The organism is Mucilaginibacter agri (assembly GCF_009928685.1).
Classification (GTDB): domain Bacteria; phylum Bacteroidota; class Bacteroidia; order Sphingobacteriales; family Sphingobacteriaceae; genus Mucilaginibacter; species Mucilaginibacter agri.
In genome coordinates this window covers 1-115,343 of record NZ_WWEO01000039.1, presented here as the reverse complement: position 1 = coordinate 115,343, position 115,343 = coordinate 1, and the positions used below count along the sequence as shown (strand labels likewise).

The window sequence follows — 115,343 nt, the reverse complement described above, 5'->3', positions numbered from 1 at the left end:
CCCAGCGCCTGCACTAATAAATTATAAGCCTTACTATTTTTCTGCTCGGGCTCGGCGTAATAGGAGGTTTCATAAAACATGGGGTTTACTTCGCTCATATTCACAAAACTTTCTATCTCAATCAGCTTTGTTTTCTCGGGACTGGCGGCCTCAAAATCAGCCTGCTCTACCACTACATAATCATCATTAAGTTTGTAGGCACGTACTATTTTGTCGTAAGGTACCTCTTTGTGAGTGTCTGCATTCACGCGCTGAAACCTGATACGGGCGTGGTCGCGGCCGTCTAGCATATCCAGATCGAGCGAACTGTTCTGCACCGCCGAATATAATTTAACAGGAATATTTACCAGCCCAAACCCTATCGAGCCTTTCCATATCGATCTCATAATTAGCTTGTTTTGTACAAGTAATTATAACTAATGAAGTGGTAAAGGGTTTGAATCAGAATTATTTAGCCGGCGGGATGCTATATTTTTGCGCAATACCGTCGTACAGATTAATTAAAGCATTGGATTTTCCATCCTTATCAAAAATCTGCTCCCAGGTATTCAGGGGTTCCCAAATAAAAGTGCCTAATGCTTTATTATCCGGCACATTAAAAGCAATATCGTTTACTTCGGTTTTAAGCTGCGTATATTCAGCAACCATTACCTGGCGGTTATAGCGGGTTGCCATATCGGCCATGTTGGCTTTTAAATCGGCGGTTGTACCATGCCACTTAGGGTAATAAGATAAGCCGATAACATCGAAGGGCACATTGCGGCTCACCATATTATCAAAGAAAAAGCGAGACTCGGCATTCTGACCGCCCAGTGCTACGTGCAGCATTACAGGTATCGACGAGTCTACCGCCTTAACGCCACTTACGCCCATATAAACCAGTTCGGCCAGGCTATCGAGATTATTGATCTCGCCCTCGGGCCATATCATACCATGATTAATTTCGTTACCCACCTGCACCATATCGGGCAAGGTGCCTTGTGATTTTAGTTGTCGCAGCACATCAACTGTGTAGGTGTATACAGAATGTTTCAGCGCGTTAAAATCCTGGCCACGCCAGGCTGCAGGTTTATATTGCTGCTGCGGATCGGCCCAGTAATCGCTGTAATGAAAATCCAAGAGCAATTTAAAACCTGCTGCCTTGGCTCGTTTAGCCATCTGCTTGGTATGTTCCAAATCGCAGAACCCAGCTTTTGGCGAGTATCCACTATCGCGCGCCGGATTATTGAAAATTCGCAACCGGATATAATTGAACCCATGATCTTTTAAGATCTGAATGGCATCCTTCTGAACACCCTTATCCGAGAATTTAACACCCTTGGCTTCCAGTTCGGGCAGGAAAGAAATATCAGCACCTAAAATTTTACCGGGTACTTTTTTAGGGGAGTATACCAACGTGGTTACTTTATGCGCAACAGATGGTTGTACCAATCTAATCTCGGTAGACCCGGGGTACAAACCTTCGGCTTTTGCCTCGAACTTTACTACGCCTTTTTTTTGCCCGGCTTTTAGTGTGACCCATAAAATGCCGTTATGCAGCTTGCCTTCGGTTATTATTTGGTCTGGCAGGCCAAACTCGTTAAACTGCTGCTGGTCGCTTAACTTACTAATTACGGCATCGCCAACTATAGTAAATTTAATCAGCTGATCGCTGCCCGGAACCTCTTTACCATTTTTGTCAATAACAACTACCTTAATCTGCGCCTCGTCTTTACTATCGGCAAGCATGGTGGTTTTATAGGGCGTTATTACAACCTCGGTTGCTTTAGCGGGTTCGGCAATTTGCGCCCCGGCATGCTCAAAAAAGCAGGTAAAATTTAAAACCAAGAGGAGGAAGTAGGTAGCCCTTATTTTCATGCGGTTAGGTATTGGTGTTGGCTTTTTGTTTTTACGCCTATCTTTTTAACGTAAATCGACGGCGTAAGTTGATGATCTGCCAAAATAATTCTGCGGTTGATAAGGTAAGCAGCGCAAATATAGCAGGTTTTATGGCTTGTTCGGTAGACGAAAAAGCACCACCTAAAGCCACAAAATATACAGCTGTCGGCAATATTAAAAAGACCAGCAGGCCGCCTACTCCCAATGGAATTTTGAAAGGCCGATGTGTATCCGGCTCGCGGATGCGCATCTTAATCAATGTAGCATATTCTAAAAACAACCCAGCTCCGTAAACGGTAACATCGATAATAAGCAGCTCATCGAACGACCATAAGATCATCAGGCTCACAACCAACGAACAAATAATTATGGATAAATAAGGGGTATTGTATTTGGGATGCAAACGGGTTAAGGCGGAAGGCAAAAGCTTATCATCGGCCATTACTTTTGGGATACGCGATACCGACAGCAGCACCGCCGTATAAATACCCATGGCACTGGCCATTCCACCAATGGCTATCAGTCCGCCTAACCAGTGGCCGCCAATATATTCGCCTAAGGCAGGGAAACGGTTATCGCTTAATGTTTGCGCGTTGATGCCCGATTGCTGGGCAATTAGTATCACTACAAAATAAACCATAATTACAATGGCAAAGGCCCCAAATACTGAGATCAGATAAGAGCGTACTGGCTTTTCTACTTCGCCCGCGTAAGTAGTAACGTTATCCCAGCCAAGGCAGTTCCACATTACGGTATATAAAGCCATAGCCAGTGCCGGAAATTTGAGGTGTCTCACCGAAGGGGTTGGCAAATGCGCGCTTAACGAATGATGCATTAACGCCGCAATAACCAATACCACAAATGGGCCCAACACAGCAACTGCCAATACCATCGAAGCCCTGCCCACCTGCACAATACCCAGTATATTGATGAGTGCCGAAAGCCATACAAAAACTAAACAAACCGGAATTTGGTATTGCTCCATCCAGGGGAAGAAGAACGTAGCGTACTGGATAAACATTACCGGATAGATAGCCAGATCTATAAAAGTGTACAACCAGGTCCACCAGCCTTCATAAAAGCCGAAACGCATACCCAGCGCATTTTTCACCCATTGGTAATACCCGCCTTCCATGGGCATCATGCTGTTAAGTTCGGCAACGGTGAGGATGGCCGGCACATCCCAGAGCATAGGGGTAACCAGCAATAGCAATAACGCCGCATGCGACCCGGCATAACTTATCAGCGATTCCAAACCATACGGGCCACCCGATACTGTAAAAAATATGATAACGATAAGCTGCAGCGGTCTTATCTTTTTCGAAACTGGTTTGGCGGGCATAGGGTTTAAAAATAATAAAAAGTTGATAGGTGGTTAATAGATAATAGTTGATGGTTCATGGCAACAATTTAATCACGCCTATTGCAGCAGCTACGAACTATCAACTATGTTCGCCAACTTCTCCTACTTCCGGACTTCCTGACTTACTGTCTTCCGGACTCCACTTCTATACCAGGCCATCGTCAGCCTTATCATACGATTATAGGTGCGCAAGCCAGCGGGTTGATTGTTAGCTTTTAAAAAGTTATCATAAAACCGACCGCTGATAAGACCTATCTGACCTGCATAACCCTCCCAATAGGCACTATCGGTTTTGAGATCTTGTTTTACCGATGCATTTAATAATGCTTTTAATTGATGATGAGCGGTGGTATCTCGTCTGTATAGGTAATGCAAAAACTCGGTTGCACCTTCGTAATAAGCAGAGTACTTAAGCAAGCGATCGTTCGAGTGAATGCCTGCCAGATAACCAACAAAATTAGCCTCATCTTCGCGGCCGAAGCCCATTTGGTGCGATATTTCGTGGCAAGCCGTAAATGGCCTGTCGAATATGGGCATTTGCCAGTTGATCTGCGCTTCGCCCGTAAAAGGATTATAATAACCCGAAGTGCTGAGATAATTCAACAACGGACTAATAAGCGAGGGTTTAACACCAGGCATAAAGGTTTTAAACTGTGGGGATGTGCCCGATAAGGTATCAATGGCATTAACCGCCGATTTATATATTAGCCTATTTTTCTGTTGAAGATCGGCAGCGGTGAGCGCGTTGCGGGTTTCATTAACACTATCTACCAGCATTCGGGTAACTGCCTTTACATCATTAAGCGTATAGGAGGTATCCTGCAAATTGAGCCGCTCTGCGGCCGAGGGCCGGAAATAATTAAGCCCCCAACCTAAATAGAATGCTATAATGGCTATCTGAAAACCAATAATAAGTTGAAGAAAATAGAAACCCATGCGCTTAAACCGCCGGGCAAGTAACAACTTTAATAAGTAAAACGCAGCATATATAAGATAGCCTATTACGCCGATATAAAGCAGATCGCCAAAGCTAAAGGGCATCCAACCAACCAACAGATGCAACACCACACAAATAACCCTGTATAGCCCGCGCGAATAAAACCAATCAACAAAATGCGGCACAGGTTGCAGATTGACAATGATCAAAATCAGCACCGATAAGGCACCTGCGACAAGAAGCTTTTTTCTGAAATTTTGATTGGCTTGGGGCATTCGTATAGTAAATATAGATAAAAGAAATTTGCCCCCTATTTTGATATTATTTTAAACATTTTTAAATTTGAGTAATTGATTACGTAATTAATTTTCAAAAATGGAATTTTACGATAAAGTAGGGAAACTGGCTATTGGCAGCCGCATGCGGAGATTAACAGAACTGCACATGGACCAGGCAGGCAAAGTATATGAACAGTATAATGTAGAAATGCAGCCGAAGTGGTTTCCGGTATTTTACTCGCTGTGCAACGGCGAAGAAAAAACCATTACGCAGATAGCGCACGAGATTGGCCACTCGCACCCTTCTGTAAGTACCATTGTTAAAGAAATGACCCGCAAAGGCATTATAGAAGAAAGCCCTCGCAAAAGAGGCGATGCCCGTAAAAACTATGTAATGCTTACCGAAAAGGGACTATCCTTCGATGCTCCGTTGCAGTTCCAATTTATGGACGTAAACTCCGCAATAGAAAAGGCCCTGGCCGAAACTCAACACAACCTATGGAAAGCCATAGCAGAATGGGAATTTATACTGGAGCAAAGAAGCCTCGACAAACGCGTGCAAGACGAAAGAAAGTTGCGCGAGAGTAAGGAAATTGAAATAGTAGATTACGACCCTAAATACCAGCAAGCTTTTAGGAACCTGAATGAAGAGTGGATAACAACCTATTTTAAAATGGAAGAAGCCGATTATAAATCGCTCGACCATGCTAAAGAATATATCCTTGATAAAGGCGGTTGCATTATGTTCGCGCTGGATAAGGGCGAACCTGTTGGTACTTGTGCGCTTATTAAGATGGCTGACTATACTTACGAGCTGGCAAAAATGGCCGTGTCGCCCAAGGCCAAAGGCAAAGGCGTTGGCACCTTGTTAGGTAACGCTGCCGTTGAACGGGCAAAACTACTAGGGGCGAAAAAGCTGTATCTCGAAAGCAATATGATTCTGAAGCCGGCCATTAGCTTGTATCAGAAACTTGGCTTTAAGAAAGTTTTGGGTAATCCTTCGCCATATGAGCGCTGTAATATCCAAATGGAACTGGCACTGTAAATAAGCCTATCGGATATTTGTTGAAAACGTGAACTTAAGCTTATATTAGTTTAAGCTCATGAGGCAAAATGACTCTTAACCTGTCCGAAATTTTACTGCTGCTATTAATATTTCAATTGCTGTTTGTAAGCGCTTTTCTGTTTACCCTTCAATCGAACAAGAAAATAAGCAATGCCATACTGGGCTTGCTTTTTTTATTTATAGCGCTATCCCTCATCGATAATTTCTGCATTAAAACCAACGTTGGTTACCAGCATCCCAATTGGGTGATATGGAGCAGCAGTTTCCCGCTTTTATATGGTCCGTTACTGTATGCCTATACACAGTCTTTACTTTATAGAAATTTTAAAACGGATTGGCGTTTATTTATGCACCTATCGCCTTTCCTGGTTTTATTTATTGCTTCTTACACAAACTACATCATTCAACCTGGTGATGTCAAGCTTGGCATTCTCCATGCCATTAATAGTCATCATATCGAGGGCAGTCTGTACACCGTTTCGGCCGTCGCATTTATCTATTTTTTACTTTATGTTAATAAGGCTTTTAAGATCATTAGGCGATACAAGGCTGAAGCGCTAAACAACTTCTCTGACCCGCAACAGGTAAACTTAAACTGGCTGTCGTCAACGCTTGTATTTTTCATCCTCTTATTTATTCTTTCTATTGTAAATAATGTGCTCGAAGCAAGTTCGCAAAAAGCATTTTACAGTATCACACTAATTCTAATCATCCTGGCTATGCTGTTATTTATCAACAGCGTTTTATTTAAAGCGCTCCGCCGCCCCGAAATATTTAAAGGGATAAACTCAGAAGACCTGCAACTTCAATCCAAAACTAAAACGGCGCCAGTTGTTGATAGAAGCGCCGGACTTACAGCCCTTGCCAGTTACATGCAAACGGAAAAACCGTATCTCAACCCCGATTTAACGGTTGAGATCTTAGCCAGGTCAGTAAAGATGCGACCGAAAGAACTTTCACTAATGATCAATGAGGACCTTGGGCAAAATTTTTTCGATCACGTTAATCGGTACCGAGTCGAAGAAGCCAAACGCTTACTCGCCGACCGGCATAGTAACCTTACCGTGCTGGAGGTATTATACCGGGTGGGCTTCAACTCAAAATCTTCTTTTAATGTGCTGTTTAAAAAATACACCGGCCTAACCCCAACCGAGTTCAGAAACCAATAAGCAAATGCGTTCTACTTTTAAAAGTCGGTCGACTTAGGTTTCTCTGTCAGCTTCTTTTGTGCAACACTAAAGCACAAATAACATGACACAGCTTAGCAAAACCCAATCAATTGTTTACCACCTCTACCCAGGCGTTATCATCACCGCCGGATTTGTAATTATTACACCAGTGGTTATTCGCTACGGATATCCGCCCCAGTTTGGTATGATGATAAGTATTATTTTAATAGCTATACCCACACTATTTCTCCATTTACTAAAAGCTAAAAGCGCAGAAGACTTAGCATCAATTACCGATCTCAATGGGTTCAAAAACCATTTACCTAAATTAAAACTCATTCTTTATGCCGTATTATTGGTTATTGCAGCTTTTATAATCTGGGGCATCACCCAGCCGCTGGATCAATGGCTTACCCGGAATATTTTGGGCTGGCTGCCTAAATGGTATACCCTTCAAAATTTCTCTGGCTACTCTACAGATAAGATAAAAACCACCCTCCTGTTAAATCTGGTATTAAATGGGCTGCTGGCTCCTATTGCAGAAGAGTTTTATTTCCGGGGATACCTGCTTCCACGAATGCAGGCCTGGGGTAAATATGCTTTTGTTGTAAATACTATATGTTTTTCCCTTTATCATTTTTGGCAGCCATATGTGTATATAACCCTCATACTTGCGTTATTACCGCTGTGCTATTTAGTTACGAAAACCCGCGATATCAGATTAGGTATTGTCACTCATATATTATTAAACATTGTAGGAGTAATTTTATCATTTGGGCTGCTTATTAAATAATATTATCAGGCAAGCAGATTGGTATTTTTTACTCATCTTTATGCTGATTAAACCCTGTACAATGACCTTCTTCTTTTACAGTGTGGTAATAACCACCTGGTGGTTAGCTATTACCCTTTATCTTCTGATTAAGGGTAAAACAATTGCGTTTCTGAAAGCACAACCGCTTGCCGGAGCACAACCTTCTGTAGCTATTATTATTGCTGTGCGTAATGAAGAAGATGATCTGGAAAAAGCATTGCAAAGTGTTTGCAATTTAAGCTACTCAAATTACCGCATCATTGTACTTAACGACCGCTCTACAGATTGCACCCCCGAGATACTGGCAACCTTTTTAACCCACTACCCCCAACTGGAGGTTATCCATATTAAAGATTTACCGCAGGGCTGGTTAGGTAAAAATCACGCGCTATATCAAGGATACTTAAATAGCAATGAAGAATGGTTACTCTTTACAGATGCCGACGTAGAGTTTCACCCCAACGCTTTAAGCAAGGCAATGGTTTACGTTGATAAAAATAAGCTCGATCACCTAACCATTTTACCAGAAATTGTTTCTACATCAGCTTTATTGAATAGCATGCTGGGCACTTTCACTTTGCTGTTTATGATGCAATTCAGACCGTGGGCGGCCAGCAAGCCCAAATCAAAAGCATCAATAGGTATTGGGGCGTTTAACCTGGTTAGGCGTGAGGCTTACGAAAGGGCAGGCACACATCAACTCATCAAACTCCGACCGGATGATGACCTTAAACTTGGCAACCTCATCAAAGCTGCAGGTTTTCGGCAAGATGTATTGGTTGGCAAGGGTTACGTTGGCCTGGAGTGGTATAAGAACGTACCCGAATTTGTAAATGGGCTGATGAAAAATTCATTCGCAGTATCGGGTTATAGCCTGCTTAAAACGTTGCTGGGCATTACATTTATTCTATTATTTATTGCGTTACCAGTGCCTTTAATGCTCCTGTTCGGCACAAATACTATACGCTTAATGGCTTGTTTAATTCTGGTATTTCAGGCAGCATACATGGCAACACCGGTACTGCCTAATAAATGGTGGCATGCCTTAACAATTCCGCTAGGCGGCTTTTTGCTTGCTTATATTACCGCACGCTCTGCTTTTATCACACTTAAACAAAAGGGTATTTACTGGCGCGAAAGCTTTTATCCGCTGGATATGCTGAAAGGCAATTAACCATCAACTACTATTTAGCAAATTCTTTGTAGCGCATCATGGCTTCTACAAAATAATAATCGGCATAAGTTAAGGGTTGATCTACTTCGGTACCTGCAGGGAAATGGCCTACACTGTGTTGCAATAAGAAGCCGCCGTTGGTTCCGTTAGCCGCTTTATATGGCGCGGTTGAAAGTGACTTTATAAGCGTTTGCGCTGTTTTAAAATATACCTTACCATGTTTGGCATCAGCATAGCGGCAAAGCTCTAACAAAGCTGAGGCCGTAACTGCGCCTGCAGAGGCATCGCGAAGTGCATCCGGAATATTCGGTGCATTATAATCCCAATAAGGCACTTTATCGTTAGGCAGGTTAGGATTATGCAAAATAAAGTGTGCAATATGTTCTGCCTGCTCCAGATACTTTCTGTCGTGCGTTTCGCAGTACATTAAGGTGTAACCATATAGCCCCCATGCCTGGCCGCGGGCCCAGGCCGATCCGTCTGCATAGCCTTGGGCTGTTTTCTTTTGCAGTACAGCACCGGTTTGCGGATCGTAAGTTACTACGTGATAAGAGCTATAATCTGGCCTGAAATGATTTTTCATGGTGGTATTGGCGTGCGTAACCGCTATTTTATAATAGCTCGAATCGCCGGTAACCCGAGTAGCCCAGAACAATAGTTCGAGGTTCATCATATTGTCAATGATCACAATAAACTCAGGCTTTTTGGAATCCCACGATTTAATGCAGCCTACCTTAGGGTTAAACCTCGTAGACAATGATTTGGCACTATTGATCAATATCTGTTTGTACTTAGCATCGGGCGCCACTTTTTGTGCCGTGCCGAAACTGCAATACATCATAAAACCCAAATCGTGTGTGTTTTTATTATACTGCTCGTTATTAAGTAACCCCAGCATGCGCTTAGCTTCTGTTAACAAGCTATCGTCTTTGGTTTCCTGATAAATGTTTAGTAAAGTACCCGGATAAAAACCACTGCACCACCAGCCAGAATCACTGGTCTCGGGCATATTGGTTTTGGGATTAAATGTCTTGGGAAAACGGCCGGGCTGCAATTTTTCTTTCATCAACCGGTACTGCACGTCGGCGTCTTTAAAGTTTTGGTCGATGGTTTTTAATACCGAACTATTGGCTTTAAATGTATTTTGAGCCTGCACGCAATTTACGGTTGCAATACTGCATAAAATGATAATGCCGGCTTGTAGTTTCCTTTTAATAGACATCTGGATAAAGGTTTATAAAGATTGGGAGTGCATAAATATGACTTTTATGTCAATAAAAAAAGTCTGCCCTTTAAAAGTAGCAGACTTAATACATAAACCCATTTATCGCTTTACGACCAAAAGCCCTGTGCTTTGATCTGCCCTGAGTGATAGCCTTGTTGCCGCAATAGTTTGCGAAGCTGATCTACCATGATATTATTTCCGGCAAGATAAAAAATGGTGTTATCGAGGCTGTATTGTTGACTAATTAGCCATTGATTTAAACTATGGTGCCCATAAGTATCATTACGTGCCAAAGCCTGTAGGGGCGACCGGAAATATTCGCCAAATAACCGGCGGTGTCCTTCATTGCCTATTACTATCGCACCCGAGAAACGGCCAGTTGGTATTACTGTTTGTTGCAATGCCAGCATATGCCCAAGGCTGCTTTCATCGCCCAGGCCAATAACAGAGGCTGTGCCTATCGGGTAATGACGGGTTTCGCCGACTTTGAGGTAACTTATAGTTGCGCCTTTTTGTACCCCCCGTGCCCACAAACTACCAGGGCCATTATGCGCTGCATCAACAAATATGGTGCAGGTACTGGTTTCGGCATCCCAGCCAGAGGGTGTGTAATCGCGATAAGTAAGCGCAGCTACTTTAAACTTAATGTAAGGGATGTTTTCGCTCCAATGAGCCATGTCGGTTTCGGGTAGATGCAGGTCTATTTCTATTAGTGTGCTGGGTTCCCATTGCCTCACTTCCAATACAGTTCCGGCATGCAGCAACCGGCCTTCGATAAGTCTGGCTGCTTTACTTTTTATTCTATCGAGAGTGGATGTTTCCATGTACTTCAATTTTATCAATACAAATAAACAGGGAAATTAGTCCATTATAAATAGAAACATCAAGGTATTGATTGGACTATTTGCGGTACTGATGGCGAAAATCTAAAGGTGTAGCTTCCACTGTTTTCTTAAACAAACGCGAAAAATAGGTATGATCGTCATACCCCAAATCGTGTGCAATTTCTTTTACATTCAGCTCGCTGTAATATAACAAGCGCTTGGCTTCCATCATTACTTCCTGCATTATCCAATAGCTTACCGGAAACCCGGTTGTCTTCTTCAAAGATTCGTTAAGGTACGACTCGGATACATGAAGTTTCGAAGCATAGGCCGAGGGGCTTTTGATAGATCGCATGTTCTCACTCAACATTTTTTTAAATTGTTGCGATAGCTGCACCGGGCGGGTTAACTGCACCCCAGGCCAGTTAACTTGCCCATAGTTACGAGCTACCATGCCTATAAATGATTGCAAGAGCGAATGCACAATGTGTACATAAAAAGGCCCCCGTTCGTCTTCTGAATATTTTTCGTGCAGTATGTTTAATAAGTTGCGGAATTGCTGCATCTGCTTTGCATCTAGTAAACAAGGCTGCTGCAAAAGCAGTTGATTTTCAAAAACGCTACGATAATCGGGCGATATCAGCATCGGGTCTACTGCTAAAAACCATCCGTAAGCAATTTCATTATTAACACGGTGGTGTACTTGACCCGGCAGTACATAATATAACGTGTTGGTTGAAAAGGCCACCTCCTGAAAATCGATCATAAGCGAAGCCTCCCCCTCTTCTAATAAAAAGAACAGATAATGATCGTCGCGATGGGCTCCAAGTGTCTCATCGTTCTCTGGCAGGTCGCCGGCTTTGAAACGGCTAATCTCAATTCCAGCCAAACCTACCCTGTCCTTTAACTGATGTACAGGGATATTTTTCATAAGTTCTTCAAATGTAAAAATTACCGGGGATGAAAAACCGTGAAGTAAGTAAACGATATTAGCCACACATAAACTATATTTTAGACTAATCTAAATTATTAAATAGATTAGTCTAAATTTGTATTTATGAAATCTCTCTCCCTCGTCGCACTTTTTATAATCACTTCAACAATAGCCTATTCACAACATGGCTCTGTAAAAGGGCGCGTAACGTCTAACAGTGTTGCTATCAGCCATATCTCTATTCAGCTTAGCAATACCCGGTATGGCACCCTTACCAACGAGCAGGGTTTCTATGAACTGGCAAACATCCCGGCGGGCAATCATAACATCATATTTTCGGGCGTAGGATATACCCGGCAGCAATTGCAGGTAGAGGTAAAAGCTGATAATACAACCTCGCTTAACGTTCAATTAAAAGAAAACCCTTCTAACCTTAACGAAGTAGTGGTAACCGGAGCCAGCCGGGCTACTGAAGTACGCAAAAGCCCGATACCCGTTGCCGTGATGACTAAAAAAATGATGGATCAAAACGTAAACAATAATCTGATTGATGCTATAGTAAAAGGCGTACCGGGTGTGAGTGCAGTAACAACGGGGCCAAATGTATCCAAACCCTTTATCCGCGGTTTAGGCTATAACAGGGTACTTACTTTATACGATGGTTTGCGACAAGAAGGTCAGCAATGGGGCGATGAACACGGCATTGAAATAGATCAATATGGTGTAGCCCGTGCAGAGGTGGTTAAAGGGCCAGCTAGCTTAACTTACGGATCTGATGCATTGGCGGGGGTAATTAACATGATACCGGCTGTTCCTGCTTATGACAACCATAAACTAAGTGGCGACGCCACCGTTGATTACCATACCAACAATGGCATGGTAGGCACTTCGCTAGGATTAGGTTATCGGGCAAATGATTGGAAATACACTTTTCGGGGCACTGCTAAACAGGCTTACAGCTACAGCAATAAGATAGACGGCACAGTTTATGGCACAGCTTTTAAAGAGTATAACTTATCTGCCGCCGCGCGGGTTGATAAAAATTGGGGGTACAGTAAGATAGCAGCCACGCTTTACGATAACCGCCAGGAAATTCCCGATGGCAGCCGCGATTCGCTGAGCCGGCGCTTTACCCGGCAGGTGTTGGATCAAGGCGACGACATTAAAAACCGGCCAATTGTACCAGAGGACGAATTGAAAACTTACGCCATCAATCCACTGCACCAACGTATACAGCATTACAGGCTTTACAGCAGTTCGGAAGTTAAATTAGGCGGCGGCAATATAGATGTTTTATTAGGCGCGCAACAAAGTATCCGCAGAGAATACAACCACCCCACATTGCCGCAACAAGCGGGCTTATATGTGATATTGAATACTTTTAGTTACGATGTAAAATATAACTTACCGACACTCGCCGGGTTTGAAAACACGGTTGGCATTGGCGGCATGTATCAAAGTAACCGCAGTAAAAACGGAACAGATTTCCCGATACCAGATTATAACCTGTTTGATGTAGGTGGCTATTTTTTCACAAAAAGGTCTGTTGGAAAGCTTGATATTTCGGGCGGTTTGAGGTTGGATAACCGGAGCATCCACTGGAACGATTTCTTTGTGGGAACTAACCCTCTTACAGGTTTCGGCCAACACATTACTAATGGTAACACCACCGGAGCCTATCTACAGTTTCCAAGGTTCGATCATTATTACCAAGGCTTTTCGGGAAGCTTAGGATTAACCTACAATCTTACCGAAAAGCTATTAATCAAAGCAAACATAGCTCGGGGTTATCGCGCACCCAACATTACCGAAATTGGCTCGAATGGGCTCGATCCCGGGGCGCATATCGTTTACCTTGGTAACCGCAATTTTAAGCCGGAATTTAATACCCAGTTAGACCTTGGCCTGATGGCCTGGCTGCAAAATCTAGACTTAAGTATCGAATTGTTTAACAACCAGATCCAAAACTACATATATCAGGCACGTGTTACCGATGCCAGTGGCAACCCAGTGGTTATTGTCCCTGGCAATTTAACCTACCAATATCAGCAATCTAAGGCACGGCTATATGGCGCGGAGGTAAGCTTGAACATTCATCCTGAGGGCATTAAATGGCTCATATTCAACAACAGCCTGGCTTGTACCCAGGGGCTAAATAAAAACACCGGGTTAATAGTCAAATACGGCGATGCGGCTAAGTACCTGCCCTTTATCCCTCCACTGCATATACGTTCGGGTGTTAAGTTAACCGCACAAAATAATTATCACTGCCTAAGCAAACCTTATTTTAAGTTTGATGCAGATATAAATGCAGCGCAAAACCATTTCTACGCGCTCGACAATACGGAAAGCTACACAGCAGGATACACGCTGATCAACGCGGGCATTGGCATTACGATTCAGCGTAAATCCGGAAAGAGTATCTGCGATATCTTTTTGCAGGTAGATAACCTGTTCGATGTGACCTACCAATCAAACCTTAACCGACTAAAGTATTTTGAATATTACGCCGCATCACCCAACGGCCGCATGGGCATTTATAATATGGGGCGAAATGTTAGCCTGAAAATAATTGTACCGTTTTAGCCCCCTATATTATTCAGCAAGATGGGCCAGCACCTTGCAAAAACCGTGGTAAATCTGGCGCAGCTGTTCGCTATCATCAATAGCCTCATCTGTATTAAACTCCAGCCAAGGGTGCTTAACGTCACTATCTTCTACCTGATGGGTATGGATGCCAAGGGTAAAATTATCCAGTTTTGCAAAAATGTCCCTTACTTCTGCATCGGCAAATACCTGGGATATTCTTTCTTTGTCGTTGGTTTCAACGATAACTTTTTTGTCAAACTCAGGGTAACCGGTAGTTACATCCTGCATCCCGAAAAATTTGCCTACGCTATCTATAAAACCCTGGTGATGAATAGCAAACTTAAAATCGCTGGAAACAGGCAAGGGCGACTTTAGCTGGGTTGACTCAGATCCGCCCTCAAATCCACCTCCCGGATCGATATCAATATATAGTTGAATCCTCTTGTTACCCTGCTCAATCAGGATATCGTAGGTAAACATATCTTCGCTGTTAAGGTCGGCCTCAATTAGCGGCCATACCTCCATTTCGTTTCGGCCAGAAATTATCTTTTGCTCTTCCATAAGCTTTTAGTCTTACCCGAATAACATCTGTGGGGATATTATGTTTAAAACACTTCGCCCACATTCACAAACAAGCCGTTTGAGCCATGAGCACCGAAGCCGTAATCAAGGCAAATATTTGTGCGCGAAACCTTATTGAGCTTTAACCTTAAACCCGGGCCAATTGCCGGTTGAATTGACTGCACGTTAGTGCCCGGCGCGGCAGAAAACGCCTGCGCATTAGCAAACAGCACACCGCCTAGCAAGCCGTTACGGGTAATGCGGAAGCGGTACTCACTCTCAAAATAAAGCATTTGTGCGCCTCTGAACCTTCCCTGTATATAACCACGACTGGTGGTAGAATAGGCATCCCAACCGTTAGCGGGCAAATCGAGGTAGGGCGGTTTTCCGCTAATCACCACCCAATCATAACTCCAAAAAGCCAGTACATTTTCGCTACTGGCCGGGAACCTGAAATATTTACGAACATCTAATATCAGCGATCGCCAACCCGAGTTGCTGCCTAAGAACTTGTAGTTATCTTTAAACTGCATAGAGGCGTAACCACCATGAGATGCGTTGATAGAATTGTCCCTGCTATCGTAAAGCGCGTTAAAGGTTAGGCCCGACGATACAGTGTGCGTTGCTGCGCCATACAGCACATAATCTGTAGGCACACCCGTTTTAAGACCCTCTTCGGAAATGTTAGCATGATAGTCAATCGCGTAACCAAGCCCTAAATAAAAATTGCCGGTAATTTTGCGCATAATAGTTTCATAAAACCTAATGAGGTTAAAATTCATCGGGTTTTGATTTTCGGCAGGCGAGACGCTGCCGAGCCCATAAGTGCTTTGGGGATATTTGTAAAAGCGGTAATCGCCAATCAATACATATTTACCATTTCTAAGCCATATGGTTGACTGAACAGGTATCAATAATTGTTTGCGCGAAGAAATTGTAGCACTGGCTGTAACTGTAGAAACCTTTGATAAAGAATCGAGCTTAAAAATGGCATTACCCGATAAACTTACAGCAAAGCCCGATGTAAGCGTATAACCAATGGCTGGAATGATGGAGAAGTTGGGCTTGGATGTAATTACGGGTTGAGACTGTACTTTAGGTTGCTTTTTGCCCATCCATCCCTTCAGCACATCGTAAAGATCTACTTGCCGTACCGAATCTTTTAATACCTCCACACTATCGCGCCCTGGATAACGCGTTATATGGATTTCTTTATTTTGCTGCGCCCTTAAGCTAACCGTAAAACAGCAGGCCAGCAACAAAGTAAGTGTAAGCAATAGCGGTTTGCCCATTAGCAATTATAACCACTATTTACCGTAACTGTTTAAAGAGTTTTAAAGCTTAATATTTGGTTTACAAATAAGTAAGGCCCTGAATATTGTCGCCCTTGTAGTAATAGGGTTCAAAATCCTTATCGGCCAGTTGGCACGATGCCGAAACAAACGTGCAACGCACGTCGCCAAAAATAGTACCTATTGCGGCATCGGCAGCATCACGACCGGTGGCAATTTTTACTATTCCGTTTAAGGGTACCAGCCTGGTAGCGTCAAACAATATCCACTCGTGCCCTATGTATGCCTCAAAACAGGCATGAAAATCGGGCGGGTTTAATTGAAAAGCATATCCGGTAAAATACCTGGCAGGGATATCCAATGCGCGGCAAAGCGCTATGCCCAGGTGGGCAAAATCGCGGCAAACACCAGCCTGCTCGGCCACGGTGTCATAGGCCGAAGTTTGCGAATTGGTAGAGCCGCTCAGGTATTCTACGTTCTCGTAAATCCAGTCGGTAAGGGCTAATACCTTTTCAAAAGCGTTATCTATTTTGCCAAACTTGCTGTGCGCAAAGCGAAATAACTTATCAGACTGACAATATCTGCTTGGCGATAAATAATGTAGTGTGGTAGCGTCCAACTCAATAACCGGCGTATCTACCAACTGATCGGCCGGGGTTAGTTTTACCGAAGTATCAACAATAGCATGGTAATTAATATTGAGGTAAGCCGGCTCGGTTACCTCAAAACGCACATAACGGTTTTCGCCCGGCCAGGCCAGTTCTTCCGATTTAAAATAAGGGTCGAGTTTAAATGTCTCTTCCAGTACTGCCTGCGCCGGCGTTCTGAGGGCATGAATATTTAAAATGAATGTTGAGGCGGCTTTCACCTCGTAACTTAATGCCCCCGAAACGCTGAACTTCATGCTTTTTTACCCTTTTTCTTTTTAGTCTTCGTTAATTCATTAAACGCGGCATCCATCCATTGGTTTGAGATGTTTTTAAGCGCTTTTTTTAATTCCATATCCCACTGTGCCGATACTTTTCCAAGATCGTCCTGATCATAATGGTGCTCCACCATATTGAAGCTATTACTCTCATAAATAGCAACGTCTATCGGGAAGTCAACATCAGCAGCGCTAATCCTTGTGGAGTCGAACGAAAGGAAACCCGCTTTTAAACACAACTTTAAACTAGAGTCGCGATTTAGGCTGCGATTTAATATTGCTTTTCCTTGTGCCGCATTACCAATAATTACATAAGGTGCGCCTTCACCAAGCTCAACCCAGTTACCTTCGGGATAGAGCAAGAACAGCTTATGCTCTTCATCGTCCTTCATTTGGCCGCCAATAATGGTGTTAAGGTTAAACTTAAAGCCGGCTTTCTCTAACGACTCGCGATCTTCTACGCCAACGCGCTTCACCTGTTCGCCAAAGGCATTTACAGCTTTATATAGCTTATCATATTGATCGAGGTTGGTGTCCAGCAGTTCTTCAAAATAAACCATGGCCTTGTCGCGCACCGAGCGCAAACCACTGGTCATGATAAACATCGAACTCTTTTCTTTTTGTAAAACAAACAGCTTTTTTTTGATGGTTACGTCCGTACCCGATGTAATACGCGTATCGGCAATGGCAACCAGCCCCTGTTTTACTTTAATGCCCAAACAATAGGTCATATTTCAAAATAAATTAGTGCTGCAAAGTAGCCGTTATTAATTGTCTTTATCAAGTGATAACCACTTTAAATAATTATTAAGGCTTGAGCCTTTTAACAAAACACATTGAGCTTTACAGCAAAACGCTGGGAGACAATCTGCCCTACCTTTGACTTATTAAAAATCTACAACGATGACAAAAATTTGGTTTATAACAGGCAGCTCCCGCGGATTGGGGCGTAGCCTTACAGAAGCAGCGCTGGCCGCAGGCGATAAAGTTGCCGCCACAGCCCGCACCCCCGAACAATTGAACGACCTGGTAGAAAAATACCCAGACCAGATATTACCCTTGCAATTGGACGTTACCCAGTATAAAGACGTTTATGATACCGTAGCAAAAGTCGTTGCCCATTTCGGTCGCATTGACGTATTGGTTAACAATGCCGGTTTCGGCATTGTGGGCGCCGCCGAAGCATTTACAGAAGAGCAGGTGCGCAGCCAACTGGAGACGAACTTATACGCCCCTATCGAAATAACCCGTGCCGTGTTGCCGTACATGCGAAAACAACGCTCGGGCCGCATTTTGCAGATCAGTTCTATCGGCGGCCGCGTTGGAAATCCAGGCGTGAGCATTTATCAGGCAGCAAAATTCGGGCTGAGTGGTTTCAGCGAAGCGTTAGCAAAAGAAGTTGCCCCACTCGGCATATTGGTTACTTCGGTAGAACCAGGCGGCTTCCGCACGGATTGGGCAGGCGCATCTATGACCTACGCCCCCACGGTAGAAGGCTATGAAGAAACCGTTGAAAAACGCACCGAACTATTTACCAGCGGCAAATTTATCCCAATGGGCGATCCTGATAAGGCAGCTAAAGTAATGATAGACCTGGTTAACAATCCAGAGCCTCCTATACATTTAGTGTTGGGGAGCGAAGCGATTGGTATGCTAAAAAATGCCGACGCAGCGCGTGCCGCCGATATGGAAAAATGGTTACAGGTAAGTATTTCTACCGACCATGATGAAGCCGAAAACTTTTTGGAAACGGAAGCCGGTAAAGCATTCTACTTTAAACAACAGGACAAATAACATTTGATTTTCAATAAACAGAAATGCGATTTATACTATCGCATTTCTGTTTACTTTTATAGCATACATTGCCATGCCAGCAAAAGCATCACATCAATCAGACGAGCGGATCTTATACTCCTGCTATTCCGACATCAGTCGCGAGGGCGAGCAGTTTGTACCCGAGCATGTATTTAGCTATGGTTTGGAGGGTAGTAATGACCTGTTTATAAACGGCAAGAATTATACCTTTAAAGCGGGCGATTTTCGCTACATCCGCCGCAACCAACTGGCTAAGTTTACCAAGCACCCTGTGCCGGGCGGGGAGTACCGCGCCATATCTATCCGAATGGATCAGACTACGTTGCGAAGTTTGAGTGAAGAATTTAACCTCCACCCAGATAAGCCTTATACCGGCGAAGCTGCCATAATATTGGAGCCCAAGCCACAGCTAAAAGCTTTTGCAGAATCGATGAAGCCTTATCTCGAAGGCACAAGCGAAATAAGTAAAATGATTACTGAGCTAAAAGTAAAGGAGATCATTTTGCTGTTATTAGAAACCAGCCCCGAACTAAAGGACGCCTTATTTGACTTTAGCGAGCCCGGCAAAATAGACCTCGAAGCCTACATGAGCGAGCACTATAAATTTAATGTAGATATCAGTCGGTTTGCCTACCTAACCGGCCGCAGCCTGGCTACCTTTAAGCGCGATTTTGAGAAAACATTCCACACCTCGCCCAACCGCTGGCTGCAGCAAAAACGCCTGGACGACGCCTACTACCTGCTTAAAGAAAAGGGCTGGAAAACCTCCGACGTTTACATGGAAGTAGGCTTTAAAGATTTCTCGCACTTTTCTTTCGCCTTTAAAAAGGCTTACGGGGTGGCGCCTTCACGGGTGGCTTAGTTATCATCCTTTATAATCATCATCTATCAGGCCGCGTTGTTCCATGTCCTTAATTACTTCATCCAAAAACATATCTGCCACTGCGCCCTTGCCGAAAGATTTTCCAAGAGACAGGTAAAGATCAAGTCCCTTATCTTTAAAGAAACCACCTACGGTTCTGCTAAACCACGATTGCTTATGAATTTTCGGCAAGATCTGGCTTTGCCATTTAGGCGTATCCGATGGTTGAACAGCAGCATTTTGTACGTTATTCAGTATGCATTTTATACGGTTTTCCATAGGGTCTTTTAACCTCAGTAAATCGGTAAGCTTAATTTGTGGATATGGGTATACGCTTTCTTCGGGTGGTACAGCAACGGTAAATGTGCCTGTCGCTTTATCTTCTACCACGCGCAGGTCGGGTATCATTGGTAAATAGGTTACACCGGTGCTATCCGTATATTTAAAATCAGTAACATTCTCAAACCCGAACGCCAGAATCGGGTTCTGGGCAGACTCAGGCACGTTAAAGTGTGCCTGTAAAAAGCGTTGGCAATTTCTTCGGCCTAAATAAAAATCGTGTTTGCGGAATGCTTTAGAAAAGAACCCACCGAATCCGCCAAGCGATCCACAGGCAATGGTATATTGCTGACTTACGCCGTTCGCTTCTCTAACCGGCATAATGAGGTAACGGGTATAATCGTCGCTCAGGTACGCCCTTTTCACCTGATCTTCCTTCATGCGCAACTGCCCTATCATAGCGCCCAATACGGCAGGCACTACGTTACGCCAGGCCTGTTGTGGTACAAATACCGCGGGCTCGGGTGGGGCATCATTAGGGAAAGGATCTATCATCACCACCAGGCTATCAAATTCTGTTGCCGAAGTTTGGGGTGAATACATTTTGGCGGTAAGCCTGGCGGCAGCTTCTGCCGCCGTACGATCTTCGGCTGTAACCGGCGCTGCCTTTACTATACTTTCTTGAATGATCACATCGCGGCGGCGGTCGTCCAACAGCTGCTGGGTAACTTCAAATGGTTCGTTGTTAATCACCCCGCCATCTACATTTAAGGAAACAAATGCTCCTTCAGGCAAAAAGTTATAGGTCACCTTTTTGTCGTCCTCGCCGGCGAGTTTTAAATTAAGGTATTTACTATCCTCAATATAAGCCCGCTGACGGCTCAGCGTCCGGCTCTCCAACCCAACCGGGAATGCCCCGGTAGACATGGCCGCAGCCTTGAGCATTTCTATATTGGTTCCGTTATCGGCGACCTTAGGCGTTTTATCAAAACTGATAGGTATCCGGCCATCACCAGTATAAGCATCTTCGCTTAGTTTAAAAAAAGCATAATCGCGGTGCATTTTCATGCTGTATTCCCTTACCCCGCTGCTGGTATCAAAAGCTATTTTGTAATTAAAACCGCGCAGATTGGTAATGGTCGTAAAAATGTCCAGGTCGTCGGCCAGGTATTCGCGGTTATAAACCGGCGAATACCGGCTATCAAGAACGGCGTTGGCAACTTGCTTTATAAATGTGGAGTTAAACCCAGCCCTAACCTCCCTGGATGCATTACCGCTATCGTTTTCAATATCAGAGGTGTCGAGCATAAAATGCATCATATCCTCAGTGGGTGTTTCGGTTAAATTCACCCATGCATTGTACAATGGATTTTGCTTGGTTTGGGCATCATTATCAGCGTCAGCCTGCTTAACGGGTTCAAATTCACCCTGCAGAGCACCGGCAGTAATAGCGGCGGTCATACCGCCGGCCGAGGCACCGCCCAAGGTTTCAACAATAAAATTATGTTTGGGTATACCGCTAAGCTTTCCGGCTTCCTGCAAGTCTTTGGCTTTTTGCCAGTGCTCCAGCGCTTCGAATAAATAATCCATAACACCTGCGGTATAAGCACCTGCAGATACTGCGCCGGCCATACAAATACCGGCATGGAATGTAGTGTTCTTAGTTACTTCTGCCATATCAAACTCGTTATTGAGGATCATTTAAACCCTTAAGTTGAAGGCCTCCGCTTCAACAATAGCATATTGATTGTTAGTATCAGCAACCTAAACTGAACCAGGAGCGAGTTTTCAGTTTAGCAAATAATAGCACTTATCGGAAAGAATATTGTAAAGCACACGAAACCGCGCCTTATCGTAATAAATTGGTTTACATAAATCTATGTATTAAAAAATAATATCCGGAAGTAAAATGGACAGTTTTTTCACCCTTTCTTCTCTGTCAATCAGGCGACTTTACCACCCAATACCATAATCTTCGCCATGGTTACTACTGCCGCCCCAAAGGCTGCCATGCTTCCAGTCGAAATAAATGGCATTGATTGGGCCACTGGTACGTTCGGTAAAGCTGAGGGTGTAGCCCATCTTCTTCAATTCGTCGCGCACCGCATCTTTAGTATTGGTATTTAGCAATATCTGGCCCGGCTTTGGCTCGCGGTCTGTTGTTTTGGTACCGCCAAGTGATAGCCATAGTTGATTAGTATTGAAGTTGGCGGCTTCGGTAGCCTTTTGCACCGTCATACCAAATTCGGCAACGTTCAGAAAAAACTGAATAAGGTTTTGGTCTTGGGTATCGCCGCCTTGCACCGCTGCAGAAAGGAAGGGCTTACCGTCTTTCATAAATAACGATGGCGACAAAGTTACCCGAGGCCTTTTACCTGGCGCAACCACATTAAAGGGATTAAGCGTAGAATCGAGCACAAAGCTCTGCATGCGCTGGCTCATACCCACACCGGTGTTGCCGGCAATGCAAGCAGGCAGCCAGCCGCCGCTTGGGGTTACAGAAACTACCCAACCTTCTTTATCAGCAGCCTCGATAGAAGTAGTGCCACGCCATAACCTGTCTTGGTATTCTTCTTTAGGCGAGTAATTGCCCATATCATGCTTAGGCGCAAAATTGCGTTTAGTGGTATCCATCTCGAAGCCGCGCTTTTTCAGCAGATCGATATAAGGGTTTATTTTACCTTCAAATGGGTAAGGGTTTCCGGGACCAATCTTTTCGTCGTTTTTATCAAGCTGAATTAAGGCCGCCCGTTGTTTAGCGTAATCTTTACTTAGCAGCCCCTTAATGGGTTCTTTAGGCGAGAAATACGGATCGCCATAATAAAAATCGCGATCGGCAAAGGCCAGATTCATAGCCTGGTACAGGGTATGAATATATTTGGCACTGTTATAACCCATGCCTTTAAGGTCGAAGTTTTCGAGGATGTTCAGGGCCTGCAACATTACCGGGCCTTGAGTCCATTGTTGTAGTTTGTAAACATCAATGCCTTTATAGTTAACCATCAGCGGTTCTTCCTCAACAGGTTTCCATTTGGCAAGGTCTTGCATGGTTATTAACCCGCCCTGCTCCTGGGCTCCACGCACAAACTCTCGCGCTATATCGCCTTTGTAAAAGCGATCATAAGCAGCCATCAGAGCCTCTTTACGGGTTTTACCTTGTTTAAGTGCTGTCTTTTCGGCTTCTACCATTTTGGTAAGGGTGTTTAGCAGATCTTTTTGCACAAATATTTCGCCCGGCTCTGGTGCTTCGCGCTTTTCGCCTGGGTGAGTAAGAAAAACTTTTTTGCTGTAAGGCCAGGTTTTCAGCATCTCTTTATCGCGTTCGATAGTATTGGCCGACTGTGCTTCAATGGCGTAACCTGCAGCCATGTGCATTGCCGGAGCCAATACCTGACTAAGGCTCATGGTTCCGTAATTCATTAACATATAAATCAGCCCACCAGGTGTTCCAGGCGTGGTAGCCGCAAGCGGCCCGTACTCCGGCGGGAAATTATATCCTTTACTTTTAAAAAATTCGACAGTGGCTCCGGTTGGCGCAACGCCCATAGCGTTAATGGCGATTACTTTATGCGTTTTAGGATTATAGATCAGCACCTGAGTTTCGCCGCCCCAACTTAAGGTATCCCACATGGTACATGTAGCTGCCAACATAGCGCAGGAAGCATCAACCGCGTTACCTCCCTGTTGAAATATCATAGAACCTGCAGTTGCGGCCATTGGCTTGCCGGTTACAGCCATCCAGCTGCTGCCATACAACATCGGTTTTTGAGTTTGCTGCGCGGATAAACGCAAGGTGAAACTCACAAGGATAATTAGTGCCGATAAACGCTTCATAAGCACTAATATATGCAATTTGAGCAGACGGTTGAGAAGCCCGGCATGTAACATGTTTGGTAAAACGAACGATTGTTTAACTTCGCCCCTAATAAATTAAACACCATGATAGCACACCACGTTTTATTTTGGCTTAAAGCCGATACTACCGACGAACAAAAACAAGCTTTCCGCAACGGACTGCAAAGCCTTGAAAATATAGAAGTTATTAAAAACCTGCATATCGGCACACCGGTTCTGTCAATTGACCGCCCTGTTGTAGATACAACTTACACCTTTAGCCTGGTTGTATTTTTTGACGATCTGGCGGGTCACGATGTTTACCAGGTTCACCCGGTACATAAAGCTTTCTTAGAGGAGTTTCGCGTTATGTTTGAGAAGGTTATTATTTATGATGCCGCATAAGTAGTAATTCATAATAGCCAAGCCCTCTACTAATCGCAGAGGGCTTTTTCGTTTTATAGCTCAACAAAAGAAAATCCCAATAATATTTGCATATTTATGTAATATATTGCTTTAATGCTGCCAAAAGATATTGTGCGTTACGGTTTGCAGCTTTTGCCGACACAATGTTTAACCAACCTGATACTTCCATTAAAATAAATTCGGAGCCTAACTGACACTCCCGCATGCTGCGATATTTTAACATTTTATAAATAACCATGTTTAAGCTACCATTGGTATTTTTATTATTTCTGGCACCGGTAATGGTTTATGCTGGCTGGCAACCTGCTTTACCAGCAAATAGTGCCTTATTACAGAAACTCAAAAAAAGCAACACCGATACTTCACGCATCAAGCTGCAGCTTCAGTTGGCCAGTAATTACCTGGACGATGTCGATGCTCAAAAAAAGAACCTCGATACAGCAGCTAATTTTATTAACCAGGCCAAACAATTAGCTTTTAAGGCTAACAACACAGATCTTCAAAACAGTTCTCTAATATTGTTGGGCAGGTATTATATTCTGCAAGACAGCATACTCAAGGCAAAAGCTGCTTTTAAACTGGTAACAGACTATTATCAAAAAACGGGCAATAAACAACAGGAAGCAGTAATATGGAGCCTGCTTGGAACTTTATTACCGCTAAAAAACACCGCGGCAGATAAAATAGCGTGTTTTGAACGTGCACGAAATTTGTTTGTTGAAATACATCACCCGGTAGAAGCGGCCACCGCGCTCAGAAATATTGCGGAAGTTAGCATAGATGAAAACAAGACCGAAATTGCCGAAAGACAGGCTCTTCAGGCACTTGCTGAATATAAAACAGCGGGATATAAAAAACTCCAATATGTATATGATGTACTCGCCCGTGTAAGCGAAGTCAGACATGACGAACGAAAACAGTTATATTATAGAATTGAAGCTGTTAAACTGATTGACGCCACTCAAGACTCTGTATACGCCGCCTATTGTTATCACAGATTGGCATCGGTTTACGCTACAGTAGGTATGTATGAGCAAAGTTTGGTGTGGGTAAAAAAAGCGATTGAGATAAACAAAGCCACGTCTAAAGATTATTATACAGATGCCTTGCTTTTGGTAACCGACATGACAGAATTGAATCAGCAAGATAAGGCGGTTCCGATTTTAGAAAACATTATTAAGCGAGGCCCTCCGCGAAGACAGGTAGATCAATATATAATTTATGGGCTATTGGCTGAAGGTTATGCCCATGCGGGACAAAAAGCAAAGGCAGAAGACTACAGCGCAAAGTTAGCCCCTGTGTTTAATGCATTGTTGCCTACTTACGATGAGCCCAAACGACTGGCACTCTACAGGCGGTATTATAAAACGCTTGCCGAAGTATATGTTGCCATTAAAGAATATCAACACGCGGAGGTTTATCTTAAAAAGATTGCGCTTTTGCCTCAGAAAAAATTAAGTGCCAGCTACCGAAGCAAGGTTAACCTATTGCTTTTTAAGGTCGACTCTGCAAACGGCAATTACGTTTCGGCTATCAAATACCTTGAGCGGCATAAAACCATGAACGACTCCATTTATAATGCAGTAAAAAATAAGCAGGTAGCTGAGTTACAGATTAAGTACGAAACTTCTAAAAAAGAGCAATCTATAAAAGTGCTGCAAAGCCAGGCCAAAATTCAGCATGCCGAATTGCAACATGCCAACCTCCAGCGCAACATTACCTTTGGTGGCATTGCCATGCTGCTTATTATTGCGGGTGTGTCTTATACGGCTTATCGCCAAAAACAACAAAACAACTTACATCTGCAACATAAGCAAAAGGAGATTAACCAGCAAAACGATGCTTTACAGCGGTTGCTTAAAGATAAAGACAAACTGCTCAACGAAAAGGACTGGCTACTGAAAGAGGTACATCATAGGGTAAAAAATAATCTGCAGATTATTATCAGTTTGCTTAATACTCAGGCAGCCTATCTGGAAAATAAAACCGCTCTCTCTGCCATTAAAGAAAGCCAGAACAGGGTGCAGGCTATTTCACTAATTCACCAAAAGCTTTATAAAGCCAGTAACGTAGCTAGTATTGATATGCCTGCCTATATCTATGAGCTGGCAAATTACCTGCAAGATAGTTTCAATACCGCCGAACAACATATTTGCTTCCAATATGCTATTGAGCCAATAAACATGGACATTACCCAAGCCATACCCATTGGCCTTATTGTTAATGAAGCGGTAACCAATGCCATAAAATATGCTTTTGACACTAATGGCGGCAACATTTTAATTGCCTTGGAAACCACTTCGCCATGTAACCTCAGGTTAAGCATCTCCGACAACGGCAATGGCCTGCCGCCAAATTTTAACATCAAAACCAACAGTTCCCTTGGGATGGAAATGATGAAGGCGCTGAGCAAACAATTGGGTGGCTCATTCCAGATCAAAAGCGACCAAGGCACAACGCTTCTCATCGACTTTCAACCGGAAGAAATATTTAGCGGCGTGGATGCCGAGAGCATATCCGCGTAGTGATGTCTTACAAAAAAGTCGCTTCTGTTTAGCAGAGCGACTTAACCTATTAAGAAAAACATACTATCCCTCGTTATATACCGTAAGTGCCTGTCAGCGCTTTTTTCTCTATACTTTTTGCAAACAGAGGAGTTTCTTCACGATTATGGGTATCTGAAGCGGCTTGTCTCGAAGCATGTGCTTGCTCAAGTGTTACGCCGTGTTCTTTTATAAACTCAAAAAATTCGGGAGTGGCTGTAGCATGTATTTCGTTAGTGTACTCTGTAGTATTAGCATCAATAGCTTTAGCTTTTAGCTCCCAAAGCACCTGAACTTTAGTGCGGCCGTTTTTGGTAATGGCATCAGAGATAGAAAGCATCCGGCAATAATCGGGTTGGTGCACTACCGCCACATAGTGCTGTATCATAAGTGCATCGCCAATAGTCTCCACATTTAACGAAACCGGTTGTCCATCGTAAGTGCTGCTGATGCCAGCGCCAATATGTTGGGTAGAACAACGTTGGTACTCTGCATCGGGCAGGTTTAATAACCAGTCGGCAATGTTTACTTTTTCAATAGGCGCATTAATAACTGCGGTTACAACAGAGTGTGATAATGCATTCTCGGGTGTTTGTTGAATTTCCATGATTGTTTTGATTTGTTAAATCAAAGTTGAGTGTAATTTAATTATCGTTTAAACTCATTTTTTCGATATACTTCATCGAAAATTCCGATGGATAATTATCTTTATAATTATGGAACTCAGGCAACTCAAGTATTTTATCAAAGCCGCCGAACTTTCAAACTTTACCGCGGCATCGCAAGCTCTGTATATCACTCAAAGTACGCTTTCGCAACAGATTAAAACGCTGGAAGACGAGCTGAACACACCTTTGTTTGATCGCATTGCTAAACGGGTGAGGCTTACCGAAGCAGGGCGCTTGTTCCTACCTTCTGCTATCAAGACTGTAAAATATGCAGAAAGCGGAAAGCAATTAATTAAGGATTTGGATGGCCTATTAACCGGCAGCTTATGCATTGGCCTCACTTATGGGCTGAGCAATTTGCTTCTTGATAAGCTGACCGACTTTGCAGAAACTTACCCATTGTTGAAGATCAACATTACTTACGGCACATCCGGAGAACTTTTAGACCAACTAAAGGAGGGCGACCTGGACTTTGTGCTTTCTTTCTATAATACTCCCAACCCTTTATTCGAATCCACAGTTTTGTTCGAATCTCATCTATCGTTGATTGTACATCAAGATCATTCATTAGCCACAGCCAAATCTGTCGACTTAAAACAGTTGTCCGACTTACCAATGGTTTTGCCCGTAAGTCAATACAGTATCAGCGAATTTTTAAATACGCGGTTAGCAAAAATGGAACTTAGTCTTAATGTTAAAATGGAAATCAATGACATTTACAGCCTTTTGCAACTTGCAGCTACCCAAAAGTGGTGCACCATTTTAATGAACACCTCGCTTTTTAACTTCCCACAGCTAAAAGCTATTCCGTTATCGGGAAAACAAATGGTTAGGCACGCAACTATAACCTGGTCGACAGGTATTTACCGCAAAAAAGCGGCGGTAATTTTTGCAGAATTGCTAAACAAGCTATAGAATAACGCGGGTGTATAGAAGTTTCCCCTATTTTTTAAAGCCGTATATCCCTCATTACCAATATTCAATTTAAATTTTTCTTTAAATAAATTTTGATAAACCGAATGGTTGCGCTTATATTAGTAATTAAATAGCTTAACCAAATTAAAACTGTTAAATATGAAACGTAAAATTCTTTTTGTTCTATGCCTACTTTTTGGCCTGATGTTTATAAACGCTGGTCTGAATAAATTTTTTAACTACATGCCGGTACCTAAAGACATGCCCGAAAAAATGGTAAAGGCGATGGCAGCGTTTGCCACAATAGGCTGGCTTATGCCCCTTGTAGGCGCTATGGAAATTGTTGGAGGATTGCTATTAATTTTTAACAGAACCCGGGCCCTTGGTGCAATTATAATTGTACCTATTTTAACCGGAATTTTGCTTGCGAATATCAGCATGGCTCCATCTGGTTTGCCTATTGTATTTGTATTAATTGCCATAATTGTTTGGGTAATTATTGACAATAAGGAAAAGTATCTGCCGATGATACAAAAGTAATTATCGGTCGCAGAAGTGCCGACTATCAAAACAGAACCCAGATGAGACGAGATATCTTTCAGGCTATTGCCGATCCAACACGGAGGGCGATTTTGGCGCTCATTGCTTTACAGGCAATGACACCCAGCGCCATTGCGGACCATTTCGATATGACCCGGCAAGCAATTTCAAAGCACATGCGAATCTTAACTGAATGTGAGCTGGTGAAACAGGACTTTCAGGGTAGAGAAACGTATTATCAGATTGAAATAGATAAAATGAAAGAAATAGATAAATGGCTGGAGCAATTCAGAAAGATCTGGGAAAACCGCTTTCAACAACTTGATCAACTTTTATTAACCATACAAAAGGAGAAATAATGAAACCTAATTTGCAGTTTGACTTCATCACGGACAAAGAAAACAATACGCTTACCATCAGACGTGAATTTTTAGCCAGCAGGGCATTGGTTTGGGATTGCTATACTAAAAGCGAACTACTGGACCGTTGGTTTGCCCCTGCCCCTTTAACCACCAAAACAAAATCAATGGACTTCCGTGAAGGAGGACACTGGCATTATGCAATGGTAGAGCCCAATGGCACCGAATATTGGGGTTATACCGAATACTTCAAGATTAGCCCTATTGACTTCTATACTTCTTCAGATGCTTTCAGTAACGAAGCGGGCGAAATAAATACAGATTTGCCCCGTGCTGAGTGGCTCGTAAATTTTACAGATAAAGATGAAAATGCCTTAGTAGAAACCATTGTTACCTATAAGTCGCTTTCGGATCTGGAACAGGTTATTCAAATGGGCATGGAGCAGGGCATGATCGCCACCATGGAAAAACTAGATCAATTACTATTAACCATAAACAAATAAAAATGAGCAACAAGATAACGGTTAATGCCACTATTAACGCCGATATAAAGAAGGTTTGGGACTATTACACCCAGCCTGAACACATCACCAAATGGAATTTTGCAGATCCATCCTGGCAGTGCCCATCGGCCTCAAATGACATGCAGGTAGGGGGCAAATACACCGCCCGAATGGAAGCCAAAGATGGAAGCTTCGGCTTTGATTTCGAAGCCACTTATGATGCGATTACCCCTGGCCAAAGTTTCACTTACGCGATGCCCGACGGCAGGCAGGTAGATGTAGTTTTTGAAAAAGATGGCGATAAAACGAATATCGATGTGACCTTTGACGCAGAGGACCAAAACCCGCTCGAAATGCAAAAAGGCGGATGGCAAGCTATTCTTAACAACTTTAAAGAATACACGGAAGCAAGCTGATTAGGTAAACTAAAAATAGTTACTGATTAGATTTTCTGTATAAAAACTTAAAAGCCGCTTTACATGGGTAAAGCGGCTTCCGTTTATTATAATATAAAAAATATATGCACAGCACCTCCTATTTGTAACAATATCCTCAGGCATCAATCTCAATGCTATCAACCTACGCACTATGCAATTGATTAAGAAGTATTCGGTTTTAGTCGGAATAGTAATTTCTTTACTTCTAATGGCGGTGGCCATTTCCGTTTACCCTGGCGGAACAATGTTCGATGAATATTCTGTTGGGTTCAACTGGTCTAAGAACTTCATGAGCAATCTGTTTGGCACCAGAGCTTTAAATGGAGCGCCTAATTCGTCTCAAATTTGGGCCTGGGCAGCCATGATCGTGCTGCCGTGCAGCTATGCTTTATTTTTCGTCAACATGGCGAAAAAGCTACCGGACAAGAATGCCGCCAATATTCTAAAATATGCAGGCATAGCTAATGTCCCTTTCACGTTTTTAACCGTAACCCACTGGCACGATTTAATGCTGATTATATCAACCTCCCTGTTTTGGACCTGCCTGGTTATTATCACCGTTTTTATCCTAAAAACAAAACTTCATCTATTTAAAACACTTTGCATAATTACCCTTTTGCCATTTTACTATGGTATTTATCTGTGGGGGATAAGCGATTGGAATTTACTGCCCATTATGCAGAAAGTAAACTTCGCCAGTTCGACCTTACTCATTTTAGGATTGGAGTATTTTACCTGTAAAGAAGACTTTGCGCACATCAAGCCGAGAGTGAGCAAGAAAATGTTGGCGCAGTAGTAAAAGAAAGATCTGATTTAAGATATCCGCGCACAATCCTATTTTGCAAATCTTTGCAAAAAAACGTACTTTCTCGTAATGGATAGCATAATAAAGTTTCCTACGCTGGATATTAGCGAATTTCGGCATAGCCAGAGTTCGGGAGACAATTTGCTGTATAATGAACTGAAGGGAAACAGGCATATTGAAAAACCTCACAAGCACGATTTCTTTCTGTTTATGTTGTTTGAAGAAGGCGGCGGCATACATACCATCGATTTTGTTGATTACCCGGTAGCAGGATCCCAGCTTCACATTTTATTTCCGGAACAGATCCACAAATGGGAACTCCCCGAAAATACCCATGCCCACCAGATTATGATTGGCAGAAGCATGTTTGAAACGTTGGCTGGCTCTTTACGATTTTCGCAGATATCGTATCAGAATCATCCCATAATCAATTTAAACCCGAACGCTTTTAAGGAACTTTTGTACGAATTCCGGCTCGTTAAAGCCGAACTCGCGAAACCTGCCATTTTATGGGAGATTATCAACGAGCGGGTAAAGCTAATTGCGTTAATGGCCAGTCGCGAAGCCGAAACTCTTTTCAGTGACCAAACGATTTATAAAACCAAACCTATCCTATTCAAATACCTTTCGCTTATTGATACTTTTTATAAAACGGAAAAGCTACTGGCTTTCTACGCCAACCAGCTAAATATTTCGGCTAACTATTTAAATATACTTTGTAAACGGCATCTAAACGCTTCGGCAACGGCACTGATCCACCAGCGGCTGATACTCGAAACCAAACGAATGCTCTCGACCTCGGATAGCCCTTTAAAAATTATTGCTGCCGAACTTGGCTTTTACGACATGGCTCATTTCTCTAAATTTTTTAAAAGCAATACCCGCATGACGCCACGTAGCTTTAGAGAACAGTCATGATTTAAACTAAGCTTTAGTAGTTAAATTATCAATTAAGCAGCTTTAAGCCATATAGAGTTATAAACTATACAATTTATAGCAGCAATTCTACTACCGCCGCAGATGTCAACGCGTTATTTTTGTATATAACAATCCGGATATTATGGCAGCACAAACTATTTCGAGAAAAGACTTTATCAAAAATTCTTCTATTCTGCTTGCAAGCACCCGCATGGTTTCCTCAGCGAATAACGAGATGAATATGAAAGAATCCCGAGATTTTTCGGGCAAGACATTGGTGCTAAAAAATGTACGACTCGAAACCGGATTTATCTATGATGAGGATGAAGCCATCAAAACAAAAACGGAACTCTTTAACGTAGAAATAGAAGACGGTAAGATCAAAAACGTTCTTCCGAATAATCCACAGGGTAAGGGTATCGACGCCCGTGGCCTGTTGATGCTGCCTGCCTTTAGGGACATGCATATCCACCTGGATAAAACATTTTACGGCTTACCATGGCAGGCGCATTTGAAAAAGAACAAGACTGTGAAGGATATGATTGCCTACGAACAGCAGGTGATTCCGGAATTATTAAAAACATCTATTCCGCGCAGCGAAAAACTGATAGGCTTGCTGCAATCATACGGCACCAGTTATGCACGGTCGCATGTGAATATCGAACCTACTTCTGGCCTTAATTCTTTAAAGCATCTGGAACAAGCCCTTAAAAATAAACAAGCATCATTCAAAGCCGAACTGGTGGCTTTCCCTCAGCATGGCGTTTATTATACTGATTCGGCTGCGCTTATGAAAGAAGCGGCGGGTATGGGCGTAGATTTTATTGGCGGCCTCGACCCAACCAGCATAGACGGCAGTATTGAAAAACAGATGGACTTCGTTGTTCAACTTGCTTTAGACAATGGCAAAGGGATTGATATTCACCTTCACGAAGCAGATGCATCGGGCGTCAAAACCATCGAATATTTAATTGCCAAAGTGATGGAGAACCCGACTTTAAAAGGTAAAACATACGTAAGCCATGCCTTTGCACTCCGTTACCTTGATAAAGTAAAAACAGAAGAAATAGCCGCCAAACTTGGGGAAGCAAAAATGGGAATCGCTTCAACCATACCGTTTTCGGGCACGCCTATGCCTATCCCCGCGTTGTGTAAACATGGCGTTGAAGTGTTAGCCGGCAACGATTGTATTGTTGACCACTGGAGCACTTTTGGTAGTGGCAGCATCTTGCAAAAAGCCAATATGGCCGCACAGCTTTACGGCTACCGTACGGAGTTCGATCTATCGAGGATCCTAAAGCTCGCTACGGGCAATATAGTGCCGTTGGACGATAAGGGAACACAGCAATGGCCAAAGCCCGGCGACCAAGCTAACGTAGTACTTATCGATGCCAGTTGTTCTGCCGAAGCCGTATCAAGGGTTTCGCCGGTAAAAACGCTCATTCATAACGGAAATGTTGTTTTCGATTCGGCAGTAGCATAATCACAGTGGATAATGCTGTGGCAAAGCAGCATGGAGTTTTTTGATCAAGCGCCAAGTCGCAAACGCCCCCTCAACTTGTCGTGTTTGCACATTTACCGATATACGGTATTCGTATATCTTTGGGTAACAGTAAATCAAAAACACTATGAGAGCAATTAATCCCTGGATTAACTTTAACGGAAATGCCGAGGAAGCATTTACCTTTTACAAATCTGTATTTGGCGGAGAATTCACAAAGATCGTTCGCTTTAAAGACCTGGCAAGCGCCGAATTTCAGGTAGCTGAAAGTGAAGAAAACAAGATCATGTACATTGCTTTACCGCTTGGTAAAAACAATGTATTGGTAGCCAATGATGTTCCCGAATTTATGGGCAAGGTAAGCGAAAGCGAAAACAGATCTAAAATATTCGTTAACGCTGACAGCCATGAAGAGGCCGATAAAATATTTAACGGACTATCTGCCGGTGGCAGCGTTGAAGGCCCCATTGGCGACACACCCTGGGGCACCTACGCTGGAATGTTTAGAGACAAATACGGCATAGAATGGATTGTGGAGTTTGATTCCAGGGGATAAATTAAACTCTCTTAACAAATACTAAATTGATAAAAGGCCGCTCTACAAAATAGAGTGGCCTTTTTCGTGGATCCTCTTTTGAGCTAAATATGAACTTTTAAATGGAACGCGCGACACGTGCGCGCTTACATCAGAGCAGCCAAAAAACGATAACGATGGAACAAACTCGCAAGGATATGCAACAAATTCAAAAGTTTTATTCAGCTTTTCGCCCTTGCTTTGTAAAGTTATTTTTAGCTCGCAGGGTTTCCTAATTTCCCGGTGTTGCCTATCACCTATCTAAATTTACAGATTTCATCATGAAAAACTTTTCTTCTCTGGCATTTATTTGCATTATTACTTGTGCTTTTTTGTGTTGTAACAGTTGTCAAAAAACGCAGAACGGCCCACCTCCGCCAAATACTACCACAAGCACTTTTAGCTTCTCCAACACCGAATATACCGGTACGGCCAATGCGGGTAACGGTTATTATCCCAAGCCAATATCTATCCGTTTCAATGGCGATAGCAGCATGTCAACGTTCACGTATATTTTACTAAATAATGCTTACTCATTGGTAAAAGGCAAAGTAACAAACGTAGCTACTAACGCTCAGGGCGGAACGGACATCACCGTAAAATATGCTTTCCCATCTACTGAAGCGCAGTTCAATGGCCCGCAGGTTTATACGATATCTGCTGATAAAAGTACCATGACAGGCGGTGCATTTCCATTATACGCAATTACAGGCACTTTAAAATTGTTCCCGGCAAAGGCACCAAGCGTTACAGGCCATTGGGCTACGCCACATGGCTATTATTTTGAAGTAGCAAATATGTCTTTTGGGGAAGATAGTACTGCCACTTACGTGGTTAATGGCAAAACGCTTGTTTATGGTGGCGATGCAACGCAAGTGCTCCATGTTAAGTGGAGTCAGGATGGCGGCCGTGTAAATTTCTCGGGGATACTTGGCTCGCAAAACAACCGGATTATTCCATATTATGGGGTTCTCACTGCCGATGGCAAAAGTATGTTCTTCGATAGCTACGATTTTCTTAACGCGCAGCTACCTTATCCAGGCAATTATGACTATGGCCCGGTTGGGGTAACGCCAAATATGCAAAAGCAATAAGGACAGTAGAGAATTTTTGGGGCTGAGTGCTTGTGTCTGTAAGTTTCATAATCATTTAGCTTTTATAGGCACAAGTACGCCACGCTATCGCCACAGCTGCATGCTTGCGTCAGAAGCGAAGCGGGGTCAAATGCGTCGTGACCTAAGCCAAGCCACTCGACATAGTCGTCCGGTTAAACAGCTGAAAAGCGCTTAACAACTTAAAAACACTTATATCTATAAATATCACCCCCCAGTAGAAAACCATCCACCCAGGTGCCTCAGATATAAAGAAAATCAGGTTTAAAATTGCAAGAACAAAAAATGGAAAACATGCGAAGAGTATTTTTCGGCCAATATTCGAGGCGTCTGCAAGCTTATTGCCGGAGCGGTACTTCAATAGCCCAATAACAATTGCAATTAACAGAAATGTCACCAACGCGATCCAATAAGAATCTAATAAGAATATGTATACTCCAAAGTATACTGATAAAAATATAAAAATTAAATTTACAAGCGCAACAATTAAATAAACAGTAACCTTGTAAAATGACTGAGTTACCTTTTCTTTAACAAACCAACTTAAACCTATTATCAAAGCTAATAAGAGTGTCGAAACATAGCACATTTGATAAATGATGTTAATCACGTCTCCGTAATTTTCAAATTTCCATTTGATGATCATTTCGTAACCTTTTGGATCTCCATCCTCGTGTTGCCAAGCACAAGTTCTAAATGACATGACTGTAAAGAGTGTGATAAATAACGAAATAAATGAGATGATATATGATCTTTTTATGCTTATTCTCGAGATCATTGTTATAGTTTTTTTTGCTACCCCATCCCATATTATTCTGAGTAGACTTCGATTATTGCGAACATCCATTACATGTTGTAGTTTCTCTTTGATCAACACGGCGTTTGCAAGCCCGTAGTAAAAAATTGTCAGGTAGCACAGTCCTATTAAAACATTAATATCTGATTCAAAATTTGCCAAAAAAGACCAGCAGCTTACTATAAACAACCCTATTAAAATAAGTTCTGCCAATACAAAAAAAAACTTTAAGAACTTATAAGGCTGGCTTTGAAACTCGCTTATTACATCTTTATCAAATAAATTTTCAATTCCGGTTTTCGCATTTGCATTGCTAACCTGTTCAATAATTCGAATTTTAACAGCGAGTATGTAAGCGTAGATACTAGAGATCAGAAAAACGAAAGGGACTATAAAAATCCAATAACGAAGGTCGATATTCAAATCGCCCACAATTGAAACTTTGATCTGATAAGCTTCGTCGTATTTTGCTTTAATAACATCAAGTAAAACAAGCACTTTTCTTTTAGTTGCCGAATCAATTTCACCATTATACCCATCATGTTTCGAAAAAAGGTTGTCTACAATAAAATCGTTAATCGGAGGCACTCTTTTATTTCCACACATTGCCTTCACTGAGTTAACCTTCTCTTTAATGTCGTTATTATCTAAAACTTTCGACCCATTATATAGTGTTAAAACAACGGTTAGCATAACAACACTACGCACGACATAAAACCTGACTAGTTTGTCAGCAAAGTAGTCATAAACGTCTGATAGCGAGTTACGATCACCCATATCACGGAGTTTTTAAGACAATTAAAGATAAGGATAATTTCAGCCGTTGAAAAGCATTAGATTCAGTGAGATTAATGAGATAATTTTATCCTAGCTGGTGCACCGGAACCGCGAGCTCTAACCATCGAAAAACAAAAAAGCCGCTCTACTTTCGTAAAGCGGCTTGTAGCCCGTAGGGGAATCGAACCCCTGTTTGAAGAATGAAAATCTCCTGTCCTAACCCCTAGACGAACGGGCCGCATTTTTGTAGTTGTCAATTTTGAGTCGCGGATTGGTGAACGATCGGTATTGATAAAGAATCAAAACCTGGCATTCACACCTCAAAATTGTTATAGTAGCCCGTAGGGGAATCGAACCCCTGTTTGAAGAATGAAAATCTCCTGTCCTAACCCCTAGACGAACGGGCCTTTTATATTTGATTTAAAAGGCTTTAGCATCAAATCCACCAGCCTGAATGACCAATGATTAATTTGCTAATGACTACTCCTTTAAAGAACTGTTTCCCTTATTTTGGGATTGCAAAGATATGAGTTTGTGATTAAAATTAATAATGGAATTAAAAAAAAATTTAAAACTTGCTTTTTCTTGAAATAATGAGCTTACAAAGCCATCCAAATGGCATCTAAAAACCACTTTTTACTATCATAAAATTCGGCAATAGGTTTAAAGCAAGCAATGGCTGCCATATTGTTGGTTTGCTCAACAGTGTATTTTTGCGAAACCTCCATGTGGATGTATTCGTCTTTCGCAAAACTTATCATCTGTCCACCTATCCTAACCTTCTGATCTTCGAGGCTAATCAGGTAGCTTTTGCAAGCTCCGGTCTCCGGATCATATATTGGATAGTGATCAAATTTATCTATGTCGAAATTTCCATCCAGCTCGCGGTTAATGCGGTGAAGCAGATTGAGGTTAAATTGTTTGGTGAAGCCTTCTTTGTCGTTATAAGCGTCCAAAATCACTTTAGGATTTTTCTTCAGGTCTACACCGATAAGCGCCATATCGCCTGCAGATAGATGCATGTGCAGTACCTTACAAAAGTCTTCGGCCTCATGCACCGGCATATTGCCAATGTTTGAGCCCAAAAAGAGCACCACGTTGCGATTATCTGAGCTTTTGGCAGCCTCAGTAAGCATATTAAAATATTCGCCCTCCAGGCCCCTTATTTTAAGCCCGGGCAGCAAGGCCGGCAGCGTTGCATTAAGCGAGCTGATCACGTGGCCCGAGATATCTATCGGCAGGTAGGTAAAATCCGTACCGCTGCTTTGTAGTTGCCTTAACAGGTGGATAGATTTTGTAGCATCGCCCGCACCCAATTCAATCAGGTTAAACGGCGTACCATCGGCCTTAATTGCTTTGGCCAATGCTGCGGTTTGCTCGGTGAAAATTTCCATCTCGCAATCCGTGGGATAATATTCCTCGCAGTTCATAATATCCTGAAACAGCTCGTCACCCCGGGTATCATAAAAATACTTGGAGTCCAGGTGTTTTGGCGTTGACGTAAGACCGCTTATCACATCGTCATAAAACTGACTGAGTGCGGTATCCACAGCGGTTAAGGTTTGTCGGTTTTGTAATTGGCTTGCTTGCATTGTTATCAAATTATCTGGCTAAACGGATACCATTAAAAAGCCAGCGCATACTCGGATGAAAAAAATTGCGGTAGGTTGGGCGACTGTGCCCCGGCGGCGTACCTTCTGATGCGCCGCGTAATACTTTTTGGCTTACCATAAACTTGCCATTATACTCGCCAATGGCACCGGGTGCTTTTGCAAAACCTGGATAAGGCAGATAAGCACTTTCGGTCCATTCCCAGCTTTTGCCCCATTTAAATTTATCAGCTGCTGCCTCCCACTCAAATTCGGTTGGCAGGCGCAGGCCTTTCCACGAGGCATAGGCGTAGGCCTCGTAATAGCTAATGTGGGTTACCGGCGCATCCAAATCGAGCTGTTCTAAACCGCGTAGGGTATAGTTTTGCCATTGCTCGTCTATAAGGTGCCAGTATAGCGGCGCTTCTATCTTGTTGGCTTTTACCCAATCCCAGGCTTCGGCATGCCAAAAGCGAAAATCGTGATAACCGCCGTCGTTAATAAACTTCAGGTACTCCTCGTTGGTTACCTGATTAGGACTTATTTCATAAGCGTTGAGATATACTTTATGGCGGTTCAACTCATTATCAAAACTGAAGCCCTCGCCTTCAAAACCTACTTCATAAATTCCTTCGGGCATACTGATAAAATCAGCAGCCAAAAGATGTTCTATTTTGGGCGAGGCATAACCTGCATCATAAGCCGGGAAAAGTGGATTATGTCCCAAAATATATTTGATGTCGTAATAAAGCAGTTCCTGATGTTGCTCTTCGTGGTTAAAGCCGAGTGTCATTAGCTCCTTTACTTCTGCAGATGGTTCTTCGGCCAAAAAGCGGAACATAGCTTCGTCGACATAAGCGCGATACTTGTACACATCCTGCACCGTAGGCCTGCTCAAATTGCCTCTGTCGGTACGGATTACCCGGGCACCTACAGTTTCATAATAACTGTTAAAAACATAGTTGTAATCGGGATTATATTCCTGGTAGCCCATAAAATAAGGCTTCAGAATAAAGGTTTCGAAAAACCAGGTGGTATGCCCTAAATGCCATTTAGGCGGACTAACATCCACAATGGGTTGCACCACATAATCCTCAGTTTGGAGCGGGCTGCAGATAGCTTCGCTTCGCTGCCTTACCGTTTTATAACAATCGCCTAATAAACTCATTGCACTTAGTTGCTATCCAAATATCGTTTAAGGTCAGAAATTGTTTTAATGTTTAAGTCATCTGCCTGTTGTTTTCGCATCATTATGGCATACGCATTATTAAAGCCTATGGGTTTTAGCCAGCGCAACTGATATCGCTTTTCAAACTCGGCTTTTACATATTGATAGGTTTTATCCTTATCAGTCGAAAGCGAGTCGATTATTTTTTGTTTAGGCTGAAGCATTACCAACAAACCCGTACCTGTGTATTCGGGATACAGATCGATCTGATTATTGGTTAAGGCATCGAAACAGATCTTAGTACCTCCCAATCCCGTTTTGGTAGAAACCCGGTAGTCGGTATAACCTTTAATCAGCATACTATACATTTCGCCCAGGATATATTGCTCACCAAATATCTTGGAGCCAATGCGCACTATATCGCCAGATCCGTGTTGATCTTCTTTATACAAATGATGAGCAACTAAGAAATCCTTCGCTACTTTTTCGGGGCTTTCGTGCAGATAATCGGTACGGTAGTTTAAACCCGTCATTACCGAATCTGTGATATAGCCCGAAAGCATATTCAATGTTTTTTCGAGATCAGGGAATTTTTTAAGCGCGTCTTCCCGAACAATCGGCGCCGCGTAGTAAGGTGGGAAGATTGCTTTATTATCATTCAGCACAACTAGATCGTAGGCTTTCAGTCTACCATCTGTTGAGTATCCGCTGATGACATCCAGCTCCTTTTGATAAGCCGCCTTGTACATAACCGCGTCGCTGATTACCAGTGTGTGGATCTTTAGTCCGTATTTTTGTTTAAGGCCTAGGTCGCCATCCTGCCTGCCCATAAACTCGGGCGTAAAGCCTGCTTTTAATTTCGTACCATAAGCCGATGGAACAAGGTAAACTATAGATAAAAGAATAAGAATTACTGGAAGGACCTGTACTGCTACTTTCAACTTTTTAGCATTTAGCTTTTGCAACAGGGATAAAAGAAAATCAAAAATGATGGCCAGCAGTGCTGCCGGTATTGCGCCGGCCAAGATCATGTTGGTATTATTAAGCGAGATTCCGCCGAAAATAAACTCACCTAAACCACCCGCAGCAATTAATGAGGCCAATGTTGCCACGCCCACATTAATTACCGCTGCGGTACGGATACCGGCCAATATTACAGGCATTGCCAGAGGCAGTTCTACGCGTGCTAATATCTGCCCCTTACTCATCCCCATAGCCTGCGCTGCTTCTTTAATGGTCGCATCTACTCCGGTTATCCCTGTAAACGTATTTCGAATCACAGGCAACAAGGCGTAGATCAACAAAGCAGCTATAGCAGGCTTAGGGCCTATTCCCAATACCGGGATCATAAAACCCAGTAGGGCAATGCTTGGGATAGTTTGCAGTACGCCTGCAATCCCCAACACAATGCCCGATAATTTTTGCTTGCGAGCAATAAATATCCCCAAGGGCAAACCCACAATAATGGCCAGTAATAAGGCAATAAATGTTAGCCCGATGTGCTCCATGGTTTGCGTAAGCAGCTTGTCCGACTGCTGCTGCATAAACTCCCACAAGGTTTGCTGGTGCTCATTCATACCTGCGGTCGTTGTTGATATTGGTGATAAGCCGCCATTAGCTGCTCGTACGTAATCGTTTTAATTGCATCGGCATTCTTAATCGTTAGCTGTTGTTGTTTTTGATGATCAAATGCTGTTAAACTTGCCCAAACACTCGTGTTCTCATTTAGGGTGGTGGCAATATTATCCAGGCCACCTACAGGGAGGCGATCCCAAATGTTGCCTATGGTAACTGTTTTAAATTCCAACTGCACGCGCTGTGCATCTAAAAACTGTTTCACAAAATCATTAGCTGGTTTAAATAGCAGCTCCTGCGGTGTACCTATTTGTACAATATGGCCTTTGTCCATCAGGCAAATTCTGTCGCCTAACTCAAAGGCTTCCTGCACATCGTGCGTAACCATGATAATGGTTTTGCGGAGCAACTCATCGAGTGCTTTGAATTCGGCCTGCACCCGTGTGCGGGTAATATTGTCCAAAGCGCCAAATGGCTCGTCCATCAGTAATACCGGAGGGTCGGCAATTAACGCCCGTGCCAGTCCAACGCGCTGTTGCTGCCCCCCACTTAATTGAGATGGATACTTATAGAGGCTATCCACCGGGAGGCGCAACTTCTCTATTAATTCGTTAGTGCGGCTTTCTATCTTGCTTTTATCCCATTTCAGCAGTTTTGGTACAACAGCAATATTTTCGGCAATGGTATAGTGCGGAAACAAACCCGTATTCTGCAGCACATAGCCGATGCTCCGTCGCAAACTTTCGGGCGATTGGTCTTTTACATTCTTACCATCAACATAAATTTCACCCGAGGTTGGTTCAATCAGCCTGTTCAGCATTTTAAGGGTGGTGGTTTTACCACAGCCGCTGGTACCCAGTAAAATCAGGTTTTCGTGCTCGCCAACTTCAAAAGAGATATTGTCAACAGCTTTTAGCTCTCCATAATGTTTACTGAGTTGCCTTACCGAGATCATACCTAATCCTCAATCTTCATAAAAAGGTTGTTCAATGATTCGGAGTAGGTCGGGTGGGCAAATACGCAGTAACGAATCCTGTCGTAGGTGATACCGCCCTCCATAGCCATTTGCAGTACCGACATAATTTCGCCGCCTTCTTCCGCCAAAACAGCTGCGCCCAAAATCTCTTTGGTTTTGGCATTAACCACAGCTTTCATAAAGCCGCGGGTATCGCTTACTTCAATAGCACGGGCTACGTGTTTCATGGGCAGTATGGCTACTTTAATCTCATAACCTTGTTCACGGGCTTGTTTTTCAGTCAAACCTACGCGGCCCAGTTGCGGATCGGTAAACATGCAATACGGTAGTGGCCTCTCGGTAGTTTTATAATCAGTGCCCTCTATCAGGTTGCGGTAAACAATAGTATAATCATTATAGGCAATATGAGTAAAAGCCGGGCCGCCGTTAACGTCGCCAAGAGCATAAATGCCCGGCACATTGGTTTCCAGCTTTTCGTTTACTTTAATAAAGCCTTTGTCATCCAGTTCTACTCCGGTTTTATCTAAGAGCAAAGCGTCTGTCAATGGCTTTCGGCCTGCTGCCAATAAAACATGCGAGCATTTAAATTCCTTTTGCTCGCCGCCGATAATTGCCGAGGCTTTAATACCCCCGGCCGCTTTCTCAAAATGGTGAACTTCGGCTTTGGTGTAAATATCTAAACCTTCATCAACTAATATCTGCTTAAGCCCTTCTGATACATCCTCGTCTTCTTTAGCCATAATGCGTTCACCACGCTCCAACACAGAAATTTTGCTGCCAAAACGGTGGAACATTTGCGCAAATTCTAAAGCCACATAATTACCGCCGATAATAAGGATATGTTCGGGTACTTCATCCAGATCAAGGATGGTGGTTGATGTCAGGTAATCAATATCTTTCAACCCATCAATTTCTGGAATTACAGGCGTAGCACCGGCATCAAGGAAAATCAGGTCTGCTTGCACTTCTTCCTCACCCCCCGCATTTAGCTTTACTTTAATGGATTTAGGCCCGATGAAAGCAGCTTCACCAAAAAGCAGGTCGAGATTTTCGGTTTTCTCAATAGCTTTTTGCCCCCCATTGCGTGATTGCATCACAATCTCGTCTTTACGCTTTTTAACCTGCTTCATATTAATATGAAAGCTGTCGATAGTAACACCCAGATCAGTACAGCGCTTTGCCAGATAGGCAGCTTTGGCCGAGGCCACCATGGCTTTGGTTGGCGTGCAACCATCGTTTACACAGGTGCCACCTATCCAGCGCTTTTCTATCATTAAGGTTTTTTTACCGGCATTGGCCAGCTTTTTGCATAATGGCGAACCAGCCTGACCCGCACCAATTACAATAGCATCATAATGCTTCATAACTTATTCGGTTACTTTAACACCCTTCCAAAAAGCAATATAATCTTTGATTTCTTTAGCAGCATCTTTAGGTTCGGGGTAATACCAGGCGGCATCTTTGTTTTGCTGCCCGTCTACAGTTAAGGTATAATAAGATGCCAGGCCTTTCCAGGGGCAAGTTGTATGCGTATCAGATGGTTTCAGGTACTCTTGCTTTACGCTGTCCGCCGGAAAATAATGGTTATTTTCAATTACAATAGTGTCGTTGCTTTCGGCAATAACCTCGTTGTTCCAAGTAGCTTTCATTTCGTTTTTTCTTAGGGTTTGATAGGTGATATAAATATACGCTTCTTTCTGGTAAGCCGGATTTAAAAGAACCTGCTTTTGCAAACGTTTGAATGCACTGAAAGTTTACCTTAAATCGGATTCGGTCTTTTTTTCTACGACGGCCTGCTATTCTTAACTAATTCATTTTTAGCAATTAGCATCACACTACCAGCCTTATTTTTATGAGATTTCCAATTAAATTAATTAGAAATTTAAAATAATAAATCCAAGTTAACCCCGATGCCGTAAGTTATCTAAACGATAAGATGTAGTTATGACTGTAGACGTCTCTCACAAAATTAAAAATATAGCAAGCAACATACGCCGTATCAGGGAAAGTAAGGGTTATACGCAAGAATATCTGGCCATGAAATTAGGCATATCACAAAACGCTTATAGCAAGATTGAGCTGGGATATACCAAAATTACCCTCGAGCGCCTTTTCCATATTTCGAAAATTATTGAAGTTGAAGTTGCCAAATTAATGGAAGATCCAAAATCTCCATTCCCTTCAGAGCATCCGCAAGCTGCTTCGTTGTAACCTTGTATATTTGTAGCCTCAAAAGCTACAAATATGAATCACGACCTTTTAGTAACATCTACCGTAAAATTTGTACAGGAAAAATTGGCCGGCGCCGAATCGGGGCACGACTGGTGGCATATTTCGCGGGTTTGGAATAATGCAAAACTCATTGCTCAAACAGAGGATGTTAATTTAACCATTGTTGAACTTGCCGCCCTGTTGCATGACATTGCCGACAGTAAGTTTAATAACGGCGACGAAGAAATCGGCCCTCAAACCGCAAGCAATTTCTTAAATGAGATAGGTGCCGACGACCAGATTACCGAACAGGTTGCCCTCATCATCAGGCACATGTCCTTCAAAGCTAGCTTTGATAAGCAGCAATATTTTTCGAAAGAACTGGCCGTAGTTCAGGATGCCGATCGCCTCGATGCCATTGGTGCTATTGGCATTGCCCGGGCGTTTACTTATGGAGGTTACAAGGGTCGCGAGATGTATAATCCAAACATACAACCCGACTTAAACATGACCAAAAAGGCCTATAAAAACAGCACCGCTCCCACCATTAATCACTTTTACGAGAAGCTTTTATTGTTGAAAGATAAGATGAATACCACTACTGGTAAGCAACTTGCGCAAAAACGGCACGATTTTATGGAGTTGTATCTGCAGGAGTTTTACAACGAATGGGAAGGTACGCTATAATAAAATTGTACTTTTGCCCGCATTAACACCCCTATATGACTAAAACTTTACAAACTTTAATTCTTCTTGTTTTTATAGTGAACGCCGCTATTGCGCAGGATACCGTTAAGCAACAACGGTTTAATTTTCACTTCCAACAAACGGTAATTACCCAAAGCAAAACAGGCTTTAGTGCGGATTACAGCGGAACTAACAGTTTATCTCCATTAAAAGAAAGCGCAACATCGCTTACTACCACCCTTTTTGGAGGTGCCCGTTTGTGGAAAGGCGCACAGGCGTTTTTTAACCCCGAAATGTCGGGTGGTGCGGGGCTGAGTAAAACTTTGGGCGTAGCCGGTTTTCCCAATGGCGAAACTTTTAGGGTTGGTGCGGCCGAGCCCAAGATCTACATAGCGCGACTATACCTTACGCAAAATTTTGAGTGGGGCAAGGATAAGGACACCTTAACAGATGATCAGAACCAATTAGCTGGCTTAAAAAGCAAACGTTATTTCTCTCTTACTGCAGGTAAATTCGGCATGGCCGATTATTTTGATGGCAACAGTTTCAGCCACGATCCGCGCACGCAGTTTATGAACTGGTCGCTAATGAGTAATGGTGCCTGGGACTACCCGGCCAATACCCGTGGCTATGTAATTGGTTTATATGCCGAACTCGGCCAACCCACCTGGACACTCCGTTTTGCTTACACCATGATTACCACGACTGCCAACGGTGCTATTTGGGACGAGCGTATTGGCAAAGCAAACTCACAAACCCTGGAGTATGAGAAACGCTATGCCATTAACGGCAATAAGGGCGCATTCAGAATATTAGGCTTTGCCAACAACGGAAAAATGGGCGATTACCGTGCCGCGTTGGCCTTATCGCCAACCAACCCGGTTGTAGATACGACGCAACAATATGGCCGCCATAAGTTTGGCTTTGGAATAAATGCCGAGCAAAATCTGAGCAAAGATTTTGGTGTGTTTGCCAAAGCAAGTTACAACGATGGTAAAACAGAAACCTGGTTCTTTACCGAGATAGACCGCTCTATCAGCTTCGGAGGTGTACTAAACGGCCGTTCGTGGAAACGTAAAAACGATGAAATAGGTTTGGCGTTTGTAGGTAACGGCATCTCCCAACCGCACCGAGACTATTTGGCAGCCGGAGGCTACGGCTTCATCATTGGCGATGGAAAACTTAACTACGGCACCGAAATGCTGGCTGAGTTTTACTACAAGTTAGATGCCTTTCAGCAGAAATTCTTTATTACGCCAGATTACCAGTTTATCATTAACCCCGCTTACAATAAAGACCGGGGACCGGTAAACGTGTTTTCCATACGGGCGCATATAGAGTTTTAGTTTGAAGAGAAGCAAGAGTCGAGAATCAGGAATCAAGATCCTGAAAGAGGCATAGACCAAAAAAGGCTGCGAGTTGATCGCAGCCTTTTTTGGTCTCTATCTTGATTCTTGACTCTTTAAATTAAGCATGACGAGCATGATCATTTATAAATCTTTGTCCAACACGTTCTTGGTCTGATATATTGAAGGTAATGCCGATCATGAATACTACAAAGCCTGCAAATACGGGCCAAGGGAACGAACGGAAGCCATTGATGTAAACTCCTCTAACATGCGAATCTACTGCATTGTCCTGATTAACGTGTCCGAACACAAAAAGCCCTGCGATCATAACCACTAAACCTGCTACTAACAGGATGTAACTTGCTTTTTTCATATTGCTGTTATTAATTGTTGTATAATAACAACTGATATAGAAGTTGATTAGTGTTACTTTAACTTGAATGTGACGTTATTGTTACACCTTGCCTATTTCGATTATTCAACTGCGTTTGCATTATCCCGCTTTTGGGTAGCAAAGGGCCTGCTTTAGGTATTACCATCAACCCAACAAAATAAATCAGCATGCATGCCGCGCTGATAAAGTTCATGCGCATGGCATTTTTAAAATTGGCGTTTGAAGTAGACTTGCCAACCAAATAAAACCAATAGTTAAAGTAAAGGAATACGGGCAAAGCGCAGATCAAAAAGCTGTAAAACGGCTTTAATGATATGGTTTGCCAATAAAAAAAGGTAAGTACAATGGCGCTCGTAAATAACACACCCGAAAATATAAACGAACCCTTATAGCCCAGCAACAGGCTCAGGGTGCGGTCGCCGCGACGACTGTCTTCATCATGTTGGTAAACCTGGGTGAGTGGATACGAGGCGCCAATCAGGCACGAACAGATGGCGCCTGCCATTATAAACCGGGCATCCCAATAATCAAATAAACTCACACCAGACAGCGCTGTATAGGTAGTCCAATAGATAAAACATCCCTGGAAAATAAAAACGGTTAAAAAGCTGATAATAGGATAACGTTTTAGGCGCGTTGATGGATGGCTGTACATTTTAGACATCATACCGTAAAGCAACACAGCAATAGCAAATTGCCAGCTTACTAAAAAACCAAGACCAAAGGCCAGCACCTCCAACAGTATCGAAAAATAATATAAGCTCAAATCAACTACCGGTGGTTTTTCGAGCAGGCCAATACTGTCTTCGTCCTTATCAAAATAGCTGTTATAGCCGTTACTGGCGGGAAAAGCCAATACATGCCAGATTATAAAGATCAGCACGGCTTTAGTCATATTTATCTGGGGTGCCTGGCTATAAGCAAAACAAAATACCGGCAGCAGAAATACTGAAAACACAAACCTGAGATGCGCAATAGCCGACCGTGTAGGCCATAATTGTTTGAACATGATTAAACTAATGTAGCGATATTAAGGTCAATAAATTTATTATGTTTGGATACACGCTATCCATCATTTAAAAAACTAATACAACGGTTCCACTCTTTGCAGCGTAGTTAATGATAGATACGTTGCAAAACACTTTAACGACTACATGAAAAGATTTTTTTTATTTATTGCCCTGCTAACCCTTACCAACGCTTTTGCACAGGTTAAACAAACGGTAACCAAATCAACCGTTAGTTACGAAATCAAAAATATGGGCATTAATACCAGTGGCAAATTTACCAGCCTGCAGGCAGATATTAAATTCGACCCTCAGCAACTGGCAACCAGCAGCATTGAGGCTTCTATTGAAACTGCCAGCCTTAATTCGGAGAATGACATGCGCGACAAACACCTTAAAAGTGAAGATTATTTCGACATCGTAAAGTACCCGCATATCACCATGAAATCGGTTTCATTTAAACATGGCAGCGGAAACAACTATACCGGTGTTTTCAACGTAACTATTAAAGACAAAACAAAAACGGTTAACGTACCTTTTACCTATACCGAAACTGGCAGCAATGCTTCGTTATTTAAAGGTAGTTTTAAAATAGACCGCACTGATTTTGGCGTAGGCGGATCGAGCATGGTGCTTGCTAAAGAGGCAACCATCAACATTGAGGTAGAAACAACGAAGTAAACAACATTAAATGGGTAGCTGCATAAGCGCAATTGGCACGGCAAATCCGGAGCATAAGATCTTACAGGAAGATATATTTCGCTTTATGGCTAACGCCTTCGCGCTTAATGATACCAACAAAGCCCGTTTAAAAAGCATTTACGACCATGCCGGTATTAATTACCGTTATTCGGTAATTCCAGATTTTGGCTTTGCCGACAGCGACAACTTTACTTTTTTTGAGCAGAACGCCAATCTCGAACCTTTTATTTCTACCCAGAAACGATTGCAGCTATATCAGCAAAAAGCTGCTTTAGTTGCCGCAGATGCGGTGAGGGCCTGCTTGAAAGATTTGGGTGATGGCATTTATAAAGAGATTACCCATTTGATTACCGTTAGCTGCACCGGCATGTATGCCCCCGGCTTAGATATAGATCTGGTAGAGCAACTTGGCCTTAACCGCCATACCGAACGTACCTGCATTAATTTTATGGGCTGCTACGGCGCGGTAAACGGATTAAAAACTGCCGATTACATCTGCCGGTCAAATCCCAGCGCAAAGGTTTTGGTGGTAAGCGTTGAATTGTGTACGCTGCATTTTCAAAAGGATAGTACCCTGGATAACTGGGTAGCTAATTCTCTTTTCTCAGACGGCGCGGCTGCTGCCCTCGTAACCCACGCCCCTCTGACCTCAAACAAACCGGCAATCGAACTCGAAAGTTTCTACACCGAATTTTTGCCCGAAGCACGCGACGAAATGGGCTGGTATGTAGGTAACACCGGTTTCGAGATGCGCTTAACCTCTAAAGTTTCCCGTCAGATTAAAAAATACATCAAACCCATTACCGATAATTTGCTGGCACATGCCGGGTTGGATTATGATCAGATTGGCGCTTATGCCATACATCCTGGCGGCAAAAAAATATTAGAGGCCGTAGAAGAAGCTCTAGAATTGCCTGAGGAAAGCAACGCCATCGCTTACGAAGTTTTACAACAATACGGAAACATGTCATCGGCTACCATATTGTTTGTGCTGGATAAAATGCTTAAAGAAAAAAAGCTAAAAGATCAACGCATCCTGAGTTTTGCTTTCGGACCAGGTTTAACGGTTGAAGGCATGGTACTTCAAATGCATTAAGCCATTATGGACGACCTGATCATCATTGGCGGAGGATTGGCGGGCTTGTTCAACGCCATTTTACTTAATCGCGCCGGATTACAGGTCACACTTATCGAACGCAAAACCTACCCCTTTCATCGCGTTTGCGGCGAATACATCAGCAACGAAGTACTTCCTTTTCTGGAGCATCTTGATATCGATGTTAGTGCATTGGGCGCTGCCAGTATCAAACGGCTCGAGGTTACTGCGGTAACTGGCACTAAGCTGAGCCAGCAGCTGGACTTAGGTGGTTTCGGGTTAAGCCGTTACACATTCGATAATTATTTGTACGAGAAGGCATCCGCCGAAGGCGTTAAATTTTTACTAGGCACACGGGTGGAGGATGTGCAGTTTGTAAATGACCAATTTGAAATAACTATCCCCAATCAAAAACTGACTGCCCCTTTGGTGATCGGCTCTTTTGGCAAGCGCTCTAATCTTGATCAAAAACTCAATCGTAAATTCTTTTCTCGCCGCAGCCCTTACCTGGCGGTTAAGTTTCATGTGCGGGTCGATTTTCCGGATGATCTTATTCAGCTTAATAACTATCATAACGGCTATTGCGGCATTAGCAAAATAGAAGCCGACCGGCATTGCATGTGTTATCTGGCACATCGTGACGACTTGCGTAAATATGGCAACCTGCCTGCACTCGAAGAAAACGTGATCCTCAAAAATCCTTATCTCAAAGATATTTTCAATAAAGCCGAGTTCTTGCTCGATAAGCCCGAAGTGATCAATGAGATCTCCTTCGAAAAAAAGGAACCGGTAGATAACCATATCCTCATGAGCGGTGACACCGCCGGGATGATTGCCCCGCTATGTGGCAACGGGATGACGATGGCCATTCATTCGGCCAAAATACTCTCTGAGATTATTGCCCAACGTTACCAATCGGCAAACTTTACACCAGGCAAACGGGCTTTGATAGAACAGCAATATACCGCCGCCTGGAACAAGCAGTTTGCACAACGCTTATGGACAGGACGGCAGTTGCAAAAATTGTTTGGTAATAATACTACCACGGCGCTCACACTTAACCTTCTCAACGGCATTCCGCCGTTAACTCGCTACCTCATCGGCAAAACCCACGGCAAACCTTTTGCCTGATAGCGGCGTATCTTCTTTATGATCGACCTATCTACCCGTTCCGTTACTGCTGAAATTATGGACGACTTCGACCTGCCTTCCACCGAGATTGATCCGGTACTTGCAGGGCTTGGTAAAATGAACGCCTTATTTGGCGGGCATAAATCACTTATTAAAGCAATGAAACAATTCCCTGTTGAAGACGGCAATTCCATCAGCGATTGGGGGTGCGGCGGCGGCGATGCTTTAATAGCCATAGCCAACTGGGCGCAAAAACATAACATAAATTTAAAATTGAACGGGGTTGACGCAGCCCCCGCAGCAATTACCTTTGCCCGACAGCAATCCAGGGCGTATGCCCACATCAGCTATGTAAAGGCTGATGTATTGCTGGACAATTTTGAGCCGGATAGCTTTGACATCATCCTCTCGAGTCTATTCACCCATCATTTTGCCGATGAGGAATGGATAACGCTGATCAGGAAGATGAACTCTGCCGCTCGCCGTGGTGTTATCATTACCGATCTGCACCGCCATTGGCTGTTGTATTATGCCATAAAAGTGATCACCAATCTGTTTACCAGCAATAAAATGGCACAAAATGACGGTCCGCTTTCTGTACAACGCAGCTTTAAACGGCACGAATTGGAAGCATTACTGGCTCAAGCCGGCATAAATAATTATAAATTAAAATGGATGTGGGCCTTCCGTTGGCAGATCGTGATTTATAAATCATAAATTTAGACCATGAAACTACGCGTACTTATACTAATTAATGCTTCGGCAGTAGCCATTACGCTCTCTTGCGTAAACTATTACTTTCAGCAGAGTTGGTACGATGCGGGAATAACTTTTATAGTAAGTTTTCTTACCAGCTTTTTGGTATTCTACTACCTAATAGAAAAGTACGTTTACTCGAAGATTAAGCTGATCTATAAACTGATCCATAACCTTAAACTCGGTCGAGACCTGCGCGACGCATTAGGCGAAAATATGAGCGCTGACCCTATAAATGATGTAGAAAATGAAGTTAAAGAGTGGGCCAGGGAAAAGAAAACGGAGATAGACGAGCTTCGCAAGCAAGAGAAATTTAGAAGAGAGTTCTTGTCTAATATATCGCACGAGTTTAAAACGCCGCTTTTTGCCATACAGGGTTATATAGATGCCATTACTGACGATGACTTTGATGATACAGACATGGCACGCGAATTTTTGCGCAAGGCGTCGCGTAATGTTGAAAGGCTGACATACCTGATCAAAGACCTGGATGAAATTTCGAAGCTCGAATCGGGCGAAATGCCAATCAACTTCACTAAATTTAAAATTAACGACCTGATTAAGGAAGTTTTTGAAACGGTTGAGTTTAAAGCTAAGCAGCATAACACCAAACTGATTTTTAAACAGAAGTATGATGAACCTATTTTGGTGACAGCAGATAGGGATAAAATTAGCCAGGTGCTGGTAAATTTACTGGATAACTCCTTTAAGTATGGCCGTGAAAACGGCACCACCGCTGTAAGTTTGTTTGAACTGCACGACCAGGTGTTAATTGAAGTTACCGACGATGGGAATGGCATAGAGGAGAAATACCTTCCACGCCTTTTTGAGCGTTTTTTCCGTACGGATTCGAGCAGATCACGCCAAATAGGTGGTTCGGGATTAGGGCTAGCCATTGTTAAACATATTATTGAGGCACACGAACAAACTATAAACGTGCGTAGCACCGAGGGCATAGGCTCAACATTTGGCTTTACTTTAGAGAAAGTAAAGCAACAGTTGCCATTCCCCGGTATACCACTAAAGAGTTAACATTAAATTAACATTACAGAGCTTACCTTTGCTAAAATTTGTATTATGTCATTAAACAGTATATTCCAGTATTTTGTACCAAAAGACAAGAAAGTATTTTTTCCTTTATTTGAGCAAGCAGCAAGTAATGTGGTAGCTATGGCTACGGTATTAGTTGAAGCTGTGAACAATAACAATGCTGCTACGCGCGAAGAACTGTTTAAACAAATTGACAAACTAGAGAACAAAGGCGACGATATAACCCACCAGGTTTACCTTGAACTGGGCAAAAACTTTATCACTCCTTTTGACCGCGAAGATATCCACGCCCTGGCATCAGCAATTGATGATGTGGCCGATAACATACAGGGTTCTGCCAACCGCATGATGCTTTATCATGTAGAAGAAATCACAGAACCGATCCGCAAACTGTCTGACCTGATTCTGCAAGCCAGCATCGACTTAGAAAAAGCAGTACGCGAACTAAAAGACCTGCGCAACGTACGCGCCATCGCAGATTCTTGTATCCGCATTAACAGCATCGAAAACCAGGCCGATTACGTATTCGACCGCGCAGTTGCCGATCTGTTTTTGTATGAAAAAGACGCTTTGAAAGTGATAAAACATAAAGAGATACTAGCTGCCTTGGAAACAGCTACCGATATGTGCGAGGATGCTGCCAATGTTATGGAATCTATCTTAGTTAAAAACGCTTAACCACTTACCACCAATTACATGGTTACTACATTACTTGTTGCGGTAATTTGCTTAGCACTGGCATTCGATTTTATAAACGGATTTCACGATGCGGCCAACTCTATTGCAACCATTGTTTCAACAAAGGTTTTAACCCCCTTTCAAGCGGTATTATGGGCAGCTGCCTTTAACTTCCTTGCCTTCTTTTTAATTAAAGACCATAAGGTGGCCAACACCATTGCCAAAACAGTTCCCGAGCACTTTATTACCATACATGTTATTTTGGCCGGCCTAATTGCCGCCATTACCTGGAACTTAATTACCTGGTGGTTTGGTATCCCATCAAGTTCGTCTCACACGCTGATAGGCGGTTTTGCCGGTGCGGGTATGACAAATGCCCTTTACATGCATGTTAACCCTATCGAGGCGGTAAACCTTGGCCCTACCTTGCAAATCATGGCCTTTATCTTCCTGGCTCCGGTTATAGGTTTGGTATTTGGTGTCGTCATTAATATATTCATTCTCCATATCTGTAAAAACGCCCGACCGGCCACGGCCGAGCGTTGGTTTAAACGCCTGCAATTAGTATCATCTGGTGCGTTAAGTTTTGCACACGGTGGTAACGATGCGCAAAAGGTAATGGGTATTATCTACGTGGCTATGGTATCGCAAAAAGTGATCACTAACGGCGCAGTAATGCCCGAGTGGATCCCGTTAGCATGTTACAGCGCTATCGCTTTAGGTACTATGTCTGGCGGTTGGAAAATCGTTAAAACCATGGGTACTAAGATTACCAAGGTAACTCCGCTTGAAGGTGTAAGTGCCGAAACCGCTGGTGCCATTACATTATTCGTAACAGAACGTTTGGGTATCCCTGTTTCAACTACGCATACTATTACAGGCTCTATTATCGGGGTGGGTTTAACCAAACGTGCATCAGCAGTACGTTGGGGTGTAACCATTAACCTGGTATGGGCATGGGTTATTACTATCCCTATCTCGGCCCTGTTTGCAGGTATCATTTACAGCATTATCCAATTCATATAATCAGCAGCAAACGAAGCCAGAATTTATTTGTTTCTTTAGCTACTATGAAGAAAGGAATAATTACCACTTTGCTGCTTGCTACGGTTAGCATTTCGTTAACCAGTTTTGATTATGCGCCGCGCTATACTAAGGTTGCCGTTACCGGTTTGCCCCTGCCAACCAATACAGAAATCATCAGCGGATTAAAGCAGGCTTTAGAACAAGGCACAACCAAAAGCTCAGATCAGTTATCGGCGTTAAACGGATATTTCGGCAACGCGGCCATTAAAGTTTTGATGCCGCCCGAAGCTCAAAAAGCCGAGAAAACCCTTCGTAAATTAGGCCTCAACAAACTTTGCGACGACGTGGTACTTTCCCTTAACCGCGCCGCCGAAGATGCCGCAAAAAAAGCCAAGCCAATTTTTATTGATGCTGTAAAACAAATGACCGTTCAAGATGCTGCCAACATCTTAACAGGTAGTCAGGATGCGGCTACACAATATTTTAAAAGGACCACAACAGCTGCGCTTACCACCCAGTTTAAACCTGTTGTGCACACCAGCTTAGGTAATGTTGGTGCAACCAACCTGTATACACAACTTGCCAATCAATACAACAAAATTCCGCTTACTTTTAACAAAGTAAACCCCAATCTGGATGATTATGTTACTCAGAAAGCCATAGATGGTTTGTTTTACGAGATTGCTTTAGAAGAGTTAAATATCCGCCAGAATTTGTCGGCACGTACTACACCTTTATTGCAAAAGGTGTTTGGGGTATTGGATAAGAAGTAAGTCCGATATCTTAATTCATGTCTTTGCGAGGAGGTACGACGAAGCAATCCCAAGCTATGCAGCGCGGATTTTCTAATCGGGGATTGCTTCGTACCTCGCAGTGACGGTAGAAAAAAATATAAAAAGAAAGAGGCCGATGCAATGCATCGGCCTCTTTCTTTTTATATAGTCTTGATTCCTGACTCTCGACTCTTGATTCTATTTCTGCGTAGCGATCCAGGCATCAATCTTACTTTCCAATACTGCCAGCGGCATCGATCCGTCTTTCAGTATCTGGTTATGGAATTCGGCCAGGTCGAATTTATTGCCTAATGCTTTTTCAGCTTTAGTACGCAGTTCTCTGATTTTGAGGGCGCCAATTTTGTAACCCAAAGCCTGACCTGGGATAGCCATATAACGCTCAATTTCTGCAGTAGCGCCTTGCTCGTTTATAGCTTCGTTATCCATCATGTATTTAATAGCTTGTTCGCGGGTCATACCTTTGGTGTGGATGGCAACGTCAACAACTAAACGGATAGCGCGGTGAATTTCATCGCCCAGGGCACCCATGTGCTGATAAGGATCGGTATATAAGCCCAGCTCTTTACCTAGGGACTCGCAATATAGTGCCCAGCCTTCTACATAAGCATTATCTCCACCAAAGCGACGGAATTTAGGCAATGACGTATTTTCCTGTGTTAAAGAAATCTGGTAGTGGTGACCAGGAATGGCTTCGTGCAAGAACAAAGACTCCATACCCGAAGTGATGTTGAATCTAGTAGCGTCTAATATCGGTACGTAAAATATACCCGGACGGCTACCATCGGCACTACCCTGGTTGTACTCGGCACTGGCCGAAGCCGCACGGAAGGCCTCAGTCTGGCGAATTTCGAATGGTGTTTTAGGCACATGATTAAACATCTTTTTCAGGTTTGGCTCCATGCGCTTGTGAATGTTTTCGAAAGCATCCAATACCTGTTTAGGCGTTTTATAAGGCATAAACTTAGGATTGGTTTTCATGTACTCAAAAAACGCCTTCAAGTCGCCTTTAAAGCCAACTTTATTTTTGATGCTATCCATCTCCATCCGGATACGGGCAACCTCTTTAAGGCCCAGCTGATAGATCTCTTCAGGGGTTTTATCTGTGGTAGTGTTCTGCTTAACCAAATACTTGTACATACCCGGGCCATCAGGCATGGCAGAATAACCCGATGTAGCGCGCGCATGCGGCAGGTAAGTAGTTTTAAGATAATCGGCCAAACCTTTGTAGGTCGGGACAATTTCCGTCATGATCGCTTGCTTATAAGCATCAGTGAGGCGTTTTTTGTCTCCGTCTGAAAAACTTTTTGGCAGGCTATCAATTGGGCCGTAAAACAAGCTCTTTTCTGGCGATGCAACTACCATGCTTTCCATTTGTGGTATAGTTTTTATCACAAGCGCCTTAGGCAATACATCACCGGCTTTAATGCCTTTATCAAAGTTGGCTTTGGCCGTATCGGCCCATAGTTTAAAAGCAGATATTCTTTTCAACCAATTATCATAATCCTTAACCGTTTTAAACGGTTGTGCACCTGTACCAGATCCCAGTTGACCAAATGTTAATGGCAGCGAGAAAAACTGGTTCATCGGCAGGTATTCGAAATGATGATCGTAGCCTGCAATGGCGATGTTCATTTCGTAATTGAAAATATCGTATGATAGCTGATCAGCCTGGTCAAGGTCTTCGCGCTTAAAAGCTTTCAGTTTGTTTAAATAGCTGATATAAAAATCGTGCGATTGCTTAATAAACTCGGCCGAACCATCATTGGGCAACAGGTCGTTATAGCGGCTATCGCCAGCAAAAGTTGCCTCTAGCGGGAACAGCTTCAGGCGGTCTTCATAATAATTATCAAATAGTTTAGCGATATCCTTATTATCTGACGATACCGCTACGGTTGTATTTGTACCTGATTGCTTACAAGCTGTAAACAAAACGGCGGCACACAACAGGGTGTAAATTTTGCGCATGATTTGAGGGGGTTAAAGGTTAAAATTAGGCATTAAAGTATTAACCTACAAACGTGTTGCTGTTACGAGGTTTTACTTTTTAAAGTTGATCCTTACGGTTACAGTCTCAGCTTCTCCGCTTACATTGTGAATCCATTTCGGCCCTTCTTTAATTATGCGAATGGCTTCGGCGTCGGCTGCTGTGCTCAAACTTTTGGTCACCTTAAATTCGCTGAGACTATTGTTGGCATTTACGGTAAACCTAATCCTTACTTTTCCTTCTTTACCATCTGGCGAGGTTGTATTATCTTCAAGATATTTTCTAAAATCATCCCAACCATTCACTGGATGAGCCTCTTCAATTATTTTTTGCGTACCATACCCAACAACTACAACTTCATTTAATGCATTGTATCTTGGTGTGAGCACAATGTTTAGGCTATCACCTTTTACGTTGACAGTTTTGGGCTCAAACCCAATATAGCCCAGGTTAAGTTTATCCGACTTTGTTGCCGCTATTTTGAATCTTCCAAAAGCATCAGTCTGCGTGGCCGTATTTTTACCGCTAACGCTGACCGAAACACCGGGAATCGGCAGTTTATCATCATTTGCAAAAACCTGCCCGGTAATAAATTGCGAATCCATCCGCTGCTTCAGTGTAGGCGAGGTTACAGTAACGCCCTCAACACGCCCTTTTAATTGACTATCTATTGGCTGAACAATTGCCACAGAGCCAGTTATATCTTTTTTTCGCTGCGTCATGTAGCCCGTTATAATCACCTCTTTCAACATCGCGTCTTTGGCCGCGCTGTCTTCCGGTGCTGCTTTTACATCGCTCCTGCCAACCGGTTCATCAATCCTTACTTCAGCGTTAGCATCTCCTTTAAAAGTTTCTGTTCCAGGCATAGCATTAGCAGCGTATGACTGTCCAACCGGCGCAGGTCTAATTTCTTCATGATGCTGAGGTATAGGCGGCTTTATTTCTGCGCTGTTTGCTGGCGAAGGTGTAGCATGAGCTACCGGCGTTCTTGCAATAACCGTGTTATCGGCAGTTGGTGGAAGCTTTTTATTTACTGCCGGTTGATACGCAATCAACCACCACGCGCCAACACCAAGCATTACTAAAACTGAGGCAGCTACCGAAACTAATGGCCACATGGCAACCATCTTTTTGCTTCCGCCGGCAACCCGACGATTAAGGTGGCGTTGAAGATCGTCCAAATTATTTTGTTGATCTTTCTTCCCGGTATAACCTTCCAGCGCATCCATCAAAAACGGATCGTCTTGCGCCTGTCGCTCCAGTTTATGCATGGCGCGCGCATCAAGCTCCCCGTTGAGATACTTCCTTATTTGCGATATGTCCGTTTTTTTAACGCTCACTATTTTTTTCCATGCAAATTTTAAGGTTGCGCTTCCCGTTCTGGATAAAGCTCTTTACCTCATTTAAACTAAAGCCGGTTTGCCCGGCAATATCCTTGTAGCATTTCTCCTGCAAATAAAACAGGTCGACGGTTTGCTTTTGGGCGTCATTAAGTTTTTCCATGCAGCGCTCCAGGCTTTGCAGATATTCTTCTTTACTACTGTTGTCAGGATGCAAAACAAAGGCCGATTCCATAACATCATCTACACTAACGGTATCAAACTTTTTAGCCGATCGTAGCTGCATCAGGCAATAGTTCCGACTCAGTACATATAGCCAACTCCTGAATTGTTTGATATCATGCTTAACAACCTTATCAACAAGGTCCTCAAATATCTGCATCACGGCGTCTTTACTCTGCTCCTCATCTTGCAGGTATTTAAGACATACGCCATACACCAGGGGCATGTAGCGCTCATAAAGCTTGCCCAACAAGGCCAGGTCGCCGGTACTGCGATAGGTTGCAAGCAGGCTTTCGTCGCCTGTTTCCTCCGGCTTAGTTTTCTTGTTGAACCAACTCATTTAATGAGGGTAAAATAATTTTTTTAAATGGCTTATGGAAATGTGTATACGCCTGCATCCTTATATAAACTTAAAAGAACTAACCATGAGAAAACTGTCATTACTTTTTATGTTGCTTACCGGCCTTACCGGATTTGGCCAAACCAGCAACCGCACCATTAGCGGAACTGTTTATGATGCGACAGATAAGCAACCGATAACGGGCGTAACCGTTAAGGTTGAAGGTACCAATGTCGGTACCGTGACTAACCAGTCCGGCCAATATCAGCTTACTATACCCGAGGGTAAAACCGCCTTAGTGTTTAGCTTTATAGGATATATCCCTAAGAAAATAGCAATTGGCAAATCGGACAAAATCGACGTTAAACTCGACAGGGACAACAAAGCATTAAACGAAGTTGTAGTTACAGGCTATGCTACTCAGCAAAAACGTAGTGTAACCGGTTCAGTTACCCGGGTAGGTGATGCTAACGCCGAGATCAGAATTGATGAGCCAGTTGGCAAAAGCGATGTTAAAGTTACACGCACCTATACCCCGGGTAGCGCGGCGAAGGTAACAGTTAGAGGCACGACATCGCAGAACGCTATATATGGTTACATGGCCCCTCCGGCACCTGTCAATGACGAATCGTATAAAGGTATAACCGAAAATGGATTTCAGAATCCTTTAGATAACCCGCTCTCCACGTTTTCGGTTGATGTAGATGCGGCGTCCTATACTAATGTGCGCCGCTTTATTAATAACGGCCAACTGCCGCCTAAAGATGCGGTGCGTGTGGAGGAGATGATCAATTACTTTAATTACAACCTCAGCGGCCCTACAGATAACTCGCCCGTAGCAATCCATACCGAACTTTCTTCGGCACCGTGGAATCCATTGCACCGCCTGTTGCGTATTGGCTTAAAAGCCAGAACCGTTACCACAGATAAGTTACCAGCTTCAAACCTTGTATTTTTGATCGATGTATCGGGCTCTATGATGCAGCCAAATAAATTGCCGTTAGTACAATCATCATTAAAACTATTGGTAGATCAATTGCGTGACAAAGACAAAGTTGCGATTGTAGTTTATGCCGGCGCCGCCGGAATGGTATTACCCCCTACCCCCGGCGATCAAAAAACCGCCATTAAAGAAGCCATTGATAACTTAACTGCGGGTGGTTCTACCGCAGGCGGCGCGGGTATAAAACTGGCTTATAACGTGGCTAAGACCAACTATATTAAAGGCGGCAACAACCGCGTAATTTTGGCAACCGACGGTGATTTCAATGTAGGAGCATCATCCGACGAAGATATGCAGCAACTTATTGAAAACGAACGTAAGAGCGGCGTATTCTTGTCTGTCCTGGGCTTCGGCATGGGTAATTACAAGGATAGCAAGATGGAAACCCTGGCCGATAAGGGCAATGGGAACTACGCCTATATCGATAACATTACCGAAGCCCGCAAAACCCTGGTAAGCGAATTTGGTGGCACCTTATTTACGGTAGCCAAAGATGTGAAACTACAATTGGAATTTAACCCCGGCAAGGTAGAGGCCTACCGACTGATAGGCTACGAAAACCGGATGCTGAACAAAGAAGATTTTAATAACGACCTAAAAGACGCCGGCGACATGGGTGCTGGCCACACCGTAACCGCATTATATGAGATTATTCCGGCAGGGGTACACGATAGCTTCAGTAGCAGTGTTGATCCGTTGAAATATCAAAAGGTTCAGAAGCCAGCTGGAAGTTATTTATCTAATGATTTGGTGACCATAAAGTTCCGCTACAAAGAGCCGGAATCGGACAAAAGTAAGTTAAGCCAGGCAGTAGTTATGGACCAACCAACTGCCTTGGCGGCCACCTCAACCGACTTTCGTTTCGCCGCTGCTGTAGCCGAGTTTGGTATGCTGTTGCGCGAATCTGATTACAAACAGAAAGCAACCTTCGACCAGGCGATAGAGATGGCCCGCGCCGCTAAAGGCACCGACCATGATGGCTACCGCGCCGAGTTTGTGAAACTGGCAGAGAGCGCTAAACTGATGGCCGCCAGCGGGCTGGCCGCTAAAGAATAACACTGAACATAGTGGTGCATGGTGCAAAGTTCCACATGCACCACTGTGTTCCAACTTAAAAGTCAGTATTTGTCGGCAAAATCCAGATATCTGCCTTATAATCAAATTCTTATCCCACATACTTTTAAGTCATAAAAAGCATTCAGTGTTCCACTTTTTATGACTTAAAAGTATTTTTTGAATGGATTCAATCTGTACTCATTTGTAGCCGAGCTTGAGCGGATAGCATTTGGAATGCTGATATCCCCGGACATTAATAAATGCCCTATCAAATGCACACGCATCAGAGAATTATATAAACTTACAGGGTGTTTACACTGACAGATATAGGGTGTTTATACTACCGAACAACCGAGTTACAATTGATTAATTTGATTACAAAAGTTATTCAATCGTAGAACTGGCATTTATTCAATCATGAAACTCAAAAGTGTAAAAATCCATAAATACAAAAGCATTGAAAATGAACAATCCTTTATTGTTGAAGATGATATTACAATATTGGTGGGAATGAATGAGTCAGGCAAAACATCAATACTTGAGGCTTTAGCAAAATCTAACTACTTTCAAAATGACAAGAGTTTTAAGTATAATACTACCCATGATTATCCAAGAAAGGAGAAAAAAAATCTTGACAAGAGTGGCGATGACCCGATAGCTATTACATGCAATTATTCAATTAGTGAAAATCTCTTGGCTACGATTGCCAACGATATAGGCGAGGGAATTTTTAGCCAGAAAAACTTTTCTGTCTCTTATAAATTTTCTAACAAACGCACGTATAACGATATAACATGTGACTTTAAAAAGTTTATAGAAGCCAAAACGGAATCTTTGGGAATCTCTAGCAAAGCTTTAAATGACAAGCTTTTGGCAGCAGTTAAGAAAGACTCGTTAGATGCAGTCATTAATGAATATAAAGATGAAAAAATCATCGCTGCTCTGAAATTGCTTTCAGACTATTTCAAGAATGTAAACGGATGGGCAAACCCGTTATGCGAATACATAATGAGAATTCATTTGGCTCCTAATCTACCTAAGTACCTTTATTACGACGAATATTACTCATTACCCTCAAGAATTAGCATTGAAAATCTTCAACGTGAAGATTTAAATGATGAAGAACAAAAAACAGCAAAAGCGTTATTTGAATTAGCAGACATAAATGTTGACGAATTAATGGATGCTGAGAATTATGAAGATTTTAAAGCAGAACTTGAGGCCACCCAGGCCACTATAACTGATGAGCTTTTTAAATATTGGGGCACTAATAAAAATTTAGAAATAATCTTTGATATAGATAAAATTCAGAAAGAAGAAAAAAAGACTATTGTAAACCCATATAACGGTCAACAGGAGACCTTGACTGATGTAAAAGTAGTCGAACATATTTTAGACATTCGTGTCAAAAATAGACGAAGTGGTGTGTCCTTACCATTAAAAAACAGGAGTAAGGGTTTCAATTGGTTTTTTTCTTTCTTGGTTTGGTTCAAAAAAATTCAAGAGGATAAAACGAGTAATTTTATACTATTATTAGATGAGCCAGGGCTAAATCTTCATGCCTCAGCCCAAGATAATCTTTTAAGGTTTTTGGAAGACTTGTCCGATGACTATCAAATAATCTATTCGACACATTCTCCATTTATGATAGAATCAGATAATCTCAATAAGGTTAGAACTGTCTTTGAAACTGAAAAGGGCTCCGTAATTTCAGACAGTATCCAAGAAAAAGACCCCAATACCCTATTCCCTTTACAGGCCGCATTAGGATATGATTTAGCGCAAAATCTATTTGTTTCGAAACACAACCTATTAGTTGAAGGCGCAAGTGACTTACTATATATACAAGTCATGTCATCATTATTGCAAGCCAGTGGGCTAACAAGTCTGGATGAAAAAATCACAATTGTTCCAACCGGCGGCTTAGATAAAGTTGCTACGTTCATCTCGCTACTTAGAGGAAGCGATTTAAACATTGTCTGTTTGTTAGACACCTATAAAGATGGTCAAGCAAAATTTGATGATTTGATCGATCATAAAATTATTGCTAAAAAGAAGATACGTTTTTTCGATGAGTTTTTAGAGGGCTATACAACGGCAGACATCGAAGATTTATTTGCAAAAGAAGACTATTTAAAAATATATAATGAAGCTTTTCCTACAAAAAAAATTAATCTTACCGATTTAAATGATAAAATCAAGCCAACCCTCATACAAATTTCGAAGTATCTAGGTGTCGATCGTTTTAATCACTATCGCCCTGCCAATATATTAGCTGCGAAAGGAATCGATATAACCTTCTTTGATAAAATCACAATTGACAATTTTCAGAAGGTCTTCATAGAAATTAATAAGCTTTTTTAAAATCTAATTGATATATAAAATATAAATCAGTTAAAGTGGAAGAAAAATTCGAAATCGGAAACATTGTTAAATTAAGGTACTGGAGGCCAGTCCATTATATTTTTATTTAAAAGGCTCCATTTAGGATTTTCCTGCTCTATTAGTTCGCTTACTCACGATAGCGCGAGTAATTCAAAATATCAACCTCTCTCCACCACGTCATGCCGAACTTGTTTCGGCAACCCACAGGACAGATATAAAACTTTTGTCATTCAGAGCGTCAGCGAAGAATCTCCTGCGATTAATGGGTTTACGCCATCTTGACTGGAGGCCAGGCCATTATATCTTTATTTAAGAAAAGCCAATTAGGGTTTTCCTGCTCTATTAGAGTTTGTGTCACCGGTAATGAGTTCGCTTACCTCACAATAACGCGAGTAATTCAAAATATCAACCCCTCTCCACCACGTCATGCCGAACTTGTTTCGGCAACCCACAGGACAGATATGCGAATAATAAGATAAACACTATATTAAAGGCATGTTATTCAAGCAGCCCTGCATCTATATTATGTCAAACCAATACCGCACTACCTTTTACATCGGCGTAACCAGCGACCTCAGAACCAGGGTATGGCAACATTTAAATAACGAGGGTTCTGCATTTGTAAAAAAGTATAGATTATTTGATTTGGTTTATTACGAAGGTTTTGAAAGAATTACAGATGCCATAGACCGGGAAAAGCAATTGAAGAACTGGCATCATGAATGGAAAGTTAATTTGATTAAATCTGTTAACCCTACGATGATGGATTTGAAGGAGAATATTGAGACTGAATAATAGCTGTTGAGCTTAGCGTGTGGGGTGCCGAAACAAGTTCGGCATGACGGACGGGTATATCATCGAGCTTACACGTGGGGTGCCGAAATAAATTCGGCATGACGATGGGAGATAAAATAGCTCAACAAAAAAAGCCCTTTGGATAATCTCCAAAGGGCTTCAAATATGTGTTATTAGATGCTATAATTAGATCAGTAATCTAACCGGCTCTTCTAATAATGATTTTAAGGTTAATAAGAAAGCTGCTGCAGAAGCGCCATCAACCACACGGTGATCGCTGCTTAGGGTAACTTTCATTACGTTGCCTGGTACTACTGCACCGTTTTTAACAACCGGCACTTGCTGGATACCGCTAACCGCAAGGATAGCAGCGTTCGGTGTGTTAATAATTGCAGTAAACTCGTCAACACCAAACATACCTAAGTTAGAGATGGTAAAGGTTGAACCTTCCATTTCGTTTGGCTGAAGTTTTTTGTCTTTCGCTTTTTTAGCAAATTCTTTTACTTCAACAGATAGGTGGCTTAACGATTTGCTATCGGCAAATTTAATAACCGGTACTAACAAACCTTCGTCAACTGCAACGGCAACACCGATGTTAACGTGCTCGTTAACGCGGATCTTGTCGCCCAACCATGCCGAGTTAATGGCAGGGTGTTGTTTTAAGGCAACGGCACAAGCTTTAACTACAAAGTCGTTAAATGATATTTTAACCGGGGCAACTTCGTTGATCTTGGTACGGGCTGCAATAGATGCATCCATATCGATAGACATGGTTACATAGAAATGCGGCGCAGTAAACAAGCTCTCAGATAAACGTTTACCAATGGTTTTACGCATTTGGGTAACCGGTTTCTCGGTAAAGCGCTCTTCGCCAAGTACGGTTGGTAAAGTGATAGGCGCAGCAGCTTTAGCAGCAGGAGCACTTGCAGATTCTGCAGGGGCAGCAGCCGGTTTAGCAGCAGGCGTATATTCTTCAACATCTTTCTTAACAATGCGGCCGCCTTCTGCGCTGCCTTTAACATCGTTTAAGTTGATGCCTTTATCTTTAGCTATTTTGCGGGCTAGTGGTGATGCCTTAACACGGCTGTCATCTTCCGGCGAACCAGTTGAATCAGACGGAGCAGCAGCTTCTTCTTTAGCAGCTACCGGAGCAGCGTTAGGTGAAGCATCTGCAGTAGCAGCAGGCGCGCCATCGGCCGGAGCGTTAAGCAACGGCGTAATGTCTGTACCTTCTTTACCTACAATAGCAATAATGTCGTTTACTTTAGCGGCTTCGCCTTCTTTAACACCAATGTAAAGCAGGGTACCTTCTTCGTATCCAACAACCTCCATGGTAGCCTTATCGGTTGCCACGTCAGCCAATGAATCGTCAGATTTTACTTTGTCGCCAACTTTAAAGTTCCATTTTTCAATGGTACCCTCTGTCATGGTATCGCTTAAAAGCGGCATACGGATAACCGTTGCCGGGATGCTGGATAAGTCAACAGCCGGTGCAGCTGGTTTTGAAGTATCAGCAGATGGCTGAGGGGCAGGAGCAGCTTCAGTAGCAGCTTCTTTAGGAGCGTCACCACTGCCGGCAGCATCAAGCGCAGCCTTGTAGTCTTCGCCTTCTTTACCTAACACAGCAATAACCTGGTCTACAGGTACAGCGCTGCCTTCCTGTACACCGATGTATAATAAAGTACCATCCTGGTATGATTCAAAATCCATGGTAGCTTTATCAGTTTCAACCTCGGCCAATACATCGCCAGATTTTACTTTATCGCCAACCTTTTTGTGCCACTTTGCAATAACACCTTCGGTCATGGTGTCACTCATTTTAGGCATCTTTACTACTTCGGCCATAGTTTATAGATAAGTATTTTGTTTTTAAATTATTAGTCTTTGATGTACGGGTAATCTTTCTGTACGTAAACATCAGTGTACAGATCAGATGCTTCTGGCCAAGGAGACTCTTCGGCAAATTTAACTGCCTCGTCAACCTGTCCTTTTATTTTAGCATCGATCTCTTCGAACCATTTCTCGTCAGCATATTTATTTGCTTCGATAGCTTGCTTTACGATTTCGATCGGGTCTTTTGCTTTGTAGCTTTCAACCTCTTCTTTGGTACGGTATTTTTGAGGGTCGCTCATAGAGTGGCCTTTGTAGCGGTAAGTACGCATTTCCAGGAAAGTTGGTCCTTCGCCGGCACGTGCACGGTCAACCGCTTCGTTCATTGCGTTGTGTACCGCAACCGGGTCCATACCATCAACAGCCGATGAAGGGATACCGTAAGGGATACCTAATTTATAAATATCCGGTTCGATGGTAGTACGTGCTACAGAAGTACCCATAGCGTAACCATTGTTTTCGCAAACAAAAATTACAGGCAGTTTCCATAAAGCGGCCATGTTAAAGGTTTCATTTAACGCACCCTGACGCACAGCACCATCACCCATATAAGTTACGCAAACACTGTCTTTACCGGCATATTTTTCGGCAAACGCAATACCGGCACCCAAAGGGATCTGACCGCCTACGATACCATGACCACCGAAAAATTTATTTTCAGCATCAAACATGTGCATCGATCCGCCTTTACCTCTTGAGCAGCCTGTTACTTTACCATACATCTCTGCCATTACAGCGTTTGGATGTGTACCTTTTGCAATTGCATGCGCGTGATCGCGATATGCGGTTATCAAACTATCATCTGGTCTAAGCACTGACATAGCACCAGCAAGCAATGCTTCCTGACCTATATATAAGTGACAAAAACCTCTGATTTTCTGTTGACCGTATAGCTGTCCGGTTTTTTCTTCGAACTTGCGCATCAGCAGCATTGACTCGTACCACTGTAGGTAGGTGTCTTTAGTTATTTCAATTGAACTCATCTGTTAAACGATCCGTTTCTTTTTAGAGAAAGCGCAAATCTAAATTATATCTGTTAAAAAAGGAAACTACAACACATTTGTTATGAATTATTATTATCGGCAGACAATTGCATGACAGGACTTAACCAAAAATGCTAACAATTAATTTAAAGTTTATTTAGTTTCAAATTTTGTTTCCTTATAAATAAATATACCTTTGTACGAAACAATAGACACAAGTGTCTCGTTTAAAATACAAATGAGGATTAAAAACCCGAATAACTATTGATTAAATGAAGAAATTTACTCTTGCTATTGCATTAGTTCTAAGCATTTTATGTGCCCAGGCTCAAACAAAAAGCGTTCCAGCAGCCCCTGCTGATAAACCAGCTGATGAAGAGCAAAGCTTAGCAAAAGAATACTTTTCACAGGTAATGGGTGTTGCTTTATCGGCTACATCTAATGTGAAATTATTCCAATTTGTTTACGACTGGATCGGTACCCCTTACCGTTTCGGCGGAAATTCTAAAAGAGGCGTTGATTGCTCAGCCTTTACCAAAGAACTTTACACCAACGTTTTTAACTTAACGATAAAACGTAACTCACGCGATATTTTTAGTATGGTTAGTCCTGTTGCCAAGGACGAGCTGAAAGAAGGCGACCTTGTATTTTTTAAGATACATAGCCGCAGCATATCTCACGTAGGTATTTATCTGGGCGATGGCCGCTTTGCGCACGCCTCTATGAAAGGTGTTGCCATTAGCAACCTTGATGATGCCTACTACAGCCGTTACTTTTATAAAGGTGGCCGCCTGTTAGATGTGTTTAAAGAGCAGCTCGAAAAAACAAGTGACATTCAATAACCTCGATACAATCACAGTCTAATGAAAAAATCCTCCCGTAACAGAGAGGATTTTTTTTTGAACCATATTTTATAATACTACCTTGCTGCCGGTTATTTAGCATTATCTGTAGTATCGCGCACCAGGCCAATGCCCGAGAAAAAAAATAACAGCGAGATAATACCCACAACAATTAGCGTAGTTACATTGCTGTTGTGCTGTATAATACCGATGCCGGTGTAGATGAGGCCAATTATGCCTAAAATAGTAAGCACAGCCCCGAAAATGCGTTTTAAGTTCATTGGGTAAATGTTTTAAATTGAGTATCTTAACCTAATTATATAATTCTTTAATTTATTTAGCTTATAATGACACTGACAGCAATATTGTTTTACCTGCTGGTAATAATCGGCTTAATCATTGTGTTTTCAACCGCGGTTACCATTAAGCAGGGAACCATAGGGGTAGTAACCGTTTTCGGAAAATACCGCCGCATTATGCTCCCCGGATTAAACTTCAAGATCCCCTTGGTTGAGCAGCTTTACACCCGCATATCTATCCAAAACCGTTCGGTAGAACTCGAGTTTCAGGCCGTAACTATAGATCAGGCTAACGTATATTTTAAGGCCATGCTGCTTTACTCGGTAATGGACCAAAATGAGGAAACCATAAAAAACGTGGCCTTTAAATTTATAGACGACCGCAATTTGATGCAAGCTCTGGTACGCACCATTGAGGGTTCGATCCGTGCATTTGTGGCTACCAAACGCCAGTCGGACGTGTTGATATTACGCAAGGATATTGTTGAGCACGTAAAAGAACAGATAGATCAAATATTGGAAGGCTGGGGTTACCACCTGCAAGATCTGCAATTGAATGATATTACTTTCGACGATGTAATCATGAAATCGATGAGCCAGGTAGTAGCCTCTAGCAATTTAAAAGCTGCTGCCGAAAATGAAGGCCAGGCCCTTTTAATCACCAAAACCAAAGCTGCTGAGGCCGAGGGTAACGCCATTAAAATTGCCGCCGAGGCCGAGCGCCAGGCATCGCAACTGCGTGGGCAGGGTGTGGCTTTGTTCCGCGAGGAGGTAGCCAAAGGTATGACGGTTGCCGCCAAAGAAATGCAGCACGCCAATATGGATACCTCGGTAATCCTGTTCACAATGTGGACTGAGGCTATTAAACACTTCTCCGAAAACTCTAAAGGCAACGTAATTTTCTTAGACGGATCGGCCGACAGTATGCAGCACACTATGAAAGAAATGATGAGTTTAAACCTTTTACACGATCAGCAGTCTGACAAGAAATAAGAAAAAACTTTTACCTCTTAATTAGTTTATGAGCCCAAGATATGTGAGTGTGATCTGTGCAATCGCCTTTATCTTTACAGGTGTGCGCGCCGTAAAAGCGCAAACTTACCATCAACTAAATATTAACGATTTCCAGGGCGCACCGCAGCGTAGCACAGGCAACCTTGCCTACACCAACTGCATGCTTGACTTTAGCTATCAACCCGTTTACACCCGTGGCTATTACCATCTTACCTTCTATATTAATATGAAGATGGATAAAGACCACTCGTGGTTGGACAAGAGCCGCATTACCTCCAACGACATGCTGACTGAGGTATTAAAACACGAGCAGGGTCACTACATTTTCGCCTACCTGATGCAGCAGGAATTAGCGCGAATTTTGGGCGGCATGCGTTTCGGCAGTAATTATGAGCAGCAGGTAAGCACTGTTTTCACAGGCATCAAAAAGAAATACCGCCAGCTAAACGACGACTACGACGAAGACACCAGCCACATGCAAAACCGCAAACAACAAAACGCGTGGGACCTGTACTTTAAATCGCAACTGGGCCAATACAGTAATACGGCAATGGTGGCGGAGAGATAGCCTCCTCATAACCTCCGTCGAGGGAGGGATAATTAACAACAACCTTAATCACACAATAAATGAAAACCCTTATTCTATCATCAGCATTAGTACTGGCAAGTCTGGCGGGCTTTTCTCAGAGCAGTAAACCCAAAACCTACTATGTTGACGGTGTTAAAGTAACCGAACAACAAGCTAACAAAATAAAGCCGGACAATTTGGTGTCGGTGCAAATTGGCGTTGATGGTGTTTATTTTACTACCAGAAACTCCGCATGCAATCTCTACTGGACTTATTTTAAATCGAAATCTGAAGCCTACGCAGCAGTTGTACCTGCGTTAAAAGATATTTATAAAGTGCAGTACATTATTAACGGCACCATATTGACAAGTGCGTTCGATAATACCTTAGCCAATGTTAATGACGCCAACCTGGTGAGCATCGATGTAATTGAGCAAGATGAATTAACCAAACAATATGGCATAAGCGACAAACCCTACGGAGTAATCATCAAAACTAAAAAAGTAACAGTAAAGGGCCGATAAACTGTTAAAGCCTATTGCGGCGGTGGTTTAAAGCGCGGCTTGAAGCCCATCTTAGGCGGGGCGGATGGTGCTGGCTCAGACTGATCCGGCTCAGCAGGCTCTTCTGATTTAGCTTCTTCTGCTTTTGGTTCCGCTGTTTCTTCCGCTGGTTTGGCATTTGTTACCCCCGCTTTAAACCTCGGTGTGAACCCTACTTTGGGTTTCGCTGGCTCAATTGCCTCTTCCGGTTTAGCTTCTTCGGCTTTGGGTTCTGTTACTTCATCAATCGGTTTGGTTGAAGTTACACCCGCTTTAAATCTCGGTGTAAAGCCTACTTTGGGTTTCACTGGTTCAACAGCCTCTTCCGGTTTAGCTTCTTCGGCTTGGGGTTCTGTTACTTCATCAAGCGGTTTGGTTGCAGTTACGCCTGCTTTAAACCTCGGTGTAAAGCCTACTTTGGGTTTGGCTGGCTCTGTTGGTTTAACCTCTTCTGTTTTGTTTTCAGTTGCTTCGTCAACCGGTTTAGCTGAAGTAGCAGCTGCTTTAAATCGTGGGGTAAAGCCTACTTTGGGTTTGGCTGTTTCAGCGACTTCTTCCGGCTTAGCTTCTTCTGTTTTGGGTTCCGTTGTTTCCTCCGCTGGTTTTGCAGCGGTAACTCCGGCTTTAAACCTTGGGGTGAAACCTGGCTTGGCTGGTGTATTACCCGTAGTTTCTTCTTTGGGGACTTCTGTAGCCGTTACCTCCTTCGTCGACTCAGTTTTTTCGGCAGGCTTAGCGGTCGTTGCACCGGCTCTAAATCGTGGGCTGAAACCAACTTTGGGTTTATCAGTAGTAACAGGCTCAGTAATGCTTTCGGTAATGGTTTGTTCGGCCAGCTGATTTTCAATCACTACCTTTTCGGCCTTTACCTCGGGTGGCAGTACGTATTCTCTACGCAGCTTATTGAACCAATATTTTTTGGTATGGTCGAAGCTTTTTTCGCCCATCAATTCGTAGTGAGTTTTAAATTCAGAAAACAGCTCACCATTCGCCTGTTGCAAGGCAGTTAGGTTGATCTTTTTCTTTTTAAAAAACTCTTCGAAAGTCATTGTTCGATTTGAGGATTTGGTAATTTGAGGATTTGAAAATGTGAATTTACAATTTTCAAATTGTCACATTCTCAAATCTTCAAATTTTAAACGGCAATCGTCAGCCCCAGCTTATTCCAGCGGATGCCGTTACCGGTGGCTGTCCAATCGGCGCGATCTTCTTCACTGGCATCGCGCAGCGCCGGGAAAAACGCCAGCGGAAACACCTGTTGTTTACCATCAGGCATTTCTACAAACAGCATATCGTTCTCAAAAGTAATTTTGAGGTTCTGCTGTTGCTTACGTGAGGTGAAAACGGCCATTTGTTTTATTTGTTGATTTGTTAATGAGGTAATTTGTTAATTATCCCGCCATGCTTAGCGCATTAACAAATCAACAAACTATCTCATTAACAAATTGATAACTACTCCGCCATATTATGATAAACCGCAAGTACGTCATCGTCCTCGTCTAGTTTATCAATTAGTTTCAGGGCGTCGGCAGCTTGCTCTTCGGTAACCTCGGCGGTAGAAAGCGGAATGCGCTCTAATTTAGCCGATTTTACTTCTAAACCTTGCTCTTCCAAAGCTTTCTGCATTTTGCCGAAATCTTCAAAAGCAGCGGTAATTACACCTACGTCGTTTCCTTCTTCGTCTGTTTCAACGTGTAAGTCTTCCAGACCTGCATCGATCAATTCAAATTCCAGTTCTTCCAGATCGCGTTCGCCCGGTACAAAACGGAAAATAGATTTACGACTGAAAATAAAATCCAGTGAACCTGTTTTACCCATAGTACCACCTACTTTGGTAAAGTAGCTGCGCACGTTGGCTACAGTACGGTTAGTATTATCTGTGGCAGTTTCTACCAAAATGGCAATACCATGTGGCGCATAACCTTCGTATACAAATTCTTCGTAGTTCGATGCGTCTTTATCGCTGGCACGTTTAATAGCGGCCTCAACACGATCTTTCGGCATGTTAACCGCTTTGGCATTTTGCATGGCTGTGCGCAGGCGCGAGTTGGTTTCAGGGTTACCACCGCCTTCTTTCACCGCCATTACAATCTCCTTACCCAAACGGGTAAACTGAACGGCCATTTTGGCCCAACGCTTAAATTTTCTTTCTTTACGGAATTCGAATGCTCTTCCCATAGTACTTTTTATGATTTCACCGATTAACGGGTGATTTACATTGATTTAATTGATGGTACGAATTTCACTAATTATAGCGAATTGTACGAACTTCAAAGTTAATAACTCAATAACAAATAACTGAATAACTATTTGCTTAGATTTTTCAGCATCTCTTCGGTCATTTTCTCTATGCCAAATTCCAGCTTCCAGCCCCAATCCTGTAGTGCCTGACTGTCGTCTATAGATTTTGGCCAGCTATCTGCAATAGCCTGGCGTGGATCATTTTCAGCATAGCTGATCTCAAACTCCGGAATATGTTTTTTAATCTCGGCAGCTAATTGCTCCGGATTAAAACTGATACCACCTAAATTATAGCTCGAGCGGATGCTGATCTGTTCGGCCGGTGCGTCCATTAAACTAATGGTAGCGCGGATGGCATCGTCCATATACATCATCGGCAGTGCGGTATCGGCAGATAAAAAGCTGGTGTAACTTTTAGTTTTTAAAGCCTCGTGGAAAATGTGAATGGCGTAATCTGTAGTTCCACCACCTGGTGCAGCCTTCCAACTGATTAGTCCTGGATAGCGGATACTGCGCACGTCCAAACCGTGTTTGGCGTGGTAATATTCGCACCAACGCTCTCCCGCCAGTTTACTGAAACCATAAACCGTGTTAGGATCCATTACGCAATACTGCGGTGTATTATATTGCGGCGAGTGCGGGCCGAAAACAGCAATAGAACTCGGCCAGAAAACTTTGGTTACTTTAAACTCAACAGCCAGGTCTAAAACAGAAAGCAAACCATCCATATTAAGATCCCATGCCAGGCGTGGCTTTTGTTCGCCTACGGCAGAGAGTATGGCAGCTAATAAATAAACCTGGGTAGGCTGATGTTTTTCGAACACCTTGCGTAGGTTGTTCGGATCGAGTACGTTTACATATTCAAACGGGCCATCTTTAATAACATCGGCAGCATCGTTAATATCCGAAGCCACCACCTGTTCTGCACCATAAATACCCCGTAGCGCTAACACTAATTCTGTACCAATTTGTCCGTTGGCACCTATCACTAAAACCTTTTCGCTCATGCAAAATCAGATAAAGCGCAAAGGTAAAAATTTGGAGCAAACCGGATATAATAATGCTGTCACAATCATTAAACTACCTGTTTAGTAGCATATTCAACAAAAAATCTGCATATTTGAATTCAGGTTTATTTTTTAAATATTTTTTTAACAACAAAATGAAAGTCGCAGTAGTAGGTGCTACTGGTTTAGTAGGCACCAAAATGTTGCAGGTTCTAGCAGAACGCAACTTCCCCATCACAGAATTAATCCCGGTAGCTTCAGCAAGAAGCGTAGGTAAAGAAGTTACTTATAAGGGTAAGCAATACAAGATTGTTTCTGCTGAGGATGCGATAAAGCAAAAGCCTGAAATTGCTATTTTCTCTGCCGGCGGAAGCACTTCTTTAGAGCAGGCTCCCCTATTTGCAGCAGCGGGTATTACCGTTATCGATAACTCATCTGCATGGCGTATGGACCCAACCAAAAAACTGGTTGTACCCGAAGTTAATGCCGACGTTTTAACTGCCGAAGATAAGATCATAGCAAACCCTAACTGTTCTACCATACAAATGGTAGTGGCTTTAAAACCACTGCACGATAAATATCAGATTAAACGCGTAGTAGTATCAACCTACCAATCTGTAACCGGCACCGGCGTAAAAGCGGTAGACCAGTTAATGAACGAGCGCGCAGGTGTTGATGGCCCTATGGCATATCCATACAAAATTGATTTGAACGTGTTACCACACATCGATGTTTTCACCGAGAATGGCTACACCAAAGAAGAGATGAAAATGGTAATGGAAACCAAAAAAATTATGGGCGACGACAGTATCCGCGTTACGGCTACCACAGTGCGTATCCCGGTAATGGGCGGCCACTCGGAGTCTGTTAACATTGAGTTTGCTAATGATTTTGACCTGGCAGAAGTGCGTGATATTTTAAGCAAGGCCCCTGGTGTTGTTGTGGTTGACGATGTTGCCAACCTGCAATACCCTACCCCGCTGGAAGCACACGATAAAGACGAAGTATTTGTAGGCCGCATCCGCCGCGATGAAACCCAGCCAAACACCCTAAACTGCTGGATTGTATCAGACAACCTGCGCAAAGGTGCCGCTACCAATGCCGTGCAAATTGCAGAATACCTGGTTGCTAAGAACCTGGTAGGGCAAGCTGTAGAAGCGTAAGCTTGATTTCGGAGGTCGGATTTTCGATTTCGGATTTATAATATTTGAGGGATAGTGAAAGCTATCCCTTTTTTGTTATTTATTACTATGGATAAGAATTTAGTGGTGATAGTTCTATATTTTTCTTAGAGCTTCTATCTCAACAGTGATCCATTTGAGCGGTGGCCTGACAGAAAAGCGGGCTATGTGTAGGTCTGAGCGGGGAAGCTTTTTTCTGTCTTGATTTATTCACGTTTTAATATTTTTATTGTGTTCATGAGAACGCTACGCTAAGTTTTTGGTTACTTTTGGATCAAGCCAAAAGTAAACAGCCACCCCGCGGCAATTGAGCGGGACTAGCATTCACTTAAACACTGGCATTGCTTAAAAGCACTAACCCCATGATCTCCTTTAGCCACCGTGTATTTTTAGAAGTTGCAGCCAATTTGAGTTTTTCCAAGGCGGCACAGGTGTTGTTTGTTACCCAACCTGCCATCAGCAAGCATATTAAAGCTATGGAAGACCGTTACAAAGTGCCGTTCTTTGAGCGCAAGGGCAACAGCATTATTTTAACCGAGGCTGGTAAAAAGATGAACGAATACCTGTTGCAGGCTACAGAGATCGAGCGGAAGATAGAATACGACCTTTCGATCCTAAGTAACCTGTCGCACGCGGCGGGGCACTTACGCTTGGGAGCCAGTACCACTATTGCTTTATACATTTTACCGTCGATACTTTCGGGCTTTCAGCGCGAGTACAGTAATGTGGATATTCAGTTGGTTAACCGTAACTCTGAGTATATTTTAAATGCCCTGCTTACCCACGAAGTTGACGTGGGTATTATTGAGGTTGACAACAAACTGACCACTGTTGCTTACAAACCTTTTATGAGCGACGAAGTAATACCGGTTTGTTCGGCAAATAGTCCGCTGGCGGGTAAAAAACTCACCTTGAAACAGCTTTTGAAAACACCACTTGCACTGCGCGAACGCGGTTCGGGTACCTTAAATGCTTTATTAAAAGCTTTAGCCAGTCATCAGATTACCCCGGCAGACCTATCTGTTAAAATAAGGCTAGGCGGTACCGAGGCTTTGAAAAACTTCTTACTAGCCGATCAATGTTTGGGGTTTATGCCGAGGCCGTCGATAGTGCGTCAGCTGGCTGAGGGCGATTTGGTCGAGGTTCCTATTGAAGGGTTAAAGATCACCCGCGACTTCTATTTTATCCGCCGCAAGGGTACAGAAGATTACGGATTAACAAGCAATTTTATCGACTACGCCATGCATCATCAAAGTATAAATATATAAAACCTTGCCCCCCTCTGGCGGTTGTTATAATAGTAAACAAACGACATGACATCATGGGACAATTGAACAATAAAAACGTAGCCATACTCACCGAAGAAGGGTTTGAGCAAGTTGAATTAACAAGTCCGAAAGAGGCGCTGGAAGAAGCGGGCGCTACCGTACACATCATATCTCCAAAATCCGGAAAAATTAAAGCCTGGGATACCGATAACTGGGGTATCGAAATAGAAGTTGATAAGCCACTAAGCGAGGCGCATGCTATAGATTATGACGCCCTGGTTTTACCGGGTGGTGTTTTAAACCCTGATAAGCTTCGCCAAAATAAAGATGCTGTAAATTTTGTTGCGGCATTTTTAAACGAGGGCAAACCTGTGGCCGCTATATGCCACGGACCGCAAATGCTGATAGAAACCGGTTTGGTTAGCGGCAAAATGCTCACCTCATACCCATCATTACGTACCGACCTGACTAACGCCGGCGCTTACTGGGTTGATGAAGAGGTGGTTGTAGACAATGGCTTGGTAACCAGCCGTCGCCCCGCCGATCTGGAAGCTTTTAACAGCAAAATGATAGAGGAAATTGCAGAAGGGGTGCACGCTTAGATAGAGGCAAGAATCGAGAGTCAAGAATCAAGACAATAACTACCCGTCATTGCGAGGTACGAAGCAATCTCCGATAAGCAGAGTTCCTATGTATAGTTAGGGATTGCTTCGTACCTCGCAACGACGCCGTTTATTAACTTATATTTGCACGTGCCTCAAAAAAAAGCCCTTATTATCGGAGCCGGTATTGCCGGTATTGCCACGGCCATAAGGCTGGCTGTAAAGGGGTTTGAGGTTGTGGTTTTTGAGGCCAACGACTATGCTGGAGGTAAGCTAACTTCGATAAGTAAAGATGGCTATCGTTTTGATGCAGGCCCCAGCCTGTTTACCATGCCGCAATATGTAGACGAACTTTTTACCCTGGCCGGCAAAAACCCACGCGATTATTTTAATTACCAAAAGCTAGATGTAGTTTGCCAGTATTTTTACGAAGACGGCACCCGTTTAACTGCTTATGCTGATGAACAAAAATTAGCAAATGAAGTAGCCGATAAAACCGACGAACCTGCCACTGCGCTATTCAAATTCGCAAGTAATAGTGGCAGGATCTACCGGATCACTAACCATGTTTTTTTAGAGCGATCGTTACACCGCTTGAAAACCTATCTACGTGTTGATACGCTGAAGTCAATTTTACGACTGTTGCAGATTGATGCCCTGCGAACCATGCATCAAGCCAACCGGAGTTTTTTTAAGGATAAGCGAATGGTGCAATATTTCGATAGGTATGCTACTTACAACGGCTCGAACCCATACCTGGCACCGGCTACGCTAAACGTGATCCCGCATTTAGAGCAACACTATGGTGCGTGGTTTACCGAGGGCGGCATGCAGGCCATAACCGATAGTCTGGTAAAACTGGCCGAGTCTATGGGCGTAAATTTTAATTATAATTCGCCCGTGCAGGAGATTATTGTTGAAGGTAGATGCGCAAAAGGATTAAGGATTAAGGATGATGTGATAGCTGGTGATCTGGTGATCTCAAACATGGATGTTTGGTTTACCTATCAGAAACTGCTTAGCAAATATCCCCAATTAAAACCTCTGCGTATTCTACAGCAGGAGCGCAGCAGTTCGGCATTGATATTTTATTGGGGAATTAGTAAGCAGTTTAGCCAACTCGATTTGCATAATATATTTTTTAGTGCCGACTATGAGGCTGAGTTTAAACACATCTGGCAGGAAAAAAATATCGGCAGCGACCCGACCATATATCTCAACATCAGCTCTAAATACAAATCGGATGATGCCCCCGCCGGGCACGAAAACTGGTTTGTGATGATCAATGTGCCCCACAACACCGGGCAAGATTGGGATATGTTGATTAATGAAGCTAGACGTAATATTCAGCAGAAACTATCGCGTTTATTGGGCGAGGACATTAAATCACTAATTACTTCCGAAAGCATCCTAGATCCGCGGAGCATCGAGGGTAAAACATCATCGTACCAAGGTTCGCTTTACGGCAATAGTTCCAATACGCAATTCGCAGCTTTTTTGAGGCATTCCAATCGCTCGGCAAAAATTAAAAACCTTTATTTCTGTGGAGGTAGCGTGCATCCGGGCGGCGGAATCCCATTGGCGCTGCTATCTGCCAAAATAGTAGCCGACTGGGTTTAACGCTTCCTGCCCCTGCCCGGGTAACCGATAAAAAAGCTTTGGCGTTTTGGTTCTTCAGGGCCGGATTCTTCTTTATCTTTCTTTTTAGTTTTCACTTCCACGTCGTAATCGCGGGCCATTTTGGCAACGCGCTCTTCGAGGGTTTCTGTGGTTAATTTTTCGCGCAGGCTATCAACCATAATCGGAAAGGCAAACGGCGTTGGCCGCTCTATTTCTTTTACAATAACTTGTTGTTTGCTGATACGCTGCAATGCTTCCCGCAAACGGAATTCTTCTAATTGAAAAGCCAGTGCCTCGTTATAAGCCTGCCTCACCAAAAGATTATCTGGTTCATATTCGCTAAACACTTCGAATAACAAAGATGTAGATGCCTGTAAATGCCTGTTTTTAACGGGCTGACCTGGATAGCCGGTGAACACCAAACCGCCAATGTGTGCAATATCCCTAAAACGGCGACGAGCCATCTCGTTGGCGTTTAAGCTGTGCATAATATCATCGAGCAGGTTATGGATAGAAAACAGGTCTTGCTCCAGGGCTTCTTTTAGTAACACATCGTCGTCGGTCAATAACTCAAATCCATAATCATTCATAGCTATAGAGAAGGTTGCCTTCTTCAGCTTTGATAAACGGAACGCGATCAGTGAGGCCATCCCCTCGTGCACTAACCTGCCCTCGAAAGGATAGAACAATAAATGGTGCCCATCGCGCGAGCGGAACGATTCGATCAAAAACTCGTGACTTTGCGGCAGGTGCGACAGCGCCGATTGCAAGTTGAACAAAGGTTTCAGAGCGATTACCTCTTCGTCTTGTTCAATACCCCGGGCTACCTCATCCAGCTTGTCGCGAAACACGGCGGCCAGTTGCGACGATAAAGGCATGCGCCCACCTAGCCAACTCGGGATCACCCCTTTTTTGGCATTTGATTTTTTTACGTAAGCCGTCATCTCCTTCACCCGGATAAACTCCAGACTGCGGCCTGCAAACCAGAACACATCGCCGGGTTTTAACTTCGATATAAAGTATTCTTCTATAGAACCCAAACTGCCGCCATGCATCAGCTTAACCCGCAGGCTCACTTCGCTGGTAATAGTGCCTATACTCAAACGATGGCGCATGGCCACACGGCGGTTATTTACTTTATAAAGGCCGTTTTCCATCTCAACTTTTAAGAACTCGTCGTATTGCGAAAGTGTGGCGCCTCCAGTTGTGATAAAATCCAACAGTTGACTAAACTCGCTTTCGCGCAGGTCGGCAAAGGCATAGGTCGATTTTACTTCTTTATATAACTCATTCGCCCTAAACCCTTCCGATACCGCCAGTGTAACCATGTATTGAATCAGTACATCCATTGCCAACAAAATAGGGTCGCGGCTTTCGTAGTTGCCGTTAATCATGGCCTGTTTTAGTGCCGCACCCTCCAGCAATTCCATCGAATGCGTTGGAATAAACCAGATCTTAGACGTAGCACCCGGATGGTGACCGCTCCTACCCGCACGCTGCATAAAACGGGCAACGCCTTTAGGGCTACCCACCTGTATCACCGTATTCACCGGTCGAAAGTCAACACCCAAATCAAGGCTCGAAGTACAAACCACCAACTTTAACGCCTCGTTGTGTAAGGCTTGTTCTACCCAATTGCGCAGCTCGTTATCTAATGATCCGTGATGCATGGCAATAATACCCGCATACTCGGGGTAATTATCTAATATGGCATGATACCAGATTTCCGACTGCGCCCTTGTATTGGTGAATACCAGGGTAGTATTGCTTTTGGCTACGATGCTCATTACTTCGGGCAAAAGCTTTAAGCCGATGTGGCCTGTCCACGAGTAGTTCTCTACATTGTCGGGGATTACGGATTTGATCACGATCTTTTTGCCGATATCAGCCCGTACCATTTTAATACGATCGGGCGGGAAGCTGTTACCAAGTAATACTTCTGAAGCTTGCTCGAGGTTGCCTATAGTGGCGCTGATACCCCAGATAACGCCTCCCCAGCCATCCCCGAGGGTGAGGGCTGGGGAGAGGTTCTTCAACTTCGATAACCCCAACTCCACCTGCACTCCCCGCTTAGTTCCGAGCAGTTCGTGCCACTCATCTATTACCACCACTTCCAGGTCACGGAACATTTTGGGGTATTCTTTCTGGGCCAGCATCAGGTGCAGGCTTTCGGGCGTGGTGAGCAGTACTTCGGGCAATTTTTTCTTCAAGGCCTGCTTTTCGGCAGTTGGGGTATCACCTGTGCGGGTGGCAATTTTCCAGGGAATGTCGAGATCATCACATACCTCCTGCATTGCTTTGCGGATGTCATTAGTGAGGGCACGTAACGGCGTGATCCACAGCATGCGCAGGCCGTTATTGGTTTGTCTTTGATAGGTATCCGGGTATTTGTTAATATAGCCCGCCAGGAACGGTAGAAACAGTGCGAAGGTTTTACCACTACCGGTAGGCGCGTTCAGCAAACCCGAATAGCCGGAAAGGTAAGCCTCCATCATTTCAAGCTGAAATGGAAACTGCTTCCACTTTTTGTAGCTAAACCACTCCTTAATTACTTTTTCGCCTGGTGTCATTCAATACTAATACATTAACGGTACAATAGTTGTTTAATATTAAATATGGATAAGAGATATTTTATAATCCCGTTGCTGGGTTTGGTTCTAGCTTGTAAACATAAGCCGGTAACTAACTTACATCCCAACACCCGCCCTAAAGATACTACAGCTACCGCACCAATTCCTACATCACAACTTATTGTGCCCGGGAAAAGTATTGGCCTTACACATATCAACGAGCCAATGGATTCGGTAAATGTACGCCTCGGCAAACCCGATAGCGGCGACGCTGCTATGGGCGCTGCTATGGCAACCTGGGTTTCGAAACAGGATAGTGTACCTTATCAAACCGATATCTATTCGCACCGCAATATGGGGGGCAAAGACGAAAATACAGGCCGGGTTAAAATTATCCGCATTACCTCTCCTGCCTATAAAACAACACAGAATATCCATACAGGGCTTACGCTAAGAGATATAGGGAGGCATTTCCATGTAGAACCGGTTGGAGTATATAACAAGGGTACCGATAGCCTGAAAATATATGACGACCAAAAAGAGGGTATTGCATTTGAGATTGACAGTTATGGTAAATGCAAGGCGATTTTAGTGCATGCGGAGAAAGATAAATCGAGCGGGACGCTATCATTTCACCCGGATATGCAGATGAATACCTTGAAGAAATAATATAGATCTGCCGTAAGGTAAAACCTTACAACAGATTGCCCGCGAGCTGAAAGCTGGCGATAACCTTATTAACAAAAAGAGCCCTCAGATAAGGGCTCTTTTTGTCTTTTCAATCAAAAACTATTTAGTTGCCGCTTGGCTATTTTTTTCAGGATACAGAATCAGTTTAATCAAATTGGTACCGCTCAGGTATTTGTTAGCCGCATCTTTAACGGTTTGCGGGGTTACCTGATCGAGGTTTTTGATGTGGTCAACAATCAGGTCGGGGTTGCTTCCTGTTTCTGAGGTGTTGCTCAGGTATGATGCCCAGAAATTGTTTTCCTTCAACTGAACCTCTGTCGAACGTTTTTCCTCGGCAGCAAATTTCTGTACGTCTACCGCTTCGGCACCATTCTGTTTTACTTTGTTAATCTCATCCATGGTAGCCGCAATCAGCTTATCCACATTTGCAGGGGCACAGCTAAAACTCACTGTGAAGTTATAGCGGCCAACCGGGATTTTGCTATAAGCTGCGCTTACACGCGGCGAGTAAACACCGCTCTCTTTTTCGCGCAGGCGCTCAATCAACTTAATGTTTAGCACCTCTTCCAGTGCATCCATTTGCAGATTGTTGCTTTCGTTGTAATCGTAGTTACCGGTAAACAATAATTGCACAACGCTTTTATCGCCGATGCCTTTATGCACAGTTTTAGTAACCAAACCTTCCGGCGCACGGATGCCCAGATCTTTGAACGTTTCGTGGCTGTTTGTTGCAGGCAGGCCCCCTAAGTATTGCTCGAGCAAAGGCTTAATTTGCTCCACATCGAAATTACCTACCAGCGTAAAGGTGAAACCACTAGCGTCGGCAAAACGGCTTTTGTAGAAACTGTAGGCTTTATCCAAACTAGCTTTATCCAATTGCGCAGGAGTTGGTGTTAACCGGCGGAAATTACCTTTGCTGATAGTATAGGCTACTGTATCGGCAAATACACTCTGCGGATCCAGGCTGCGGTTAGCCAGCACAGATTTGGTTTGTGTTATTGTTGACGACCAGATATCTGCATCTTTACGCGGTTGGGTAAAGTAAAGGTGGATCAGCTGCAAGGCTGTTTCAAAATCTTTAGGCGTTGTACTGCCCGAAATACCCTGCGTGGTTTCATTGATGTAAGGCGATACACTTACATTTTTACCGGCCAGCATTTTCCCCAGTTGAATTTGGTTAAAATCGGCAATACCGCTGCTGCCAACAATATTATCGGCCATGTTAGCCGAAATAAAATCGGCATCAGGAGCTAACGATGTACCACCCATGGCATAACCTCTAATCAGGATCTCGTCGTTTTTAAAATCGGTTGGCTTCAAGATCACTTTTACTCCGTTTGAAAGGGTAAGCGTGGTGGTACCAACAACAGCGTCCTTTTGCTCGGCGGTAACTTTACCTGCAGTTGGAGGTGCAGCCATTAATGGCTTATTACTTACATTATCAACGTAAGCTGTAACCCCTTTGCCGCCGGTATTAACCCAGCTTAACACAGTTGCTTCGGTTGGCAGTTTGGCTTTTTCCTTTTCGGGTGCCATTACAATAATATCGCGATTTTGATCACTGATAAATTTGCCCGCCAGCGCGTTAATCTCGCTCAGCTTAATTTTATCGATGTTATTTTTGTAGAAGTTGTACTCCCAATCAATACCCGGAATTGGTTCCTGATCTAAGAAGTTACGCTGATATTCGCCCACAAAAGACACAGACTTAGTTTTGTCGCGTTCCTTCCAGGCGTTTTCCATACCCACCATGGTAGCTTCTTTAGCACGGGTAAACTCGCTTTCGGTAAAACCGAATTTACGGGCGCGTTCTGTTTCGGTCAGCACTGCATCAATCGCCAGTTTTAACTGATCTGCCGATTTTGCAACCGCAATTTCGGTAAGCGCATCCTGGTTACCTAAGAAGCCGCCGTAACTAACCTGGCCGAACAGAAAAGGCGGATCGGCCTTTTGGGTTAGCTCCGACAAGCGGTTATTTAGCATTTGGTTAAATATCGAAACGCGAATACCGCGCATGTAGCCGGTTGTGGTTTTGTCTTTATCTTCCGGATGTTTAATATAAATCTGAGCAAGAGTGTAAGGGAACTCCTTATCGATTGCGATCTTTACCTTAGTTCCCGCTTCAAACGGTACCGTATACTTGGTACGCACCCGCTCGTTCGAAGGGTTTTTTAAATCCGAAAAGTTATCCTTTATCAGTTGTTCCACCCGTTTCGGGTCGAAGTCACCTACAACAACTACCGCCTGTAAATCGGGGCGGTACCAATCGTGGTAAAAACTCTTAATGGTTTCGGGCTTAAAATTCTTCAGGATGTCAACCTTACCAATAGGCAGCCGTTGCGAATAGCGCGAATTATTTAATACAATGGGCAACCACTGTTGTTGCAAACGCTGCTGGGCATTTTTACCGCGCAGGCGTTCTTCTTCTAAAACCACGCCACGCTCGCTATTGATCTGATCTGTATCAAAACTTACATAACCAGCCCAGTTGGCCAGGATAGAGAAACCTTTTTCGAAAATTTTGGTGCTATCGGTAGGTAATGGTAATTGATATACAGTCTCATCAAATGAGGTATAAGCATTCAGATCTGCACCAAATTTAACACCCGATTTTTGGAGGTAATCAACCAACTCATTCTTCGGGAAATCGCGCGTACCGTTAAAAGCCATGTGCTCGGTAAAGTGAGCAAGACCTTGTTGCGGGTCATTCTCCAATACCGAGCCAACCTTGTTTACCAGGTAAAGTTCTGCACGGTTTTTAGGCTCTACGTTTTTGCGGATATAATAGGTAAGGCCGTTAGGCAGCTTGCCGATTATCACAGCCTGATCTACCGGGATTACATCGCCCTTAATTTGTTGAGTTACTGCTGCAGGGTTTTCGCGCGGAGATACCACCGGCTTTTTTTTAACCTGCGCAAAAGAAGTATTTGCTGCTACAAACAATGCTATAGCGGCGCTTAGGTACGCTTTATTGATATGCATAAAGTTTTGGCTTTTTAATAAGAGAAGAACATCTAAAATCAAATTTATAATTAAATCGACAGGAACGCAGGTTTAGCCATTAAATTTATTTCATAGAAAGTAGAAACTACAAACCGCCTAATCCTAAATATTATTTATATATAATTTGCTTTCTATTTTATTATTTACAAATTTTAATAAAAGAACAGAAAGGAAAATAACCGGCGTTGTTATTAGATTCCATCGCACTCCCGTTTATGCGCTTTTCTGTTTATATATTTTTAAACAACCTTACTTATCACAATTATGAAAAAATTCAGACATCTGTTTGTTGTCGGGCTATTGCTCGTATTTGTTGCCGTTGCTGTTATGTGCAACAATAAAAAACCTGGCGAAACCACAACACTAAAAAACACTACGGTAATAACACCGGTAAACCTTCCGTCTGTAGTGCCAGGGTTTACTTTCCCGCAAGATTCAACTGCTATTTTCAGTTGGTTAAACACACCTAATACGCCGGGTGTATATGCACATGCATGGGGTATCTGGGCTGGCTTAACAGCGCAATCGGGACAGGTTTTTCAGGGAGACAGTATCCTGGTATACCAAACATGGCAAGGCATCAACGAGCTTGTTAATCTTAGCTCCTCGTCTTCGACTAAAATGCTAACCAAAGAAAACCAGGTAAAAAGAGCACGTACATTGCTTTCGCTGCCCGATCAGTTTGCGCGTACATCATTAAAAAACAAATTACTGCAAAAAGGACTGAGTGGAAAATTTACTACAGGCGCCGATGATACCGCAGCATTTTTTGTCGGCGTGTCATATAACCCGCCGTCTGCAGCACATGTCGTCAATAACGGGCTTTTAAAGCAATCTGTACAAAATGTTTTTTTAAAAACGGGCAGCATTGGTGCCATCCCGGCATTTCCGGATAGTGCCATTAACATTAAACCTGTGTACTATATTGGCAAACAAAGCGATTCTCTTATACGCATACCTGCGTGGCCTGGCGAACCGCTAATTCCGCATACTTTCGGAAGCAACGTTTGGAACAGCTATGTTTATGCCGATGTAACCAACAGCCAGCCCAAGGGAAAAATTCCTAAACCATGCAGAGGTATATTGCCTACTAAAGCACAAATAGATTCGGCAACCTGTAACGTCAGCGATTTTATTAATTATAAAATTGATGCTGCTACAGCTAACTATATTAATCAGCAACAGGGAGGTACTAGTTTTGCAGCCGGAGACATCGCATTGTTAGTTGCCATGCATGTTACAACTAAAGAAATAAGCAATTGGACATGGCAAACATTTTACTGGGCACCTAACCCGGCAGATCCTAAATTACCGAGCAACCAATACGCGGTAAATGCAAGGCCTGCACAGCTTAAAGGTGCGGCGGCACATTATGCACTTTCTGTTGCCTATACCGAGGTAATGCCTAACCAGCCGGTATCTGGCGGAAGTGCCAAAAATGCAACACCTGTAATTGGCTATAACCCATACCTGGAGGCTGGGTTTAACCCACAAACTTTTATAGATTATCCTAACGCCTGGAAACCTAACTTTAAATATGGTATACAAACTAATTGCATGAGTTGCCATGCCCTGGCTTCGCCTCAGGATACTGTAATTGCACAAATCCAGGGTCAGCCGACAGTATTGGACATTTACGCAACAGACCAGTACGTTGACATGAAGAGCAATTATTTTAAGAATAAAGTATTGCTCGACTTTGCCTGGTCGTTACGCGATAATGTAATAGACGATGTGAGCAGTAAGGCCAGGAGCGCCAAAAAGAAATAATATTTTATAACAAAACGGCGCCTGTGAACCAATTCACAGGCGCCGTTTTGTTATACAGAAAGTCAATACTTAAACTTTAATAATGATCTTCTTTTTGTAGAGCGGGTACATTAGTATCCATATAAGCAGAACCAACGCAAAGGCATCGAGAACGGAGGCATTTCGCTGCACAAAATTTGGCGCCAATACGGTGTTATAAAAATATCCCATTCCGCCCATTTCTTTACCATTGTGATTAATCTTAATAAAGTTGATCAGGCCTGGTACAATGTCCGCCAAAATATAAGCGCTTATAGCGTTTGTACCGAATACCAGAAACGGCCAAAACAATTTCCTATGCCCCTGTACATCAATAAACCAGTAAAATAAGGTTAAAGCCAAGGTAGAGATACCACCTGCATACAAAACAAATGAACTGGTCCACAAGGCCTTGTTAATTGGGAAAAATAAATCCCATAACATACCTACTACAATTGCCAAAATGCCATAGGCAAACAGCCATGCTGCTTTGGTGTTGCTATCGCGGTCGGCACGTTTTATCCATGTACCTACACGCATACCAAACAATGCTGTGCCGATGGCTGGTAAGGTGCCTAATAAGCCTTCAGGGTCCCATGTTTTTGATGAACGCCAAAGGTGATTGGTGGTAAACACCAAACGATCTAACCAAGCCCCCATATTGGTTTCAGGGTCGAGATTGGCAGGGTGGCCATCCGGCACGGGGATAAAAGTCATGATGATATAGTACCCAACCAGGGCGATACCGAAAATCCAATCGAGTGCTTTCTGACTGGTTTTAAGATAAAGCACCGTTGCTATAAAGTACACTACTGCAATACGCTGCAACACGCCCGGGAAACGCAAATGATCGAGGCTGTGGTGATAGAAAAAACCTATACCCCAGCTAATAAGGATAAGCGTAACCATACGGCGGAAAGCATGCAAAAGCATTTTGGTATGGTTTTCCGTGTCTGCTCTTTTATTCTGCATGGCATACACAATAGACACACCCACCATAAATAAGAACGATGGAAAAATTAGATCTGTAGGTGTGCAGCCGTTCCAAACGGAGTGTTCTAGTGGTGCATAAACAGGGTCGCTGCCCGGGTTGTTCACCAAAATCATGCAGGCCACCGTAAAGCCGCGAAAAATATCAAGCGAAAGCAAACGTGGTGCTTTTGCAGGAGGGGATATCTCTGTCATTGTTAGAGGTTGGGTATAATCAGTTTATAAAGGACTGTAATTTATAACTTTTGGCTATCAATACAAAAAGGCTTCCTGAAATAATAACAAGAAGCCTTTAATATATTCGGCGCGAGGCCAGGTTCGGACATGTATCCAAACCTGACCAGGTCCGAGTGAGAGATCTTTGAGTGAAAACATATAACGTACTACGTCAAACGTTTCACCTTCCTTACAAGAATTTATAGCGTACAAATGCTTCCATTGCAGCGTACTCGGCTAAACCAAGTTCGTTGTAGCTGCGCGCGGTTTCAGCGTTGCGGTCTTCGGCACGTACCCAGAATTCGCGGGCGTCATCACCAGGAAATACCGGGGTGTCTTTTTGCGACTGGTGTTTGAAGATAGCGTTACGTTTGCGTAATACCTCTTGCGGAGAAAGTGGCACTGCCATTTCAATTTCGTGGGTTTCAAACTCGAACCAGGCACCGCGATATAACCATAACCAGCAATCTTTAGCCCATTCTTCTGTTTCTGCAAGGCGTTTTAATGCCGCCAAAATAATATTGAAACATACCAGGTGGGTACCGTGTGGGTCTGCGAAATCGCCGGCGGCAAATACCTGATGAGGTTTTACTTTTTGCAGCAATTCCATGGTTAATTTAACATCCTCTTCGCCTACCGAATTCTTTTGGGTTTTGCCTGTCTCGTAGAAAGGCAAAGCCATAAAATGGATATGATCATCTGGCAAACCTGCGTAGCGGGCACCAGAAATTGCTTCCGTTTTGCGGATGAAACCTTTTACATTGCGGATCTCCTGCGTATCTATCTGGTTTGGCTGTTTCGATGCCAGGAAGCTGCGCATATTATCGTAAGTTTTTTTCAACTCTGAGCTATCGCCCCCACGGCTTTCTTCAAAATCTATGGCAAACTCTACATAACGCAATACATCGTCGTCCCAAACGGCAGTATTGCCCGATGTTTGGTAAGCTACGTGCACATCATGCCCCTGATCAACCAAACGAATAAACGTTCCGCCCATAGAGATCACATCATCATCAGGGTGCGGCGAGAATATGATAGAACGTTTCTGTGCTGGGTTAGCTCTTTCCGGACGCTGTGAGTCGTCGGCATTTGGCTTACCGCCCGGCCAGCCGGTAATGGTATGTTGTATCTGGTTAAAAATATCGATGTTGATGTTATAAACCGGGCCTTGTTCTACAGCCAATTGGGCCATGCCATGGTTGTTATAATCATCTTCTGTTAACTTCAGAATAGGTTTTTTAACGGTGGTAGCCAGCCAGATAACCGCTTTCTTTTTCAGGATGTTGGTCCAGATGCAATCCTTAACCAGCCAAGGGGTATCAAAGCGGGTTAATTCTGAAGCAGCGCCCTCGTCAAGAATAAACTCAACATGCTCCGACAATTGCAGGAAGGTTGCAGGTACTTCGCCAGAAATTTCACCTTCAACGGCTTTCTTTATGATCGAAGCTTTCTTTTGGTTCCAGGCCATCAGAATAATTTCGCGCGCTTTAAAAATGGTACCAACGCCCATTGTAATAGCTTTCGTCGGCACGTTTTCTTTACCACCGAAATCGCGGGCAGCATCGCTGCGGGTCAGGTCGTCGAGCGTTACCAAGCGGGTACCCGAGTTTGGCGCCGAACCCGGCTCGTTAAAACCGATGTGACCGGTACGACCGATACCTAAGATCTGCATATCCAGGCCACCCAGATCAGTAATTTGTTTTTCGTAGTTCAGGCAGAAAGCAGCTACTTCTTCGGTAGTGCCTAAAGTTCCGTCTGGAATGTGTACATTATTTTTATCTATGTCTATGTGATCGAAAAGATTTTCGTTCATAAAAGTAACATAGCTCTGTGCGGCTGTTGGCTGCATCGGGTAGTACTCATCCAGGTTAAAGGTGATCACGTTTTTAAAGCTCAAACCTTCCTCTTTGTGCATACGCACCAGTTCGGCATATACCCTAATTGGCGTAACACCTGTTGCTAAACCTAATACGGCTTTTCCGCCGCTGCTTTGTCTGGCCTTTATCAGATCAGCAATGCGTTTGGCTACCTGCACCGATGCAATTTGCTGGTTTGGGTACACTGTAACCGGTAGTTTCTCGTACCGGGTTTCCTCTAAGAGATTTAAACGTGGCATATTTCGCTCTTTAATGTATGATGTGTCTGTCTTTAAAAATCAGCGCATAAAAAACTCCGTTAAAACGGAGCCTTATACTTTCTCAATATTATAGTTTTCCATCACCAGCACGGCGGCTCCAACCAGCTCGGCATCAAACCCAAGGTCTGATACTTTTAGCTCGGTGTTGCCCACCAAACGCGGGATGCAATATTTGTTCATGGCCTGCTGTATAGGCGCCAGCAAAATTTTACCAACCCTTGCCCCACGGCCGCTTAGTACAATGGTTTGCGGGTTCATGATGTGGGTTAGTATAGCCAGGGCCTTCCCTATTTTATATCCAGCTTCGGCCAACAGATCTATAGCAAAATGATCTCCGTTATTGGCGGCCTCCATAATGGCGTCGCCGGCCAGCTTGTTGGGATTATCTATAATGTGTTTTAAACTCGAGATCTTGCCTTCTTTTATACCGGCAATGGCTTTTTCGGCAACGGCCAGCATAGAGGCTTCGGCTTCCAGGCAGCCTTGTTTGCCGCAATTACATAAAGCACCGTCTTCTGATAATGGGATGTGGCTCAACTCGCCCGCAAAGCCATCGTGTCCGCGGAATAGTTTGCCATTAATGATCATACCTAAACCTATACCCCAGCCCAGGTTAATAACCATTACTTCCTTTTGGGCCTTGGCCGCGCCAAAGCGCTGTTCGGCAAGGGCTATCAGACTCGAGTCGTTGTCAATAAAAACCGGCAAACCGGTTGCCTCGCCTATGTAATCGCAAAGATTACCGCCTGCATCTAAGTAAGTGTAGTTGATGCCTTCTTTAATATTGATAAAGCCCGGCATACCAATACCGATACCCGCAATATTCTCTTTAGCAATGCCAGAACCGGCAATGTATTTATTGATGTAGTCGATGAGTGTTTTCAGCGCAGCATCGTTATTCAACAATTTAAGTTCGAACGATTTTACCTCTACCGCAGGCGTATTTAACAAATCGAACAGCCCGATACGTACCGAAAGCTGGTCCATAGCAACAGCCACTATGTACATGGCGTTAGGTTTGATGCTGTACTTTAAGGGCCTGCGGCCACCGCTCGATTGAGCGTACCCCTGTTCAATAACGAAACCATCTGCAACTAATTCGCTAATGGCTTTGGCTACTAAAGGGATGCTTTTATTCAGGTGCTCGCTTACCTCGGCACATGATAATTCATCGTTAAAATAGAAGTGTTTTAAGACTTTGTCGGTAAGTCCGCTTTGTTTATCTGCTTTAGTCTTAATTTCCATTTACACAAACTTAACTTAAATATTTAATAACAACAAAAAACTTTTTAAAAAAATTTAAAAAGTATGCTTGCATAACATATTTTACGCAGAAAAGCTATAACTATATGATTTACGGCCCTTTGCGTATTTTGGATTGAATTTTTATATTGTGCTTAGTAGAATCCTCTAACACTTTCACCTATGAAACGAGCATTAACCATTTGTTTAATTGTGCTGATCTCCATCTGCAAAACCTTTGCACAAACCAAGGCAGAAAACTATGATGTAATACTGAAAACCAGCGGCGACGAAATGGTTGGAAAAATAACCGCGATAGATGATTCCAGCATCAAATTTGTTTATAAAGGAGAGACATTAGTATATACCGTTAGCAAGGCCGACATCTTTCGGGTAACATTTGCAAGTGGCCGGGTGGAGATATTTAACCAACCTAATAAACCCGCAAACCAAACACCCGCGCAGGCCGCCGCGGTAGACAGCCATAACCAGGTGGCGATTTTGCCTTTCGGCCTCATACGCGACGGCATGGCCGGAGCAGAGGATATGCAGATCAAGATACAAAGCGATTGCTTTGATGCTTTTTCCCAAAAGGCTGTTACCCTTAAATTTCAGGACCCATCTACAACCAATGCACTTTTGTTTAAAAACAACATTAACAATCAAACTATAAAAGGCCATACGATGGACGAGATTTGCCAGATACTGGGTGTAGAATTCGTAGTAAATGGCGTAGTGACATTAAACCGAACCTCATCAACCACAACAGGGAGCGGAAGTGCCACGGCAAAAACAACAACTTCGGGATCAAAAGATAAAACTACCGTTTACGGATCTAACTACTCAAACTCTTACGACAATTACACTACAAGTATTGTAATGAACGTGTACGACGAACACGGCAGCAAAGTATTCAGCAAAGATCACCAGGCTTTTTGGCCGGGGGTGGATGCTTATAAAGTAACGCTGTCTTATCTGGCTAAACGAACACCTATTTACGGCAGATAATCGGTTTTAGACACCTCCAAAAAAAGAAAGGCTCCCGGTATACCGGGAGCCTTTCTCATAAAAATCACAAAGCTTACAGCTTAACCGGGGTTCCCAGTTTATCACTGAATTTTTTGTAGAGTTGTTTGTGTTTGTTGTTCAGGTCGATGGTGCGGCCCTGGATGTACTCGTTGGTAACATCTAAGCCTAGCATATCTAAGGCATCGCCGTTTGATACAAACAGGTTAGCATCTTTACCAACTTCTAAAGTACCTGTGGTTTTATCGATGCCTAAAATTTTGGCATTGTTAATAGTGATCATCGATAAGGCTTGCTCTTTGGTTAGTCCGTAGCCAACAGCTTCGCCAGCCTCGAAAGGCAGGTTACGCTGACGCCAAAAACCGATACCTGTTAAGCCATAAGTTACACCTGCATCCTGTAATATATGCGGCAATTTGTATGGCAGGTAAACATCATCCTCATCTTTATCTGGCAGCGATTGAGTTTCTTTCAGAATAACCGGCACGTTGTTTTGCTTCAACAGATCGGTTACCAAATAAGATTCTTTACCACCTACAATTACAGCAGAGATATTGAACTTTTTGGCAAAAGCTACTGCCTGTGCAATTTCCTTAGCGCCATCGGCATTGATGAACAGTTTTTTAGTGCCGTTAAACAAACCGGCCATTGCATCTAAGCGGAGGTTATGTACCGCAGGTTTACCACCGGTTGCATATCCTTGTGCTTCCGCAAACAGGTTGGTAAAAGCATCAATTTGTTTTTGAGCTCGCTCTGCAGGTGACTCCTGCGTAGCACCCGGTGCAGCAAACGCCCGGCGGCCACGACCAGCAGCACGGGCAACAGGCCAGGTCAGGTGGATAGCGATATCTTTTTTATAAGCTGCATCTTCCCAGTTCCAGCCATCCAGCATCATAACTGATGACTCACCTGAGATACCACCACCTTCGGGAGTTGGTTGCGCCAATACGATACCGTTTGAACGTACGGTAGGGATTACTTTAGAATCTGTGTTAAATGCGATCAGCGAGCGCACATGCGGGTTCAGTTCGCCGGTTTCGGTATCATCAACCGTACCGCGAGCGCCTTCTTCTATCTCCACTAAACCTAAAGTAGTAACCGGGCAAATAAAGCCAGGGTATACTTGTTTACCGCCGGCATCTACTACGGTAGCACCTGCAACAGAAGGGGCGGCGCCCTCGCCTACTGCGGTAATTTTTCCTTTGTCAAAAGCAACGTAACCGTTTTTAATTACGGTTCCGTTACCGATATGTATAGTGGCACCAGTAATTACAATGGGGCCGCTTTGAGGTTTGGCTGGCGACATGGTCTCCTGCCCAAATGCGAGGACCGAACTTAACAGCAATCCTCCAAAACCTAATAATATTTTCTTTTTCATGATTGAAACTGTGTAAGGATTACTTTTTATTTTGAGCTGATTGCTGACCTGCATCCTGTGCTAAACCATTGTATGAATCTGCTACTACGTAAGCAGCATCTTCAACATCGTCGCAAGTATATAACTGGCGGCGACGTGGTGCTCCCGCACGTTGTGTTGCAGAGCCTGCATTTTTAGCCTGCAGCATTTTTTGAATAATGCGGCCTTCTTCTGCTTTCATTTCTTTCTGGCGTGCAGCGTCTTTATCATAATCCCAGTAAGGCACACCATCAACATAAGTTTTCTCGGCTACAGCGTAAATAGAAAGTGGATCTGCTGACCATAATACCACGTCGGCATCTTTACCAACTTTGATACTGCCTACACGGTTATCAATGTGCAGCATTTTAGCTGGATTAAGGGTTACCAGTTTTAGAGCGCTCTCTTCGCTCATTTTACCATAAGTAACTGATTTACCAGCTTCCTGGTTAAGGCGGCGGGCCATCTCGGCATCATCAGAGTTAATTGCAACAGTTAAGCCTTCAGAATTCATGATGTTGGCATTATAAGGGATAGCATCCTGCACCTCCATTTTGTAAGCCCACCAGTCTGAGAAAGTAGAAGCAGCAATACCACGAGCTTTCATTTTATCAGCAACTTTGTAACCCTCTAAAATGTGCGTAAAGGTATTGATCTTGAAGCCCAGGCTATCTGCCACATGCATCAGCATGTTAATTTCTGACTGAACGTAAGAGTGGCAGGTAATGTGGCGGGTATCATCCAAAATCTCGGCCAAGGCTTCCAGCTCTAAATCGCGGCGTACGTTGTTACCTTTTACAGCGCGTGCGGCTTTGTATTCTTTTGCACGGGTAAAGGCATCTACATAAACCTGCTCAACGCCCATACGGGTTTGCGGGAAACGAATGTTAGGGTTGCCAAATTGCTGAGTTGAGTTACTTTGTTTAACGTTTTCGCCCAGCGCAAATTTGATAAACTGCGGGGCGCCTTCAAACTTCATTTGCTCTGGCGTAACGCCCCAGCGGTGTTTCATAATATAAGTTTGTCCGCCGATAGGGTTAGCCGAACCGTGCAGAATGTGCGAGATGGTAACACCACCAGCTAATTGGCGGTATATGTTTACGTCTGTAGCATCTAACACATCGCCAATGCGCACTTCAGAGGTTACCGCCTGGGTACCTTCGTTAATGCCGCCTGTAGCTGCAATGTGCGAGTGCTCATCTATAATACCTGGTGCCAGGTGTTTGCCGGTAGCATCTACTACTTTGGCTGAGCCTGCAGGTAGGTTTTTACCGATAGCTTTGATTTTTCCGTTTTCAATTAAAACGTCGGTATTGGTTAAGATACCATCTTTTTCGTTAGTCCAAACCGTAGCGTTTTTAAACAGTGTTGTTTCGGCTTTAGGTACCTCAACAAAACCGTAAGCAGCAAACGGATAAACTACCGGGCCAACAGGGCCAGCCGGACGAGTTGCGCCACCCGGGCCACCCTGACCACCGCGAGCCATAGCCGGGCCGCCTGTAGCAGCTGGCGCCGGGCCGGTGTAAGCGGCAGTCCATTTAAACTCGGTGCCATCTGGTGCAGTACCAGTACCACTTAAGGTAACAGGCGACATAGATGAAATGTAACCGCTTAAACGTACAATACCGGAGGGGCGCTGGTTAAAGTAAAAACTAACCAGATCGCCTGTGCGGGTAATAGTACCCGGTGAGCGCACGCTATCAGTAGCCGAACGGCCAACAGCAACGCTATAAGTGCCCGGAGTACCGCTAATAGCTAAACTTGCGTTTGATAGCGGGCCACCATTAAGTGTATACGTTCCGCGCAGGTCGCTAACGTCCATTTTGTTGTCAACAAACTTGCGGCCTTCCACCCAGCTCTCATAAATTACATTGTCAGCTTTGAAAAGCTCATCAGAAGTAATAATAAAGTTTGCTAGTTTGCCTTTAGTCAGGGTGCCTACTTTATCGGCCACGCCAAGCATTTCGGCAGGAGTTTCGGTCAAAGCCATTAAAGCTTGTTTCTCGGTTAAACCGGCGGTAATAGCAGCGCGCAGGTTAGTCCAGAAATCTTTAGAGGTAGTTAAGCCATAAGAGGTAATGGCAAACTTAACACCTGCTTTTTCTAAAGCTGCAGGGTTGGTTGGAGCCAGTTCCCAATCTTTCAATTGCTCGTAAGATATGCTGCGGGCATCCAAAGGATCTTCCACATCAAACGGTGCAGGGAAAGTAAGCGGGATAATAAAGCTACTGCCTGTAGCTTTTACCGCGGCAATATTTTGGTACTCTTTACCATCCGATTTAAGGATATATTGCTTACCGAATTCTTTAGCGATTTTATCGGCACGTAAGATGCTTTGCAAATCGCTCACCTCAAATACCTGAGGCAAAGCTTGTGTACGGTTAAACTCGTTTAAAGAGATGTTGTACTCTGTTTTTTGAGTTTTGTACCATGCGGCATCCAGGTAAGTTTGGCGAATTAACGCGATAGTACCCATTAATGACGATGGATAGTTGGTAGCAGCAGTACCCTTTGTAAACGAATAGTTGGCGCTTGCCTGATCTTCAATAAAAACCAGGTTGTCGCGCTCGTCGCCTAAGGATACTACAGAAGAAGTTCCGCGTGCAATACCGTCGCGAATCAAAGTGTTCACGGCTGTAAAACCGTTACGTTTTAAATCTTCGGCAGCAGTGGCATTTACATGGAAAATAGTTTTGGCATTAACGTCGGGACGAATAGCTTCGTTCCAACCGAAAGCGCCTGGTTTGGTAGATACCGGAACCGATACACGCGGGCCGCCAAAGTTAAAGGCAGCAGTTTGGCGTGGCGCATCTGGCATACCGTAAGTGCTGTAAGCATCTACAAGGCCTGGATAAATGTACTTGCCTTTAAGGTCGACTGTTACGTAACCTTTAGGAACTGTGATACCTGCACCAACGGCTTCTATAACCCTGTCTTTAATAAGCAGGGTGGCATTGGTTAATGTTTGCCCGCTACTAACCACAATTGTGGCATTAGTAAAGGCAAATTGCCCCGGTCTAACGTCCCATGCACCATTAACAGGATAGGTTTCCTGCGCGTGCGAGAGTTGAACGACCAAAAGGGCAAAACAAAAAAGTAAAATTTTTTTCATTTGCGTTTAGTTGAGTTTAATCGTCCTAATTTATTTAACATTTTAGTCAAAAAGCCATAATATTACCTTAATCATACATTTGTTACATCGTATTTTAAGATTTTAGACCGCTGATTTAATGTTATCTTCGCAAAATTTAAATTTAAAGACATGAACGCCTACAGTATTTTCAAATACCTGCACTCCGGACTAAGGTTTATTGTGGTAATCCTTTTAATATTAGCCATTTTACAGTCGTTAGCTGGTTGGTTTGGCCGCAGAAGATATACAGAAGGCAACAGAAAAGTAAATTTGTTCGCTATGATATCGGCACACACCCAATTATTGATTGGTTTAGTGCTTTATTTTTTAAGTCCGTTTGTACAGTTTGGCGCCACCACCATGAAAGACAGCACCACCCGTTACTGGACGGTTGAACACATTACCATGATGATTGTTGCGCTGGTGATTATTACCATCGGCCATGCCAAATCTAAACGTGCAAATGCCCCTGAAGCTAAGCACAAGGCCATTGCTATATTTTATATACTAGCAGTTATTATTATAGTAGTAGCTATTGCGCAAAGCCACCGTCCGTTTTTTGGGATATCGGCCTAAAAATATTTAACATTATTTTAACAAAATAATTTGCGCATTCAAATAATTATGTAATATTTGTTTCCCAAACATGATCAAAATCAACTCTATAACCAAAAGCTGGTGGCGCCAAACAACTATGGTAGCCGGAGGAGATTATTGATTAGACTTTACTAAACAATTGTAAACCTGATATTGACCCGGCAACACCCTTTGCCGGGTTTTTTATTTTAAAATATTCTGAAAAACAACACAATGAACAAGCAAATCATACACACAACTTACAAAAAGCTACTGGCCGACACTACCACGCCGGTAAGCATCTTTTTAAGATTGCGCGATGTTTTCCCCAACTCGCTGTTGCTGGAAAGCTCGGACTACCACAGCCGCGAAAACAGCATGAGCTATGTATGCTGCGAACCAATTGCCGGGCTGGTATTATCCAACGGCCAGCTTAAAAAGAAATATCCCAACGGCACCCAACAAACGCTTGAGGCAGGGCAATTTGAACTGGTAAACGAGGTCGATAGCTTTTTAAAAGATTTTGAAACCAACAGCGTGTGCCTAAAGATAATCTCAAACGGTTTGTTTGGCTACTTTACCCATGAGGCAGTGGAGCATTTTGAAACCATCCACCTTAAAAAGGATGAGAACAACTACCGCCAGATACCCGAAATGCAATACCATATCTATAAGTATATTATTGCGATAGACCACTTTAAAAACGAACTGTATATTTTCAACAACCAACCCGAGGGTGACACCGCCGCGGATGGCCTTGAGAAGATAGAATACCTCATTAAAAATAAAAACTTCCCGGAGTATCACTTCCAGTTACAAAGCGAAGAACAATCCAATCTTACCGACCAACAATTTATGGACACGGTAGAAAAGATGAAGCAGCATATTTTCCGTGGAGATGTATTCCAGATCGTGCCATCGCGGGCATTTTCCCGCACTTTTACCGGCGATGAGTTTAATGTTTACCGTGCGTTACGTTCTATCAACCCTTCGCCTTACCTGTTTTATTTTGACTATGGCGATTTCCGCATCTTCGGTTCATCGCCAGAGGCGCAGATTACCATTAAAAACCGAGTGGCAAGTATATACCCTATTGCAGGCACGTTTAAACGCACCGGCGACGATGAGAAAGATGCTGCCATTGCCCGCAACCTCGAAAACGACCCTAAAGAATCAGCCGAGCACGTAATGTTGGTAGACCTTGCCCGCAATGATCTGAGCCGCCATTGTACCAATGTAACGGTTAAGGCATTTAAAGAAGTGCAGTACTATTCGCATGTAATTCATTTGGTGTCGCATGTAACCGGAAAATTGCACGATGGAGTATCATCTTTCAAAATTGTAGCCGATACCTTCCCTGCTGGAACACTGAGCGGCGCACCCAAATTCCGTGCGATGGAAATCATCGACGAAAATGAAAACATCAAACGCAGTTTTTACAGCGGGGCTATTGGCTTTATCGGCTTTAACGGCGATTTCAACCATGCTATTATGATCCGGTCGTTTTTAAGCAAGAATAATACCCTGCACTACCAGGCTGGCGCCGGCATTGTAGCCGACTCGGTAGCCGAAATGGAATTGAATGAAGTTGGTAATAAAATTGCGGCACTGCACAAAGCATTAGTGCTGGCAGAAGAACTGTAGAAGCCTCACGCTAACCCTCTCCTAAAGGAGAGGGAATTTAAAAAGAAAAGCTAAAATGGAAAATCAAGATATAAACAAAGGAAACGCTACCCCCCCCTTCAGGGGCTCGGGGGGTATTCTAATAATAGACAACTACGATTCCTTCACCTATAACCTGGTGCATTTGGTTAACGAACTTGGCCTGGAATGCGAGGTTTGGAGAAATGACCAATTTAAATTGGAAGACGTAGCACAGTTTGATAAGATCATCCTATCACCCGGCCCGGGGATTCCCTCCGAAGCTGGGTTGCTTTTGGATGTGATTAAAAAATATGCACCGGAGAAAAGTATCTTTGGCGTGTGCCTAGGTCAGCAGGCTATTGCGGAAGCATTTGGAGGTTCACTGCATAACCTGAGCCGGCCAATGCATGGCATCGCCACCCCTATTAAGGTAACCGATGCAACAGAGAAGTTATTTATCGACCTGCCAGAGCACATCAATGTTGGGCGTTACCACTCGTGGGTAGTAGCACCCAAGGATTTGCCGGCTGAACTGGTTGTTACCGCCATCGACGAAAAAGATCAATCCATCATGGCTCTGCGCCATAAAGATTACGATGTTCGCGGCGTACAGTTTCACCCGGAGTCGGTGCTGACAGAGTATGGCAAGGAGATGTTGCAGAACTGGTTGAGAGGATAATGTAAAACCCAATTTGTCATTGCGAGCGATAGCGTGGCAATCTCGTCGTAGGCACCTACGATCTGATGGCTACGAGATTGCTTCGTTCCTCGCAATGACACAATAGATAGTTATGAACATACTTGATAAAATAGTCGCTCGTAAAAAAACAGAGGTAGAGGCCGCAAAGGCACTTCGCTCGATACAACAATTAGAAGCGTCGCCGCTATTCGGACGTGAAACTTATGCATTGAACGACTTTTTGCTTAATCCTACACGTACTGGCATTATTGCCGAGTTTAAGCGCAAGTCGCCATCGAAAGGCGTTATTAACGATAAGGTAAGCGTTGAAGAGGTAACCACGGGCTATAACGCTGCGGGGGCTTCTGCACTATCAGTGTTAACAGACCATGATTTTTTTATGGGGCATGAGGATGATTTGCAGGCTGCGCGCAAGGTGAACAACATTCCTCTGCTGCGCAAGGATTTCATGATCGACGAATACCAGATTTTGGAAGCCAAGTCGATAGGTGCAGATATTATCTTATTAATAGCCGCGATACTTACGCCAGCGCAAATTAAACAGTACGCAGCCCTAGCCAAAAGTTTGGGTCTTAGCGTACTGCTCGAAGTGCATAACCTCGAAGAATTGCAACGCAGCATAGATCCTAACCTGAGCGCCATCGGTGTAAACAACCGTAACCTGGCTGATTTTACGGTTTCAGTAGAAACCTCGTTTAAACTGGCCGAACACATTCCGGCGGAGTTTACCAAGGTTTCTGAAAGCGCCATCAGCAACACGCAGGTAATTAAAGATTTAAAGCAAGCCGGCTATAACGGGTTCCTTATCGGCGAAAATTTTATGAAAGAGGAGAATCCGGGTAAGGCTATGGCGGAGTTTGTGAAACAATTTGCCCCCCAGCCCCCTAAAGGGGGAGCCTAAACATGACAAAGTTACTGCTTATTGCTTTTATTCCCCCTTCAGGGGGTTAGGGGGCTTAGTTAGGGCGATTTGGCATTTGTATTGTTATATTTATATTAATGAAGCAAAAATTTTATGATACTGCTGTGAAGCAGGAAAAAGCTGTGTTGGTGGGTGTAGTTACGCCCAACGTAACCGACGAGCAGCAAAAAGAATACTTAGAAGAATTGCAATTTTTGGTGGAGACCGCCGGTGGAGAAACCGTGAAATGGTTTACCCAAAAGCTGCAAAGGCCAGAGCGCGCCACATTTGTGGGTACGGGGAAGCTGGAAGAAATAAAAGAATACGTTACCGCAGAAGAAATTGATATGGTTGTTTTTGATGACGAACTTTCGCCATCGCAACTACGTAATATTGAACGCGAACTGGGTGTTAAGATCCTCGACCGTAATAACCTCATCCTCGACATATTTGCCGGGCGCGCGCAAACCGCACAGGCGAAAACACAGGTAGAATTGGCCCAATTGCAATATTTATTACCACGATTAACCCGCTTATGGACTCACTTAGAGCGCCAAAAGGGTGGTATCGGTATGCGTGGACCGGGTGAGTCGCAAATTGAAACGGATAGACGTTTGATCCTGAACAAGATCTCTTTGTTGAAAGACAAACTGAAATTGATAGATCGCCAGAACGAAACTCAGCGCAAAAACCGAAATCAGATGGTGCGCGTGGCATTAGTGGGATATACCAACGTTGGTAAATCAACCATTATGAACATGATCTCTAAATCGGATGTTTTTGCCGAAAATAAGTTGTTTGCAACGCTTGACACGACGGTACGAAAGGTGGTGATCGAAAACCTGCCTTTTCTGTTATCAGACACTGTAGGGTTTATCCGCAAGCTACCTCACCATTTGGTAGAGTGTTTTAAATCGACCCTGGATGAAGTTCGTGAAGCAGATATCCTGGTTCACGTGGTGGATGTTTCGCATCCCAACTTCGAAGACCAGATTCGTACTGTAAACGAAACGCTAAAGGAACTGGGCGCAATTGACAAACAAATGATCACTGTTTTTAACAAGATCGATGCTTATCAACCCGTACAAAACCATCCCGGCGACGAAGCTCACGTGCTGACCTTAGAAGAATTTAAAAACAGCTGGATGGGTAGTAACAACAGTCCGGCTATCTTTATTTCGGCTTTGTTAAAGGAAAATGTTGACGAGTTCCGCAAGCTATTGTATGACCATATTTTGGCTATACACAGCGTAAGGTATCCTTATGATCACTTGCTATATTAAGCCCCCCAGCCCCCTAAAGGGGGAGTGGAAATAAAAAAGAGAAAGGCGATTGTGATGCAATCGCCTTTCTCTTTTTATGTAAAAGCTGTCATTTAGAGCGCCAGCGAAGAATCTTCTGCGCCAAGTAGTTCTACGCTAAGCAAATCTTACTTTTCTATTGAAGAAGATTCTTCGCTGGCGCTCTGAATGACAACAGGGAATGCAACTTCTGCTCCCCCTTTAGGGGGTTAGGGGGCCACGAATATATCGTTTGTTATCTCAGGTATAATCCCTTTCTCCTTAGCCGTATCAAACATCAATTGAATAGCTTTTCGTCCCTCCTCACCCAAATCAACCGAGTATTTGTTTACGTACAGTTCGATATGCTTATACATCACTTCTTCGCTCATTTCCTGTGCGTGCGAGCGGATGAATTCCAGCCCCGACTTTGGGTTGGCAAAAGCAAACTCAACCGATTTGCGGATCAACCGGTTTACTTTATGCTGAATATCTAAAGGAAGTTTGCGATTAACCACAATGCCACCAAGGGGTATTGCACAGCCAGTTTCCTTTTCCCAGTAATCACCCAGATCAATGATCTTTTTCAGGCCTTTATCCTGGTAAGTAAAACGGTTTTCGTGGATGATCAAGCCCACATCTATTGTGCCATCTAATACGGCGTCTTCAATTCCGGAGAAAACAATTTCTTCTTTATTAGTAGCTTCCGGGAAAGCTAGGCCCAGCAAAAAATTAGCGGTAGTATATTTACCCGGGATACCAATTTTTACACTTGTACCCTCAGTTTTTAGTCGCTCACGCAATTCTTCCGGATCACCTTTACAAATCAACATAGGGCCAACACCAAAACCTAAGGCGCTGCCGGCATCCAATAACGCGTATTGGTTTACCATATAAGCAAATGCATGGTAGCTTAGTTTGGTGATATCCAGTTCGCCGCGGAAGGCTTTCTGATTAAGGGTTTCTACATCATCATAAAACACTTCAAAGTCTAAACCTTCGGTATCAATTTTATGGTGAATAAGGGCATCAAAAATAAAAGTATCATTAGGGCATGGCGAAAAGCCGAGTGTTAATTTCATAGATAGTTAGTTGTTACGTGTGTTCAGTTGCGAGTTGCGTGATTTAGGCATCCGGTAACTGGGAGCCCAAAACCCGCAACATCTCCCCCGCAAATGTATTCAGATTTTTAACGGCTAAGCCTATCTTCCAGGCATCACGGTTGCGCTTTTCTACATAATTTGACACAGCCCTGATTTGCACGCAAGCCACCCCCGCTTCGCGGCAGGCGTAAAACACAGCGGCACCTTCCATGCTTTCCAATTGCGGGTTTAGTCGCTCCACTATTTTATCAATCGAATCTTCGTTACCATGTACTTTATTTACAGTTATCGCCTTAACCTGTTTAATATTTAAAAACGGGTGTCCGTTGGGCTTATAAGTAATTTCGCCAAAGCCCAGAGTGGTTAACGATAAAAAGCAATCGTCGTCTTCGGCGCCGAGTTCAGAGAAGGTATCTTCTACAATTTCAACCACTTCTCCCAATGCAATACTACGATCAAAGCTGCCTGCGATTCCTAAATTGATAACCAGGTCGTAATGATTTTTTGCCAGATGACAACCCAATGCATAAGCGGTGGCTGTCATGCCAACGCCTGTTATAAGATATGAGATTTGAGATTTGAGGTCTGAGACGCCTTCGTCTTGATTCTTGATTCCTGATTCCTGACTCTCTTTCAACAACCCTATCTCGGCTTCTGTGGCGGCTACTATCAGTATGTGCATGGCTTGGCGTTTTTGTAATACTAAGATAAAACAACCTGCCTGTATTTGTTTTGTATATTTGCACCAATTATTAGTTATGATGATACATATAACGCGCAAAGAGCATTTTAATGCCGCCCACCGGATGTACCGTGAGGAATGGAGCGCTGAGAAAAACCAGGAAGTGTTTGGCAAATGTGCCAACCCTAACTGGCATGGCCACAATTACAACCTGTTTGTAACTGTAAAAGGCGAGGTAACACATGCAACCGGCTACCTGATAGACCTGAAAGAACTTAAAGAGATTATCCACGAGCATGTGATCGAAAAGCTTGATCATAAAAACATTAACCTGGATGTACCTTTTATGGCCGGTAAGATGGCTTCGACCGAATTATTGACCATCGGAATCTTCAACCAACTAAAAGCACCTATTGAAGCTTATCCTGGTGTCTTTTTACATTCTGTTAGATTATTCGAAACTGAAAATAACTCTGCCGAATACTTCGGCGATTAATTTTAATTATGCACCAGCACGACGATGATGACAACCTTCCCGACCGCGACGCGGGCATTGAAGGATACCAGAAAATAGACCGTTATAACCCCGAACTGATTGAAAGCCTTAGTGGCCACTATCATGAAGTGTTAAAACAAATTGGCGAAAACCCTGAGCGTGAGGGTTTGCTTAAAACACCCGAGCGTGTTGCCAAAGCGCTGATGTACCTTACCCACGGTTACGACCTTGATGCTAAGGAAATTTTGAAATCGGCCATGTTTAAAGAAGAGTACAGCCAAATGGTGGTAGTGAAAGACATTGAGGTATACTCGATGTGCGAACACCATATGCTGCCTTTCTTCGGCAAAGCACATATAGCCTACATCCCTAACGGGCACGTGGTTGGGTTAAGCAAAATACCACGTATTGTTGATGTATTTGCGCGTCGACTGCAAGTTCAGGAAAGGTTAACCAACGAAATTCGCGACTGTATACAGGAAACGCTTAATCCTATTGGCGTAGGTGTGGTAATAGAGTGCCGCCACCTGTGCATGAGCATGCGCGGGGTACAAAAACAAAATTCGGTAACTACCACCTCGGCATTTACAGGCGCATTTTTAATGGATAAAACAAGAACGGAGTTTTTAAATTTGATATCATCAAAATTGAGCTAAGCTCAATTTTGGAGTCAAGAATCGAGAATCAGGAATCGAGACAGAAAAAGCATATCGTCATTGCAAGGCATTTTTGAGAGCCTCACCCACCCCCTCTCCAGAGGAGAGGGCTTTCAGAAGTCTCCCCTTCCGGGGGAGATTTAGAAGGAGCTTCTGCCGATTGCCCCGGAATGACAAATTGAACTTAATCAACTCAATAAACACAATCAACAAATAACTAAACAATTGAAAGCATACATATTCCCCGGTCAGGGTGCCCAGTTTATCGGCATGGGAAAAGACCTTTACGATCAGTCTGAACAAGCACGTTCATTATTTGAAAAAGCTAACGAAATTCTAGGCTTCCGTATTACCGACATTATGTTTAGCGGTACCGACGAAGAACTGAAACAAACCAACGTTACCCAACCGGCTATATTTTTACATTCGGTAATATTGGCTACCGTTTTAGGCGACGATTTTAAACCAGAAATGGTTGCGGGCCACTCATTGGGCGAATTTTCTGCCTTGGTTTCTGCGGGCGCACTATCTTTCGAAGACGGGTTACGTTTGGTAGCAGCCCGTGCAAATGCTATGCAAAAAGCCTGCGAAATTCAACCATCAACCATGGCCGCGGTTTTGGGTTTGGACGATTTTACAGTTGAGGATATTTGCCACCGGGTTAGCGATATTGTTGTGCCGGCTAATTATAACTGCCCTGGGCAGTTGGTTATATCGGGTACTATTGCCGGTGTAGATAAAGCTTGCGAATTACTGTTAGAGGCAGGCGCAAAACGCGCATTAAAGCTAAACGTTGGCGGCGCGTTCCACTCGCCATTAATGGAGTCGGCACGCGTAGAGCTGGAAGCTGCAATTGTAGCCACAGAGATCAAAGCGCCGGTATGCCCTATCTACCAAAATATAGATGCCAAACCATACACCGATCCGGAGCATATTAAACGCAACCTGATATTGCAATTAACGGGGGCTGTACGTTGGACACAGATTGTTAAGCACATGCTCGAAGATGGCGCTACCTCATTTACCGAAGTCGGCCCTGGAAATGTATTGCAAGGTTTGGTAAAAAAAGTAGACCGCGCCATACCAACCAGCAGCGCAACTATAGCACAATAAAAAATTTAAAAGCCACAAACTAAAGTGGCTTTTACTTTTTATATTAAATTTACCAGTCAACACTGCCTTTTTCTTGACCGCTTTTGCTAAAATACGCCTACTGCTTGCCCTTATATGTGCCAGCCTCTTGCTTACAGCTATTGTTGTACAGAAAACCTATACCCCAAAAAACAACCTCGAACAAACAGCCGGTGCTCTTGAACGTACGCTGAACGAACGGGAAGCTTACGTAAATAAAATATTAGCCAACCCAACAAGTTTCGACAACCTAAAAAAACTTGCTACCGACGAGCAAAAGGCGCTTACTTTTATTAATGAGGTAACCCTGAAAAACCGTTTTTGGGTCACTACCATCTTAAATAATCGTTTAACCTTTTGGAGTGGCGTAAAAGTATTGCCAGATTCTAATACGGAAATAAAAGAGGGCAGATCATTTATCAGACAGCCCAATGGTTATTATGAGGCTATTCGTAAAACATCGGGCAATTTTTCTGCTATATTCTACATCCCCGTAAAATGGAGTTACGAGCTGCAGAATAAGTACCTGCAAAACACTTTTGATGAAAGCCTCACTACCGACAATAACTTAGAGCTGGCAGATATTGCAGATAAAGATGTTTACTATGTACACAGCATAGATCATCAATACCTGTTTTCTGTAAAAACCAAGCCAAACCGCACTAACCATAGTTTTTACATTTTTGCTACCATACTGTGGGTGCTCAGCTTTGCTTTCTTATGTATGTTAATACACATGCTATGCCATTACATAGCAGCAAAAGGCAAACTGCCGCTTGCAATAGCTACCCTTGCAGGCTTTATTATTATAATGAGATTTGTCAACCTTGGCTTGCATTGGCCAGGTGTTATGTTACAGTTTGGCCTCTTCGATCCCCAGTATTATTCGGCTGGCCCGTTACTACCCACTTTTGGCGATTTTTGCGTCAACTTAATTATGATAAGTTGGTTTGCAGCTTTCATTTACAGGTACCGGTACAGAATGTCGTTACGGATAGTTCGTAATAAGCCTGTGGGTTATGCCATTATCGTTGCTTGCGTATTGATAATGCTTGGTGGCCTCACGCTCTTTGTAAATCTGTTTTACGCCATGGTAACGGCATCAAAAATAAACTTTGATGTAAGCAATGTACTCAACCTTTCGGGCTATAGCCTGGTTGGTATTATTATGGTATGCCTCTGTTTTTTAATATTTAACCTTATCGACGAAACTTTGTTGGTTATAGCCCAGGGGGTTAAAGTACCGGTTAGGCATAAGGTTTTATTACTTTGGTCAGGCATTGCAATTGCTACGTTTATAAGCAGCTTATCTGCTCCCTTTACCTTGTTTTACGTATTGGCAGGCATGGTTATAAGTATCCGGGCCTACGTTGTTTGGTATAAAAAGGGCAAACTAAATGCAGCATCGTTTCTGGGGGTGTTGGTATTATGTGCGCTTATTGCATCGGTTAAGCTAAACGCGTTTCAAACTCAGCGCGAACACGAGAGCCGCAAGTTGCTGATCAAAAAACTCGAGGCCTCTGACGATAAAACCGCCGACTTCATATTTAGAAAGGTAGAGAAACAAATTATTACCGATCCATTTTTGATCAGCTATTTTGAGAACAATACGCGCAACAGCAGTTACCTGCGCACACACTTTCAGAAAACTTACTTTGATAGCTACCTCTCCAAATATGATTTTAAGATCTACGAGTTTGATGACCAGGGCAAATCTATATCGACAGACAACACTTATATCTTAGATAACTTTAAAGACATGGTTGTTTTCAGCGCCTTTAAGGTGTCTGATTACTTTTATCGTGAAAACGAATCATTTGGTTTCCAGAGTTATTTTGCTTTGTTACCCCTGCAGCACAATGGCAAAAACCTGGGCACATTTGTGGTTGCGCTAAAATCAAAACCACTACAATACACCAATTCGTTCCCCGAGTTATTGGTAGATGAACAACTTAAACTCACCAATGAGTTTAAGGGCTATTCATTTGCTTTTTATAGCGATAATCACCTCGTAAGCCAAAGCGGACAATATGTTTATGACCTGGTTAATCATGAATTTAATGCCCCTTTGAAAGATTATTCGTTTAAGAATACTGTTCAAAACAACCTGCCCTGGTATAAATCTTATACACACTTTAACCACCTGATATATAAACCCAGTCCGCGAAAAATGATTGTGATTAGCAAGCAGGAATTCCCGTTGCTATATGGCGTTACGTCGCTAACTTTCTTTTTTGTGTTGATGCTGATATTCAATTCCATTATCATAATGGCCAAATGGATGTTAGAGCGGATCAGGTTTATTACAATTGAGGATAACAATATACATTGGAATTTCAGCGTAAATTTCGATCGTATCCTTTATAAAACACGCATTCAGTTTTCGATGATATTTGCAGTTGTGGTAACCCTGTTAATGGTGGGCATCATCTCTTATATTTCCATAACGGCCCAATATCACGAGCAGCAGGTTAACAGCATAACAGACAGAATTACCCGCATCGCATCGGCCTTTGAAAATCATATCGACAATCAAACCGGCCCGCTTAATCCCGAAACCCAGGTAAGTTTTAACGCCTTTGCCGACGCATACTCTACCGACCTCTCGCTATTTAATAAGGATGGTGTACTGCTTTACACTACACAACCCAAGTTGTACCAACTGCACCTGCTGCAACCCCGTATGAATGCCCGGGCATATGTGTATATGAGCAAACTGCAAAAATCGGAGCTGGTAAATAATGAACAGTTAGGCGGCTTAAAATATACTGCCGGTTATGCCCCTATCCGTAATACTAAAAACGAGACAGTAGCCTTTTTGCAATTACCCTTCTTCTCAAACGAAGCCGAATATACCGAGCGTATTGGCGCCTTGCTTAACGCCATGATTAACATTTACGCACTGATATTTATTTTTATCGGGTTGTTTGCGATACTAGTGGCGCGGCAAATTACCAACCCGCTCAGCTTTATACAGCATAGCTTAAGTAAAACTATTTACGGCCGTAAAAATGAGCCTATCATCTGGCGTCGAAATGATGAGATCGGGTCTTTGGTAAAGGAATATAATAACATGATCGCTGCGCTTGAATATAGTGCAAGCAGGCTGGCACAATCAGAACGTGAAAGCGCCTGGCGCGAAATGGCCAAGCAGGTGGCGCACGAAATTAAAAACCCGCTTACGCCTTTAAAACTTGGTTTGCAATTACTCGAGAAATCGTGGAAGGATAAAGACCCTAAGTTTGATGCCAAGTTCGAGCGTTTCAGCAAATCTTTTGTTGAGCAAATAGAAAGCCTTTCGTCTATCGCATCAGAATTTTCGGCTTTTGCCAAGATGCCAGATACCCGCATGCAAAAAATGGATGTAATGGAGCTACTTAATCAGGCAGTTACCATATTTAAACAGATGGATAATATTACCATCAATTTTTATCCGCCCGATGAGCCATTTATGATTATTGCCGACCGCGATCAACTATTGCGATGCTTTAATAACCTGCTTAAAAATGCCATAGAAGCCATGCCCCCTGGCAGGCCGGGCCTTATTGATATCGATTACAGTATGGAAGGCCGCTCTATCCTAATCAATGTGCGCGACAATGGAAATGGTATCCCAGAGAGCCTGCATACCAAAATATTTGAACCCAACTTTACAACCAAAAGCTCGGGCACCGGCCTTGGGCTTGCATTTGTAAAAAACTCTATCGAAAATGCCGGTGGCAGAGTGTGGTTCGAAACCGTGATCAACGAGGGCACAGTATTCCATTTAAGCCTACCCCAGGCAGAGGCTAAATAGTTATTAACAAGTCATTTACACTCTAAAAAACAGGTTTTAGTATCACCTCGCTTGTATCAATTTTAACATAGAAAACATTCTATTCTAGAATTCGAACAAAAAAGTTTTAAATCCGTATAAGAAGCTATTGCATTTATGTAATTTTCATGTTACATTGCTCGACCTAATTAATTTTTAAAAGCTATGATTCAACGCATTATTGTGGCGGGTTATCTGGTGATAGCCCTCAGCGGACTTGCATTTTCCGTTTACCACTACTGGCCGGACACCAGGGGGTATGAGCACCTTTCACTTAAAAAAGGGCAAAACCTCACGGATGTGTCGCACGTCAGAAAAACGAAATCTTAGACTTTATCACTTTCAAAAAAATAAAAAGCCCGGCTGCAATACAGCCGGGCTTTTCGTTATAATTTGCTTTTTAATTTATCTCAAAGTAACTGTCGTTTTACCCATGGTAAAGCCATCAGCATACAATATAACTGTGTAGGCACCTTTAGTAAATGGCGTTGCGTTAACCCAGTCGATAGTATAACCGGTATCGTCGTTTTTGTATTCGATAGACGTTTTGTAGGTAAACTGCAGATCCTGGCCATCTGAACTAAATGTGCCTGAGTCGCCCGGGGTTATCAAATTACCAGCCGGATCAATCACCCGTACGTAAATATCGTGCATACCTTGGGTAGCAATAGTATTGTTAACTACAGTAAAGTTAATCTTTAACTTCTTAACGTTTTTAGCTTTATCGTTAGTAGATTCTTTGCCATTGTCTTTAACCTTGTATGATACGGCAGAGAGGCTGGAAGTCTTTAACGCCGAGCCCACCTGCACTTTGGTACTCAAGTCCTTGTTCTGCTCTTCCAGCGTAGTAGCCTTGGTGCTAACGGTGGCCAAATTACTCTTGAGCGTATCCCTTTCGGTAGTCAGTGTAACATTTTGTTTCTTCAACTCCTCAAGGTCTGCGGTGTATTTGGTTACAAAGTAGCGTAGTTGTTTAACATCTTCCTGTGCTTTTGTTAACTCAGCCGCGGTTAGCTTGCCTTTAGCCAACTGCACGCGTAAATATTTGATTTTGGTTTGCAGCGAATCGTTTTTAGCTACCATTTCGGCAGATAATTTGGTTTTGCTCGAATTCACCTGTTGAATTTGTGCTTCCAGACTGTCGAGTTCGGTTTGCAGGCGCGTCTTTTCGTCGTTCTGATATACTATCTTTTCGTCTGTTCCTCTTTTTTGGTAATACAGATATACATCTGTACCGAGTAAAGCCACTACAACCACAATCAGAAAGTAAATAACGTTCGAGTTTTTTCTGGAATTGGTGTTTTGCCCCGATTGGTTCTCCATAAGTATTTCGTTAAGTGATAAATGTGCTAATGCAGTTTTATTAATTGGTTATCTGCATCGCAAACTGTTGCATCAACAGTTTGCGATAATACAAAATTTTAATTAACTGAGGTTCTGCTATCAGCTTTTTGCTATTACACAAACCCCATAATGCGTATTTAGTTTAAAAATAAATACTAAATGCTAAAACACAAAATACATCAATTTATTGCATTTGATACTAAAACGCCTTTGTTTAAAGTTTCTATATCTTTGCAGCTCTAAAAAAAAGTAAGTAATGCGTACAAGCAAAAGTTTGATTTTTATACTCTTAACAGCAATATTTTTCACCAATGCTAATGCACAAACCGATACAACTGCGCGTATCGCCCCCAAAGCTCCCAAGCGCGAATTTCGGGGAGTGTGGATAGCCACAGTGGTTAATATCGACTGGCCAAGCGCGGTGGGCCTTACTACCGAAAAGCAAAAAGCGCAGCTTCTACGCATACTCGATTTCCATCAGCAGAGCAATATGAATGCCATAATGTTTCAGGTACGCCCTGCTGCCGATGCATTTTACGCTAAAAGCCGCGAGCCATGGTCGCGCTGGTTGAGCAGTAAACAAGGTAAAGCCCCCGAACCATTCTACGATCCACTTGATTTCGCCATTACCGAAGCACACAAACGTGGCATGGAGTTGCATGCATGGGTTAATCCCTATCGCGCCACATTTGATAATAACTATACTAACATAGCGCCTAACCACCCTACCCGTACTCACCCCGAATGGTTTTTTATATACGGCGAACAAAAACTGTTTAACCCGGGCCTGCCAGAGGTGCGCGAATACATTGTTCAGGTAATATTAGACATTGTAAAAAATTATGATGTAGACGGTATCCATATGGACGATTACTTTTATCCCTACCTTATTGCCGGCCAAACACTCAAAGATTCGGACGCATTTGCCCAGTACGGCGAAGGCTTTACAGACATTAAAGCCTGGCGACGCGACAATGTTGACAAGCTGATTAAAATGGTGGGCGATAGTATCCATAAATACAAACCCAACATGAAATGGGGAGTTAGTCCGCGCGGTGTATGGCGCAATAAAGACGAGGATGTGGAAGGTTCGGATACACATGGCGGCCCATCGTACACAGAAAATTATGCCGACACCCGCAAATGGATCCGCGAAGGCTGGATAGATTATATTAACCCGCAGATCTACTGGCAAATTGGTAACCACTCGGCCGCGTTTGACAAGCTGGTAGACTGGTGGAGCAACAATGCCAACGGCCACCATGTATATATAGGCCAGGCACCTTACCGCATGGCCGAACCACGTTCGCCGGCATTTAAGAACCCGCGCGAGCTGCCCAACCAGGTAAGATATGTACGTAACAACCCGCGCGTACAGGGAAGTGTATATTTTAGTTCTAATTCGCTAACGAGCAACTTATTAGGCTTTACCGACACTCTGCGACGCGATCTTTATAAATACCCGGCCCTACCACCAACTATGTTATGGCGCGATTCTATTGCCCCCAATGCTCCACAGCAATTAACGGCAGTTAGTGGCCCTAGAGGTGTGTTGTTAACATGGCAGGCACCAGCACCAGCCAAAGATTTTGAGCCTACATTTGGTTACGTGATTTATCGCTTTAACGCCGATGATAAGATCGACATTGATGATGCCTCAAAGATATTATTCATCAAATACAACAACGAGCCAACATTGTTAGACAATACCGCGCAGAAGGGCAAGAAGTATATTTACGTAGTAACCGCGATAGACAAAATTAAGAACGAGAGCGAACACTCCGAACCCTATAGTTTAACGGTGCCGCTGCTTTAGCTATTCATTACAGCACCGCAGTTAATGTCTAAAGCCTGGCCGGTTACCGATCGTTGGTTAATGAGGTAATGTACCATATCTGCCACCTCTTCGGGCTGGCTCATGCGGCGTAGCGGTACGCTTTGCATGGCTATGTCGTAAAATTCCTGCTTAGTAATACCAATGCTATTGGCAATGCTTTGCAGGCCGCTTTGTGCCATATCAGTATCAACCCATCCAGGGCAAATGGCATTAACCAGAATATTTTCTTTAGCAAACTGCGCCGCCCACGATCGCATCAGCCCCAGCAAGCCCGCCTTGGATGCGCAGTATGCAGGATAATCTGGCACGCCTAAGCGCGCTAATACTGAAGAGGTAATTACAATATGTTTGTCGCCACCCGTCGCACGCAAATTCGGTAAAAAGGTATTTACAAAATTATATGTACCCGTAAGGTTGGTATCTATAATAGCATCCCAGCGGTCGTTATCACCCCAGTAATTTTCGCCGCCAATGCCCGAATTGGCAATTAGGCCGGTGATAGCAATATCCCCTAATTCTACCGCGGCATCGGCCAGGTCGGCTTTATCACGAATGTCTGCAACTAAAACCCGATGCCCCGCGCCATTTAGCAATTTGATGGTCTGCTGCAAGCTCTCCTCATTACGCCCAAGCAATACACAACTGTTACCGCCCGTAGCTATGTTTTGCGCAATGGCGCGGCCAATACCACTACCCGCGCCACTGATGATGTATGTTTTCGACATAAAGCTAATGTCGCCAATTTTCGGATACAACAAAACCAAGCGCTACAAGATTTATAAAACAGTGCTACAAAATGAATTCTTACATTTCGACAGATACTTGTAATTTAGCCCCGAATGTCTACACGTAACAAAATATACTTTGCCTCCGATTTCCACCTCGGGTCTGGCGCTTATGCAACACACCGCGAAAAGGAGCAAAGGATTGTTAGCTGGCTCGACATGATTAAAGCAGATGCTTCCGAATTATATCTGCTTGGCGATATATTCGATTTTTGGTTCGAATATGCCACGGTGGTGCCTAAAGGTTATATCCGATTTTTAGGCAAACTGGCCGAACTATCTGACATGGGCATCAAACTCACTATGTTTAAAGGCAACCACGATATGTGGATGTTTGGCTATTTTGAGAAGGAACTGGGCGCAACCATCATCAGCGATGAGTTGATCATCGAGCGTAGTGGCAAAAAATTCTACCTTCACCATGGCGATGGCCTGGGCCCAGGCGATGCGAAATATAAGGTTTTGAAAAAGTTTTTTCGCAGCAGGGTTTGCCAATGGTTGTTCGAACGTTTGCACCCAAACTTTGGCGTAGGCATTGCCAACCGTTGGTCGCAGCATAGCCGCGTTGCAGGCGATTTGGATAAAAAACGACGCATTGACGAGCAGGAATGGCTGTTGGTTTACAGCCGCGAAGTGCTGCAAACCCAATTTTATGACTACCTGATTTTTGGGCACCGTCATTTGGCTATGGATATACCGCTTACCGAAAAAAGCCGCTATATAAACCTGGGCGAATGGGTTAAATCTGATACTTACGCCGTATTTGATGGCAACGATGTTACCCTGCATACTTATAAGCAGGAATCCAACCCATAATTTTACGTAAAGCTTACCGGATAGTACTAGGCATCAGTTTAATATCTAACTGAAAAGCCGTACTTTTGCAAATCCTTTGGCAGGCACTGCCAGATAAGATCCTGAAATAACTATGTTAGATAAATTAGAACTGATAAAACAGCGTTGGAAAACGGTAGAAGGCGAGTTGAGCAGTCCCGATGCGATGAGCGACATGAAACGTTTTGCCCAGCTGAGTAAAGAATATAAAGACCTTACCCTCATTGTAAATGAATATGATGTTTATAGCAACATCATGAGTAATATCGATTCGAGTAAGGAAATCCTCGCAACTGAAAAGGACGAGGAATTTCGCGAGATGGCGAAAATCGAGTTGGACGAATTACTGGTTCAGCGCGATGAAATGGAAGAAAAGATTCGTGTGATGCTGATCCCTAAAGATCCTGAAGACGCTAAACATGCTATCGTCGAAATTCGCGGTGGTACAGGTGGCGACGAGGCAGCTCTTTTTGCAGGTGACCTTTACCGCATGTATATGCGCTATTGCGAGCGCCGTGGCTGGAAAACCGAATTGGTAGACTACACCGAAGGTACATCCGGTGGTTACAAAGAGGTTGTACTTAACGTACTGGCTGATGACGCTTACGGTACGCTAAAATATGAATCGGGCGTTCACCGCGTACAACGTGTACCTGATACCGAAACTCAGGGCAGAGTGCATACTTCTGCAGCCTCAGTAGTAGTGTTGCCAGAAGTTGACGAGTTTGACATCGACCTGCAGGTAAGCGATATCCGTAAAGATTTATTCTGTGCTTCTGGCCCCGGTGGACAGTCGGTTAACACCACTTACTCTGCCGTACGTTTAACCCACATCCCTACCGGTATTGTGGCCCAATGCCAGGATCAGAAGTCTCAATTAAAGAACTACGACAAGGCTTTACAAGTATTACGTTCGCGCGTTTACGAAATGGAATTGCAGAAACATTTAGAAGAAGTGTCGAAAAAACGCAAAACCATGGTGTCAACAGGCGACCGTTCGGCAAAAGTTCGTACTTATAATTATCCGCAAGGCCGTGTAACAGAGCACCGTATTGGCTTAACCATATACAACCTACCGAACGTTATGAACGGTGATTTACAGGAGATTATGGAGTCGTTACAGTTTGCGGAGAATGCTGAGAAACTTAAAGAAGGTACCGTAGCCTAACTTTTTTTAAATAATTTTCGGGAATGCAAATCGAATTCCTATATTTGCATTCCCAAACGGGAGGAGTGGTAGTTCAGCTGGTTAGAATACATGCCTGTCACGCATGGGGTCGCGGGTTCGAGTCCCGTCCATTCCGC

Annotated in this window: 101 protein-coding genes and 3 tRNA genes (1 of these 104 running past the window's edge); 57 read left to right on the top strand and 47 right to left on the bottom strand. The window is 43.4% G+C overall.

Annotated features, from left to right (window positions below; all coding sequences use genetic code 11):
• From ku to GSY63_RS04900, 4 genes are all read right to left on the bottom strand, one after another.
• A protein-coding gene (gene ku, locus GSY63_RS04915) for a non-homologous end joining protein Ku (RefSeq protein WP_166584712.1) crosses the window boundary here: on the bottom strand, positions 1-386 show its 5' portion. It extends 382 nt beyond the left edge of the window; 386 of the gene's 768 nt are visible here — the first part of the coding sequence; its start codon is at positions 384-386; its stop codon lies beyond the left edge, outside the window.
• 61 nt (positions 387-447) lie between these two features.
• Positions 448-1,857 carry a glycosyl hydrolase 53 family protein gene (locus GSY63_RS04910; RefSeq protein ID WP_166584711.1) on the bottom strand — a complete coding sequence of 470 codons (1,410 nt, stop codon included), beginning with the start codon at positions 1,855-1,857 and terminating at the stop codon, positions 448-450.
• 37 nt (positions 1,858-1,894) lie between these two features.
• Positions 1,895-3,220, bottom strand: coding sequence for an APC family permease (locus tag GSY63_RS04905; protein WP_166584710.1), 1,326 nt, complete (start codon positions 3,218-3,220; stop codon positions 1,895-1,897).
• A 123-nt stretch (positions 3,221-3,343) separates the two neighbouring features.
• Entirely contained in the window at positions 3,344-4,453 is a 1,110-nt protein-coding gene (locus GSY63_RS04900; RefSeq protein ID WP_166584709.1) for a DUF3810 domain-containing protein, read from the bottom strand.
• Between the two features lie 100 nt (positions 4,454-4,553).
• On the opposite strand from GSY63_RS04900, the gene GSY63_RS04895 reads away from it, so the two are divergent.
• From GSY63_RS04895 to GSY63_RS04880, 4 genes are all read left to right on the top strand, one after another.
• Positions 4,554-5,501 carry a bifunctional helix-turn-helix transcriptional regulator/GNAT family N-acetyltransferase gene (locus GSY63_RS04895; protein ID WP_166584708.1) on the top strand — a complete coding sequence of 316 codons (948 nt, stop codon included), beginning with the start codon at positions 4,554-4,556 and terminating at the stop codon, positions 5,499-5,501.
• Positions 5,502-5,569: 68 nt separating this feature from the next.
• Entirely contained in the window at positions 5,570-6,691 is a 1,122-nt protein-coding gene (locus GSY63_RS04890; protein ID WP_166584707.1) for a helix-turn-helix domain-containing protein, read from the top strand.
• Between the two features lie 82 nt (positions 6,692-6,773).
• Complete coding sequence (locus GSY63_RS04885) at positions 6,774-7,484, top strand: CPBP family intramembrane glutamic endopeptidase (RefSeq protein ID WP_166584706.1); 711 nt, start codon at positions 6,774-6,776, stop codon at positions 7,482-7,484.
• A gap of 61 nt (positions 7,485-7,545) precedes the next feature.
• Positions 7,546-8,679 carry a glycosyltransferase gene (locus tag GSY63_RS04880; RefSeq protein WP_166584705.1) on the top strand — a complete coding sequence of 378 codons (1,134 nt, stop codon included), beginning with the start codon at positions 7,546-7,548 and terminating at the stop codon, positions 8,677-8,679.
• 10 nt (positions 8,680-8,689) lie between these two features.
• Here GSY63_RS04880 and GSY63_RS04875 read toward each other — a convergent pair whose 3' ends face one another.
• The 3 genes from GSY63_RS04875 to GSY63_RS04865 all read right to left on the bottom strand — a co-directional run bounded on the left by GSY63_RS04875 (position 8,690) and on the right by GSY63_RS04865 (position 11,659).
• Complete coding sequence (locus tag GSY63_RS04875; protein ID WP_166584704.1) at positions 8,690-9,901, bottom strand: glycoside hydrolase family 88 protein; 1,212 nt, start codon at positions 9,899-9,901, stop codon at positions 8,690-8,692.
• A 110-nt stretch (positions 9,902-10,011) separates the two neighbouring features.
• A complete protein-coding gene (locus GSY63_RS04870) occupies positions 10,012-10,728 on the bottom strand; it encodes a ferredoxin reductase domain-containing protein (protein ID WP_166584703.1) in 717 nt (238 codons plus the stop codon).
• Between the two features lie 76 nt (positions 10,729-10,804).
• Entirely contained in the window at positions 10,805-11,659 is an 855-nt protein-coding gene (locus tag GSY63_RS04865) for a helix-turn-helix domain-containing protein (RefSeq protein ID WP_166584702.1), read from the bottom strand.
• Positions 11,660-11,785: 126 nt separating this feature from the next.
• On the opposite strand from GSY63_RS04865, the gene GSY63_RS04860 reads away from it, so the two are divergent.
• Complete coding sequence (locus tag GSY63_RS04860; protein ID WP_166584701.1) at positions 11,786-14,248, top strand: TonB-dependent receptor; 2,463 nt, start codon at positions 11,786-11,788, stop codon at positions 14,246-14,248.
• A gap of 9 nt (positions 14,249-14,257) precedes the next feature.
• Here GSY63_RS04860 and GSY63_RS04855 read toward each other — a convergent pair whose 3' ends face one another.
• The 4 genes from GSY63_RS04855 to GSY63_RS04840 all read right to left on the bottom strand — a co-directional run bounded on the left by GSY63_RS04855 (position 14,258) and on the right by GSY63_RS04840 (position 17,760).
• The gene (locus GSY63_RS04855) at positions 14,258-14,812 is read right to left on the bottom strand and encodes a hypothetical protein (RefSeq protein WP_166584700.1); all 555 of its coding nucleotides are present in this window, start codon (positions 14,810-14,812) and stop codon (positions 14,258-14,260) included.
• A gap of 44 nt (positions 14,813-14,856) precedes the next feature.
• Positions 14,857-16,104: a BamA/TamA family outer membrane protein gene (locus tag GSY63_RS04850; RefSeq protein WP_166584699.1), complete on the bottom strand. Its 1,248-nt coding sequence runs from the start codon at positions 16,102-16,104 to the stop codon at positions 14,857-14,859.
• A 61-nt stretch (positions 16,105-16,165) separates the two neighbouring features.
• Positions 16,166-17,008, bottom strand: coding sequence for a transglutaminase-like domain-containing protein (locus GSY63_RS04845; protein ID WP_166584698.1), 843 nt, complete (start codon positions 17,006-17,008; stop codon positions 16,166-16,168).
• Entirely contained in the window at positions 17,005-17,760 is a 756-nt protein-coding gene (locus GSY63_RS04840) for a peptidase (RefSeq protein WP_166584697.1), read from the bottom strand. Before GSY63_RS04840 ends, GSY63_RS04845 begins: the two co-directional genes overlap by 4 nt.
• A gap of 172 nt (positions 17,761-17,932) precedes the next feature.
• Here GSY63_RS04840 and GSY63_RS04835 point away from each other — a divergent pair, with 172 nt between their 5' ends.
• Together GSY63_RS04835 and GSY63_RS04830 are read left to right on the top strand one after the other, a co-directional pair.
• Entirely contained in the window at positions 17,933-18,823 is an 891-nt protein-coding gene (locus GSY63_RS04835) for an oxidoreductase (RefSeq protein ID WP_166584696.1), read from the top strand.
• Between the two features lie 73 nt (positions 18,824-18,896).
• Complete coding sequence (locus tag GSY63_RS04830) at positions 18,897-19,706, top strand: helix-turn-helix domain-containing protein (RefSeq protein ID WP_166584695.1); 810 nt, start codon at positions 18,897-18,899, stop codon at positions 19,704-19,706.
• 3 nt (positions 19,707-19,709) lie between these two features.
• On the opposite strand, the gene GSY63_RS04825 is transcribed toward GSY63_RS04830, so the two are convergent.
• Together GSY63_RS04825 and GSY63_RS04820 are read right to left on the bottom strand one after the other, a co-directional pair.
• Entirely contained in the window at positions 19,710-21,686 is a 1,977-nt protein-coding gene (locus GSY63_RS04825) for a patatin-like phospholipase family protein (RefSeq protein ID WP_166584694.1), read from the bottom strand.
• Positions 21,687-21,938: 252 nt separating this feature from the next.
• A complete protein-coding gene (locus tag GSY63_RS04820) occupies positions 21,939-23,819 on the bottom strand; it encodes a gamma-glutamyltransferase family protein (protein ID WP_166584693.1) in 1,881 nt (626 codons plus the stop codon).
• Between the two features lie 105 nt (positions 23,820-23,924).
• On the opposite strand from GSY63_RS04820, the gene GSY63_RS04815 reads away from it, so the two are divergent.
• Positions 23,925-24,224, top strand: a complete 300-nt coding sequence (locus tag GSY63_RS04815) for a Dabb family protein (protein ID WP_166584692.1) — start codon at positions 23,925-23,927, stop codon at positions 24,222-24,224.
• A 94-nt stretch (positions 24,225-24,318) separates the two neighbouring features.
• On the opposite strand, the gene GSY63_RS04810 is transcribed toward GSY63_RS04815, so the two are convergent.
• Positions 24,319-24,483, bottom strand: a complete 165-nt coding sequence (locus tag GSY63_RS04810; protein ID WP_166584691.1) for a hypothetical protein — start codon at positions 24,481-24,483, stop codon at positions 24,319-24,321.
• Here GSY63_RS04810 and GSY63_RS04805 point away from each other — a divergent pair.
• Positions 24,482-26,770, top strand: a complete 2,289-nt coding sequence (locus tag GSY63_RS04805; RefSeq protein ID WP_166584690.1) for a tetratricopeptide repeat-containing sensor histidine kinase — start codon at positions 24,482-24,484, stop codon at positions 26,768-26,770. The two genes, GSY63_RS04810 and GSY63_RS04805, sit on opposite strands and share 2 nt — an antisense overlap.
• 73 nt (positions 26,771-26,843) lie before the next feature.
• Here GSY63_RS04805 and GSY63_RS04800 read toward each other — a convergent pair whose 3' ends face one another.
• A complete protein-coding gene (locus GSY63_RS04800; protein WP_166584689.1) occupies positions 26,844-27,395 on the bottom strand; it encodes a hypothetical protein in 552 nt (183 codons plus the stop codon).
• Between the two features lie 109 nt (positions 27,396-27,504).
• Here GSY63_RS04800 and GSY63_RS04795 point away from each other — a divergent pair, with 109 nt between their 5' ends.
• The 10 genes from GSY63_RS04795 (at position 27,505) to GSY63_RS04750 (ending at position 35,102) form a co-directional block, all read left to right on the top strand.
• Complete coding sequence (locus GSY63_RS04795) at positions 27,505-28,371, top strand: LysR family transcriptional regulator (protein ID WP_166584688.1); 867 nt, start codon at positions 27,505-27,507, stop codon at positions 28,369-28,371.
• A gap of 159 nt (positions 28,372-28,530) precedes the next feature.
• Positions 28,531-28,911: a DoxX family membrane protein gene (locus GSY63_RS04790; RefSeq protein WP_166584687.1), complete on the top strand. Its 381-nt coding sequence runs from the start codon at positions 28,531-28,533 to the stop codon at positions 28,909-28,911.
• Between the two features lie 41 nt (positions 28,912-28,952).
• The gene (locus GSY63_RS04785) at positions 28,953-29,270 is read left to right on the top strand and encodes an ArsR/SmtB family transcription factor (protein ID WP_166584686.1); all 318 of its coding nucleotides are present in this window, start codon (positions 28,953-28,955) and stop codon (positions 29,268-29,270) included.
• A complete protein-coding gene (locus GSY63_RS04780) occupies positions 29,270-29,773 on the top strand; it encodes an SRPBCC family protein (RefSeq protein ID WP_166584685.1) in 504 nt (167 codons plus the stop codon). The genes GSY63_RS04785 and GSY63_RS04780 overlap by 1 nt, the downstream gene beginning before the upstream one ends.
• Before the next feature lie 2 nt (positions 29,774-29,775).
• Positions 29,776-30,189, top strand: a complete 414-nt coding sequence (locus GSY63_RS04775) for an SRPBCC family protein (protein ID WP_166584684.1) — start codon at positions 29,776-29,778, stop codon at positions 30,187-30,189.
• 172 nt (positions 30,190-30,361) lie between these two features.
• A complete protein-coding gene (locus GSY63_RS04770) occupies positions 30,362-31,006 on the top strand; it encodes a hypothetical protein (RefSeq protein WP_166584683.1) in 645 nt (214 codons plus the stop codon).
• A gap of 78 nt (positions 31,007-31,084) precedes the next feature.
• Positions 31,085-31,933, top strand: coding sequence for an AraC family transcriptional regulator (locus GSY63_RS04765; protein ID WP_166584682.1), 849 nt, complete (start codon positions 31,085-31,087; stop codon positions 31,931-31,933).
• Between the two features lie 142 nt (positions 31,934-32,075).
• Positions 32,076-33,416, top strand: a complete 1,341-nt coding sequence (locus tag GSY63_RS04760) for an amidohydrolase (protein ID WP_166584681.1) — start codon at positions 32,076-32,078, stop codon at positions 33,414-33,416.
• Between the two features lie 145 nt (positions 33,417-33,561).
• Positions 33,562-33,990, top strand: coding sequence for a VOC family protein (locus tag GSY63_RS04755; protein ID WP_166584680.1), 429 nt, complete (start codon positions 33,562-33,564; stop codon positions 33,988-33,990).
• Between the two features lie 299 nt (positions 33,991-34,289).
• Complete coding sequence (locus GSY63_RS04750) at positions 34,290-35,102, top strand: hypothetical protein (RefSeq protein WP_166584679.1); 813 nt, start codon at positions 34,290-34,292, stop codon at positions 35,100-35,102.
• Positions 35,103-35,244: 142 nt separating this feature from the next.
• On the opposite strand, the gene GSY63_RS04745 is transcribed toward GSY63_RS04750, so the two are convergent.
• From GSY63_RS04745 to GSY63_RS04705, 9 genes are all read right to left on the bottom strand, one after another.
• Positions 35,245-36,693, bottom strand: a complete 1,449-nt coding sequence (locus GSY63_RS04745) for a hypothetical protein (protein ID WP_166584678.1) — start codon at positions 36,691-36,693, stop codon at positions 35,245-35,247.
• 166 nt (positions 36,694-36,859) lie between these two features.
• A tRNA-Glu gene (locus GSY63_RS04740) sits at positions 36,860-36,931 on the bottom strand.
• Between the two features lie 97 nt (positions 36,932-37,028).
• Positions 37,029-37,100, bottom strand: a tRNA-Glu gene (locus GSY63_RS04735).
• Between the two features lie 192 nt (positions 37,101-37,292).
• A complete protein-coding gene (gene egtD, locus GSY63_RS04730) occupies positions 37,293-38,285 on the bottom strand; it encodes an L-histidine N(alpha)-methyltransferase (protein WP_166584677.1) in 993 nt (330 codons plus the stop codon).
• 10 nt (positions 38,286-38,295) lie between these two features.
• A complete protein-coding gene (egtB, locus tag GSY63_RS04725) occupies positions 38,296-39,450 on the bottom strand; it encodes an ergothioneine biosynthesis protein EgtB (protein ID WP_166584676.1) in 1,155 nt (384 codons plus the stop codon).
• Between the two features lie 5 nt (positions 39,451-39,455).
• Positions 39,456-41,027, bottom strand: a complete 1,572-nt coding sequence (locus GSY63_RS04720) for an ABC transporter permease/substrate-binding protein (RefSeq protein WP_166584675.1) — start codon at positions 41,025-41,027, stop codon at positions 39,456-39,458.
• Positions 41,024-41,980, bottom strand: coding sequence for an ABC transporter ATP-binding protein (locus GSY63_RS04715; protein ID WP_166584674.1), 957 nt, complete (start codon positions 41,978-41,980; stop codon positions 41,024-41,026). Before GSY63_RS04715 ends, GSY63_RS04720 begins: the two co-directional genes overlap by 4 nt.
• A 2-nt stretch (positions 41,981-41,982) precedes the next feature.
• Positions 41,983-43,365: a mercuric reductase gene (locus GSY63_RS04710; RefSeq protein ID WP_166584673.1), complete on the bottom strand. Its 1,383-nt coding sequence runs from the start codon at positions 43,363-43,365 to the stop codon at positions 41,983-41,985.
• Positions 43,366-43,368: 3 nt separating this feature from the next.
• A complete protein-coding gene (locus GSY63_RS04705) occupies positions 43,369-43,650 on the bottom strand; it encodes a DUF427 domain-containing protein (RefSeq protein WP_166584672.1) in 282 nt (93 codons plus the stop codon).
• A gap of 295 nt (positions 43,651-43,945) precedes the next feature.
• On the opposite strand from GSY63_RS04705, the gene GSY63_RS04700 reads away from it, so the two are divergent.
• From GSY63_RS04700 to GSY63_RS04690, 3 genes are read left to right on the top strand one after another with little or no spacing between them, the layout of a single operon-like run.
• Complete coding sequence (locus GSY63_RS04700) at positions 43,946-44,212, top strand: helix-turn-helix domain-containing protein (RefSeq protein WP_166584671.1); 267 nt, start codon at positions 43,946-43,948, stop codon at positions 44,210-44,212.
• A gap of 33 nt (positions 44,213-44,245) precedes the next feature.
• Positions 44,246-44,899, top strand: coding sequence for an HD domain-containing protein (locus GSY63_RS04695; protein WP_166584670.1), 654 nt, complete (start codon positions 44,246-44,248; stop codon positions 44,897-44,899).
• 35 nt (positions 44,900-44,934) lie between these two features.
• Positions 44,935-46,245 (top strand): carbohydrate porin, encoded by a 1,311-nt coding sequence (locus tag GSY63_RS04690; protein ID WP_166584669.1) that lies wholly within the window; start codon positions 44,935-44,937, stop codon positions 46,243-46,245.
• A 121-nt stretch (positions 46,246-46,366) separates the two neighbouring features.
• Here GSY63_RS04690 and GSY63_RS04685 read toward each other — a convergent pair whose 3' ends face one another.
• Positions 46,367-46,621 (bottom strand): hypothetical protein, encoded by a 255-nt coding sequence (locus GSY63_RS04685; protein WP_166584668.1) that lies wholly within the window; start codon positions 46,619-46,621, stop codon positions 46,367-46,369.
• 58 nt (positions 46,622-46,679) lie between these two features.
• Complete coding sequence (locus GSY63_RS04680) at positions 46,680-47,651, bottom strand: UbiA family prenyltransferase (protein WP_166584667.1); 972 nt, start codon at positions 47,649-47,651, stop codon at positions 46,680-46,682.
• Positions 47,652-47,796: 145 nt separating this feature from the next.
• Here GSY63_RS04680 and GSY63_RS04675 point away from each other — a divergent pair, with 145 nt between their 5' ends.
• The 8 genes from GSY63_RS04675 to GSY63_RS04640 are packed head-to-tail and all read left to right on the top strand — an operon-like array spanning position 47,797 to position 54,861.
• Complete coding sequence (locus GSY63_RS04675) at positions 47,797-48,330, top strand: YceI family protein (protein WP_166584666.1); 534 nt, start codon at positions 47,797-47,799, stop codon at positions 48,328-48,330.
• A gap of 10 nt (positions 48,331-48,340) precedes the next feature.
• Positions 48,341-49,447, top strand: coding sequence for a type III polyketide synthase (locus tag GSY63_RS04670; protein WP_166584665.1), 1,107 nt, complete (start codon positions 48,341-48,343; stop codon positions 49,445-49,447).
• Positions 49,448-49,453: 6 nt separating this feature from the next.
• A complete protein-coding gene (locus GSY63_RS04665) occupies positions 49,454-50,578 on the top strand; it encodes an NAD(P)/FAD-dependent oxidoreductase (protein ID WP_166584664.1) in 1,125 nt (374 codons plus the stop codon).
• Between the two features lie 18 nt (positions 50,579-50,596).
• Positions 50,597-51,295 carry a methyltransferase domain-containing protein gene (locus GSY63_RS04660; RefSeq protein WP_166584663.1) on the top strand — a complete coding sequence of 233 codons (699 nt, stop codon included), beginning with the start codon at positions 50,597-50,599 and terminating at the stop codon, positions 51,293-51,295.
• 9 nt (positions 51,296-51,304) lie between these two features.
• A complete protein-coding gene (locus GSY63_RS04655; RefSeq protein WP_166584662.1) occupies positions 51,305-52,366 on the top strand; it encodes a sensor histidine kinase in 1,062 nt (353 codons plus the stop codon).
• A gap of 45 nt (positions 52,367-52,411) precedes the next feature.
• A complete protein-coding gene (locus GSY63_RS04650; RefSeq protein WP_166584661.1) occupies positions 52,412-53,062 on the top strand; it encodes a DUF47 domain-containing protein in 651 nt (216 codons plus the stop codon).
• Positions 53,063-53,080: 18 nt separating this feature from the next.
• Positions 53,081-54,088 (top strand): inorganic phosphate transporter, encoded by a 1,008-nt coding sequence (locus tag GSY63_RS04645; RefSeq protein ID WP_166584660.1) that lies wholly within the window; start codon positions 53,081-53,083, stop codon positions 54,086-54,088.
• A 44-nt stretch (positions 54,089-54,132) separates the two neighbouring features.
• Positions 54,133-54,861, top strand: a complete 729-nt coding sequence (locus GSY63_RS04640; RefSeq protein WP_166584659.1) for a DUF4197 domain-containing protein — start codon at positions 54,133-54,135, stop codon at positions 54,859-54,861.
• A 198-nt stretch (positions 54,862-55,059) separates the two neighbouring features.
• Here the strand turns inward: GSY63_RS04640 and GSY63_RS04635 are convergent, their stop codons facing one another.
• From GSY63_RS04635 to GSY63_RS04625, 3 genes are all read right to left on the bottom strand, one after another.
• A complete protein-coding gene (locus tag GSY63_RS04635; RefSeq protein WP_166584658.1) occupies positions 55,060-56,847 on the bottom strand; it encodes a DUF885 domain-containing protein in 1,788 nt (595 codons plus the stop codon).
• A 72-nt stretch (positions 56,848-56,919) separates the two neighbouring features.
• Entirely contained in the window at positions 56,920-58,206 is a 1,287-nt protein-coding gene (locus GSY63_RS25045; protein WP_166584657.1) for an energy transducer TonB, read from the bottom strand.
• The gene (locus GSY63_RS04625; RefSeq protein ID WP_166584656.1) at positions 58,196-58,768 is read right to left on the bottom strand and encodes an RNA polymerase sigma factor; all 573 of its coding nucleotides are present in this window, start codon (positions 58,766-58,768) and stop codon (positions 58,196-58,198) included. The genes GSY63_RS25045 and GSY63_RS04625 overlap by 11 nt, the downstream gene beginning before the upstream one ends.
• Before the next feature lie 85 nt (positions 58,769-58,853).
• On the opposite strand from GSY63_RS04625, the gene GSY63_RS04620 reads away from it, so the two are divergent.
• The 3 genes from GSY63_RS04620 (at position 58,854) to GSY63_RS04610 (ending at position 64,007) form a co-directional block, all read left to right on the top strand.
• Positions 58,854-60,827 (top strand): vWA domain-containing protein, encoded by a 1,974-nt coding sequence (locus GSY63_RS04620; RefSeq protein ID WP_208094462.1) that lies wholly within the window; start codon positions 58,854-58,856, stop codon positions 60,825-60,827.
• A gap of 417 nt (positions 60,828-61,244) precedes the next feature.
• Positions 61,245-63,191, top strand: a complete 1,947-nt coding sequence (locus GSY63_RS04615; protein WP_208094461.1) for an ATP-dependent nuclease — start codon at positions 61,245-61,247, stop codon at positions 63,189-63,191.
• A gap of 516 nt (positions 63,192-63,707) precedes the next feature.
• Entirely contained in the window at positions 63,708-64,007 is a 300-nt protein-coding gene (locus GSY63_RS04610) for a GIY-YIG nuclease family protein (RefSeq protein ID WP_166584655.1), read from the top strand.
• A 186-nt stretch (positions 64,008-64,193) separates the two neighbouring features.
• Here GSY63_RS04610 and GSY63_RS04605 read toward each other — a convergent pair whose 3' ends face one another.
• Together GSY63_RS04605 and pdhA are read right to left on the bottom strand one after the other, a co-directional pair.
• Complete coding sequence (locus GSY63_RS04605) at positions 64,194-65,852, bottom strand: pyruvate dehydrogenase complex dihydrolipoamide acetyltransferase (RefSeq protein ID WP_166584654.1); 1,659 nt, start codon at positions 65,850-65,852, stop codon at positions 64,194-64,196.
• Positions 65,853-65,884: 32 nt separating this feature from the next.
• A complete protein-coding gene (gene pdhA / locus GSY63_RS04600; protein WP_166584653.1) occupies positions 65,885-66,880 on the bottom strand; it encodes a pyruvate dehydrogenase (acetyl-transferring) E1 component subunit alpha in 996 nt (331 codons plus the stop codon).
• 272 nt (positions 66,881-67,152) lie between these two features.
• Between pdhA and GSY63_RS04595 the strand changes: the two genes are divergently transcribed.
• Positions 67,153-67,722: a C40 family peptidase gene (locus GSY63_RS04595; RefSeq protein WP_166584652.1), complete on the top strand. Its 570-nt coding sequence runs from the start codon at positions 67,153-67,155 to the stop codon at positions 67,720-67,722.
• A 92-nt stretch (positions 67,723-67,814) separates the two neighbouring features.
• Here GSY63_RS04595 and GSY63_RS04590 read toward each other — a convergent pair whose 3' ends face one another.
• Complete coding sequence (locus GSY63_RS04590; protein ID WP_166584651.1) at positions 67,815-68,003, bottom strand: hypothetical protein; 189 nt, start codon at positions 68,001-68,003, stop codon at positions 67,815-67,817.
• Positions 68,004-68,069: 66 nt separating this feature from the next.
• Between GSY63_RS04590 and GSY63_RS04585 the strand changes: the two genes are divergently transcribed.
• Genes GSY63_RS04585 through GSY63_RS04575 form a run of 3 tightly spaced genes read left to right on the top strand, consistent with a single transcriptional unit; the run spans position 68,070 to position 70,127 of the window.
• The gene (locus GSY63_RS04585) at positions 68,070-69,014 is read left to right on the top strand and encodes an SPFH domain-containing protein (protein WP_166584650.1); all 945 of its coding nucleotides are present in this window, start codon (positions 68,070-68,072) and stop codon (positions 69,012-69,014) included.
• A 28-nt stretch (positions 69,015-69,042) separates the two neighbouring features.
• A complete protein-coding gene (locus GSY63_RS04580) occupies positions 69,043-69,603 on the top strand; it encodes a DUF922 domain-containing protein (protein ID WP_166584649.1) in 561 nt (186 codons plus the stop codon).
• 59 nt (positions 69,604-69,662) lie between these two features.
• Entirely contained in the window at positions 69,663-70,127 is a 465-nt protein-coding gene (locus GSY63_RS04575; RefSeq protein ID WP_166584648.1) for a hypothetical protein, read from the top strand.
• Between the two features lie 11 nt (positions 70,128-70,138).
• Here GSY63_RS04575 and GSY63_RS04570 read toward each other — a convergent pair whose 3' ends face one another.
• The 4 genes from GSY63_RS04570 to GSY63_RS04555 form a co-directional block, all read right to left on the bottom strand.
• On the bottom strand, positions 70,139-71,194 hold the full coding sequence (locus GSY63_RS04570; RefSeq protein ID WP_166584647.1) for a hypothetical protein: 1,056 nt from the start codon (positions 71,192-71,194) through the stop codon (positions 70,139-70,141).
• Positions 71,195-71,280: 86 nt separating this feature from the next.
• Entirely contained in the window at positions 71,281-71,496 is a 216-nt protein-coding gene (locus GSY63_RS04565) for a DUF2442 domain-containing protein (protein ID WP_166584646.1), read from the bottom strand.
• A gap of 101 nt (positions 71,497-71,597) precedes the next feature.
• Positions 71,598-72,323, bottom strand: coding sequence for a YebC/PmpR family DNA-binding transcriptional regulator (locus GSY63_RS04560; RefSeq protein ID WP_166584645.1), 726 nt, complete (start codon positions 72,321-72,323; stop codon positions 71,598-71,600).
• Between the two features lie 128 nt (positions 72,324-72,451).
• A complete protein-coding gene (locus tag GSY63_RS04555; protein WP_166584644.1) occupies positions 72,452-73,393 on the bottom strand; it encodes an NAD-dependent epimerase/dehydratase family protein in 942 nt (313 codons plus the stop codon).
• A 155-nt stretch (positions 73,394-73,548) separates the two neighbouring features.
• On the opposite strand from GSY63_RS04555, the gene GSY63_RS04550 reads away from it, so the two are divergent.
• The 4 genes from GSY63_RS04550 to crtD all read left to right on the top strand — a co-directional run bounded on the left by GSY63_RS04550 (position 73,549) and on the right by crtD (position 78,064).
• Positions 73,549-74,556 carry an aspartate-semialdehyde dehydrogenase gene (locus GSY63_RS04550; RefSeq protein WP_166584643.1) on the top strand — a complete coding sequence of 336 codons (1,008 nt, stop codon included), beginning with the start codon at positions 73,549-73,551 and terminating at the stop codon, positions 74,554-74,556.
• Between the two features lie 380 nt (positions 74,557-74,936).
• Positions 74,937-75,842 (top strand): LysR substrate-binding domain-containing protein, encoded by a 906-nt coding sequence (locus GSY63_RS04545; protein ID WP_166584642.1) that lies wholly within the window; start codon positions 74,937-74,939, stop codon positions 75,840-75,842.
• A 53-nt stretch (positions 75,843-75,895) separates the two neighbouring features.
• Positions 75,896-76,444, top strand: coding sequence for a type 1 glutamine amidotransferase domain-containing protein (locus tag GSY63_RS04540; protein WP_166584641.1), 549 nt, complete (start codon positions 75,896-75,898; stop codon positions 76,442-76,444).
• A 150-nt stretch (positions 76,445-76,594) separates the two neighbouring features.
• A complete protein-coding gene (crtD, locus tag GSY63_RS04535; RefSeq protein WP_166584640.1) occupies positions 76,595-78,064 on the top strand; it encodes a 1-hydroxycarotenoid 3,4-desaturase CrtD in 1,470 nt (489 codons plus the stop codon).
• On the opposite strand, the gene GSY63_RS04530 is transcribed toward crtD, so the two are convergent.
• On the bottom strand, positions 78,061-80,634 hold the full coding sequence (locus tag GSY63_RS04530; protein WP_166584639.1) for a ligase-associated DNA damage response DEXH box helicase: 2,574 nt from the start codon (positions 80,632-80,634) through the stop codon (positions 78,061-78,063). The two genes, crtD and GSY63_RS04530, sit on opposite strands and share 4 nt — an antisense overlap.
• Positions 80,635-80,679: 45 nt before the next feature.
• Here GSY63_RS04530 and GSY63_RS04525 point away from each other — a divergent pair, with 45 nt between their 5' ends.
• On the top strand, positions 80,680-81,303 hold the full coding sequence (locus GSY63_RS04525; protein WP_166584638.1) for a hypothetical protein: 624 nt from the start codon (positions 80,680-80,682) through the stop codon (positions 81,301-81,303).
• A gap of 120 nt (positions 81,304-81,423) precedes the next feature.
• On the opposite strand, the gene GSY63_RS04520 is transcribed toward GSY63_RS04525, so the two are convergent.
• Positions 81,424-84,306, bottom strand: coding sequence for a M16 family metallopeptidase (locus GSY63_RS04520; RefSeq protein ID WP_166584637.1), 2,883 nt, complete (start codon positions 84,304-84,306; stop codon positions 81,424-81,426).
• Positions 84,307-84,591: 285 nt separating this feature from the next.
• On the opposite strand from GSY63_RS04520, the gene GSY63_RS04515 reads away from it, so the two are divergent.
• Complete coding sequence (locus GSY63_RS04515) at positions 84,592-86,097, top strand: hypothetical protein (protein WP_166584636.1); 1,506 nt, start codon at positions 84,592-84,594, stop codon at positions 86,095-86,097.
• A 69-nt stretch (positions 86,098-86,166) separates the two neighbouring features.
• On the opposite strand, the gene GSY63_RS04510 is transcribed toward GSY63_RS04515, so the two are convergent.
• From GSY63_RS04510 to GSY63_RS04500, 3 genes are all read right to left on the bottom strand, one after another.
• Positions 86,167-87,300, bottom strand: a complete 1,134-nt coding sequence (locus tag GSY63_RS04510) for an acyltransferase family protein (protein ID WP_166584635.1) — start codon at positions 87,298-87,300, stop codon at positions 86,167-86,169.
• 211 nt (positions 87,301-87,511) lie between these two features.
• Positions 87,512-89,452, bottom strand: coding sequence for a glucosamine-6-phosphate deaminase (gene nagB / locus GSY63_RS04505; protein WP_317168546.1), 1,941 nt, complete (start codon positions 89,450-89,452; stop codon positions 87,512-87,514).
• A gap of 57 nt (positions 89,453-89,509) precedes the next feature.
• Positions 89,510-90,703, bottom strand: a complete 1,194-nt coding sequence (locus GSY63_RS04500; protein WP_166584633.1) for an ROK family protein — start codon at positions 90,701-90,703, stop codon at positions 89,510-89,512.
• A gap of 180 nt (positions 90,704-90,883) precedes the next feature.
• Here GSY63_RS04500 and GSY63_RS04495 point away from each other — a divergent pair, with 180 nt between their 5' ends.
• A complete protein-coding gene (locus GSY63_RS04495) occupies positions 90,884-91,708 on the top strand; it encodes a hypothetical protein (RefSeq protein WP_166584632.1) in 825 nt (274 codons plus the stop codon).
• A 73-nt stretch (positions 91,709-91,781) separates the two neighbouring features.
• Here GSY63_RS04495 and GSY63_RS04490 read toward each other — a convergent pair whose 3' ends face one another.
• Both GSY63_RS04490 and GSY63_RS04485 read right to left on the bottom strand, forming a co-directional pair.
• Positions 91,782-93,104 (bottom strand): amidohydrolase family protein, encoded by a 1,323-nt coding sequence (locus GSY63_RS04490; protein WP_166584631.1) that lies wholly within the window; start codon positions 93,102-93,104, stop codon positions 91,782-91,784.
• A 19-nt stretch (positions 93,105-93,123) separates the two neighbouring features.
• Complete coding sequence (locus GSY63_RS04485) at positions 93,124-96,234, bottom strand: amidohydrolase family protein (protein WP_166584630.1); 3,111 nt, start codon at positions 96,232-96,234, stop codon at positions 93,124-93,126.
• A gap of 150 nt (positions 96,235-96,384) precedes the next feature.
• On the opposite strand from GSY63_RS04485, the gene GSY63_RS04480 reads away from it, so the two are divergent.
• The 5 genes from GSY63_RS04480 (at position 96,385) to hflX (ending at position 101,359) form a co-directional block, all read left to right on the top strand.
• Complete coding sequence (locus GSY63_RS04480; protein WP_166584629.1) at positions 96,385-96,831, top strand: cytochrome B; 447 nt, start codon at positions 96,385-96,387, stop codon at positions 96,829-96,831.
• A gap of 234 nt (positions 96,832-97,065) precedes the next feature.
• A complete protein-coding gene (locus GSY63_RS04475; RefSeq protein ID WP_166584628.1) occupies positions 97,066-98,475 on the top strand; it encodes an anthranilate synthase component I family protein in 1,410 nt (469 codons plus the stop codon).
• A gap of 55 nt (positions 98,476-98,530) precedes the next feature.
• Positions 98,531-99,154 (top strand): anthranilate synthase component II, encoded by a 624-nt coding sequence (locus GSY63_RS04470; RefSeq protein ID WP_166584627.1) that lies wholly within the window; start codon positions 98,531-98,533, stop codon positions 99,152-99,154.
• A gap of 112 nt (positions 99,155-99,266) precedes the next feature.
• A complete protein-coding gene (gene trpC / locus GSY63_RS04465) occupies positions 99,267-100,076 on the top strand; it encodes an indole-3-glycerol phosphate synthase TrpC (RefSeq protein ID WP_166584626.1) in 810 nt (269 codons plus the stop codon).
• Positions 100,077-100,174: 98 nt separating this feature from the next.
• Positions 100,175-101,359: a GTPase HflX gene (gene hflX, locus GSY63_RS04460; RefSeq protein ID WP_166584625.1), complete on the top strand. Its 1,185-nt coding sequence runs from the start codon at positions 100,175-100,177 to the stop codon at positions 101,357-101,359.
• Between the two features lie 227 nt (positions 101,360-101,586).
• Here hflX and GSY63_RS04455 read toward each other — a convergent pair whose 3' ends face one another.
• Positions 101,587-102,438, bottom strand: a complete 852-nt coding sequence (locus GSY63_RS04455; RefSeq protein ID WP_166584624.1) for a menaquinone biosynthesis family protein — start codon at positions 102,436-102,438, stop codon at positions 101,587-101,589.
• 43 nt (positions 102,439-102,481) lie between these two features.
• The gene (gene mqnB, locus GSY63_RS04450; RefSeq protein WP_166584623.1) at positions 102,482-103,141 is read right to left on the bottom strand and encodes a futalosine hydrolase; all 660 of its coding nucleotides are present in this window, start codon (positions 103,139-103,141) and stop codon (positions 102,482-102,484) included.
• Between the two features lie 79 nt (positions 103,142-103,220).
• Between mqnB and GSY63_RS04445 the strand changes: the two genes are divergently transcribed.
• From GSY63_RS04445 to GSY63_RS04430, 4 genes are all read left to right on the top strand, one after another.
• Positions 103,221-103,637 (top strand): 6-pyruvoyl trahydropterin synthase family protein, encoded by a 417-nt coding sequence (locus GSY63_RS04445; RefSeq protein WP_166584864.1) that lies wholly within the window; start codon positions 103,221-103,223, stop codon positions 103,635-103,637.
• An 8-nt stretch (positions 103,638-103,645) separates the two neighbouring features.
• Positions 103,646-104,293, top strand: a complete 648-nt coding sequence (folE, locus tag GSY63_RS04440) for a GTP cyclohydrolase I FolE (RefSeq protein ID WP_166584622.1) — start codon at positions 103,646-103,648, stop codon at positions 104,291-104,293.
• Between the two features lie 225 nt (positions 104,294-104,518).
• Positions 104,519-105,406: an ACP S-malonyltransferase gene (fabD, locus tag GSY63_RS04435; protein ID WP_166584621.1), complete on the top strand. Its 888-nt coding sequence runs from the start codon at positions 104,519-104,521 to the stop codon at positions 105,404-105,406.
• Between the two features lie 127 nt (positions 105,407-105,533).
• Entirely contained in the window at positions 105,534-109,220 is a 3,687-nt protein-coding gene (locus tag GSY63_RS04430) for a sensor histidine kinase (RefSeq protein WP_166584620.1), read from the top strand.
• A gap of 423 nt (positions 109,221-109,643) precedes the next feature.
• Here the strand turns inward: GSY63_RS04430 and GSY63_RS04425 are convergent, their stop codons facing one another.
• On the bottom strand, positions 109,644-110,561 hold the full coding sequence (locus GSY63_RS04425) for a hypothetical protein (protein ID WP_166584619.1): 918 nt from the start codon (positions 110,559-110,561) through the stop codon (positions 109,644-109,646).
• Between the two features lie 277 nt (positions 110,562-110,838).
• Between GSY63_RS04425 and GSY63_RS04420 the strand changes: the two genes are divergently transcribed.
• On the top strand, positions 110,839-112,398 hold the full coding sequence (locus GSY63_RS04420; RefSeq protein WP_166584618.1) for a glycoside hydrolase family 10 protein: 1,560 nt from the start codon (positions 110,839-110,841) through the stop codon (positions 112,396-112,398).
• On the opposite strand, the gene GSY63_RS04415 is transcribed toward GSY63_RS04420, so the two are convergent.
• Positions 112,395-113,144 carry an SDR family NAD(P)-dependent oxidoreductase gene (locus GSY63_RS04415; protein WP_166584617.1) on the bottom strand — a complete coding sequence of 250 codons (750 nt, stop codon included), beginning with the start codon at positions 113,142-113,144 and terminating at the stop codon, positions 112,395-112,397. The genes GSY63_RS04420 and GSY63_RS04415 overlap by 4 nt on opposite strands.
• Positions 113,145-113,258: 114 nt before the next feature.
• Here GSY63_RS04415 and GSY63_RS04410 point away from each other — a divergent pair, with 114 nt between their 5' ends.
• From GSY63_RS04410 to GSY63_RS04400, 3 genes are all read left to right on the top strand, one after another.
• Positions 113,259-114,020: a UDP-2,3-diacylglucosamine diphosphatase gene (locus GSY63_RS04410; RefSeq protein WP_166584616.1), complete on the top strand. Its 762-nt coding sequence runs from the start codon at positions 113,259-113,261 to the stop codon at positions 114,018-114,020.
• Between the two features lie 112 nt (positions 114,021-114,132).
• Complete coding sequence (gene prfA / locus GSY63_RS04405; protein ID WP_166584615.1) at positions 114,133-115,206, top strand: peptide chain release factor 1; 1,074 nt, start codon at positions 114,133-114,135, stop codon at positions 115,204-115,206.
• Between the two features lie 62 nt (positions 115,207-115,268).
• Positions 115,269-115,342: transfer RNA gene (locus tag GSY63_RS04400), tRNA-Asp, on the top strand.
• Position 115,343: the final 1 nt, after the last annotated feature.

Bases quoted from the DNA above. Each gene is read 5' to 3' on its own strand.
- GSY63_RS04910 (WP_166584711.1), bottom strand. From the start codon at position 1,857: ATGAAAATAAGGGCTACCTACTTCCTCCTCTTGGTTTTAAATTTTACC.
- GSY63_RS04905 (WP_166584710.1), bottom strand. From the start codon at position 3,220: ATGCCCGCCAAACCAGTTTCGAAAAAGATAAGACCGCTGCAGCTTATC.
- GSY63_RS04900 (WP_166584709.1), bottom strand. From the start codon at position 4,453: ATGCCCCAAGCCAATCAAAATTTCAGAAAAAAGCTTCTTGTCGCAGGT.
- GSY63_RS04895 (WP_166584708.1), top strand. From the start codon at position 4,554: ATGGAATTTTACGATAAAGTAGGGAAACTGGCTATTGGCAGCCGCATG.
- GSY63_RS04890 (WP_166584707.1), top strand. From the start codon at position 5,570: ATGACTCTTAACCTGTCCGAAATTTTACTGCTGCTATTAATATTTCAA.
- GSY63_RS04885 (WP_166584706.1), top strand. From the start codon at position 6,774: ATGACACAGCTTAGCAAAACCCAATCAATTGTTTACCACCTCTACCCA.
- GSY63_RS04880 (WP_166584705.1), top strand. From the start codon at position 7,546: ATGACCTTCTTCTTTTACAGTGTGGTAATAACCACCTGGTGGTTAGCT.
- GSY63_RS04875 (WP_166584704.1), bottom strand. From the start codon at position 9,901: ATGTCTATTAAAAGGAAACTACAAGCCGGCATTATCATTTTATGCAGT.
- GSY63_RS04870 (WP_166584703.1), bottom strand. From the start codon at position 10,728: ATGGAAACATCCACTCTCGATAGAATAAAAAGTAAAGCAGCCAGACTT.
- GSY63_RS04865 (WP_166584702.1), bottom strand. From the start codon at position 11,659: ATGAAAAATATCCCTGTACATCAGTTAAAGGACAGGGTAGGTTTGGCT.
- GSY63_RS04860 (WP_166584701.1), top strand. From the start codon at position 11,786: ATGAAATCTCTCTCCCTCGTCGCACTTTTTATAATCACTTCAACAATA.
- GSY63_RS04855 (WP_166584700.1), bottom strand. From the start codon at position 14,812: ATGGAAGAGCAAAAGATAATTTCTGGCCGAAACGAAATGGAGGTATGG.
- GSY63_RS04850 (WP_166584699.1), bottom strand. From the start codon at position 16,104: ATGGGCAAACCGCTATTGCTTACACTTACTTTGTTGCTGGCCTGCTGT.
- GSY63_RS04845 (WP_166584698.1), bottom strand. From the start codon at position 17,008: ATGAAGTTCAGCGTTTCGGGGGCATTAAGTTACGAGGTGAAAGCCGCC.
- GSY63_RS04840 (WP_166584697.1), bottom strand. From the start codon at position 17,760: ATGACCTATTGTTTGGGCATTAAAGTAAAACAGGGGCTGGTTGCCATT.
- GSY63_RS04835 (WP_166584696.1), top strand. From the start codon at position 17,933: ATGACAAAAATTTGGTTTATAACAGGCAGCTCCCGCGGATTGGGGCGT.
- GSY63_RS04830 (WP_166584695.1), top strand. From the start codon at position 18,897: ATGCCAGCAAAAGCATCACATCAATCAGACGAGCGGATCTTATACTCC.
- GSY63_RS04825 (WP_166584694.1), bottom strand. From the start codon at position 21,686: ATGATCCTCAATAACGAGTTTGATATGGCAGAAGTAACTAAGAACACT.
- GSY63_RS04820 (WP_166584693.1), bottom strand. From the start codon at position 23,819: ATGAAGCGTTTATCGGCACTAATTATCCTTGTGAGTTTCACCTTGCGT.
- GSY63_RS04815 (WP_166584692.1), top strand. From the start codon at position 23,925: ATGATAGCACACCACGTTTTATTTTGGCTTAAAGCCGATACTACCGAC.
- GSY63_RS04805 (WP_166584690.1), top strand. From the start codon at position 24,482: ATGTTTAAGCTACCATTGGTATTTTTATTATTTCTGGCACCGGTAATG.
- GSY63_RS04810 (WP_166584691.1), bottom strand. From the start codon at position 24,483: ATGGTTATTTATAAAATGTTAAAATATCGCAGCATGCGGGAGTGTCAG.
- GSY63_RS04800 (WP_166584689.1), bottom strand. From the start codon at position 27,395: ATGGAAATTCAACAAACACCCGAGAATGCATTATCACACTCTGTTGTA.
- GSY63_RS04795 (WP_166584688.1), top strand. From the start codon at position 27,505: ATGGAACTCAGGCAACTCAAGTATTTTATCAAAGCCGCCGAACTTTCA.
- GSY63_RS04790 (WP_166584687.1), top strand. From the start codon at position 28,531: ATGAAACGTAAAATTCTTTTTGTTCTATGCCTACTTTTTGGCCTGATG.
- GSY63_RS04785 (WP_166584686.1), top strand. From the start codon at position 28,953: ATGAGACGAGATATCTTTCAGGCTATTGCCGATCCAACACGGAGGGCG.
- GSY63_RS04780 (WP_166584685.1), top strand. From the start codon at position 29,270: ATGAAACCTAATTTGCAGTTTGACTTCATCACGGACAAAGAAAACAAT.
- GSY63_RS04775 (WP_166584684.1), top strand. From the start codon at position 29,776: ATGAGCAACAAGATAACGGTTAATGCCACTATTAACGCCGATATAAAG.
- GSY63_RS04770 (WP_166584683.1), top strand. From the start codon at position 30,362: ATGCAATTGATTAAGAAGTATTCGGTTTTAGTCGGAATAGTAATTTCT.
- GSY63_RS04765 (WP_166584682.1), top strand. From the start codon at position 31,085: ATGGATAGCATAATAAAGTTTCCTACGCTGGATATTAGCGAATTTCGG.
- GSY63_RS04760 (WP_166584681.1), top strand. From the start codon at position 32,076: ATGGCAGCACAAACTATTTCGAGAAAAGACTTTATCAAAAATTCTTCT.
- GSY63_RS04755 (WP_166584680.1), top strand. From the start codon at position 33,562: ATGAGAGCAATTAATCCCTGGATTAACTTTAACGGAAATGCCGAGGAA.
- GSY63_RS04750 (WP_166584679.1), top strand. From the start codon at position 34,290: ATGAAAAACTTTTCTTCTCTGGCATTTATTTGCATTATTACTTGTGCT.
- GSY63_RS04745 (WP_166584678.1), bottom strand. From the start codon at position 36,693: ATGGGTGATCGTAACTCGCTATCAGACGTTTATGACTACTTTGCTGAC.
- egtD (WP_166584677.1), bottom strand. From the start codon at position 38,285: ATGCAAGCAAGCCAATTACAAAACCGACAAACCTTAACCGCTGTGGAT.
- egtB (WP_166584676.1), bottom strand. From the start codon at position 39,450: ATGAGTTTATTAGGCGATTGTTATAAAACGGTAAGGCAGCGAAGCGAA.
- GSY63_RS04720 (WP_166584675.1), bottom strand. From the start codon at position 41,027: ATGAATGAGCACCAGCAAACCTTGTGGGAGTTTATGCAGCAGCAGTCG.
- GSY63_RS04715 (WP_166584674.1), bottom strand. From the start codon at position 41,980: ATGATCTCGGTAAGGCAACTCAGTAAACATTATGGAGAGCTAAAAGCT.
- GSY63_RS04710 (WP_166584673.1), bottom strand. From the start codon at position 43,365: ATGAAGCATTATGATGCTATTGTAATTGGTGCGGGTCAGGCTGGTTCG.
- GSY63_RS04705 (WP_166584672.1), bottom strand. From the start codon at position 43,650: ATGAAAGCTACTTGGAACAACGAGGTTATTGCCGAAAGCAACGACACT.
- GSY63_RS04700 (WP_166584671.1), top strand. From the start codon at position 43,946: ATGACTGTAGACGTCTCTCACAAAATTAAAAATATAGCAAGCAACATA.
- GSY63_RS04695 (WP_166584670.1), top strand. From the start codon at position 44,246: ATGAATCACGACCTTTTAGTAACATCTACCGTAAAATTTGTACAGGAA.
- GSY63_RS04690 (WP_166584669.1), top strand. From the start codon at position 44,935: ATGACTAAAACTTTACAAACTTTAATTCTTCTTGTTTTTATAGTGAAC.
- GSY63_RS04685 (WP_166584668.1), bottom strand. From the start codon at position 46,621: ATGAAAAAAGCAAGTTACATCCTGTTAGTAGCAGGTTTAGTGGTTATG.
- GSY63_RS04680 (WP_166584667.1), bottom strand. From the start codon at position 47,651: ATGTTCAAACAATTATGGCCTACACGGTCGGCTATTGCGCATCTCAGG.
- GSY63_RS04675 (WP_166584666.1), top strand. From the start codon at position 47,797: ATGAAAAGATTTTTTTTATTTATTGCCCTGCTAACCCTTACCAACGCT.
- GSY63_RS04670 (WP_166584665.1), top strand. From the start codon at position 48,341: ATGGGTAGCTGCATAAGCGCAATTGGCACGGCAAATCCGGAGCATAAG.
- GSY63_RS04665 (WP_166584664.1), top strand. From the start codon at position 49,454: ATGGACGACCTGATCATCATTGGCGGAGGATTGGCGGGCTTGTTCAAC.
- GSY63_RS04660 (WP_166584663.1), top strand. From the start codon at position 50,597: ATGATCGACCTATCTACCCGTTCCGTTACTGCTGAAATTATGGACGAC.
- GSY63_RS04655 (WP_166584662.1), top strand. From the start codon at position 51,305: ATGAAACTACGCGTACTTATACTAATTAATGCTTCGGCAGTAGCCATT.
- GSY63_RS04650 (WP_166584661.1), top strand. From the start codon at position 52,412: ATGTCATTAAACAGTATATTCCAGTATTTTGTACCAAAAGACAAGAAA.
- GSY63_RS04645 (WP_166584660.1), top strand. From the start codon at position 53,081: ATGGTTACTACATTACTTGTTGCGGTAATTTGCTTAGCACTGGCATTC.
- GSY63_RS04640 (WP_166584659.1), top strand. From the start codon at position 54,133: ATGAAGAAAGGAATAATTACCACTTTGCTGCTTGCTACGGTTAGCATT.
- GSY63_RS04635 (WP_166584658.1), bottom strand. From the start codon at position 56,847: ATGCGCAAAATTTACACCCTGTTGTGTGCCGCCGTTTTGTTTACAGCT.
- GSY63_RS04625 (WP_166584656.1), bottom strand. From the start codon at position 58,768: ATGAGTTGGTTCAACAAGAAAACTAAGCCGGAGGAAACAGGCGACGAA.
- GSY63_RS04620 (WP_208094462.1), top strand. From the start codon at position 58,854: ATGAGAAAACTGTCATTACTTTTTATGTTGCTTACCGGCCTTACCGGA.
- GSY63_RS04615 (WP_208094461.1), top strand. From the start codon at position 61,245: ATGAAACTCAAAAGTGTAAAAATCCATAAATACAAAAGCATTGAAAAT.
- GSY63_RS04610 (WP_166584655.1), top strand. From the start codon at position 63,708: ATGTTATTCAAGCAGCCCTGCATCTATATTATGTCAAACCAATACCGC.
- GSY63_RS04605 (WP_166584654.1), bottom strand. From the start codon at position 65,852: ATGGCCGAAGTAGTAAAGATGCCTAAAATGAGTGACACCATGACCGAA.
- pdhA (WP_166584653.1), bottom strand. From the start codon at position 66,880: ATGAGTTCAATTGAAATAACTAAAGACACCTACCTACAGTGGTACGAG.
- GSY63_RS04595 (WP_166584652.1), top strand. From the start codon at position 67,153: ATGAAGAAATTTACTCTTGCTATTGCATTAGTTCTAAGCATTTTATGT.
- GSY63_RS04590 (WP_166584651.1), bottom strand. From the start codon at position 68,003: ATGAACTTAAAACGCATTTTCGGGGCTGTGCTTACTATTTTAGGCATA.
- GSY63_RS04585 (WP_166584650.1), top strand. From the start codon at position 68,070: ATGACACTGACAGCAATATTGTTTTACCTGCTGGTAATAATCGGCTTA.
- GSY63_RS04580 (WP_166584649.1), top strand. From the start codon at position 69,043: ATGAGCCCAAGATATGTGAGTGTGATCTGTGCAATCGCCTTTATCTTT.
- GSY63_RS04575 (WP_166584648.1), top strand. From the start codon at position 69,663: ATGAAAACCCTTATTCTATCATCAGCATTAGTACTGGCAAGTCTGGCG.
- GSY63_RS04570 (WP_166584647.1), bottom strand. From the start codon at position 71,194: ATGACTTTCGAAGAGTTTTTTAAAAAGAAAAAGATCAACCTAACTGCC.
- GSY63_RS04565 (WP_166584646.1), bottom strand. From the start codon at position 71,496: ATGGCCGTTTTCACCTCACGTAAGCAACAGCAGAACCTCAAAATTACT.
- GSY63_RS04560 (WP_166584645.1), bottom strand. From the start codon at position 72,323: ATGGGAAGAGCATTCGAATTCCGTAAAGAAAGAAAATTTAAGCGTTGG.
- GSY63_RS04555 (WP_166584644.1), bottom strand. From the start codon at position 73,393: ATGAGCGAAAAGGTTTTAGTGATAGGTGCCAACGGACAAATTGGTACA.
- GSY63_RS04550 (WP_166584643.1), top strand. From the start codon at position 73,549: ATGAAAGTCGCAGTAGTAGGTGCTACTGGTTTAGTAGGCACCAAAATG.
- GSY63_RS04545 (WP_166584642.1), top strand. From the start codon at position 74,937: ATGATCTCCTTTAGCCACCGTGTATTTTTAGAAGTTGCAGCCAATTTG.
- GSY63_RS04540 (WP_166584641.1), top strand. From the start codon at position 75,896: ATGGGACAATTGAACAATAAAAACGTAGCCATACTCACCGAAGAAGGG.
- GSY63_RS04530 (WP_166584639.1), bottom strand. From the start codon at position 80,634: ATGACACCAGGCGAAAAAGTAATTAAGGAGTGGTTTAGCTACAAAAAG.
- GSY63_RS04525 (WP_166584638.1), top strand. From the start codon at position 80,680: ATGGATAAGAGATATTTTATAATCCCGTTGCTGGGTTTGGTTCTAGCT.
- GSY63_RS04520 (WP_166584637.1), bottom strand. From the start codon at position 84,306: ATGCATATCAATAAAGCGTACCTAAGCGCCGCTATAGCATTGTTTGTA.
- GSY63_RS04515 (WP_166584636.1), top strand. From the start codon at position 84,592: ATGAAAAAATTCAGACATCTGTTTGTTGTCGGGCTATTGCTCGTATTT.
- GSY63_RS04510 (WP_166584635.1), bottom strand. From the start codon at position 87,300: ATGACAGAGATATCCCCTCCTGCAAAAGCACCACGTTTGCTTTCGCTT.
- GSY63_RS04500 (WP_166584633.1), bottom strand. From the start codon at position 90,703: ATGGAAATTAAGACTAAAGCAGATAAACAAAGCGGACTTACCGACAAA.
- GSY63_RS04495 (WP_166584632.1), top strand. From the start codon at position 90,884: ATGAAACGAGCATTAACCATTTGTTTAATTGTGCTGATCTCCATCTGC.
- GSY63_RS04490 (WP_166584631.1), bottom strand. From the start codon at position 93,104: ATGAAAAAGAAAATATTATTAGGTTTTGGAGGATTGCTGTTAAGTTCG.
- GSY63_RS04485 (WP_166584630.1), bottom strand. From the start codon at position 96,234: ATGAAAAAAATTTTACTTTTTTGTTTTGCCCTTTTGGTCGTTCAACTC.
- GSY63_RS04480 (WP_166584629.1), top strand. From the start codon at position 96,385: ATGAACGCCTACAGTATTTTCAAATACCTGCACTCCGGACTAAGGTTT.
- GSY63_RS04475 (WP_166584628.1), top strand. From the start codon at position 97,066: ATGAACAAGCAAATCATACACACAACTTACAAAAAGCTACTGGCCGAC.
- GSY63_RS04470 (WP_166584627.1), top strand. From the start codon at position 98,531: ATGGAAAATCAAGATATAAACAAAGGAAACGCTACCCCCCCCTTCAGG.
- trpC (WP_166584626.1), top strand. From the start codon at position 99,267: ATGAACATACTTGATAAAATAGTCGCTCGTAAAAAAACAGAGGTAGAG.
- hflX (WP_166584625.1), top strand. From the start codon at position 100,175: ATGAAGCAAAAATTTTATGATACTGCTGTGAAGCAGGAAAAAGCTGTG.
- GSY63_RS04455 (WP_166584624.1), bottom strand. From the start codon at position 102,438: ATGAAATTAACACTCGGCTTTTCGCCATGCCCTAATGATACTTTTATT.
- mqnB (WP_166584623.1), bottom strand. From the start codon at position 103,141: ATGCACATACTGATAGTAGCCGCCACAGAAGCCGAGATAGGGTTGTTG.
- GSY63_RS04445 (WP_166584864.1), top strand. From the start codon at position 103,221: ATGATACATATAACGCGCAAAGAGCATTTTAATGCCGCCCACCGGATG.
- folE (WP_166584622.1), top strand. From the start codon at position 103,646: ATGCACCAGCACGACGATGATGACAACCTTCCCGACCGCGACGCGGGC.
- GSY63_RS04425 (WP_166584619.1), bottom strand. From the start codon at position 110,561: ATGGAGAACCAATCGGGGCAAAACACCAATTCCAGAAAAAACTCGAAC.
- GSY63_RS04420 (WP_166584618.1), top strand. From the start codon at position 110,839: ATGCGTACAAGCAAAAGTTTGATTTTTATACTCTTAACAGCAATATTT.
- GSY63_RS04415 (WP_166584617.1), bottom strand. From the start codon at position 113,144: ATGTCGAAAACATACATCATCAGTGGCGCGGGTAGTGGTATTGGCCGC.
- GSY63_RS04410 (WP_166584616.1), top strand. From the start codon at position 113,259: ATGTCTACACGTAACAAAATATACTTTGCCTCCGATTTCCACCTCGGG.
- prfA (WP_166584615.1), top strand. From the start codon at position 114,133: ATGTTAGATAAATTAGAACTGATAAAACAGCGTTGGAAAACGGTAGAA.